Below are 115343 nucleotides of genomic sequence, written 5' to 3'. Positions count from 1 at the left end.
CATTAATGTTGGTAGGCCCTTAATCCGTAAAGCATCTGCCAATTCTTGATTTTTATCAACATCAATTTTAATCACTTTTGCTTTATCGCCAAGTGCAGCCGCTACATCTCTAATAACTGGATGCATTGATACAGAAGAATCGTTCCACTCAGTGTAAAAATCTATTAACACAGGAACTTGAGCATTTATAAGTTCACCAAATTTTGACATAAAACCAAAAAATTTAATTTCTAAACCCTTATAATTAAGATATTACAATACAAATGTAGCACTTTTAACGAATTATGCTACTTTTTCTCCTTTTTTTAGTTGAATGACCGTTATTTCGGGCATAATACCTACTCTACCGGGATAGGCATGAAATCCGAATCCTCTGTTTACATATACGTACCTTCCTAAGTTCTCGTATAATCCTGCCCATTGTTTGTAAACATATTGAGCCAAACTCCATTTAAAATAGCCCGGAATTTCAATCCCAAGTTGCATCCCATGTGTATGCCCTGATAATGTTAAATGAAAATGTTTGTCATCATGCTGAACAACATGATCCCAATGACTAGGATCGTGACTCATGAGAATTTTGAAATCTTGTTTAGTAAGGTGTTGCGATGCCTTGTTCAAATCACCGGCTTGTTTGAAATTATGTCCCCAATTCTCAACTCCTACCAACGCAATTTTATCTTTGCCCTTTTGTATGAAAGTATGCTCATTAAGTAGCAAAGTAAACCCAATTTGTCCGTATAGATTTTTTATGGCTTGAAAATTATCATCTTTGGCAGCTTGAGACGGCCAAGTCACATATTCACCATAATCATGATTACCCAAAACCGAGTATTTCCCATATTCATGCTTTTTTATTCTATTAAAAGTATCTATCCATGGATGCATTTCTTTGGCATGAGTATTAACAATATCTCCAGTAAATACTATCATATCTGAATTTTGCTCGTTGACCAAATCAATTGCGTAATTAATTTTTTCAAAATTATCGAAACTACCACTGTGCACATCTGATATTTGAGTAATTGTAAAACCATCAAAAGCATCTGGCAAATCGGGGAAAAATATTCGTTGTTTGATAACCTTATAATTGTATTTCCCTATCGTCATTCCGTATATAAGAGACAAAAATGGAATTGCAGCGATTCCTAAACCTATTTGACTTACAAATTTTCTTCTTGAACGAAGAAAATTTGTATTATCCGATTCAATAAAATAATTTATTGAGCCCACACAAACTCTATAAATATCTTCTCCAAAAAGTACTAAAGTGATCACAATCTTAGGTAAATAAACCAAAAGCATTAAACCCATCGTGAACATGGTTTGTTTCGTTTGACCTACAGAGCGATCAAATTGGGTAAAAGAATAAATTATAAATAAGAATATTAATAAACTTATAAATTGATAAGATAAAAGAATCCATCTCACCCTGACTAAAGTTTTTATCGCCTGAAATGCATAAAACTCTATCAGTAGAAAAATAAACGCAATAAAAATAAAACGAAAAATCATGAGGTAAATTTAGAGCAAATTAACAAATTAATAAAGTGCAAAAATCTTTATTAATTAAAATTTAACTCTATAACAAACTTTAAAATTGGTTTCCTTATTTTTACATCATAAATATTTTCCTCATACCCATATACAATTCATTATGTCAATTCAAAAACGTCTTTTCCTGCTTGATGCTTATGCCTTAATTTTTCGCGGTTATTATGCTTTTATCAAAAATCCTCGTATCAACTCAAAAGGAATGGACACATCTGCCATTATGGGATTCATGAATTCATTAATGGATGTTATTAAACGCGAAAAACCAGATCATTTAGCAGTTGCTTTTGATAAAGGCGGAAGTGATTATCGTTTTGAAATGTATAAAGAATATAAGGCCCACCGAGACGAAACTCCAGAAGCCATCAAAATAGCCGTCCCATACATTCAAGAATTACTAAAAGCCATGCATATTCCCATCATAGAAAAAGCAGGTTTTGAGGCCGATGATTTAATTGGAACTTTAGCAAAACAAGCTGAAAAAGAAGGCTATCAGGTATTCATGGTAACTCCAGATAAAGATTTTGCTCAATTGGTTTCTGAAAATATTTTTATGTACAAACCCGCTCGAATGGGCAATGACATTGAAATATGGGGTGTTCCCGAAGTTTTAGCCAAATTTGAGATAGAAAGACCAGAACAAGTAGTAGATTTTCTAGGAATGATGGGTGATTCAGCCGATAATATTCCCGGATTCCCCGGTGTTGGCGAAGTTACGGCTAAAAAGCTGCTCAAGGAATTTGGCTCTATAGAAAATCTTCTGGACAACACTGATAAACTCAAAGGTGCTTTAAAAGATAAAATTGAAAACAACAAAGAACTGGGTATTCTTTCTAAAAAGTTAGCTAGAATTTTGCTTGATTGCCCTGTAACATTCGATGCCACTGATTATGAACTATCAAAACCTGATGTTGAAAAAACCGATGCATTATTTAATGAACTAGAATTTCGTCAAATGAAGGCACAATTCGATAAGTTTTTCGGAACTGGAAAAGAATATGACGAAATTGACTCCAACGGAAACACTTCAGAAATTGAAAGCGATACATCAAAACCCATAAAAAAAGTAACTCCTAAAAATGAAAATCAATTTGATTTATTTGGCTTCTCAGATGAAGAAAATGATGAACCAAAGTCAAATTCATACTATGCCACTTTAGAAACAACCAATCACAACTATCAAATTATTCAAGGTGATTTAGGTATAAAATTGTTTTTGCAAAATTTGAATAATCAAACTTCTGTGTGTTTTGATACTGAAACAACAGGAATTGATGCATTAAATGCCGAATTGGTTGGAATGTCGTTCGCCTGGGAAAAAGGAAAAGCATTCTATGTCCCTTTTCCTGAAGACAAAGAAAGTGCGCAAGCCTTGGCTGACAAATTCAAACCTTTTTTCGAAAATGAAGCTATTGAAAAGATTGGTCAAAACGTAAAATATGATTTGAAAGTAGTATCGAAATACGGAATTCAAATTAAAGGAAAATTATTCGACACCATGATTGCCCATTATCTAATTAATCCTGATATGCGTCATAATATGGATGTTTTAAGTGAAACCTATTTAAAATATTCTCCAAAATCCATAGAAGATTTAATTGGTAAAAAAGGCAAAAATCAAAAATCAATGCGAGATGTTGCATTGGAAGAAATCAAAGAATATGCTGCCGAAGATGCCGATGTTACCTTGCAACTGGCAGCCATTTTTAATCCAATTTTAGACAAAGTAGAAACGAAAAAACTATTTGAAGAAATCGAAATTCCGTTAATTCCAGTTCTAGCTGCCATGGAATTAGAAGGCATTAATCTTGATAAAGATTTCTTAAAGAAAATGTCTGTCGAAATGGCAAAAGAAAGTTCAGAATTAGAACAAAAAATTTATGAAACCGCAGGCGAAAAATTCAATTTAGCTTCACCAAAACAATTGGGTGACGTTTTGTTTGACAAACTGCAACTTGGAGGTACCAAACAAAAGAAAACCAAAACGGGTCAATATGCTACTGGCGAAGAAGTACTTTCTTATTTGGCAAATGAACATCAAATAGTAAAAGATATTTTAGAATGGCGTCAAATGGTGAAATTGCAAAGCACTTACATTGATGCATTACCCAACCAAGTTGATGCAACCACAGGCAGAGTACATACAGATTACATGCAAACTGTGGCAGCTACTGGTCGATTGAGCTCTAATAATCCTAATCTTCAAAACATTCCTATTCGAACCGAACGTGGTCGATTAATTAGAAAAGCATTCATAGCTCGTGATGAAAATTACACCTTGCTTTCAGCCGATTATTCACAAATAGAACTCCGAATTATTGCCGCATTATCTGGTGAAGATAATATGATTAAAGCCTTTCAAAACCACGAAGATATCCATAAAAGTACCGCTGCAAAAGTATTTAATGTGGCTTTAGAAGAAGTAACTAAAGAACAACGTAGCAATGCCAAAACAGTAAACTTTGGAATCATATATGGTGTTTCTGCTTTTGGATTAAGCAATCAAACCGATTTATCAAGAAGTGAAAGTGCTGCTTTAATAGATGCCTATTATAAAACCTATCCAAGGTTGAAATCTTTTATTCAGGAACAAATTGACTTTGCCAGAAGCCATGGCTATGTGCAAACGGTTTTAGGAAGAAGAAGGTATTTGAAAGACATTAACTCTGCCAATGCCGTAGTTAGAAGTGCTGCCGAGAGGAATGCCGTCAACGCACCAATTCAAGGAAGTGCAGCTGATATTATCAAAATTGCCATGATAAATATTCACAGAAAACTAACTTCCGAAAACTGGAAAAGCAAAATGCTATTGCAAGTTCATGACGAATTGGTTTTCGACGTCCACAACAGCGAATTAGAGAAAATCCAACCCATGATTAAATATGAAATGGAAAATGCATTTACACTAGCAGTACCATTGGAAGTGGAAATTGGTAGTGGAAAAAATTGGCTTGAAGCGCATTAAAAAACTTACAGCTTTCTAGTAGATTCTCGCTGTCTTAATTCTGTTTTAATAACCGTTGTTTTGTGCTTGTACTCTTCATCCTTGCTCTCCAGTTCTGCAATAAGTAATTTTGCAGCTGCTTCACCTATTTCCGGACCATGTTGACTTACTGTAGATAAACTTGGAGACAATCTTCTAGACCAAACACCATCGGCAAAACCTATAACCGACAATTCTTCTGGGATTTTGTAACCATTTTTTAAACCTAACTTAATTGCTGAAACAGAAGAGTGTTCATCAACTGCAAAAATTCCATCAATCTTATGTTTATCAAATAGCATTTGGGCTTTTTTATCAAAATCTTCCTCTGAATCTGTTAGGATTATGTTATCATTATTAACTTCAATACCATTCTTCTCAAGCGCTTTAAGATACCCTTGAGCTCTTAATTTACCCACGCTCAAATTATCTATAGATGAAAATAATGCAATTTTTTTGCACCCAGAATTGATTAAATGTTCAGTTGCGTTTACAGATGATTCAAAATCATCCACAATTACCTTGTCACAATTTACTTCTTCTGAAATCCTATCGAACATTACTATAGGTGTACCTTCATTGATAATATCATTAAAGTGGCTGAATTCGTTTAGTTTTTGAGCTTCTTCAGAAACCGACAAAATAAAACCATCAATGGTACCATTACTCAACATTTCTAAAGTGTTAATTTCTTTTTCTAGAGATTCGTTAGAAATACAGGTAATAACGTTATATCCTTTTTCTTCTGCCACTTTTTCGATTCCTGTGAAAACTTTCGCAAAGAATGAATTTAAAATATTAGGAATTATAACCCCTATCGTTTTTGTTTTTCTGTTTTTAAGATTTAGGCCTATTACATTAGGTTTGTAATTTTTTAATTTGGCATATTCCTTAACCTTTATCTTTGTTTGCTCACTAATTTCAGGACTGTCATTCAAAGCTTTAGAAACCGTTGAAACGGAAACATGAAGCTCTTTCGCAATTTGTTTTAATGTGGCTTTTGATTTCATCTTTTTAAATTTTATTTTTTAGCGGTAAAATATGTTATCGCTTTGAATCATCAGTGTTTGTTTGTTACAAACCTGTTTTTAATGGCGATTTCATAATACGCTATTTTGGAGTGTAAAAATAAGAAAACTTATTTGATTCCTTTCACTTGATAAGTAAAGCTTATGTTATTTTTACACATGCTATAAATAATTATCAGTAAAAAAACAGAATTTATAATTTAATAGTATTCAAGTTTTGTTTTTAATAATATCATCTGAAACTTTTCAAAATTTTAAATGAAAAAACCTTAAAAAAATCATTATAAAATTATGCCTTAAAATAATGACTGAAAGCTATTTGTATTTAAAATAAATATTTGTAGTTTTGCAACCCCTTTATTGGGGATGGAATGTTTAATTAAAAATATATTATGGACGCATTAAGCTACAAGACAAAGTCAGCAAGCAAAGCCACTGTTACTAAAGAGTGGTTAGTTGTTGATGCTGATGGTCATAACTTAGGTCGTCTTGCTTCTAAAGTCGCTATGATTTTAAGAGGTAAGTACAAGCCAAGTTACACACCACACGTGGACTGCGGTGATAACGTGATTGTTATCAACTCAGAAAAAATTAACCTTACAGGTACAAAAATGGATGACAAAATTTACATGCGTCATACAGGGTATCCAGGAGGACAAAGAACTTTAACTGCTAAAGTATTGCAAAGCAAAAACCCTGCATTATTGGTAGAGAAAGCAGTAAAAGGGATGTTACCTAAAAACAAATTAGGAGCAGAACTTTTCAGAAATTTAAATGTTGTTGTAGGTTCAGAGCACAAACAAGAAGCTCAAAAACCTAAAACAGTTAACCTAAACGATCTTAAGTAATGGGAGTAATTCACAAAATCGGAAGAAGAAAATGTGCTGTTGCGCGTGTTTATGTTTCAGAAGGAACAGGAAAAATCACCGTTAACAAAAAAGAATTTGCAACTTACTTTCCAACTGCAACTCTACAGTACAAAGTATTACAACCAATGTCTATGACAGAAAACGTAAACAACTTTGACGTAAAAGTAAATGTATACGGAGGTGGTTCAACTGGTCAAGCAGAGGCTGTTCGTATGGCTTTATCTCGTGCAATGTGCGAAGTAGGCGATGGTAACAGAGCTATCTTAAAACCAGAAGGATTATTAACTAGAGACCCAAGAATGGTAGAGCGTAAAAAATTCGGTCAGAAAAAAGCGCGTAAAAGATTCCAATTCTCTAAACGTTAATAGTATCCGTCTTGTCATTTGGGCAAGACATCAGATTAGTAATATTAAAAACAATGTTGTTGTTGTCCTGATTCATCAGGAAATTAGTTTAGCATCTAAATTTTTAAGACCATCGCAAGAGCTACTTAAAAATTGCTAATTCAACAGAACGTAAACTAAGAAAAAATGTCACAAAAAGTAGAAGTAAAAGAATTACTAGAAGCAGGTGTTCACTTTGGACACATGACTAGAAAATGGGATCCAAATATGGCTCCTTACATTTATATGGAACGTAATGGAATTCACATTATCAATCTATATAAAACTGCCGCTAAAATTGAAGAAGCTAATGAAGCTTTGAAAAAAATCGCTGCATCAGGTAGAAAAATCTTATTCGTAGCTACCAAAAAACAAGCAAAAGATATCGTTGCTGATAAAGCAAAAGCCGCTAACATGCCTTACATCACTGAAAGATGGCCAGGTGGAATGTTGACCAACTTTGTAACTATCCGTAAAGCCGTTAAGAAAATGGCTTCTATTGATAAAATGAAGAAAGACGGAACATTCATGACTCTTTCTAAAAAAGAGCGCTTGCAAGTAGATCGTCTTCGTGCTAAATTAGAAAAAAACCTAGGTTCAATCGCTGATATGTCTAGACTACCAGCTGCATTGTTCGTAGTAGATATAAAAGCTGAACATATCGCCATAAAAGAAGCACAAAAATTAAACATTCCAGTTTTCGCAATGGTTGACACGAATTCTGATCCACGTGAAGTAGATTATGTAATTCCAGCCAATGATGATGCTTCTAAATCAATTGATAAAATTTTAACTCTTGTTACTGCTGCAGTTATTGATGGACTTTCTAACAGAAATGCTGATACAACTCCAGAGGCTGAAGCAGATGCTGTAGAAGAAGTTGCTGCTGAGGAAGTTGCAGAAATTGTAGCTGAAGCTACAGAAGAGGCAGAAAAAACAGAAGAATAAATCTTATAAATTCCAAAAATTAAAATTCCAAACTCCAAAAATCGTTTCGGTTTGTTATTGGAATTTGGAATTTTAAAATTGGAATTTCTTTTTTTAATCAAATTAATCTTAAAATAAAAAAATGATGGCAACAATTACTGCTGCAGACGTAAATAAATTAAGAACAATCACTGGTGCTGGAATGATGGATTGCAAGAAAGCATTAGTGGAATCAGATGGAGATTTCGATTTAGCAATTGAAAACCTTCGTAAAAAAGGACAAAAAGTAGCTGCGAATCGTTCTGATAGAGAATCTACTGAAGGTGCTGCTATTGCTGCTATAAATGCAGATAAAACTTCTGGCGTAGTTATCACTTTAAACTGCGAAACGGACTTCGTTGGAAAAAATGAAGGTTTCGTAAAATTAGCAACAGACTTAGCTAATCAAGCTTTAAATTATGATTCTAAAGAAGCATTTTTAGCTTCTGATTTCAATGGAATTTCAGTTGCTGAAAAGTTAATTGAACAAACAGGTGTTATTGGAGAAAAAATAGAAATTAGATCTTTCGAAAAATTATCTGGTGCTTTTGTAGGTTCATATATTCATGCTGGAAACAAAATTGCAACTTTAGTTGCTCTTTCTGCTAATGTTGCTGGAGCTGATGAAGTAGCTAGAAACGTGGCTATGCAAGCTGCTGCAATGTCTCCGATTGCACTTGATGAAGCAGGTGTAGACGCTGATACTATTGCTAAAGAAATTGAAATTGCTAAAGACTTACTTCGTCAAGAAGGCAAACCAGAAGCTATGTTAGACAGTATTGCAAAAGGGAAACTAGCTCGTTTCTTTAAAGATAATACTTTAGTGAACCAAGATTATATTAAAGACAATAAATTAAGCGTTGCTGCTTATGTAAAATCTTTAGATAAAGATCTTGTTGTTACTGGTTTTAAAAGAGCTGCATTAGGATAATTTTCTTAATCATACAATACCAAATCCCATCTTACTATCATTTAAGATGGGATTTTTGTTTTACTTAACTTTTGTTGAAATCCAAAAAATAAAAAGTTAACCATTTATGTTTATTAATAATTCTAATTAAGGCACATATTAAAATTTTTAAACAATTAAGAGCTTTAAGAAAATTAAGTCTTAAGACCTGATTGCGAAATCTTTCGATAAAAACGGGTGAAGCGAGCTTAACTTTCTTAATGGTTCAAAAAAACAACCTGTTTTATATTCATAACTTGATATTAACTAATAAAATGCTACATTTGGGTGTAAATTATTGACTATGTTTCAATCAAAAAAAGACACCGTATATGTCGTTCTTGCTGGAATTTTCATAACAAATGCCATAGTTGCAGAACTAATAGGCGGAAAACTTATTCATGTAGGTTCAGCAGTAATGAGTATTGGTATTTTACCATGGCCTATTGTTTTTGTCACAACCGATTTAATCAACGAATATTTTGGCGAAAAAGGCGTTCGAAAATTATCATTGATAACCGCTAGTTTAATTGCTTATGCTTTTATAATTCTTTTCTTAGCCATGCAAATTCCTGCCGTTAAAGGTGCGAATTTAGTAACAGACGCACAGTTTAAAGGTGTTTTTGGGCAAAGCATGTGGATTATTGTGGGCAGTATTACAGCTTTTATGGTGTCGCAATTAATTGATGTTACCATTTTTCACTTTGTAAAAAATAAAACTGGAAATAAAATGATTTGGTTGCGAAGTACTGGCTCTACTGTAATCTCACAACTATTTGATAGTTTTATCGTTTTAGGAATTGCTTTTTGGATGACTGGAAAAATGACAACCGAGGTTTTTGTAATTTCTGCTTTTACAGGCTATTTTGTTAAATTGATAATTGCTATTTTACTAACTCCCCTAATTTATCTAGGACATTCATTAATTGAAAAATACATACATTCTAAATAAATGGAAGAAAAAATTAGATGTAAGTGGTGTTTATCAAGTGATTTGTATAAAAAATACCACGACGAAGAATGGGGAGTCCCAGTGTATGATGATCAAAAGCTATTTGAATTTTTGATTCTTGAAACCTTTCAGGCGGGTTTGAGTTGGATTACCATTTTAAATAAAAGAGAAAATTTCAGAAAAGCTTTTGATTTTTTTGACTATAAAAAAGTAGCTGATTATAAGGAAGATAAAATTCAGGAATTATTGATTGATGCAGGAATTATAAGAAACCAATTAAAAATTCGGGCTGCTGTTTCAAACGCTATCGCTTTTATGAAGGTTCAAGAAGAATTTGGAAGTTTTTCAAAGTATATTTGGGGCTTTGTTGACGGTAAGCCAATACTAAATAATCTTAGAAATCTTTCTCAGATTCAAGCTACAACTCCACTTTCTGATACTATTAGTAAAGATTTGAAAAAAAGAGGATTCAAATTTGTGGGTTCAACTGTAGTCTATGCACACATGCAAGCAACTGGAATGGTAAACGACCACGTGGAAGATTGTTGGAAAAGAACTATAGTCGTTGATTAAGTTTTCTTTTATCTGATTTCAAAATTAGCATAAAAGTTTCTCTTGAAATTTCGAATGCTCCCAACTTTTCAAGGTGATCGTTGTGCAACTGACAATCTAATAGCAAATAATCTTTTTCCTTTAAATACTCTATAAGTTTAACAAACGCAACTTTACTCGCATTAGAAACCTTTGAAAACATACTTTCACCACAAAAAACATGACCTAAATTTACACCATATAAACCTCCAACTAATTCTTGATTTTGCCACACCTCAAAAGAAATTGCTTTTCCTTGTTGGTGCAAGCTCGTATACGATTGAATAATATCATTGGTAATCCAAGTTCCTTCTTGACCTTTTCGCTCAATTTGCTGACAGTTGTGTATTACGGCTTCGAAATCTTGATTTATAGTAACTTCAAAAACGTTCCTGTTGATTATATTTCTCAGACTTTTAGAAACTTTATACGAATGAGGATAAACTACCATTCTATGAGGTGGAGACCACCACAATATAGGTTCATCATCTGAAAACCATGGAAAAATTCCATTTTTATATGCCAACAACAATCGCTCTGTAGATAAATCTCCACCAACTGCTAAAATCCCCTCATATGAAGCTTCGTCTACAGGAGGAAAATATAATTCTTTAGTTAAATAATACAATTTATACGATTTTATTTACTCCATTCAAATTTAAACTATTGCAGTGTGGATTAAAAACTTTATTTTAATGAATTTTGTATCTTTAATCTTCATCTTATAATCTATTGTATGAAGATAAAACTATCAATACTCTTATTTTTATTACTTCTTTTTCAAAGTCAGGCACAAATTATTGATACTACTTCGGCCGTTACAACTCAAAACAAATTATCTTACAAACAATTTATAGCTCCTTCTGTACTTATTGGTTGTGGTTTTTTGTTAAAAGAATCCATGTTAAATAAAAGAACACAGAATACCATTCAAAATTTATTTGGTGAGGATTTCAATACAAAAATTGATAATTTACTACCATCTATTCCAATAGTCCAAATTTATGGAGGAAGATTTTTTGGCTATACATCCAAATCCGACTGGCAACAGCAAACTGTAAACATTCTTATTTCAAATACAATAACATACGGAATAGTAACATCCATGAAACATTCATTTAAAGAAATTAGACCTGATGCCTCAGATCAATATAGCTTTCCTTCAGGCCATACTGCTCTTGCCTTTACAAATGCATCTTTATTGTATTATGAATACAAAGACACTAACATTTGGTATGCAAGTAGTGGCTTTCTGTTTGCTACAGCAACTGGTATTTTAAGAATTGCAAATAACAAACACTATACTTCTGATGTTCTCACTGGTTCAGGAATAGGTCTGGGTATTGGATTGATTGTTTCTTATTGGAGTCCTTTTAAATCCTTAACTTTTACAAAAAACAAAACCCACGCATTGCTTTATCCTCAAGTAGGAAAATACTACGGCATGGGCTTGGTAATTTTTAAATAAAGTTTTTAAAAACTTGTATTAAAACGGCAAATCGTCATGTTCCTCTTCAGTAAAACTAGAGGCTGTTTCAAATGCAGTTGAAGCAGGAACTGGAGGTAATTGAGATGGCGATGCTTCACTTTGAATTTTCTCAATTCTCCAACCTTGTATTGAATTGAAATATTTAGTTTCACCCTGAGGATTTGTCCATTCTCTACCTCTTAAATTTATAGATACTTTCACAGCATCTCCTGCGGTATAATTGTTTAACAAATCGCACTTGTCTTGAGTAAACTCAATCATGATGTGCTGTGGATATTGCTCCTCAGTAGTGACTACCAACTCTCTTTTCTTGAATGATGCACTTACTTGTTGCACGGGATTAATTACTTTTACTTTTCCTGAAACTTCCATACTTCTTTTTATTTTTAGCTAAAAGTACTTTACTGGATAAGTACTTCATTTTATTTTGATATTACTTCTCTTATTAATGTTTTTGTAAATCGCCATCAACACCTTGATGCCTTTCAAACTGAAATACAATTCTACAAATATACTAATTTCTTCTTCTAGCAACACTTCATATTTACTAATTTACCAAAATTATTAGCCCCTAAAATTAGTGATTCTTTTACTAGGTAAACATACTCTAATCTAATTATTCAATATTCAATGCTAAAAAGTAAAATACTGATTATCTGTTAGTTTTATTTATGTCTTCAAATTATTTATTTATCAACAATTTTTACAACTATAACGTTTTAGTTTATCATTTATTCGATGAACCGCAAAAATAATAGACGAACTTCAATAATTTTAAAAAATTATTATTAATTTCATAAAAAATTAAATTAAAACTTAACCTCAACCAAAACCAATTATGAAGTTAAAAAAAACACCTCAATTCCTCAAAAATTTACTCGCGATAGTAGTATTTTTTTGTTTGCTATTCTCACCTAAAACAAACGCACAATCGGCTGCTAATGTAAATGACATTATGCTACAAGCATTTGGCTGGGATGTTCACACTCAATCATCAATAATTGCAGAAGGTGGATTATATAATTATCTTAAAAACCGAGCCAGTGGTTATGCCGCTTCAGGTTTTAATGTTATTTGGTTACCTCCACCAAGTAAATCAACTGGTGGTGTTGGATACATTCCAACAGAATTATTCAATTTTTCTCAAACTGTTTATGGGTCTGAAACACAATTAAGAGCATTATTGACTGCTTTAAATACGAGCTCGCCAAGAATACACCCTATGGCGGATATTGTAGTAAATCACAGAGGAGGAACAACCAATTGGACCGATTTCACTAACCCAACGTGGGATTGCAAATCAATAACCAGCACAGACGAAGCTAATTTCGGAACAATAACTGGAGTTCGTCCATGTGGTACACCAGATACGGGAGAAGATTTTAATGGCGGTAGAGATTTAGACCACTCGAATATACAAGTTCAGAATGGAGTAAAAGAATATTTAACAAGATTGAAAGCATTAGGTTTTGACAGTTGGAGATGGGATGTTGCAAAAGGATTCTCAGCTGGGTATTTTGGAGATTATATTAATTCTTCATCACCATACGCCTCTGTGGGAGAATATTGGGATGGCAATTCGGCAACATTAAAATCATGGATCAACGGAACTGGTAATAGGTCAGCAGCATTTGATTTTGCTTTATACTACAATGCATTACAACCAGCAATTAATAGTGGTAACTATGCTGCACTAGCCGGAAATCCTGGTTTGGCAGGTCAATTTGGATATGCAGATAAAGCAGTAACATTCATTGACAATCATGACACCTTTGTAAAACCTGGAAGCTTTGTTACAAGTGATAATATCATGAAAGGATATGCTTACATCCTGACACATCCTGGCATACCATGTGTTTTCTTCCCTCATTACTATGGAGGTACTTACAAAAAAGATGGAGTTACAGTTGTTTATACAGCAAATAAAACCGCTATCGATCAACTAATGGCAATCCGAAAAAACAATGGTATTAATGCCTATAGCTCTGTAGCTGTTTCTAATACAACTGGTTTCTATTCTGCCACAATAGACAATAAAGTTGTTGTGAAAATTGGTCCTGGATTATGGAACCCTGGAACAGGATGGACTTTAAAAACATCTGGAACAGATTATGCTGTTTGGGAGAAAGCTGTTGTTGTTGACGTTCCAAGTTTAACAATAGCTCCAACAGGAGGAACTTTTGTTACTGGCACAACCGTTAATGTTACTTTAACCGCAAATAATGCTTCATCAACCATTTATTACACATTGGATGGAAGTACACCAACAACTACATCCGCTTCTGCCGTTGGAACAAAATCTTTAGCAATAACAAGCTCAACTACATTGAAAGCATTTGTGAGAAACACTTCAAATGTTAGTTCAGCTATTACTACTGAGGTATATACTTTTAGTACGCCACCCACTTTTACAGTTTATTTCAAAAAACCAGCTTCTTGGAGTTCATCTGTTAAAATTTACTATTGGTCTCCAACGGGAACTGTTCCTGCAGTAACTTACCCGGGTGTTGCTATGACTTTAGATTGTGGAGATTGGTATAAATATACATTCCCATCTACTGTTAGTGCTTCAAACTTATTATTTAATGATGGAACATTAAAAACTGTTGATTTAACCGCTACTGCTGGAATACGCTATTATGATAATGCCTGGTTAAGCAGCGAACCTGCAAACAGATGTCCTGTTATTGCTCCTGATTTGACCATCTCTCAAGCTGGAGGTAGTTTCACAACTGGAACTACTGTAAATGTAGTACTAACTGCTAATGTTAACACATCAACTATTTATTATACTTTAGATGGATCAACACCTACAACTAGCTCTGCTTCCGCAGTTGGGACAAAATCACTTTCGATTACAAGTACAACAACATTAAAAGCGTTTGTAAGAAATACTGCTGGAACAAACTCTGCAATAAAAACTGAGGTGTACTCATTCTCAACCCCAACAACTTTTACAGTTTATTTCAAAAAACCATCCAATTGGGGAACGGCAATCAAAATCTATTACTGGGGCGTTACAGGAACCGCTCCTGCTGTAACATGGCCTGGAGTAGCAATGACATTAGATTGTGGAAGTTGGTATAAGTACACATTCCCATCAACTGTTAGTGCATCGAATATAATTTTTAATGACGGAACACTACAAACAGCTGATTTAAGTTCAACTGCAGGTATTAAGTATTACGATAATGCATGGTTAACTGCAGAACCAGCTAACAGATGCCCATCGACAACTTCGATGACCGTATACTTTAAACCGCCAACAACTTGGACATCAGCACCTAAAATACATTATTGGAATGCAGTACCAACAGGTAGTGTTGCTAATACTACTTGGCCAGGAATGACTATGGTAGCAGATACTAATGGCTTTTATAAATATACTATAGTTGGTCCAACTTCAGTAAATATAGTTTTCAACAACGGAAGTAGTGGTACAGGAAATCAAACAGCAGATTTACTTAACAAAACTGACGGGTATTCCTACACATGGGGAGCAGCTGCACGTATGACCAATGATGACGGTTTGAGAACTAAATTAGTTGTCTATCCAAATCCAGTGAATGATATTCTTCAAATTAGTTCTGAATCTTCAGTTCATAATTACAAAATAATGAATATTCAAGGAGCTATTTTAAAAGAAGGCAAACCAGTTGAAAACTCAATTGACGTCAGCAATTTGAGTTCAGGACTTTATTTCTTGCAAATGAGATTTGAAAACGGCTCAGAACAAATTCAAAGAATCATAAAAAAATAAAACTAACGAAAACAATACTAAGGCTTAAGCATTTCTGTTTAAGCCTTTTTTATTTTATTCACAATCTAACTTCTAATATTTCGTTATATTTATGACCACAAAAATTTTATATGCAATTTTCTGACAGAAAAAACATTAGCCGTTGGGTTTTAATAACAGCATCTTTTGTTATTATTTCTTTAATACTTTGGAATACGTATACTTTTTTTCAAATTTTTAAGAATGAAGAACGAGTAAAAATGGAGCATTGGGCCGAAGCATTAAAAACTTTTAATAATGCTGGGATTGATGCAGACATTGAGTTACCACTTAAAATCATGCAAAATGCTACAATTCCGATTATACAAACTGAAAACGACAGCATCATCAATACCAAAAACATAGATGAAGAAATTTTAAAAAGCAAATCAAAATCGGCTGAATTACTCGCTAAACTCAAAAATCAAAATGACCCAGTAGTCATTGAATATGTACCGGGAAAATTTCAATATGTGTATTATGGAGATTCAGATTTATTGAACAAACTCAAATACTATCCTATTGCATTAGTATTAATCATTGTATTGTTTGGAGCTCTAGTTTATAATTTTTATAAAAGTACTAAGATGGCTACCCAAAACAAACTTTGGGCTGGAATGGCTAAAGAAACGGCACATCAAATAGGGACACCTTTATCTTCCTTAATTGGGTGGCTTGAAATTTTGAAAGCCGAAAATGTAGATGAAACTACCATCTCAGAAATTGAAAAAGATATTCTCCGACTTCAAATGATTACTGACCGTTTTTCAAAAATTGGCTCTGAACCTATTTTAGAATCACGAGATATTATAGAAGAAACTCAAAAATCCTATGATTATTTACAATCTCGATTCTCAAAACAAATTATATTTTCTTTTAAAGCTCCTAAAAAAACTATTCAAGTTTCACTAAACCCAACATTACACAGTTGGACAATTGAAAATCTTGTAAAAAACGCTATCGATGCCATGAAAGGTAAAGGGAAACTTGATGTTGAAATCAAGGAAGAAGGAAAATTCGTAACCATAAATGTTTCTGATACTGGTAATGGTATTCCAAAAAATCAATTCAAAAACATCTTCGAACCAGGATTTACTACCAAAAAAAGAGGTTGGGGATTGGGCCTCTCCTTAACAAAACGCATTGTTGAAGAATACCATAAAGGTAAAATAAAAGTCCTCCATTCAGAAATGAATAAAGGAACAACAATGCAGGTAAGTTTTAAGAAAAAAGAACTATCATAAATGCGATTGAATACTTTTTGCTAAAGCTTCAAATTCTTCTTTTTCTAATTTTACTTTGTTTTGAAACCGTATTTCATCCATTTCGTTAAGTGGAATCAGATGAACATGAGCGTGAGGAACTTCAAGTCCAATAACGGCCATGCCTATTCTTTTGCAAGGAACGGCTTTTTCTAGTGCAATAGCGACTTTCTTTGAGAATTGCATCAGTCCTATATACAGATTATCCTCAATATCAAAAATCTTATCAATCTCTCTTTTTGGAATACATAAAGTATGTCCTTTAGCGTTTGGATTCACATCCAAAAAAGCCAAGAAATTTTCATCTTCGGTAATTTTATAACATGGGATTTCACCATTTACAATTTTGGTAAAAATACTTGCCATAGGAATTAATCTCTAGAAATTTCTAATATTTCAAATTGCAACTTCCCATTTGGAACGGTTATCTCTGCAATATCTCCCACAGATTTTCCTAATAAACCTCTTCCTATAGGTGAAGTAACCGAGATTTTGCCCGATTTTAAATCCGCTTCACTTTCGGCAACAAGTGTATATTTTAGTTCCGCGCTATTGGCTTTATTCTTAATTTTTACATTAGATAATACCAAGACCTTGGAAACATCAAGATGTGTTTCGTCAATTAACCTCGCGTTAGAATGTATTTCTTCCAATTTGGCAATTCTCATTTCCAACATTCCTTGTGCTTCTTTTGCAGCATCATATTCCGCATTTTCAGACAAATCCCCTTTATCTCTTGCATCAGCTATATCTTGCGATGCCTTAGGACGCATTACATTTTTTAAATAATCTAATTCTTCTCTTAATTTTTTTAATCCTTCTGCTGTGTAATAAGATACTCCGCTCATAATTTCCTCGTTTATATAAATAGAAAAAATCCCATCGCGACGGGATTTAGTATTGCAAATATACTACTTTTTATCTTTTGGTCTATAATAATATGTTAATCCTACTAAAATCAAAGTTAAATAAATTAATTTTGTTTTAACAATTGTATCTTATTATTTGTATGAAAAACTTCTTTCTTCTCATTTTGGCAACTGCTTTGTTGCTAGGATGTGGTAACGATACTGTGAGGAATAACAATCCTTACATTCCTAGTTATGGTTTTTCATACGTTATTAATTTAAATCTAAATAGCGCATTAACAGCACCTATAAACCCTGTTTTTTTGACTGAACCCAGTGGCATTAGTATGATTGTAATGAAAATTTCGGATACGGATTATCGTGCTTGGAATGCGTATTGTCCCAATCATTCTATAAGTTCTTGTTCTAAATTAATTATTAAAGATGACAAAATAAATGCAAAATGCAGTTGTGAAAACTATGAATACAATTTACTCACTGGGATTGGTAATGCTCAATATACATTAATTCCTTATCGAGTTGAAGTTTTAGGAAATACCTCAATTCGAGTATACAATTAGAACAAAAAATCCTGATGTTTAACCATCAGGATTTTTATTTTCTCAATCAACTTCTAAAACTTTAAAGTTAATCCTGCTAGGAAATTAATTCCCGCTTGTGGATAATAATAAATGTAGCCTCCTCCATAGTCAGCCCCATTTGAAACGTACTTTCTATCAAGAAAATTATTTACAAGTCCAGTAAAAATAATTGATTCAAAAATGTTTTTTGGATGTAACTCATATGCAATATTAAAATCGTTAACGAAATAATCTGGAAGTTTTGATGCTTCAGAATCGACATTATTCATGTATTGCTCTCCAACATATTTCGAAAGCCATGATATTTGGATATTTTGAATAGGTTTAAATGTTAAAATATTTCCTCCAATAATAGATGGAGAGAAAGCTATATTAGTATTGCCTAAATTTTCCAAAGTAGCATCATTAACAAAATCAATATTTTTATTTTCACTCAAAGTAAAATTAGGACGTATATTCCATTTTTTAGACAACTGAAAAGACAAATCTACTTCTAGCCCAAGTCTATAACTTTCGCCAACATTGGTTCGGATTGGGTCACCTACATCATTTAATGCGCCTGTCAGAACAAGTTGGTCACGATATTTCATGTAATACCCATTAATGTTTAATCTTGTTTTTTCTGTTGAATACCGCCACCCTAATTCAAAATCATTCAGCTTTTCTGGTTTGACATTTCCACCTTCATAATCGGTTCTATTGGGTTCACGATTGGCTTTTGCGTAAGAAAAATACAATTTATTTTTATCGTTAATTTCATAATTTAATCCCGCTTTTGGATTAAAAAAATTAAAATTGTCATTTACTAGACCAGTATCATAACTGTCTGCTTTGTAATAAACATTTCTTAATTGTACATCTCCAAAGAAACTGATTTTTTTTGTTAGCTGATAATTTGCTTTTGCGAAAACATTCCCATCCGTTTTTGATGCGTAATCTTCATAATAACGATCTCCAAGTTCACTTTGAGATGCATATCTAGCCCAGATAACTTTCCCAAAATGATCTCCTTCGTATTTATTATAGCCACCACCAATGATAAAATCCAGCCTTTCTGTTTTATAATTTACCGAAAAAGTAGTTCCATAAAAATTATTATCAAGCCATTTTTGACGAATTAAGTCAGTCGCTGCTATACCTGAAACTGGAAGAAGCCCATAATCAGCAAAATCTGCATCTTCTTTATAATTTTCATAATATCCATTTCCCTTAGTGTAATGAAAAGCAAGGTTTGTATTCCATTTTTCAGACACTTTTTCATTCCAATGTAGTTGATAGTGGTCCTGCTGATAATTATCTGTCTCATTATCATAAAACCGAATTTGTCCTGAATCATCTACATAATATCCCGAGGGATTATAAGTTCTGTCCTTTTGTAAAGTTTCATAATCAATTCCATTCCAGGATTGATAGGTCTTTTCTTTCCCTCCGAAAACCAAGGCTTTAATTAAAGTCGTTTTGCCGACATAAGTTCCTTGTAGAAAATAAGATTTTAAATCCGAGGAAGCTCTGTCAATATAACCGTCAGAACTTAAATTTGATAATCTTCCTGCCAATTCGAAGTGGTCGTTCATTAATCCTGTGCTGAATTTTACAGTATGTTTTCGAGTATTGAAACTGCCATAAGAATTGGAAATTTCACCATTGCCTTTTAGGGCATAATTGTCGGTTAACATATTCAAACTTGCCCCAAAAGCTCCCGCTCCATTGGTTGAAGTTCCAACACCTCTTTGTAGCTGTAAACTCTCCACTGAAGAAGCAAAATCAGGCATATTCACCCAAAATGTTCCTTGACTTTCTGAATCGTTGTATGGAATTCCGTTAATGGTAACATTCACTCTTGTAGCGTCACTACCACGAACACGAATTCCAGAATAACCCACTCCATTTCCTGCATCAGAAGTAGTTACTACCGACGGCATAAAATTCATTAAAGTTGGTATATCCTGACCTAGATTTCGGCTAGCAATCTCTTTTTTGTTCAAATTACTAAAACTTACTGGTGTTTTTGAAGTTACTCTTAGAGCCGATACTAAGACTTCGTCTAATGCATTAACCTTTGTAGAATCCTTCTTAACCTCTTGAGAATAAGAAACAGAAGCGATAAGAAAAAATGAAACAGGCACAATGACCTTTTTGTAAAATAAAGTGCTCATCCGTAAATCGTTTTTTACGAATAAAAGGGGGAATTATTCTTTTGTTAAATTAATAAATGATTGTTTCCTATGACAAATAAATAGTGTGCACGCTAATAATTTATCATTTTTTCCCTTGGCAGCATTACCCGCCCAGGTTCTTTGGGTATAATCTCAGCTCGTTATTTAGAGCACCCCTTTGAGACGAGACAAAGTAAGTAAATAGTAATGACAATTGCAATGTAAAAACTCAAAATTCTGTTTTTTGTTATTCAATTTTCATTGCTATTGATTTTGATATAGCTATTTATACTTCAGGTTTCCTTCTTGTTTTCTTGATTTCGGAAGCATTCTTTTTATCCTTAATTCGTTTTCTAATTGCCGATTTAGGAATTTTAGTTGGCTTTCTAACTTTTGATGGCTTTAGATTTTCATCAATTATTCTCAAAAACCGTTTTGTTACTATTTCCTTGTTTTTTAGTTGGCTTCTATCTTCATCACAGTTTAAAATTAAAACCGAATCTAGGGTTAATCTTGAAGCCAATTTTGACTTTAAAATTATAATTTCTTCTTCAGACAAAGACTTAGAATTATTTATATCAAAACTTAAAACGACTTTTGAAGAAACCTTATTTACATTTTGTCCTCCAGCACCTGAACTACGAACAGCTTTAAACGTTAATTCTGAAATAATTTTTTCTTTTTCCAAAATTAATGGGGTTGATGGGCTTGTTTTAGTAAATCATTTACCGTTTTAACTGGATTGAATGTGGATATGGGTACCTCAACAAAAAGCGTTATCCATTTTGCCATAGCACCGTTCCAAAGACCCGGTAATTCATAAGCTTTTAAATCTCTACCGTTTTTGTTTTTTTCTACAATAAATCCTGTTTCATGATCAATAAATTGATTCAAATCGAATTTATTACCTTTAAAATCTTTTATACCACACACTAAATCAACAGGATTAAAATGAGTAGCGCTTTCGAGTATTCGTTTTTGACTGAGATTTTGCAAATCGATTTGTGATGTTTCTATAATTTGCAAGGATATAGTGCCTTTGGCGTCACGAACCCAAAAAGGACCTCCTCCTGCTTCGCCTTCATTCTTAACCATTCCACAAACTCTTATGGGTCTATTTAAAATTTCTTTAATGTAATTGATTTTATTTTCGAGAGTGTATTTCTGAAAATCTTCAATAATTGAGATACTCAACTTGGTTTTAATGAATGTAATAATTGATTCAATGTCTTCTTGTTGAACGGAGTCGTTTTCTATTTGATTTAAAATCTGAAAAATTTGCTCCTGTAATTCGATAAGAATTCCTGCAAGAGCTTTTTTGTATAACGCAATTTTTTCTATTTGATTCTGAATGACATTATCAATATTTTTAATAAAAATAATATCTGCATCTAGATGATTCAAATTGTCAATCAACGCGCCATGACCTGCTGGTCTGAATACTAATTTTCCCGAATCATTTCTGAAAGGAATGTTATCGAAATCAACAGCTATGGTATCTGTTGCTGGGTTTTGTATCGAAAATTTAATACTTATGGCTATTTTAGATAATTTTTCAATCTTAGGTTTTACTTCATCAATTATTTTTTCAAACTGCGACTGGTGTATCTCTGAAATCGTAAAATGCACATTTGAAATTCCGTTTGAATTGGCATAGTAAACTGCCTCATTCAAATGTTCCTCTATTGGAGTGGCAATATGGGTAGTATATCTATGAAATGGCAAGATGCCTTTTGGTTTGTTAGAATAATTAAAATATTCCGGTTCTAAGAGTAATTTAATGAAATAATAATTTTTTTTGTCGCTTTCCCAACTATTGAAATCAGAGTAAAGTTCTTTTAATTTCTTGTCTATAGATGCAAAAAAGGGAAACTTCTCCATACCTGCTAGAAAAACGGTCAGGCTGGTTGCATTTTTTCTGTTTATGTAAGCATTTATAGTCTCATTTTCTAAGTCAAATTCATTTAAAAACTCACTTAAAAATTTAAACATTCTGCTTGCGGCACCTGAAGCAGGAACAAATTTTTTGAGTGATAAGGTATTTCTTCGTTGCTCAAAATAATTTGAAAATTGTTGAAAATCTTCTTCAGATGACAACTTTACTATTCCATCATTTTTTGTAGCTGGTCGCACTAAAACCGCCTTTGAAATTCCTTGACGGAATAAATTCAAATGATTACTGATAGTCTCTAATGGAATTCCTTTTTCATGAATTTGAACAAAATCATGAGGAGAAAACCCCATTCCTTTTGCCTTTTCTAAATTTTCAATAATTATTTTGGCTTTCTCAAATCTAGTTTCAGCATTTCCGGAAAGCACAACAAATGGTTTTTTGTTGTGTACCAATGATTCTTTAAAAATATTGAATTGAGCTTCTCGTTTGTTAGGTTGATCTCGCAAACCATCGTCTTCCCACGGAACGTCTATATCTGTTAAAAAGAATAAATCATATTTATGCTTTCTTGCAGCTTTATCAAGAATTGGATCGCAAAAATTATAATTGATTTCAGAGAAAACTTTTGTTACCAATAAACAGGTATCGCAAAAAAGATACCTATTTGCCGTGAGCAACTTGTCGTTTTCTAATTTAGTCTGTCCTATAGCAATTGGCAATAGATCTTCAGGCTGGCAAATTTGCCCAACTTCATCTAGCTTTTTTTGCAAATACTCTCTAGCATATTCTGGTGCCCAAACTGTGTCAAAATAGTCCGCTAACTGTTTTGCCAAAGTTGTTTTCCCTGTGCTTTCTGGGCCAAAAATGGCTATTTTTACTATTGCTGAGTGCTGTTGTTTAAGATTTTCCTCCATTCTAAATAAGCTGAAATAGCTAAAATTGTAAAAATTAAATATTGTAATGACAACATTCCAAGACCTCTATATGCATACAAGGGAACAACAATAATGTCTCCAAGAATCCATAAAGTCCAATTTTCTATTTTTTTATTGGCCATATACCACATTGCTGTGAAGAATATTCCCGACGCAAAAATATCAACATAATTATCTTCTTTTATATCATAATGGAAGAAATTATATATTGCGAAAACTACAAAAATTGTAACAAAAAACATCATAATTCCCATTATTTTTTCAAAAATAGTAGTCCTTGTTATGGATACACTACTATCTGAAATTTTTTTTCTTGACCAATTGTACCAACCATAAATACTCATAATAGAAAAATAACCATTAAGTATCATATCGCCTAAATAGCTTGAAATGTAGAGTAAATAGGTCGTGATAATTGTAGCTATCAAACCCGTTGGATACACCCAAATATTTTCTTTTTTAGCGAACCAAACTGATAAAATACCCAAAATAAAAGCTAAAAGCTCTCCTATTATTTGAATAGTAGAAACATTCTTATAACTATTTAGAAAAAAATCTATCATGATTGTGAGTCAAAAAAATTCAAATTATTTTCAAAAGCTGTCCCAATCACCACCATATCAGCACCAGAATCAAAAGCCTTTTGAATTGTAGCTTGATTAGAAATTCCACCACCAACGATTAATGGTATTTGAATATTTTTAGACACTTTTTCAATAATTTCTGACGCAATAGGATTGAGCGCTCCGCTTCCTGCTTCTAAATATATCATTTTATTACCAAGTAGTTCTCCAGCCTGAGCAGTTTGAACAATGTAATCGCTGTTTTTAGCATCTAATGGTTTGGTTTGACTTACTTTGGCAACAGCGGTCTCATTTCCGCCATCGATAAGCATATAGCCCGTTGATATAATCTCTAGATTTGTTTTCTTAAGCAATGGCACAGCGTTTACTTGATGTTCTATCAAATAATCAGGATTTCTTCCTGAAATTAAAGATAAAAATAAAATTCCATCTGCTAAACCTGATATTTGAGAAGGATTACCCGGAAAAAGCAGTATCGGTAAACTACAATTTTGCTTAATTTTCAATATCAAATCGTCTATTCTATCATTCAAAACCAAACTTCCTCCAACAAAAATATGTGTCGCTGGGGATTGATTAATTTTATCCATTAAATCATTTATCTTGTCCCAAACTATTTTATCTGGATCAAGAAGAATTGCCAGTAGTTTTTTACTTTGTAGTTTATATTGAAGTATTTCTTGATAAATTGACATGGAAAAATTGAAAGATTAAAAAATTGAAAGATTTTAATCCTTAGCTAATCCTTCAAAGGCACAAACATAGATATAATCTTCAATGGTATCGAAAAGAATAGTAAAAACTTCTTCTTTATTATTAAACTTTAAAATTGCTGTGGTTTTTTTATCCTCTAACAAAAAATCTTCTTCAAAAATATGGTTGGGAAAACTGATGCCTTGCTCATTTTTTATCTTAAAAATACTTTCCTTAATTCCCCAAATTACAGTAGCTTTTTTAATCTTTTCTTCATCTGATAGATTTTCCAAATGTGAAACATCCATAAATCGAGGTGCAATTCTTAAAGTTTTATCTTTTATTAATTCTAAATCTAAACCTACTTTTTCTTGACTAATAACAATGGCCGAAAAATCATTAGAGTGAGAAATTGAAATTTCAATATCTTTAATAAAACATCCTTGTGGCTTTACATGAGGTTTTCCAAAGGCATCATAATACAAGTCAAAATCATCATATTCATTGTGTTGCAATAACATTCTAACAGCCAAAAAACCCTTTTGATGACTCTCGGATTTCATTGATTCTAAACGTGCAATAGAAGAATTTTTCAATCTAACTTGACTTCTAAGCTCACTTACGTCTTCTGTAATCTTCCACAGATAGAGTTTCGCCGTTTTTGACAATAATACAACTTTATATAATGGCATTTAGTATTTTGCTGTTTTTCAAAAGATTAAACGTTTAAACATTTCACAAATTTTAAAATAAATTATTAAATTCAAAACCTATGTTGTAATTTTGCACCCACATTTTAAAAACAAATATACATAATAGATGAGTACACAAACGTTACCTTATGTAGCTTTTAAAGTGAAAGATATTTCACTTGCAGCTTGGGGAAGAAAAGAAATTGAATTAGCAGAAGCTGAAATGCCTGGATTAATGGCTTTGAGAGCGGAATATAAAGAAACACAACCTTTAAAAGGCGCTCGTATCGCGGGATGTCTTCACATGACCATCCAAACTGCCGTTTTAATTGAAACTTTAATTGCTCTAGGTGCCGAAGTGACTTGGTCATCTTGCAACATTTTCTCTACTCAAGATCAAGCTGCTGCTGCAATTGCTGCTGCTGGAATTCAAGTGTATGCTTGGAAAGGTTTGAACGAAGAAGATTTTGACTGGTGTATTGAACAAACCTTGTTCTTTGGTGAAGACAGAAAACCATTGAATATGATTTTGGATGATGGTGGTGATTTGACTAACATGGTTTTTGACCGTTACCCAGAATTAATTCCAGGAATCAAAGGTTTATCTGAAGAAACTACTACAGGAGTTCACCGTTTGTACGAAAGAGTAAAAGCAGGAACATTGCCAATGCCAGCCATCAATGTAAATGATTCGGTTACTAAATCGAAATTTGATAATAAATACGGTTGTAAAGAATCAGCTGTTGATGCTATTCGTCGTGCAACTGATGTTATGTTGGCAGGAAAAAGAGTAGTTGTTTGTGGATATGGCGATGTTGGAAAAGGAACTGCAGCTTCATTCAGAGGTGCTGGTTCTATTGTAACAGTAACTGAAATCGATCCAATTTGTGCCTTACAAGCGGCTATGGACGGTTTTGAAGTGAAAAGACTTGACACGGTTGTTGCTAATGCTGATATCATCATTACAACTACTGGAAACAAAGACATCGTATTAGGTTCTCACTTCGAGAAAATGAAAGACAAAACTATCGTTTGTAACATTGGTCATTTCGATAACGAAATTGATATGGCTTGGTTGAACAAAAACTTTGGTCATACCAAAAATGAAGTAAAACCACAAGTTGACATTTATAATGTAAACGGAAAAGACATCATCATTTTAGCTGAAGGTCGTTTGGTTAACTTAGGTTGCGCCACAGGTCACCCAAGTTTTGTAATGAGTAATTCGTTTACTAACCAAACCTTAGCTCAAATTGAGTTGTGGAATAACAGTGCTGCATATAAAAATGATGTTTATATGTTACCTAAACATTTAGATGAAAAAGTGGCTGCTTTACACTTGGCAAAACTAGGTGTGGAATTAGAAACCTTACGTCCAGACCAAGCTGAATACATTGGTGTAGAAGTTCAAGGTCCATTTAAACCTGAGTATTACAGATATTAATCTTCCTATTTGTCCTTTGACAAAGGAAGAATTGCTTCGTGTTTTAGGAACCCTCACATCGCTGTGAGGGTTTTTTTATAACTTTGAAAAGCAAAAAAAGCAACCTACAAAATGCATAATTCAAAACATTGGGACATTCTTCTCTCTAATGCAGTTAATAAACAAATCTTTATTGACTCAATACTTTCAGGAAAAATGAAAGGGGAACTTAGTTATCTAAATAATTTAAAAGGAATTCTCTTTTCTGATAGTAGCATAACTGAATACATAGAAAGAGAATACAAATATGATTTAACAGAAAAAATAACCGAATCTGATAGAAAATTAAAAACTTTTTCATCTGGTGAGCGTAAAAAAATATTTTTAAACTATTGTTTAGCACAAAAACCTGATTATTTAATTATTGACAATCCGCTAGACCATTTGGACCAAGTATCGAGAGAAAAACTAAAAAAAGATATTGAAAAAATATCTAAATCCGCAACTATCATCCAGCTTGTAAATCGCTCAACTGACCTTCTCCCTTTTATTACAAACAAAGCACATGTTAAAGATAATTCCTTTAGATTCTACAGAATAAATTCAAAGAATACAAAAAAGAAAATTCTTGAATATTCATCGATTCCTTCAGCCCTTACCACTACTACTCCATCAGATGTAGAATTAATAAAAATGGATAAAGTATCTGTAAGTTATGAAGAAAAGATTATATTAAATTCTATTTCATGGAATATTAAAAAAGGAGAGTTTTGGCAGCTTGTCGGACCTAATGGCTCTGGAAAAAGTACTTTACTAGCAATGATTTCTGGAGATAATCCAAAAGGATACGGTCAAAATTTGTTTCTTTTTGGAAAGAAAAAAGGCAGTGGTGAAAGTATCTGGGAAATTAAAAAGAAAATTGGGGTTTATTCCACAGCGATGACGGATTTGTTTCAAAAACGAGAGACTGTAGAAAACATGATTCTTTCAGGCTATTTTGACTCTATTGGTTTATATACTGAACCAACTTCTCTGCAAAAAAAAATCGTAGAAAAGTGGCTTGAATTTATTAACATGAGCGAATTAAAAAACAACTATTTCAATCAAATTTCCATTGGTCAGCAAAGAATTGTTTTAATAATTAGAGCTATAATAAAACACCCAATAATAGCAATTCTTGACGAACCTTTTGAAGGATTAGATGATGAAAATGCAAACTTGGTTGGTCAACTTATTACTATATTAGCCAAAGAGACTAACATAACTATTATATGTGTATCCCATCGTGTTGAAAAAGTTTTAAATCCTAATTTAGTATATGAACTAATTCCAACAGACAAAGGATCAATTGGTAGAATACGAAAAATCAACTAACTATTTGTCATCAAAATTGTTACTCAACAAAAAAACCCATTCGTTTGTACGAATGGGTTTTGTAATACTATAAAATCGCAGTAATTATGCTTCGAATGGAAGTATAGAAACGTATGATTTATTATCTCTTTTCTTTTGGAACTGAACCACTCCATCCACTTTTGCATGTAAAGTATGATCTTTACTGATGTAAACGTTTTCTCCTGGATTATGTTTAGAACCTCTTTGTCTTACAATGATATTACCAGCTATAGCAGCTTGTCCACCAAAAATCTTAACACCTAAACGTTTTGATTCTGATTCTCTACCATTCTTAGAACTACCGACACCTTTCTTGTGAGCCATGATGTATTCGTTTTATATTGTTATTATTCTTGTGTATCTTCTTTTTTAGCTTTTGGAGCTTTTTTTACTTTTGGAGCTTCCGCTTCTTCTTCTGCAACTGCTTCAACTACCGCTTTTTTTGGAGCTGCTTTTTTTGCACCTGTTGCTGAAATACCTTCAATTACAATTTGAGTAAGATATTGGCGGTGACCATTTCTCTTTTTGAATCCTTTTCTTCTTTTCTTTTTGAAAACGATTACTTTATCTCCTTTTAAGTGTTGTAACACTTTGGCTTCTACTGAAGCACCTTCTATAGCTGGGGCGCCTAAAGTTACATTTCCATTATCATCTAATAAAAGAACTTTATCAAAAGAAACTTTTGAACCTTCTTCATTAGCTAAACGGTGAACATAAACCTTTAAGTCTTTGCTTACTTTGAACTGTTGCCCTGCTATCTCTACGATTGCATACATAACAAATTGTTTTTATTAATTTTAAGGTTGCAAATATACGATTTAAAATCATACTCACAACAGTTAAATAAAAATTGTTTTAATTCAACAATTATCCCAAATAAATTGACCTTCAGCCTATTTAGAATTGTAAAAAACAAATAAACGTATACTACTCCATTAAATTTTAAATTCTAATGACGGTTAGTTGTAAAAAAAAGTACATTTGGTGTAACAAAATATGTGATTAAAATACTAATCGACTTAGAACAAAAATTATTAACCTTATGAAAAATTCATTAATGGCTTTAAGTGCTGCACTTATGCTTGGAGGAAGTGTTTCTGCTCAAAAAGTTACTTTTGAGGAATATACTTTAGACAATGGTTTACATGTTATTTTGCACAATGACTCCTCTGCTCCAACAATAATCACCTCAGTTATGTACCATGTAGGTGCTAAAGACGAGCAACCCGACAGAACTGGATTTGCTCACTTTTTTGAACATTTATTATTTGAAGGCACCGAAAACATCAAACGAGGAGAATGGATGAACATTGTTTCTTCTAACGGAGGATACAACAATGCAAACACTACCGAAGACAGAACCTACTATTTTGAGGTATTCCCATCTAATAATTTAGAATTGGGTTTATGGATGGAAGCAGAGCGAATGCTACATCCTGTAATCAATCAAATTGGTGTTGATACTCAAAATGAAGTGGTTAAAGAAGAAAAAAGACTGAGCTATGATAACAAACCTTACGGAGAATTAATTCCTGTTGTAAAAAAGAACATTTTTAAAAACCACCCTTATCGTTGGACTACTATTGGGTCTATGGAGCATTTAGATGCTGCAAAGCTGGAAGAATTTCAGGCATTCAATAAAAAGTTCTACATTCCAAACAATGCAGTTCTTGTTGTAGCTGGAGATTTCAATACCGATCAAGCCAAAGTTTGGATACAAAAATATTTTGGTGCAATTAAAAAAGGCCCAGCCATCCAAAGACCTTCCTTTACCGAAGAACCAATAACGCAAACTATTAACGCTGTTTATGAAGATCCAAACATCCAAATTCCATTGATAGTTACAGCCTATAGAACCCCTTCGATGAAAACCAGAGACGCTAGAGTTTTGGATATGATTTCGACGATTTTAAGTGATGGCAAGAGTTCAAGATTGTACAAAAAAATTGTTGACGACAAAAAAATGGCACTTCAAATTGGCGCTTTTAGTTACAATCAAGAAGATTATGGAACCTATATAGTTTATGGATTGCCACAAACTCCTCATACTACAGATGATATTTTGAAAGAAATAGATGAAGAAATTTTGAAATTACAAACAGAACTCATTTCAGAAAAAGAATTACAAAAATTGGAAAACAAGTTTGAAAATCAATTTGTAAATAGCAATTCAACCGTTGAAGGTGTCGCAGACAATCTTGCTACCTATTACTTATTGTATGGAGACGTTAATCTGATAAATACAGAAATTGAAATCTATCGCTCCATCACTCGCGAAGAAATAAGAGAAGTGGCCAAGAAATATTTAAGCCCTAATCAACGATTGTTATTAAATTATATCCCATCAAAAGACAAGACTCAAAATTAAAATACTATTCTTATGAAAAGATCTATATATATTTTAGCCAGCTTGTTTTTAACCATCAGTATGCAAGCACAAATTATCCCACAACCTAAGCCAGGACCTGCTCCTACAATCAAAATTGGAAAGCCAAAAACTTTTGAACTAAAAAACGGTCTAAAAGTAATGGTGGTTGAAAACCATAAACTTCCAAAAGTCTCTTTCAATTTAAGTATTGATAACGCACCTTACAGCGAAGGAGAAAAAAAGGGCGTTTCAGATTTGACAAGCGCATTAATAGGAAGTGGTACAAAAAAAATTCCAAAAGATGCTTTCAACGAAGAAATAGACTTTCTAGGGGCCGATATCAATTTTGAAAGTAATGGCGCCTATGCAAGCGGACTTTCTAAATATTCCAATAGAATTTTAGAATTAATGGCTGATGGAGTTTTGAATCCGATTTTTACACAAGAAGAATTCGACAAAAACAAAGCTAAATTTATTGAAGGGATAAAAGCAGATGAAAAAAGTGTTTCTTCAGTGGCAAGAAGAGTTCAAAGTGTGTTAAACTTCGGAAAAGCACACCCTAACGGAGAATACCTTACCGAAGCTACAATTAACAATGTGACCTTAGCAGATGTAAAAGCGAATTACGACACCTATTTCGTTCCAGAAAATGCTTACCTAGTAATCGTTGGCGATGTAAAATTTGAAACTATCAAAAAACAAGTTGAAAACTTATTCAATCCTTGGTTAAAAGCAACGGCACCAAACATATCCGTATCGAACCCAAAAGACGTTCAATATACACAAATAAATTTTGTAGATATGCCTAATGCTGTCCAGTCAGAGATTGCAGTTATGAACATTAGCGATTTGAAAATGACTGATAAAGATTACTTTGCAACAATCATTGCAAATCATCTTTTGGGTGGAGACTTTAACAGCTATTTGAATATGAACCTAAGGGAAAAACACGGATGGACTTACGGAGCTGAATCTAGCATTAGAGGAAGTAAATATGTTTCAACCTTTGGAGCTTATTCACAAGTTAGAAACGCTGTTACTGATAGTGCAGTGGTAGAATTTATGAACGAAATAAAACGAATTCGAACAGAAAAAGTTTCTGCTGATGCACTAAACAGTGCCAAAGCAAGTTATGTTGGAAATTTCGTTATGCAAATCGAAAAACCTCAAACTGTTGCTACATATGCTTTGAGAACCAAGACACAAGGGTTGCCAGAAGATTTTTATGAAAACTACATTAAAAGTATTAATGCAGTAACTGCCGAAGATGTTCTAAGAGTTGCCAATACTTATTTTAAAGCAGACAAGGCTCGAATAATCATAGTAGGAAAAGGCTCAGAGGTTTTACCAGGTTTAGAAAAACTACAAATCCCCATTTTCTATTTTGACAAGTATGGTAATCCTACTGAGAAACCAGCTACGAACAAAGCTGTCCCTAGTGGAGTTACTGCCAAAACTGTTTTAGAAAATTACATTAATGCTGTAGGTGGAGCTAAAGCATTAAAAGATATAAAGTCTATCATGACCATCTCTACCGGAAGTATTCAAGGCGCAACTCTTGAATTAACATCAAAAACCACATCTGGCAATAAATTACTTCGAGAAATAAAAGCCATGGGAATGTCTATGATGAAACAAGTAGTGAATGAAAAAGGTGCTTACATCGTGCAACAAGGTCAAAGAAAAGATTTGACTGGAGATGAGTTAGCTGAAATGAAATCTAGTGCTAATCTATTTGACGAATTAGTTTTGGTTACTAAATCAGGCGTTACTCTAAGCGGAATAGAACCCATCAACGGAATTGATGCCTATGTAATCAAAGATGGCAAATCAACGTATTACTACGATGTAAAAACAGGTTTAAAAGTAGCTGAATCCAAAACAATTGAACAAGGAGATCAAAAAGTGGAGCAAACAACTAGTTATGCTGACTACAAAGAGATTAAAGGAATTAAAATCCCCTACAAAACTGTTCTTAACATTGGTATGGAAATTGAACTTACCACAACAGATGTAAAAATTAATGAAGGCGTTTCTGATGCCGATTTTAAATAATTATACATACAAGTTATCAAAAAAAAGGCTATCAATGATAGCCTTTTTTAATTGATATAAAAGAACTAATTCTATCGATTCATTAATTGCATTTCAGATATAAACGTTTCTAAATCAACATGTTTGTCGACCAACGTAAGTGCTTTATCTACTATATAATTTACATTTCCTGGAGTAAAACCAAGTGCTAAACCAAATTTTCTCAACAAGCGGTCTTGCTTGTCTCCTAGACGATGGTCGCTATTTACCATCCTAGCTAAATCATACAAACGCTCTAAACGTTCCATGTACAAGTAGGGTGGATTAATAGGATATTTCAGCGGGTTTTCTAAAATTTCTTGATACTCCGTAGGTGATATTTCTAGATGTAACGCAAGCTTGTCTAAAAAGGCTTTTTCTTCAGACGAACTAGCTCCATCAGCTAAAGCAACCCTTACAATTGCTGAAAAATGACCTTTATTCCTACTTTTAAATTCACTATCAAATAAATCTGCAATAGACATAATTTTTCGGTTTTTGTTATACACAAAGATACTCCAATTTCAATTTTTACGGAAACTATTTGTTACTAAATTTCTGTTTTTAATCAAATTTTCTAATAATTTAATTCCCATTCCTTATTTTCAAATTTAATTGTAAATTTACATTCCCAATTGCTTAAAACACCGAATATAATGTCAGATTTTTGGATTTACTTTCAAACCGCTTGGAGATTCATTTTAGATATAAAAGGCTACCATCATACCCTATTTTTAATTGCTCTAATTGCTCCTTACACTTTCAAAGATTGGAAATCTATTCTGATTTTATTGGCAGCTTTTGCATTAGGCGAAATAATAGCAATGGTACTTTCAGTGTCGGGTATTTTGGTAATTAAGACGAATTTATACGGATTTTTAATTCCTGCAACAATAGTAAGTACTGCTTCCTTCAATATTATTACCATTGGAAAATCTCAAAAAGCAAACACTCTAAATTGGATTGCCGTTGTTGTTTTCTTCTTTGGTATCGTTCACGGATTGGTTATGTCTAATCCTTTCAAATCAGTTGTTACAGGAAAACTTTCGGATAAAATTTTACCTCTTTTTGAATTTATTACTGGAATACAAGCAGCGCAATTGTTAATTGTCTTCCTAATTCTTGTTTTTTCTTATATCGTTCAAAATTTCTTCAAATTTTCAAAACGTGATTTTATACTAACATTTTCTTCTTTTGTAATTGGAATCGCATTACCAATTATTGCAAAAAACATACTGTTGCACTAATTTTTTGACTACTGAAAACTATAAAACCCTATTTTTACTTCATGGAATTAAAAAAATTAAATAAATACGACAAAGCTTACCTTCGAATTGCAAAAGAATGGAGTCACTTGTCCTACTGCAAACGCAAACAAGTAGGCGCAATAATAGTACGCGACCGAATGATTATTTCTGATGGGTATAACGGAACACCTTCTGGATTTGAAAACTGTTGTGAAGACGAGGAAGGATTAACCAATTGGTACGTACTTCATGCTGAAGCAAATGCTATATTAAAAGTTGCTCGTTCTACGCAAAGCTGTGAAGGAGCAACACTTTACATCACACTTTCGCCCTGTAAGGAATGCAGCAAACTAATTCATCAATCTGGAATTAAACGAGTAGTGTATCAAACTGGTTATAGAGATACTGAAGGTGTTGATTTCTTAATCAAGGCTGGAGTAATTGTTGAACAAATAGAGGTTTTAATTTAGACACTGCAAATGAAATTTATTGTTTCTCTTTTGGTTTTAGTGTTTTCAGCTAATTCACTCTTCTCTCAAGAACAAGGAATACTATTAGAAAAGAAAAATTCTGAAAGAATCGATTTTTTAAAAGAACACAAAAGAGTCAAAGTAGTAACTACAAATGGAAAAGAGTTGTACGGCAGATTTTCAATCCTAAACGATTCAACAATTGCTATAAACAGCACTACAATATCTCTAAAATCTATTGCTAAAATAAAAAGAAAATCAATGACTTCTCTCATAACATCTCCAGTTGTTCCTATAATCGGAGTTATTTTTATTCTCGGCGGAACTGCTGTTGCTGCCACTGGATGTTCTGGAGCTATTGCAGGTGTTGGCATGATATCCTCAGGTTTTACAATGACTTTAGCATCATTAATCTCTAATAAACACGAAAAAGAAAAATGGAAGTACACGATTGGCATAAAACCCAATAATTGATTATTTACCTAATTTTTTTGACATTCAAAAAATGAAAAAAAGCAACAGTTATTACCCAATTCTTCTATTCTTTACTCTTGCCTTAGGGATTCTTTTGGGCGGTATACTCAATTTTCCTAAAAACGAACCTTTTATTTCAAAAAACAATTCGAAAAATAAATTGTACAAAATAATTGATTTTATCGACAACGAATACGTAGATAAAATTGATACTGATTCAATAGTCAATCTAACGGTGAATGATATTCTTGCAAAGCTTGACCCTCATTCGGTTTACATTCCACCCAGTGAACAAACTGAAGTTGCCGAAAGCATGAAAGGAGATTTTGTTGGAATTGGAGTCAATTTTTACATGTATAAAGATACTGTTGCTGTAGTTAAACCCATCCCAAATGGACCTTCAGAAAAAGCAGGTATCAAGGCTGGTGACCGAATTTTATATGCCAATGATTATAAACTATTTGGAAGAAAATTACCAACCGACAGCCTGTTTGCAAAACTAAAAGGCGAAGAAGGCTCAGAAATTGAATTGACAATTTTTAGAAAAAGTGACAATAAAAAATATAAAATAAAAGTACGTCGCGATGTAGTTCCCATAAAAAGTATAGACATTGCCATAATGCTCAACGCTACAACTGGTTATATTAAAATTAATCGCTTTGCCGAAACTACCTACGATGAATTTAAATCAGGACTACAAAAACTGCAACAACTTGGAGCGAGAGAATTGATTGTTGACGTTCGAGAAAATGGCGGTGGATATATGGAGATGGCAGCTGAAATTGCCGATGAATTTCTTAAAGACAAACAACTAATTGTTTTTTTAAAAAACAGAAAAGGAAGAGTTGACAAAACATTTGCCACTAAAAAAGGAAGTTTTGAAACTGGAAAAGTGGCTGTATTAATAGATGAAAATTCTGCTTCGGCAAGCGAAATATTGGCTGGTGCCATTCAAGATAATGACAGAGGGATTATTGTGGGAAGACGTTCTTTCGGGAAAGGTTTGGTGCAACGCGAGATGAATTTTGATGATGGATCGGCAGTTCGATTAACCATTGCACGATACTACACACCAACTGGTCGTTCCATTCAAAAACCGTATCTAAAAGGCAATGATGAGTATTTCAACGAATTTAGTACTCGTTTTGAAAATGGAGAATTGTATGAAAAAGACAGTATAAAAATAGCCGATACTTTAAAATTTAAAACCCCAAAAGGCAAAATTGTATATGGTGGAGGTGGGATTGTTCCTGATGTTTTTGTGCCTCTAGAAGGAAAACATGGCGAAGAGAGCCTTATTTATGTTTTGGAGCAATCCGGAATTGTTGGACATTTTGTTTTCGAACAGTTAGACAAAAACAGAAACGCTTTCAAAGGATTGACTTTTGCACAATTTTTAAATAAAATGAATACTACTGATGTATATTTCAATTATTTTCAGAGCTATTTAAATAAGAACGGGGCGACACTGAACATTACCAAAAATAAAGTGTTAGCCAAACGTTATTTAACTGCTGAATTTGCCCGACAACTTTTTGACGAACAAAAATATTATGAAATTGTTTTGAAAGAAGACGCAATGATTAAAGCCGTTTTGAACAAAAAATAATTTTGCAACAACTATTTATCGAACGCTATCGTGGCTGTGAGTTTGTTCGCCATTATTCCACAAAGTTAAAATGTCAGTGGCAACAGCTGCACCGCTTCCGGCAGCAATGGCAAGTTGACTTCTCCATCCTGCTAAAGTTCCTGCAACATAAATTCCATCTGCAACTTTGTGATCTATATTTTTCAACTGAATTCGTTGTTTCTCTGGAAGTGATTTGAGATGTGGTTCTACATAGTGCATTAATCCTTCAATTGCAAAAGTATTAGCAGAACCTATTCCAACAACAATCATCTTAGCTGTGTAGGAATTTTTACTGGTCGTAACCTTAAAACTGGGATAATTCCCTTCAACTTTAAGCGCTTTCTCATTTGAAATTTGAAAAACATGCGGATACGTTTCAGCCAGATGAGCTACGCTTTCTAACAGCAATTCTGAACCTAATTTGCCTGCTGGAATTCCGTAAGCATTATTAAACAAAGCTTCCTGAAGTGAAGATGTCTTTTGGTGTGCAATAATTCCTATTTTTTTGTCACTAGCAAAAGGTTTATTCTTTGCAGAACCTAATACCAGGGCACACGACATTCCCGAAACACCACCTCCAATTATCAGAACATCAAACATCAATTATTGATTTTTGGTTCGCTCTTGAATCATTTTCGACATTCTAAAAATAAGCAGAATAAAAATAGCACACAAAGAGGCAGCTATACCTATTAATGCAATGATACTATTACCCTCGAATAAATGATCAAAATCTAAAAGTGTGATATTGAAAACGATTAAGGCAAGAGCCAAAACTACTAATATTGAAGTAAAAATTTTCATTTGTAGGATTTAATTCGGAACGAAATTAATAAAAAATAATTTACAGGAACAAACCTTTAACATTAGCCGCAAATAATTTAACAGCAATAGCTAAAAGCACCACTCCAAAGGCTTTCCTAACAACGCCTAAGCCCGTTTTACCGAGCATTTTTTCTATTTTGGAAGACGATTTTAAGACAGCATATACCAAAATAACATTCAGAATAATTGCAATAACAATATTTTCAGCATGATACTGAGAACGCAAAGAAAGTAAAGTGGTCATAGTTCCAGCACCAGCTATTAAAGGAAAAGCTATTGGCACAATAGAAGCTGAACTTGCCTCTTCATCGCGATAAATTCGGATTCCTAAAATCATCTCCAAGGCTAAAAAGAACAATACAAATGAGCCCGCTACTGCAAACGAATGCACATCAATGCCAATGATATTCAGAAACTCTTCACCAATAAAAAGAAATACAATCATTATAATTCCAGCCACTAGCGATGCTTTCTCTGACTCAATATGCCCATGTTTTCTTCTTAAATCCACTATAATAGGCACCGTTCCCACAATATCGATTACAGCAAAGAGCACCATTCCCACAGTAAGTATTTCTCTAAAATCCAATCCCATATCTTCCTTTTTTAAAGTGCAAAAGTATTGATTTTGGGTAGGTTAAAAGCTAAATTGGAGTTAATTTTTTTCTTCAAAAAGAGTCTTCCTTTGTGCTTAAACCTTATCTTTGTTGAAATACTTACCATGAAAACAACGCTAAACCTTTTGTTATTATTTTTTTCTTGCTATTCCTTTGCTCAAATTACTTTGGAGCATACTTACACTGATGGTAATGTAAATAGAGTAAAACTAGAATATTCTGGAGAGAAATATTATGTATTAAATACTGCTACTAATGAATTGATTCTTTATAATGCTGACCATTCCTTGTGGAAAACTATAGTTTTACCTGCATCTCCACCAAATCCTTTGGCGGGTAGCGCTAGAATATATCATGTTTCTGAAGCTAAAATCAATCCCGATGTCCAAATTGAAATTCTATTCAGTTATTACAACAACGTTTCAAATAAATTTGAAAGCAGAATTTCCCAAGAAGACGGAACCATTTTGTTGACCATTCCTGATGCTTTTGAAGCTCGTATTAATGAAATACAAGGACTTTCAGATAAAATAATTACTGTGAATACTACAACTAATCCCATCAGTAAAGTATATTCATTGCCTGACTTTACTTTAGAAAATACATATATAGATGGGACTATAAAAAGAGTAAAACTGGAAAATTCTGGAGAGAAATACTATCTATTAGACAAAGTAAATCAGAATACCAAAATTTTCAATTCCGACCATAGTTTATGGAAAACAATTGCCTTACCAAAACCATCAGATGCAAAATATAGCGAAATTGGAATTATTTCCGAAACCCAAATCAATTCGGACGCACTTTTAGAAATTGGATACAGCTATTATACCTTGGAGGGCTCAATTGCCAATTATGTTGGCAAACTGATAAATGAAAACAATCTTGAACTCCTATCAATACCTAAAGCTAGAATACTAACTGTTGATGTTATTGAAGGATTGGAAAACAAACTCATGGCAACACTTTATAATGCCACAGTTAATACATCATTTTCAACAAATGTATATCAAATACCTTCTTTGACTTTAGAAAACGCATACGAAAGTCAAGTTACAAGAGTTAAACTCGAAAATTCAGGTGAAAAATATTATACTTCTAATGAACTATTAAGCAACCAAGCTAAAATTTACAATAGTAATCATACTTTATGGAAAACCATAGTCCTCCCACTTCCGACTAATGAATTATATAAAATAACTACTGTCAATAGTCTTTCAGAAAACAAAATAGATTCTGATGCCTTAGTTGAGTTATCTTATTCTTACGTTTTAGCGGGATTGCTTGAGCCTATTTATCAAAGCAGAGTAATAAACGAAAATGGGGAAATTTTAATAACGGTAGATGGTATAGATGGCCTTTTTCTTAATGAAATAACTAATTTAAATACCAAATTAATAGGTAATACTTATAATCCTTACGATGGTGGTTATACATCTGTGGTCTGTTCGATAGGAAACTTAAAAACAAATACTTTTAATCGTGACTTACAAGTAATAATTTCTCCAAACCCTACTCAATCTATCATAAATATAAGCTCAACCAATTCTCCAATTCATGAAGTTCGTATTTACAATATGAATGGTGCTTTAGTAAAACGAGAAATCGCAAAAAACATAACTAAAATTGATGTCGAAGAACTTCCAATAGGGATTTATGTAGTAAATTTGACCGATTTTAAAAATCAAAAAACATCGCATAAAATTACTATTTTACGTTAACTCCCATGTTTCAACTAGGAAAAACCATTGTCTCAGAAGACATTTTAGAAAAAGATTTCGTATGTAATCTCTCTGCTTGCAAAGGAGCCTGTTGCGTTGATGGCGATGCTGGAGCACCTTTATCGCTAGAAGAAACTAAAATTTTAGAAGAAATCTATCCTAAAGTAAAACCATTTCTTCGCAAAGAAGGAATTGCTGCCATTGAAGCTCAAGGCACCTGGACCAAAGGCACCGATGGCGATCTTGAAACTCCATTGATTGATAATAAAGATTGTGCCTATGTCATTTTTGACGGTAAAACTGCACTTTGCGGTATAGAACAAGCCTACAATCAAGGTGAAGTGAGTTGGAAAAAACCTGTTTCCTGTCATTTATATCCTATTCGAGTAAAAGATTTCACAGAATTTGCTGCAGTTAATTATGACAAATGGGATATTTGCGACGACGCATGCTCGCTAGGCGCATCACTAGAAGTTCCAGTCTATAAATTTGTAAAAGAAGCACTTATCAGACGTTTTGGTGAAGACTGGTATTCAGAACTCGAAAAAGTAGCTGAGGAATTAAAAAAACAATAAGACAACCCCTAATTGTATAAAAATTTAGAACACAGATTACACTGATTTTTAACTGAGGACAACGGATATTTCTAAAAAATCAGCTCTATCAGTTTCATCCGTGTGCCAAATTATAAAACGTTTGTTCACCGAGCAGACAATCACAAAAAGCAATCATTTTTTTATGCGTTATTGATACCAAATTATGAATATAAAACAGGTTGATTTTTTTTTAAACCATTTAGAAAGTTAAGTTTGCTTCGCCTGTTCGTCTCGAAATCTTTCGGAACTCAGGTTATTAAGACTTAATTTTCTTAAATCTCTTAATTGTTTAAAAAATTTAATGGTTGCTTTTATTAGACTTATTAATATACATAAATGGTACATTTTAAAAATTTTCATTAATAATCTGTAAAAATCTGCTCCATCAGTTTCATCCGTGTACCAAATTATAAAACGTTTGTTCGCCAAGCGGACAATCACAAAAAACAACATTAAAAAGAACCTCATTTTCACACCATTCCGTTTTCAAAATTCCTATATTTCACGGTAGTTTTTGACTTTTTGTTATTTTTAAATTGTTGATTTTCAGTATTCTAAAATTTTTAACGAAAATATTACGAATCCTCTCATTTGTTAAAAACTAAAGTCGATTGTGAATAAGTTTGGCTTTCATTTTTGGTTTCAAATGACAATCTTTGTACTCAATAAAAGTCATAATTTTTAGTTAAAATATAAAAAACAGAACCCTTAGCAATGCCACAAATTGAACCTATTTTACAAGAAAACAAAAACCGTTTTGTGATTTTTCCAATCAAACACCATGATATTTGGGAATGGTACAAAAAGATGGAAGCTAGTTTTTGGACAGCAGAAGAAATCGACTTGTCTCAAGATTTAAACGATTGGAACAACAAGCTAAACAGTGATGAAAAATATTTCATCAAACACATTTTAGCTTTTTTCGCCGCTTCTGACGGGATTGTAAACGAAAATCTTGCGGAAAATTTTGTGAATGAAGTGCAATATGCTGAAGCCAAATTTTTCTATGGTTTTCAAATCATGATGGAAAACATTCACAGCGAAACCTACTCGTTATTAATTGACACTTATGTAAAAGACGAAGCCGAAAAAAACCAACTTTTTACAGCCATTGAAGTTTTTCCTGCTATCAAGAAAAAAGCGGATTGGGCGCTGAGATGGATTGAAAGTGATTCTTTTGCAGAACGATTAATTGCATTTGCCGCTGTTGAAGGAATCTTCTTTTCAGGAAGTTTTTGCTCCATTTTTTGGTTGAAAAAGAGAGGTTTGATGCCTGGTTTAACATTTTCAAATGAATTAATATCTCGAGATGAAGGGGTTCATTGCGATTTTGCAGTTCATTTACACAACCATCATTTAGTAAAAAAAGTTCCTAAAAGCAGAATTAGAGAAATCATCGTTGACGCCTTGAACATTGAAAGAGAATTCATCACCGAATCGCTTCCAGTAAGTTTAATAGGTATGAATGCAAACTTGATGACACAATATCTAGAGTTTGTAACCGATAGATTACTAGTAGAACTAGGTTGTGACAGAGAATACAACACCTCAAATCCTTTCGATTTTATGGACATGATTTCGTTGCAAGGAAAAACCAACTTTTTTGAAAAGAAAGTTGCCGAATATCAAAAAGCAGGTGTAATGAATACCGATTCTGATTCACAAAAAATAAGTTTCGACGCCGATTTTTAGAATTATATATGCGTTCAAGAAATTGTATTTAAACAATAACAACTAAAAACAAATACCCAAAAATAGAGAAGGGATTTTCTATTTTTTAACCACTTAAAAAACAGAGCTTATGTATGTAGTAAAAAGAGATGGCCATAAAGAGCCAGTAATGTTCGACAAAATCACAGATAGAATTAAAAAACTATGTTATGGTTTAAATGATTTGGTAGATGCTGTAAAAGTGGCAATGAGGGTAATTGAAGGATTGTATGATGGAGTAACCACCTCAGAATTAGATAACTTAGCTGCCGAAACTGCTGCGTCCATGACTATTGCGCATCCAGATTATGCCCAACTAGCGGCAAGAATTGCTATTTCTAACTTACATAAAAACACCAACAAATCATTCTCGGAAACGATGAATGAAATGTTCAATTATGTTAATCCAAGAACAAACCTAAAGGCTCCATTATTATCTGAAGAGGTTCATAAAGTAATTATGGATAATGCAGAATTTTTGGATTCTCACATTATATATAATAGAGATTTTAATTACGATTACTTTGGTTTTAAAACATTAGAGCGTTCGTATTTATTAAAAATAAACGGCAAAATTGTAGAGAGACCTCAACACATGCTGATGCGTGTAGCAGTAGGAATTCACTTGGATGATTTAGATGCAGTTTTAGAAACTTACGATTTGATGTCGAAGAAATTCTTCACTCATGCCACCCCAACTTTGTTTAATGCAGGTACACCAAAACCTCAAATGTCGTCTTGTTTCCTTTTGTCTATGAAAGATGATAGTATTGACGGAATCTATGACACCTTAAAACAAACCGCAAAAATTTCCCAGTCTGCTGGTGGAATTGGATTATCTATCCACAATGTGCGCGCAACAGGTTCGTACATTAGAGGTACAAACGGTACATCAAACGGTATTGTTCCTATGCTTCGTGTTTTCAACGATACTGCTCGCTATGTAGACCAAGGTGGAGGAAAACGAAAAGGAAGTTTCGCCATTTATTTGGAAACTTGGCATGCTGATATTTTTGAATTTCTTGATTTGAAAAAGAATACTGGAAAAGAAGAAATGCGTGCGCGTGATTTGTTTTTTGCCATGTGGACTTCCGATTTATTTATGAAACGAGTGCAAGAAGACAGTCATTGGACTTTAATGTGTCCAAACGAATGTCCCGGATTGTATGATGTGTACGGTGATGAATTTGAAGCCTTATATACTTCTTATGAAGAAAAAGGAAAAGGCAGAAAAACAATCAAAGCAAGAGAATTGTGGGAGAAAATTCTAGAATCTCAAATAGAAACTGGAACTCCCTACATGCTTTATAAAGATGCCGCAAACAGAAAATCAAACCAAAAAAATCTTGGAACGATTCGCTCGTCAAATTTATGTACTGAAATCTTAGAATACACATCAGAAGACGAAATTGCGGTTTGTAACTTAGCATCTATTTCTTTACCAATGTTTGTAGAAAACGGGAAATTCAATCACGAATTACTGTTCAAAGTAACCAAACGTGTTACTCGCAACTTAAATAAAGTTATCGACAGAAATTACTATCCTGTTAAAGAAGCTGAAAATTCAAATATGCGCCATCGTCCTGTTGGATTAGGTGTTCAAGGTTTAGCAGATGCTTTTATCCTATTGAGGATGCCATTCACTAGCGATGAGGCAAAAAAATTAAATCAAGAAATATTTGAAACACTTTATTTTGCTGCGGTTACCGCATCCATGGAAATGGCAAAAGAGGAAGGTCCTTACTCTACTTTCAAAGGTTCTCCTATTTCAGAAGGTTTGTTTCAACACAACCTTTGGAACATCAAAGACGAAGAATTGTCAGGAAGATGGGATTGGGTTTCTTTGAGAAAAGAAGTTATAGAACATGGGGTACGAAATTCACTTTTAGTCGCTCCAATGCCTACAGCCTCAACTTCACAAATTCTTGGAAACAATGAAGCTTTTGAACCGTATACTTCAAATATTTATACCCGTCGAGTACTTTCTGGAGAATTCATTGTGGTAAATAAACATTTGCTTGAAGATTTGGTTAAACGAGGTCTATGGAATGAAGAATTGAAACAAGAAATCATGAGACACAATGGTTCTGTTCAAAATATTGAGCGTATTCCTCAAGATTTAAAAGATTTGTACAAAACAGTTTGGGAAATGTCCATGAAAGACATCATAGATATGTCGCGTCAAAGAGGGTATTTTATTGATCAATCGCAATCATTGAATTTGTTTATGCAAGATGCTAATTATGCGAAATTAACTTCAATGCATTTCTACGCTTGGCAATCAGGATTAAAAACAGGAATGTACTATTTGAGAACAAAAGCTGCAGTTGACGCTATTAAATTTACACTAAATAACGACAAAAAAGCAGAACCAACAGCACAAGCTCCAGAACCAGTAGCCGTTGAAGTTTTTGCTCCAAATGAAACAGGAGAAATGACTGCCGAAGATTTTCAAGCTATGATTGAAAGAGCCAGAAATGCAGGGCCAGATGATTGTGAAATGTGTGGCTCTTAAATAACCTCAAATTGAATTTCAAAAATAGAAACAGTTATCATAATCTGATAGCTGTTTTTTTTACCATCAAATCAAATCGATTTATACAAACTTCCAAAAAATCAGTGAAAACTATTAAAAAAATCGTAAATTTGAGTTATTACTAATGAAATCATGACTTTCAATTCAACCATTAATCAAAAATGGAAAGTAAAAAATTTACAGTAACTAGTGATTTATTGGCTTCAAATGGAAAGCGTTTTCTAAATTTGGTTATCGACCTTTTGACTCAGCATATTATCGGTCTATCAATAGGCATGCTAATTGTGTTGATTTCTGAAATCACTGAGTGGTATACCATAGCCAATTGGATTGATAAAACAGACAGTACTGAACAACTTTTTATCGGATTGCTTATTTTTATTTCCTATTACCTACTTACCGAAATCTATTTCTCAAGAACTATTGGAAAATATTTTACAAAAACCATGGTAGTAATGAAAGACGGCTCTAAGCCAGACAAAAAAAAGATACTCATACGAACACTTTGTAGATTAATCCCTTTTGAATTCTTCTCTTATATGGGAGACAATCAACAAGGTTGGCATGATGTTTTTTCTAATACCTATGTCGTGAACAAACGTCGCTTTTATGAAAAAAAGAAACTCTACGATTCTTTTTTATAAACACTACTCACAAACGATTCACTTAATTTTATCCATTTAAATCAATATTCAAACAGAGAATGAACTGGGAGCAACTACTATCATTAAGACGTCAAGGAGACAAAGGCAAACGATTACGTAAAGAACAAGACGATACCCGCTTAGGATTTGAAGTCGATTATGATCGTATTATTTTCTCCTCAGCTTTTAGAAGTTTACAAGATAAAACTCAGGTAATTCCACTCTCAAAAACAGATTTTGTACACACAAGACTAACTCATAGCTTAGAGGTTTCAGTTGTAGGCAGATCATTAGGAAGGTTAGTAGGGAAAAAAATTATAGAAAAATATCCGCATCTCAAAGAAGTTCACGGTTTCCACATGAATGATTTTGGAGCTATTGTCGCTGCTGCTTCTTTAGCTCACGATATAGGAAATCCTCCTTTTGGACATTCTGGAGAAAAAGCCATCGGGGAATATTTCTCGATAGGTAACGGACAAAAATTTAAAGATCAGTTAACCCTTAAACAATGGCAAGACTTAATTGATTTTGAAGGCAATGCCAATGGGTTTTCCGTTTTAACTTCAGATAGACCTGGAATTGAAGGAGGGCTGCGTATTTCCTATGCAACATTAGGTGCATTTATGAAATATCCTAAAGAAAGTCTTCCTAAAAAGCCAACCAAAAACATATCAGACAAGAAATACGGTTTTTTTCAATCGGATAAAAATTTCTTTCAGGAAGTGGCCTCCGACCTTGGTCTAATTCCCAACAAAACTGGAGAAGATACTGGTTTTGAGAGACATCCATTAGCCTATCTTGTAGAAGCTGCCGATGATATTTGTTATACCATAATCGATTTTGAAGATGGTATTAATCTTGGATTGGTTTCAGAGGATTATGCCTTAGAATATTTGATTAAATTGGTAAAAGACAGTATCGATGTTGATAAATACAAAACGTTAACCACTAAAGAAGATAGAATTAGTTATCTGCGTGCTCTAGCAATTGGAAGTTTAATCAACGATGCCGTAAAAGTATTTTTAGAGCATGAAGAAACGATTTTAGAGGGCAAATTCCCATTTGCTTTGACTGACAAGAGTAAATACAAAGCTCAAATGGATGATATTATCAAATTGAGTGTAAAAAATATCTACCAAAGTCGTGAGGTAATTGAAAAAGAATTGGTGGGCTATCAAATTATTCAAACGTTATTAGACAAATTCATCACCGCTTTTAATAATAATTTTGAAGGAAAAGCTTCAAATTATGACAAGCTCATTCTAAAAATGTTACCAGAAAAATTTATTGAAGAAAAAGAAGATTTATACAACAGACTCTTACATATCTGTCATTATGTATCTCTTTTAACAGATGGAAACGCTTTAGAATTGTTTAAAACCATCAACGGAAACAAAAAAACCTAATTAGAAATTGTATTCTAAACCTATTCCGAGCATTTGTTTTAATTGAACTTTTGGACCTGTGGTAATTTGTTCTCCTTTAGTCTCTTTTTTGGCTTTGATATCGTCATCATAAATTAAATTAAAACCAATATTCGCTTTTACATATTGGTTAACAACCAAATCAAAAAAAGCTTGCCAGTCAATATCTATATTACCAAAATGATTCAAATAATCAGAATACAAAATCAATCGATTTTCTAAAGTGACGTTCTTTGCAATCTCTTTTTTTAGATAATTTGTAACTAGAACTCCTAACTCTGTTTTCGTTTTTTCGCCCCTTGAAAGAAGATTTCCAGAACCATCATAAACGGCTTTTTCAACACCAAACGCACCCTGATTTGCTAATCTTTGGTCTAAAACCAATGTGTTTTTGAGCGTTAATGGCGAAAAATAAAAGATAAATTTCTTTTCTTTATTGTTATACTCTGCTCCCATCCCAAAAAAAGTATAGGCTGGAGCAAAAGGTTTCGAAATAGCTAAATCAGTGTTGGGATAATTGTATCCGTTTGTAAATTGAGTATTAAAATTGAATTTTATAGTATGATACCAGTTTGATAATGTATCATTTCTATAACCAAAGGTGGAATTAAACCGAAAAACATCATCTGTTTTTCGAATTGCTATACCATCTTGTTTATTAACACCATATCTCAAGATTAACTCATTAAACCAAAGCACATTTTGACGCTTATACGTTCGATTAAAATCACCTTTGAGCAAACCTGACACTGAACTTTGTCCACCAGCATTCCAATTGACAAAAGCAATTTCGCTTAAATCAAAGCCAACTTTGTTGGTATTTTTCCAATTAGAAAGACTGTCCAAAACAATCGTTTTATGAACTACATTTTCTTGAGAAAATGAATTTGTAGAAATAAGAAATAGTACTAGTAAACTAAAAAAGTTGTTTGATTTTGTCAAGAATATTATTTTTTTGTGAGAACAAATGAACATTTCAGTAACTTAAAAAAAGAGTTTCAAGACTTTTAACGTCGATTTTACAATAGTATTGCAATTCATTTATCGTTCCATGTTCAATAAACTCATCAGGAACCCCAAGATTTTGTATTGGTACATGATACTTATTTTGTGAGGCAAATTCGATTATTGCAGAACCAAAACCTCCTTTTATAACTCCATCTTCAATTGTAACAACATTTTCAAAAGATTTAAAAATGGTGTGCAAAAGTGTTTCGTCTAGTGGTTTCACAAAAGCAAAATCATAATGTGCTATTCGTTCGGGATGATTTAAATTGGCTAAAGCTTGTGCAACATTATTTCCTGTAGTTCCATTAGAAAGAATGGCTACATGCGTTCCTTTTTTTATACAATAAGCTTTACCAATTTCTATCTTTTGATAAGGTTGTTCCCAATCTACAATAACGCCACGACCACGAGGGTAACGAATAGCAATAGGATGATGTAAACCTAATTGTGCTGTGTAAAGAATATTACGCAAGGCAATTTCATTCATTGGAGCATAAACGATCATATTGGGTATGCAACGCAAATAAGCCAAGTCGAAAACACCGTGATGTGTCGCGCCATCTTCGCCAACTAGACCTGCTCTGTCCAAGCAAAAAATCACAGGTAAATCCTGCAAAGCCACATCGTGAATCAGTTGATCATAAGCCCGTTGTAAAAAAGTCGAATAGATATTGCAAAAAACAATCATCCCTTGTGTTGCCATTCCAGCAGATAATGTTACTGCATGTTGTTCGGCTATACCCACATCAATCGCTCGCTTGGGAAATTCATCCATCATAAATTTCAGGGAACTACCTGTTGGCATCGCAGGAGTAATTCCAATAATTTTTTCGTTTTTTCTAGCTAAATCCAATAACGTTAATCCAAAAACATCTTGGTATTTTGGAGGAAGATTTTCTTCTACTTTAGCATGTATTTCACCCGTATTTGCATCAAATTTTCCAGGCGCATGATATTGAACTTGATTTTCCTCAGCTTGTTGTAACCCTTTCCCTTTTGTTGTAATTACATGCAGAAACTTTGGGCCTTTTACTTTTTGCAATCGTTTCAATTCCTTAATAATCGCAAAAATATCATGTCCGTCGATAGGTCCTGAATAATCAAAATTTAAGGACTTCATCATGTTATTTTGCTTCGGATTTTTTCCTTCTTTTACGGCTGTGAGATAGTTTTTTAAAGCGCCAACACTTGGGTCAATCCCAATGGCGTTGTCATTGAGAATTACAAGTAGATTAGCATCAGTAACACCCGCGTGATTCAATCCTTCAAATGCCATTCCTGAAGCAATAGAAGCATCGCCAATTACGGCTATGTGATGTTTTTCGTTATCGCCTTTTAAACTAGAAGCTATGGCCATTCCAAGAGCCGCCGAAATAGAAGTAGAAGAATGACCTACGCCAAAAGCATCATAAACACTTTCACTTCGTTTTGGAAAACCCGAAATACCGTTGAGCTGTCTGTTGGTATGAAATTTTTCTCTTCTTCCAGTCACTATTTTATGACCGTACGCTTGATGACCCACATCCCAAACCAACAAATCTTCTGGCGTTTTGAATACATAATGCAAAGCAATGGTAAGCTCAACTACACCTAAACTCGCCCCTAAATGTCCTTCCTTAGTAGATACAATATCAATAATGAAATCGCGCAATTCCTGAGCCAATTGAGGCAATTGACTTTCGTCAAGCCGACGCAAATCGGTTGGATTATGGATGTGCTGAAGTAAGTTGCTTTTCATTAGAATTCAAAAAGCGAATTTACGGTTTTGTTTTCTATTTTTGTATTTCAACTTAATAATTCCCCCTTTGGGGGTTAGGGGGCTATGGAAAACATTTTCACCGACGAATATTTTATGAAAAAAGCGTTGCAGGAAGCCGAACTGGCTTTTGAAAAAGGTGAAATTCCTGTTGGCGCTATTGTGGTAATCGATAATAAAATAATCGCTAGAAGTCATAATTTAACCGAATTATTGAACGACGTTACTGCTCATGCCGAAATGCAATCCATAACAGCCGCTGCAAATTTTCTTGGCGGAAAATACCTAATTGGTTGCACACTCTACGTCACCCTTGAACCTTGCCAAATGTGTGCTGGAGCGCTATACTGGAGCCAGATTTCTAAAATTGTTTTTGGAGCTAGCGACGAACATCGCGGTTTTGAAAAAATGGGTACACAACTCCATCCAAAAACAGCTGTAGTGCGTGGAGTTTTAGCAAATGAAGCTTCAGAATTGATGAAGCGATTTTTTGCAGAGAGGAGAAAGTAAGTCTTGCAACACTAAAACTATTGAATTTTATTAATTTTAGTTTTTTAAAAATGGTTTTGAATAATAATCAAATCCTAACCAATAATTGCCTAAATGCTCTGATTTACATTCATCCGTATAAACATCAATACTATATCCATTCCATAAATTCCTAGACCAAACCAATTCATTAATACAAATAAAATAGTTATACCATTTTCTCTCTCCTAAAATTTCAGGATTAAGTTTATTGGTTTCGATAGCTCTAAGGATTTTGGTTTCGAGGTTATTCATGGTCTTAGTTTACATAATTCAAAAACAAATGATAAATTTTTTTATTATCATTATGACTAGAAAAATGACTGTCAATTGATAAAAAAGCTGATGTTTTTTCTATAACTTCTTTTTCCCTTTTATCTTTTATAAGCAATTTATTGATTCCTTCTTTACAATCTTCAACTGTTCCTTCGAGAATGTATCCAACAAGGAATCCATCACAGTCAAAATATTTTCCGCCTTTCAAAAAATTATCAATACCTGTGGTAATATATCTTCTTTTCAAATCAGAATCATTCACTTTAAGATTTTTAGCTTCTACAAAATATTTGTATTCCTCTCCTTCCCAAAATGTAGAATATCTCATATCTATTCTACAAAATTTAGCAGCAAAGCCTTTAAAAAAAGTTGAATTATCATCAAAAAGATAATTCTCTAAATTTGAAGATATTTTCCATTTTTTTCTTTTAGAATTTTTATCAATATAGCTGTGGAGAATTGCGGTAATATCATTCTCATCATAATTTAAAAGAATAGAATTATTAGATATTGATGTGTGATAAGCTTCTATAAATAAAGTTGCACATCTTACTTTAAACTTGTTTTGAAAATTTAGAAATATTGAAGTAGTTAAAATTCCTGCCATTATTCTTTCATGTTAAGAATTTCAACTATCAAAGATTTACTATCTTCCATAGCAGCAGTTTCGCTCCAAAATCTTCTTTGGTTTGGTTTTATAATATAAACATCATTACCATCAAAATAATTCACTTTTTTTCTAAAATATAGATGCTGTGCTTCTTCACTCCAAAGTTTTTTATCTAATGTTTTAAGTTCATTATAAATATCTTCTTTTGAAATTTCTGTTTCTTTTTGTTGATTTCCAAAAGACAATTTTACCATGTATAATGGACAATTTGAATTGACAATATAATGTGTTGCCGAAACTTTTAATTCCACATCGTCAAGCCAGTTGTTAAGCTCTTTTGTTACTCTTTTGGAATAAGCATCAACATTATTAACAGGTAAAACAGCTTTAGATTTTTCTTGTTTTTCAAATAAATCTAAACTATAATCCAACGTATCTTGAATGATGATTTGCTCGTCTTCTTTTAATTTTAGAATATCATTATAAATGATTTGATCAATTTGTTTTTCTAAATGAGAAATGTCTTGATTTACTTCGTTTGATTTTTTTATTGAGATAATTTCATCGATTTTTGAAGAAAGCTTCTCAATGTTTTCTAATTCAATTTTCTCAATTATTGCGGGCAACTCTAACATCTCATTTGACTGAACTCTTTCACGTTCAATTCCCCATGAAGCTGAACTTAAAGAAAGATAATAATTTGAAAAAATAGAATTTATATACGCAGATAAGGCTTTTAAAATCTTAATGTCTTTATTTACGACACTATAACTCATATGATAGCAATCAAAATCTATTATACTTGAACAGAATTCTTTTTCTTTTTGCCCTTCCTTAATTATTAAAAAAGGACTTTTATAAAGAAGCTCGTTAGTTGGTCGATATATTTTCGAATTATCAACTATTGCTTTTCTAGAAGTATAATATTTATTAATCAAACCTGTATTAATAACTTTATTTGGCTTAAAAAACTTATTACTTTCAATTTGTTTTTTATCTGGTGAATGAAGTCCGCTACCTTTTAGCCATTCACCTTTATTTGTTTCAAAATAATTTTCAAGTGTATTATGTCTTTTTTCAAGATTCTCAATCAACTCAAAATCAAAGTAACTTCCCCACATTGCTATTTTCCAAATTTTAGTGTCTGACTTTTGACATTCAGTTCTTGGTATATGTTTTTCATCAGATGAATCAATAACAATTCCTTCTAAAACATCATTCTTGATATAGGTCTTTGGTGCGTAATAAATTATTGTCTCTTTTTGATCTTTTGGAATTTCTTTTTGATAAAAAATAATACTAATTGGTCCAACTGCTGAACCAAAAAGTTGTCCGCCAGAAAACTTTGGAGCTTTTCTTAATATTGAAAAATTATATACTTTCTCTATATGATTATCATTAAATAACCATTTTCTGAAATTTTGATAAGTTCCACCAGTATTGGTTAAAACTTTAGTATTGAAAATTAAAGCTATTTTTCCTTTTGGTGCTAAAAGAGTTGCTTTGTGTAAAAATGGTAAAACCATTTCTTGAGCAAAATTTTCTTTTTTACAATATGCTGTTATGGTTGGCAATAAATCTTTTGTCCCAAAAGGTGGATTTCCAACAATTAAATCAAAATCTTGTAATTTTTTAATTTTAGACAAATCAGAAACAGTATCTCTTACAAAAAGATTTTCTCCTTGTTGTTTTAAACTTTTATCTTCTGGGTCATTGATTAAATAAGGAAATTTAATTGCACCATTCCACCAACCTGTTTTTGGATCAAGATTATCTAATAAAGCTAAATACAAACTAAAAGCAGCCACTTTTATAGATTTTGGGTCAAGTTCAATTCCGAAAATATTTGATTTTAAAATATCAACTAAAACCGTAAAATCATTTAGCTTAGAATTATATTTATTTTCATAACGCTTTACAAGTCTTTTAAAACTTTGAACTAGAAAAATCCCTGAACCACAACTTGGATCTAATGTTTTTACATTATAGTTTATTTTATCTTTATCTATTGGAAGTTTTTCATTAAGAATTAATTCAACTAATGAAGGTGGTGTATAAAAAGTCCCAGTATTTTTTTTCTCTTTCCTATCTAATTCTGATAAAAAATTCTCATAGACTTCACTTAACAATTCAATTCTTATAATACTAAAATCGAACAATCTCCAATCTGTAAATAATTTTATTTGATCACTTTTAATATATCCATTTGTAAAACATTGCCCTACTAACTCTAGATGTTCTTGTGTTACAATATCCTTTTCGTTTTCTTCTATATTAAATAAACTTCCATTAAAATCTTTGGCTAATTTTTCAAATAAAGCATAGACATAGTTAACCTCGCCTTCTTTTAGTAATCCAAGATATGATTCAGCAATTGTTGAATTCTTTCTATATTCCTCTTTTTTGGTAGCTCCTTTATCTTCTAGATATAAAAGAAAAAGAGAACGCATAACCAACTTATGAATTAAGTTTTTATCGTTCAGTCCTTGTTCTTCTAATTCTCTCGATACATTGATTAAACTTTGAATTAAATATTTATCAACTCTTTTTTGAAGATTTATTTTTTCTCTAATCTCTTTTGCTTCAACAGAAGACCAAATAAATCCAGTATCAATTGCGATTCTTGAAAAAACAATATTTAATTTTTTAAGTTTTTCTTCATCAGTTTCTTTACAAGAGTAAAGTTCTAATTCTTTTAATTTAGATGTAATTTCATTCTCTTGAATTGTTTTATCAAAACCAAAAGGTTTTTCAGAACAATTATAAATTCTGATTTCCGTTTTGGTGTAAACATATAAGAATAAAACTTTTTGAAAATTCCAACATGCTTTTTGTATTGCAGCAATTTGGATTAAAGCGTCAATATCAAAGGAATCAATTTCTTTTAAAAAAAGAACTGGTTGACCATCGTTCCCATATACTTTAACAACTCCATATTTTTCATTGTCAAATAAATCAATATCATATAATTTGCAATCTTTTGCAAAATCTATCAAATCTAATTGATTAATAATGGAATTATTCATGTGAGAAAGTGTAATTTAAATCTGAAAATCTTCTAATTGAGAACTACTGATTTCCACAAAAATAGAATTAAAAAAAACTTTTGCGTATTAATACGCAAATTATTTTTCATTTAAAATGCTAACATTTTTAAATTCTAAATTTATAATTAAAAATAATTCCTATTTGGACTAAACTTCACCTCAAATATTTTGTGAGGCACTTCCTTTTTCACTAAAATTGTTTCAATACCACACCCATTTAAAATAGTAACAGGAAAGGAGAAAAAATCCTTTCCCAAAAAATTAAATAGTATGGTAAATGAAATACTTACAAAAATCCGTAGCAAACGTCTTGAAAAGAATTACTCTCAAACCTACCTCGCCTCAAGATTAAAAATTTCACAAAGTTATTACGCCAAAATCGAAAACGGGATTACAAAACTCACCGTCGACGAACTTATTGAAATCTCAGAAATCCTTAACATCGACTTATCAGAGCTTTTCAGTCAAAAAACAACTTCTATACAAAACAGTTCAATTAATTAATAACCATAAATTTTAAAACCATGGCAACAACAGCGCTACGCCTTTACAAAGCAAAAGATGTCGATATGCTCATCGCATTATCAACCATTATCGAATCAGCAATTGCTAACAAAGCATTTCTCCAAACCAAACGTTCCACTTGGGCAGACCCCTTTTTTGAAGACCTCCAAACCGAAATCAATCAAACAATTCAAAACCACCTTGGGCTTGATAATGCTAAAAATTTACGTCAGGCAACACAAGTTGTAATAGGCATACAAGCCAATGCAATCCGTGATTTAGCCGAAGTAAAAGTGCAACTTATAGAGGACTTCAAAGACAATCCAACACTACAAACCGAAATTCAAAACCAGTTAGGGTTTACTACCTATCACAAAGGAGCACAAAAAGGCGACCAAGATGCACTTATCAATCTACTTTTTCAATTCAAAACAAATCTCACAACACCGTTAAGAACACAAATTGAAGCCAAAGGAACACCAGCCACAATCTTAAATGCAATAACTAACTATGCCGATATATTAAAAGATGCAAACATCACACAAGAGGGTACAAAGGGAGTTCGAAAAGAAACAACTGCCGAAGCCATCAACCAGTTCAACTCTATATACGACAAAGTGATTAGCGTATCCAAAATTTCAGCTAAATTCTACAAAGGCAACACTACCTTACAAGAACAATTCAGTTTCACTAACGTAGTCAAAAAAATCAACGCTCACAAGAACAACACGCCATCGCCAACTCCTTAATTTTTATTTTCTACTTCAGACCCCTCTTCTTTGGAGAGGATTGGGTTGAGATAAAATCGGAAAATTCAATAGATATAATCCAAAATACAACCTCAACACTCCTAAGCTTCACAGAGCTATTTCTAAACATAAAAGCAACCAAGAGAAATTAAAAAGTAACCTCAGAAAAAACCTTAATAACAATTAGAAATAACATGGTGATATAAGGAAATTTCACCGAGATATTCTGAAGATAAAAAATAACATAGGGAAGAAGTACAGAAATCGACGGAAGGTTAAAAGTAATCGGCGGAAGCCCAGTAAAACAAGTACAAACAAAAAAACCGTCCCGATACATCGGGACGGTTTTTAATTTATTCTATAACAACATTTTTCTTTTTGTCGTAGAAATGATATTCTAAATACGTGTAAGCGTCACGCGGTATGATTTTCACCCATTTTTTATGTTCAAAAAACCATTTTGAACGTAATGATGGAAAACCTTTACTGAGGTATGCAGCCACAAATGGATGTACATTGAGTACTACATCCTTGTGGGTTTTTAAAATTCTTTCGAGATCGGAAGCAATTTTATCAATGATTACAATGGGAGCTTCAATTTCGCCATTTTCATTGTTAGGATCTTCTTCTCTAGTTTTTATATTTACTTCTGGTCTTACTCTTTGTCTTGTAATCTGGACTAACCCAAATTTACTTGGCGGTAAGATCTTATGCTTGGCTTTATCATCACTCATCTCATCTCTGAGAAAATCAAACAGAACTTTTCTGTTTTCTGGATTTTGCATGTCAATAAAATCAATAACTATGATGCCTCCCATATCTCGCAGTCGCAATTGTCTGGCGATTTCGGCTGCGGCAATCATATTGACTTCCATGGCAGTATCTTCTTGGTTGGATGCTTTATTAGAACGGTTACCGCTGTTTACGTCTATAACGTGCAACGCTTCGGTATGCTCAATAATAAGGTAAGCCCCTTTACTCATGGAAACTGTTTTCCCAAATGAAGTTTTGATTTGTCTCTCTATATTGTATTTCTCAAAAATTGGAGTGTCTTTAGATTGATAAAACCTAACTATTTTTTGTTTTTCAGGAGCTATTTCTGATAAATAGTCCTTGGTTTCGTTGTACAACTCTTCGTCATCTATATGAATACCGCTAAAGGTATCATTAAAAACGTCTCTTAATATAGAAGAGGCTCTATTGAGTTCTCCTAATACTTTTGACGGATGATGAGCAGTTGGTAATTTTTTACACATTGCAGTCCATCTGTCTAACAGGTTCTGCAAATCTTTTTCTATTTCGGCTGTATTTTTGCCTTTGGCTACTGTACGAACAATAACACCAAATCCTTTTGGTTTGATAGCTTGTACAAGTTTCTTTAGTCGTTCTTTTTCACCTTTTTCTTCTATTTTTTGAGAAACAGAAACGCGGTCTGAGAACGGAACTAGAACTATAAAACGTCCGGCAAGGGAAAGCTCTGAGCTAATTCTTGGTCCTTTGGTTGATATTGGTTCTTTGACAACTTGTACTAAAATAGATTGATTGGCACTAAGCACACTAGCAACGGTGCCATCTTTATCAATCTCTTTTTCAAACTGAAAGTTTTTTAGGGAGAAATCTTTTAATTTACCTGCGCTTACAAGTTTTATGAATTTCAGTTGGGAAGCAAGATTAGGACCCAAATCGTGATAATGTAAAAAGGCATCTTTCTCGAAGCCTACATTTACAAAAGCAGCATTGAGTCCAGCTACAGGTTTCCGTATTTTAGCAATAAAAATATCGCCTACTTGGAATTTGCTGGTTTCTCGTTCTTTGTGTAATTCAATTAGTTTTCCATCTTTTAATAAGGCAAAATCTACTGCTTCGGAACTAGATCGGATGATTAATTCTTTATTCACGCTGTACATTTTTATCCGAACTTTTAGTTTCAGGTTTAAAGTTTAAAGTTTCAGGTTTTTGTAGCTACAAAAACTTCTAACTTCTAACTTCCAACTTCTAACTTCGGTTAGGATGGATTAAACAATATTTTAACAGGTAGTGTACCCGGGGAAAACTAGCTGGTAGTTTGCAGTTGTGAGTGGTCAGCAAAACTGAACACTAAATACTGAACACTGATTACTAATTTTCAATTTCAATGAACTTTAAAAAAAGAAAAAGTAGTTTTAGACTACTTTTTCTTTTTGTGACGGTTAGCTCTCGCTCTTTTTTTACGTTTGTGAGTAGCTACCTTATGTCTTTTTCTCTTTTTACCACTTGGCATAGTTGGTGATTTTGTGATTAATAAATATTTTTATTTTGCTTCGTTATTCGTTTTTACACCTTCAACAAAAACTTTTGCTGGTTTGAATGCAGGAATATTGTGTGCAGGAATTTTAATTGTGGTATTTTTAGAAATATTTCTACCTGTTTTTTCTGCTCTAGTCTTGATGATAAAACTACCAAAACCTCTCAAGTAAACGTTGTCTCCAGTTTCAAGAGAAGATTTTACCTCTTCCATAAAAGATTCTACTGTTGCTTGAACGTCACCTTTTTCAAGACCTAATTTTTCTGAAATTTTCGCTACGATATCTGCTTTCGTCATTTTCTTTCGTATTTATATTGAATGATATTTTTTTTGAGGTTGCAAATATATGAATTAAAAAAACAATTAATCAATCTAATTCATTAAAATTTAATTACATAAACACATACTTTTGTTAACCAATAAATATAAAGATGGATTTTGCTAACTCACTAACCGAGTGGTACATACAAAACAAACGTGATTTACCATGGAGAAACACGGTAAATCCCTACCTAATTTGGTTGTCAGAAATCATGTTACAACAAACTCGAGTTGCTCAAGGAATGCCTTATTTTTATTCGTTTACCAAGGCGTTTCCAACCGTTTTTGATTTGGCTAATGCTTCAGAAGAGCAAGTATTAAAATTATGGCAAGGTCTAGGATATTATTCAAGAGCTAGGAATTTACACAAAACAGCTCAGAAAATTGCTCATGAATACAACGGAATCTTTCCTGACAACTATGTTGATTTGCTTCAACTGAAAGGAATAGGTGAATATACTGCGGCGGCAATTGCTTCCTTTTCATACAACGAACCAGTTGCTGTTGTTGATGGAAATGTTTTTAGAGTGTTGTCGCGCTATTTTGATATTGAATCCGATATTTCAATGGCTTCTACTAAGAAAGAATTTACACAACTGTCATTTGAATTGATGCTTAAAAACAACCCTGCACTTTACAATCAAGCTATAATGGAGTTTGGAGCCCTACAATGCGTTCCTAAAAGTCCCAATTGTGAAATATGTGTTCTAAATTCAAGTTGTTTGGCCTTGAAAAAAAATAAGGTCAATCAGCTTCCTGTAAAATCAAAAAAACTAAAAGTAAAAAACCGATTCTTCAACTATTTAATTTTTTCCGATAAACAGCAAAACACAATAATACAAAAACGTTCAGATAAGGGTATTTGGCATAACTTATATGAATTTCCACTCATTGAATCCGATTCAGAACTCAATTTTGAAACTATTTTATCTGAAATTCAAAGCATAAATATCGTAACAAACCGCATTATTTCGGCATCAGAATTGACTCTAACAAGTCAACTTCACAAACTATCTCATCAACATTTATACATAAAATTTTGGAAGATTAACTTGGAAGGAGAAGTCATCAACGGCATAGATTATCAAACCCTTTTACAATTTCCATTTCCTATCATAATTTATAATTTTATAGAAAAAAACAGAAATATTTTCAAAATTTAGTACATTTGAATCATAAAGAAACAAAAATAATATGAGCGGTACATTAAACAAGGTAATGTTGATAGGCTATTTAGGTGATGAGGTAAAAATGCATTATTTTGATGGAGGAAATTGCATTGGCAGATTTCCATTGGCCACGAATGAAACTTATATTAATAAGACGACTAATGAAAAAATCACCTCTACAGAATGGCATAATTTAGTCGTTAGAAATAAGGCGGCTGAGATTTGTGAAAAATTTTTATCAAAAGGGGATAAAATATTTGTTGAAGGCAGAATAAAATCCCGTCAATGGCAAGCTGATGATGGTACTACAAAATACACCACTGAAATTCAAGTGACCGAATTTACATTTCTTACCACGAAAAAAGATACTGAAAATCAAAGACCTACAATCGAGCCAAAAAGTTCTAACTTTGAAGCTCCAACTAATCCATTACCAGAAAACGATTTACCGTTTTAATGTTTAACTAATCATTTTAAATTTGGACCCAGAGCCCAATTTTTTACTTTTATCCACTATTGATACAGAATCCATATTAGGATATATAGCACTATTTATTTTGCTATTTTGCTCCGCATTGGTTTCAGCAGCAGAGGTTGCCTATTTTTCTTTAACCACCAAAGATCTTGACGATTGCGCGCGCGAACATCCATCACAAGCTCATATCATCTCGAATCTACTTCAAAAACCAAAAAAACTACTTGCGACCTTGCTCGTGGCAAACAACTTTATCAATATTGGTGTCGTAATTTTGTTTTCATTTATTGGTAGAAATTTATTTACATCAATAGCTTCTCCACTATTAAAATTCATATTTGAGGTCATTGTAGTTACTTTCCTAATCTTATTGTTTGGAGAGGTTTTACCCAAAATATATGCTAGTAGAAACAACATAAAATTTGCACGTTTTTTTGCATATCCCCTTTCAATACTAGACAAACTGCTTTCGCCAATAAGTTTGCCTATGCGCTCCATAACTATTTATCTCCATGAAAAATTAGGCAATAAACAAAAATCAAATTTTTCTGTAGATCAATTGTCACAAGCCTTAGAATTAACCTCATCAGATGATACTTCTAACGAAGAACAAAAAATATTAGAGGGTATTGTATCCTTTGGAAATACCGACACCAAACAAGTTATGAGTCCCAGAATAGATATTTTTGCCATAGAAATTAATGAATCTTTTGAGGAAATTCTGCCAAAAATTACCGAAAAAGGATTTTCAAGAATTCCTGTTTATAAGGATAATATTGACCAGATTGAAGGTGTTTTATTTGTTAAAGATTTAATTCCACACATTCACAAAAAAACTTTCGATTGGAAAACACTTTTGAGAGCACCTTTTTTCGTGCCTGAAAACAAAAAATTGGATAATTTACTCAAAGATTTTCAAAGTATGAAAAGCCATTTGGCCATAGTTGTCGATGAATACGGAGGAACTTCAGGATTAGTTTCTCTAGAAGATATTATTGAAGAAATTGTAGGAGACATAAGTGACGAGTTTGATTCTGAAAATGTAAACTATTCTCAAATAGATGATAAAAACTTTATCTTTGAAGGCAAAATTAACTTAAAAGATTTCTATCGAATTATTGATGTTGACGAAGAACTTTTTGAAACTCAAAAAGGTGAAGCCGAGACTTTGGCAGGTTTCATACTAGAAATTTTAGGAAATTTTCCTAAGAAAGGTCAAAAAATGAACTTTGAAAATTGTCGTTTCACAATAGAATCCGTTGATAAAAAACGCATCAAACAAATAAAAGTAACCCTTGAATAATCATAACATGCAAAGAATACTATCTCATTCCTTATTAATCATAGTATTGTTTTCTGCTTTGAGTTGTAAAGATGACGTTTTACCAAAACCTGAAGGACAACTGCGTTTGGATTACCCTGAAGCAGAGTATGCTCATTTCGAAAATAATTGCCCATTTACTTTCGATATGAATAAAGATGCCATAATTAAAGGTAAATCGGATTGTAACTTTACCATTGATTATCCAAAAATGAAAGCTACCATTTATCTAAGCTATAAACCGGTAAATAACAACATCAACCTTCTTTTGCGCGATGCTCAAAAACTCACCTATGAACACGTTATAAAAGCCGACGATATCCTGGAGCAACCTTTTTTGAATAAGAAAGACAGAGTTTACGGAATGTTTTATAGAGTTGATGGCAATGCTGCTACCAATGCTCAGTTTTATGCCACTGACAGCATCAAGCATTTTGTAGATTGTTCTGTTTATTTTTATGCTAAACCTAATTTTGATTCTATTTTACCTGCTGCCAGCTATGTTCGTGATGACATGCAAAGAATCATGGAAAGCTTGCACTGGAAATAAAAAAAGAGCTAATTAAAGCTCTTTTAAAAATTATCTGAATTTACATTGTTGATGCTTTCTTTTCGTCTTTTTCGCAATGTTTTTTCTTAGAACAACATCCTTTTTTCCCTTCTTTAGATTTTTTACCGTCAGCAGAGCAGGATTTCTTCTTGTCCTCATTCTTTTCTTTTTCCTGATCTTGCACCATTAACATCGCTTTGTTGCCTGAAGAAGTAACATTTGAAACCTTGTATGTTTTTCCATCTGCAGTTGCTTCAACTACCTTAACAATAGACTCAGGTGTTTGTTTTGATGCATCAAAGGAAACTTTTGCTACTTTCTTGTCAAAATCTACGGTCGCCTCTTGAACTCCGTCTAACTCTGCCAACTCTTTTTCAATTGTTTTGGCACAACCAATTGCACAAGTCATCCCTTCGATATTGAAACTGGTAGTTTCTAATTTTTCAGCTGCAATAGGATTTTTACTTTTTGATTCCTTCTCGATAGTTGCATCAGCCTTAGGTTCGCTGGCTGTTTGTTTACAACTTACAAAGAAAAATGCTGATAAAGAAATTGCTAGTAATGATTGGGTAAAATTCATATTTATTTATTTTTTAATAATGTTATAATAATGCCTTTGGAAGAATTTTTAGCAAAATTAAACAAAAAAAATAGTGCTAATTCATAAAATTATTACAAATTTGACATCTACTTTATGTTAATGAAATCTAATCAACTAAAATGGTTCTTTTTAATCCTACTTGCATTTATTTGGGGTAGTTCTTTCATATTGATAAAAAAAGGTTTGGTAGGATTGAGTGCTTATCAACTTGGTTCTCTAAGAATTGTATTTGCTGCTTTGTTCTTACTAATAATTGGATTTAAAACTTTACCTAAAATACCTTTAGGACAATGGAAATTTATTGTAATTACTTCCCTATTTGGTACTTTCATTCCCGCTTTTCTATTTTCGATAGCACAAAGAGAAATTGATAGTTCCGTGAGCGCGATTCTCAATTCCTTGACGCCACTAAATGCTTTACTATTGGGGATTTTAGTTTTTAAATTGGATTACAAACGGAATCAAATAGTTGGAGTTTGTATTGGATTAATGGGAAGCCTATTACTTGTATTCAATGGTGCGATACATCATCCTAATCAAAATTATTACTATGCCATTTTGATTTTCATTGCTTCGGTTTGTTATGCGATAAATGTAAATTTAATCAAGAAATATTTGTCAGACTTGAGTCCGCTAACTATAACGACAGGTAATTTCACGGTAATGTTACTTCCTGCTATATTGATATTATATACTTCGGGATTTTTTTCAGATATTCATATTGAAAAAGTACAACATTCCGTTGTGTTCATTTTGATTCTGGGTGTCATGGGCACAGGAATTGCGAATATTATTTTTTATAAACTAATACAAATCTCAACACCCATTTTTGCAACCTCAGTAACTTATCTAATTCCAATAATTGCCTTTTCTTGGGGAATGTTAGACAACGAAATGCTCACGGTCGTTCAACTTTTTGGAGCCACAATAATTTTATTTGGTGTTTACTTATCTAACATTAAATCATAAACTCATCAAACAAGATTCCCAGCATTGCTTTTTTGGTACACTATTTGAAAATAAATTTATACCTTTGTAGTATTATTAGTTTTTATGAAGAAAAATTACCTACATAGTATCGTTATCTTAGCGCTATGCTTTTTTACCTTAACCATTTCGGCTCAAGAAGGAAAGCAGCAACCTAAATCTCAAGATACTATTGAAGGGTTGAGTCTATATCCTAACCCCGTTAGTAACGGAAAAATATACATTACCTCAAAATCTTCGGCTAATAAGGATATTTCTATATTTGATGTCCTAGGTAAAAAAGTGCTGCAAGCAACACTCAATTCAAAAGAATTAAACATATCTAGCATTTCTCCAGGGGTTTATATTATCAAAATCAAGGAAGGTGAAGCTACTGCTACTCGAAAATTGATTATCAAATAAGCAACAAAAAACGTTTTCTTCTATTTTTTATACTTATTTTACGTTAATTTTTTATTTCAAAGAAAAATACTTCCTATATTTGTTGACTAATCTTTTTTTAAAAATTTAATTATGAAAAAACTTTACACTTTATCTTTTATTTTATTAGCTGCAGCAGGTTTTGCACAGAGTGTTGTTATAACAAGAGTAGTAGATGGTACTTTAGCTTCTGATGGATGTGCTGGAACAATTGGTACATCAAGTCCAAAAATTGTTGAGCTTTATGTTTCTGGAACTATTAATTTCACTAATTACAGAATTCAAACCGAATCAAATGGTGCTGCTGATGCAAGCGCAATTTCATGGAATTCAGGTTTAGATTTAACTCCACTAGGTTCTGTATCAGATACATTTGTTTACTTAATTGGCGGTGGAGCAACTACTTTTTCAGAAATGTATCCATCAATTACTTTACCAACTGGTTTAACCGCTGGAAATATTCCTAATGGAAATGGTAATGACGCATACAGAATAGCAATTTATGATGCTCCAACTGCAGGAAACTTAGTTTCAGTTGTAGACCAATTTGGAAATCCTTTAGATTTACCAGTAAATGATTATTCAGCTGCTTGGTGTTACCAAGATAGTTATGCAAGTCGTAAAAACGGAGTTGGTCCAAATGGAGGAACATTTGCCACTGACTCATTCACTTATGGGGGAAATGCAGCTTTTGTTGCACCAAACAATACTTGTGATTTTATAAAAACCGCAATTGGAATTGGAACTTTTTTATCTAATAATCAATTTAGTATTGCTGGGTTAAGAGTATACCCAAATCCAGTATCTAATGGTAATTTATTCATTACTTCAGATAGTAACTTATCTAAACAAGTTAGTGTATTCGATGTATTAGGAAAACAAGTAATAAAAACTACTGTTACAAATTTACCTGTTAACGTATCTTCTCTTAACTGTGGAGTATATGTTGTAAAAATTACTGAAGATGGTAAAACAGCAACAAGAAAATTAGTTATTAAATAATTTCTTCTAAATAAATAGGAAAAGCTCCAATGTAAATTGGGGCTTTTTTTATGCTAATTTAATTCAATTTCTAATGTTTATATTTGCAAATCAATTATAAATCTTTGATTACAACCTCAGACATATTTACAATCACTAATCAAAAGCAATTTGAAAAAATAGCATTAAAAGTGTTTCGCTTTCAATATGACTCTAATACAGTATATCGAGAATTCTGTGATTTATTACATGTTAAAAAACAAGAAGTTCAATCGCTACAACAAATTCCTTTTTTACCCATTCAATTTTTTAAAAGCCACAGAGTTGTTTCAAATGACAATCCAATTCAAGAGACATTCACAAGCAGTGGCACAACAGGAATGATTACTAGCAAGCATCACGTTACCGATGTTTCTTTATATGAAGAAAGTTATCGCAAAGGATTTTCTCAATTTTACGGGAACATAGAAGACTACACCATATTGGCATTGCTTCCATCCTATCTGGAACGGGAAGGTTCTTCATTAATTTATATGGTTAACGATTTAATCCAATTATCAAACAATCCTAATAGTGGATTCTACCTAAATCAATATGAAGAACTCATTAAAAAGTTAATTGATTTAGATAACTCAGGGCAAAATGTAATTTTAATAGGAGTTACTTATGCTCTTTTAAATTTAATTGAAGTTCAACAATTTCAATTAAAAAATACCATCATCATGGAAACTGGTGGTATGAAAGGAAAACGCAAAGAAATGATTCGAGAGGAATTACACACGATTCTTTGCAATGGTTTTGGTGTTTCAACCATACATTCGGAATATGGCATGACCGAATTATTATCACAAGCTTATTCCTTGGGAAATGGTGTTTTTGAGTGTCCACCATGGATGCAAATCTTGATTCGAGAAACCGAAGACGCTATGAGTTACATGGAAGATGGAAGAACTGGCGGTATCAATGTCATCGATTTGGCTAATATTAATTCCTGTTCTTTTATTGCTACGCAAGATTTAGGCAAAAAAAATCCCAATAACTCTTTTGAAGTTTTGGGACGTTTTGACAACAGTGATATTCGTGGTTGTAACTTGATGGTTATATAACCCGAATTACAAAATAGTTTTTCTTTCCGCTTTGTAACAATACAAACTGATTGTTAATTAAATCTTTAGTTGAAAGACTAAATTCTTCCGTCACTTTTTCTTTATTTATTGAAATAGAATTGGCTGACAAAGCGCGTCGAGCTTCCCCATTAGATTTAAAAAATCCTGTTTTTTCATTTAAAACAGATACAATATCAATTCTATTTTCAATATCGTTTCTTGAAATTTCAGCTTGTGGCACACCGTCAAAAACTTCTAAAAAAGTGGCTTCATCTAATTGTTTCAAATCATCTGAAGTAGCATTCCCAAACAAAATAGTAGAAGCTTGAATTGCCTTGTCTAAATCTGCTGCCGAATGGACAAAAGTAGTTACTTCTTCAGCTAATTTCTTTTGTAAAACTCTTAAATGAGGCGCTTCGTGATGAGTTGCAATCAATTTATCTATGGTTTCCTTATCTAAGAAAGTAAAGATTTTAATGTATTTCTCGGCATCTACATCGGTGGTGTTGAGCCAAAATTGATAAAACTTGTAAACCGATGTTTTGTCTGCCGTTAACCAAACATTTCCTCCTTCAGATTTTCCAAATTTAGAACCATCCGCTTTAGTAATCAATGGGCAAGTCATTGAATATGCCTTTGCTCCTTCAGGATTCATTCTTCGCACTAATTCAGTTCCTGTTGTAATATTCCCCCATTGATCAGAACCTCCCATTTGAAGTAAACAATTATAATGTTTATGCAAATGGTAAAAATCATATCCTTGAATTAACTGATACGTAAATTCCGTAAAAGACATTCCCTCGCCTTCGCCAGTGAGTCTTTTCTTTACAGAATCTTTAGCCATCATGTAGTTGACAGTAATGCGTTTTCCTACTTCTCGAGCAAAATCAATAAAGCTAAATGATTTCATCCAATCATAGTTGTTAACCAAAATTGGAGCATTCTTTTCTTTCGAATTAAAATCTAAAAAGTGAGATAACACTTTTTTTATTCCCGCCACATTATGATTCAAAGTAGCTTCATCGAGCAAATTTCTCTCATCAGATTTTCCCGAAGGATCACCAATCATACCTGTAGCTCCACCAACAAGTGCAATGGGTTTATGACCAAATTGTTGTAGATGAACTAAAAGAATTATCGGAACCAAACTACCAATATGTAAAGAGTCTGACGTTGGGTCAAAACCTATGTAGGTAACTGTCATTTCTTTAAGCAATTGCTCTTCCGTTCCTGGCATGATATCGTGAACCAATCCTCGCCATTGTAATTCTGCTATAATATTCTTCATTCTAAATAATCAATTTCGGCAAAGATAGTAATTTCAAAAGTCAATTTCAAATTCAAAAAAACTTCAAAAAGCAATGTAAATAGTAATGTTAAGCTCAAAAAATTCATAAATTCGCATTATGATTTTAATCACAGGAGCTACAGGATTAGTCGGTTCGCATCTAGCATTGCATTTGTTAGAAAATGGCGGAAGCGTTCGTGCTATTTATAGAACACTATCTTCTATTGAGAAAACAAAATCTCTTTTCACACTTTACAAAAAAGAAAATCTATTTGAGAAAATTGAATGGATTCAGGCAGACATAAACGATATTCCTTCTCTTGAAATTGCTTTTAAAAACATTGAATATGTATACCATTGTGCAGCCTTAATTTCATTTGACCCAAAAGACGAAAAACAACTGCGTAAGATAAATATTGAAGGTACCGCAAATATCGTCAATTTCTGCCTTGAGTACAGTGTGAAAAAATTATGCCATGTAAGTTCAATAGCTGCTCTGGGCGATTTAATGGAACATGAAAAGATAATTACCGAAGATACTATTTGGAATCCTGAAAAATACCACAGTGATTATGCGATTTCAAAATACGGTGCAGAAATGGAAATTTGGAGAGGTCAACAAGAAGGTTTACAAGTTGTAATTGTAAATCCGGGGGTAATACTTGGCCCTGGTTTTTGGAGAAATGGAAGCGGCGTTATTTTTTCTAAAATAAAAAATGGATTGTTGTTTTATACCAAGGGAACATCTGGATTTGTAGCGGTAAATGATGTTGTGAAAATCATGTTTGAATTGATGAAAAAAGACATAACAGGCGAACGATACATCGTAATTGCCAAAAACATTTCATTTAAAATCCTACTTCACACTATTGCAAAAGGACTCAAGGTAAAACCTCCTACTCTTTATGCTCAACCGTGGTTTACAGAAATTGTATGGAGATTAGACTGGCTGTATGCAAGTCTTTTTTTTCAAAAAAGAAAAATGAGTAAAGCTATGGCTCGTTCGTTACACTCTTCAGAGGTAATCTCTAACGAAAAAATTACAACTCTTTTAGATTTTAAATTTCAAAATATTGAAGAATATTGCTTGGAAATAGCTTCTTACAATAATACTTAATTATTCTATTACAGGAGTATTTTGAGTTGTTTTTTGTGGAACAATCAACTTTTTGGATTCTTTCCCAAGTAAAGAATCAATATGAACTTTGTTTGCTTCAATTCTTTTTCCTACTTCTTCATACATCTTTTTATACCTGTCGATATCTGAAGCATAAAACTGAGTACTTTTTGCAAACTGAAGACTGTCTATATTGTATTTTTTGTATACAAAATCGTTGGATTTAACACTTTGAAAGTTAGAGGTATTGAAGTTTTTTATTCCTTCTAAAAGAGCCAGATCATAAATAATATTTACCATCTTATCTTCTTCAATTAGATTTTCAGGCTCAACAATTGTTGTGTCTTTGCAACTTACCGCTGCAAACAAAACACAAAAAAACAATACCACTATTCTCATCATACTACTAAATCTAAAAAAATTAACGATCAAAAAGTAATCGTTGACCATAAGGGATTTCTTTTACTTTAAAATTATTGTACACCAATTGGCCATTTACAAAAGTATGCGTAATTCTGGACTTAAATGTAAAGCCTTCAAATGGAGACCAACCACATTTAGCTAAAATGTTTTCTTTCTTTACGCTCCAAGGCAAACCTGTGTTTACGATTACTAAATCGGCATAATAACCTTCTTTAATAAATCCGCGTTTTTCTATTTTGAATATTTTTGCTGGATTGTGAGCCATCTTTTCGACAATTTTTTCAATCGAAATTTTCCCTTGATGATACGCTTCAAACATAGCCACAAGAGCGTGTTGTACTAATGGACCTCCTGAAGGCGCTTTCAAATAATTTTGTTTTTTTTCTTCAAGAGTATGTGGAGCATGATCGGTAGCGATAACGTCAATTCGTCCATCAATCAAGGCTTCCCAAAGCGCTTTTCTATCCTTTTCAGTCTTAACTGCTGGATTCCATTTTATTAAATTGCCTTTGGTTTTATAATCATCATTAGTAAACCATAAATGATGAATGCAAACTTCTGCTGTAATTTTCTTTTTCTCTAATGGAATTTTGTTGGTAAACAAACTCATCTCCTTTGCCGTTGATAGATGAAAAACGTGCAATCGTGCCCCTGTTTTTTTTGCCAAAGCAATTATTTTTGAAGAGGATAAATAACAGGCCTCTTCACTTCTGATGAGATGATGTAGGGTTACTGGAATAGAATCACTGTATTCCGATTGATATTGTTCTAAATTATCTTTAATTGTTTGTTCATCTTCACAGTGTACTGCAATTAACATTGAAGTACTTGAAAACAATTTCTCTAAAACTTCAACATTATCTACCAACATATTTCCTGTCGACGAGCCTAGAAAGATTTTTATTCCTGCAACATTCTTTGGATTCGTTTTTAGAACTTCTTCGAGATTATCATTGGTCATTCCCATCATAAAAGAATAATTCGCAAAAGATTTATTTGCTGCAATCTGGTATTTTTCTTCTAATATTTCTTGGGTTACTGCATTAGGAATAGTGTTAGGTTGCTCAATATAGGATGTAATTCCACCTGCTACGGCTGCCCTAGACTCTGAGGCTATATCTCCTTTATGAGTGAGTCCTGGCTCCCTAAAATGCACTTGATCATCTATAGCTCCTGGCAATAAATAATTCCCTTCGGCATCTATTATTTTTGTAGTCGCTGATTTCGGACTTATCGTCTCAGCAATTTCGACTATGAACTGGTCTTCTATTAAAACATCTCCCTCAAAGATGGTTCCTTCATTAACTATTTTGGCATTCTTTATTAAAATCTGATTCATTGATCTCTGTCTTTTTGCTATAAATAGTCTTCTTGTTTTTTATAAACGTTTGAAAAATTTTCTAATTCTTAATGATATGACACCAAAAACAGCTTCCTTTATTATGGAATTACTCATTTTTGACTGCCCCTTTGTTCTATCAGTGAAAATAATTGGAACTTCAACAATTTGAAAGTTTTTTACAAAGGTTCTGTATTTCATTTCTATTTGAAATGCATAACCCACAAATCGAATATTATCAAAGTTTATGCTCTCAAGCACAACTCTATTGTAACAAATGAAACCAGCTGTAGCATCATGTATCGTCATTCCTGTAATCATTCGTACATATACGGATGCAAAATAGGACATCAATACTCGGTTCAAAGGCCAATTTACCACATTAACTCCTGTAACATACCGAGAACCAATTGCCATATCGGCAGAACCAAAATGACAAGCATCATACAATCTTTCTAAATCGTTAGGATTATGAGAAAAATCGGCGTCCATTTCAAAAATATATTGGTAATTTCTTTCCAATGCCCATTTAAAACCATGAACATAGGCGGTTCCTAAACCTGATTTCTTTTCTCTTTTTTCTAAAAAAAGTCGATCTTTAAATTCTTGTTGAAGTAGGAGTACTTTATCGGAAGTATGGTCTGGAGAATTGTCATCAACAATCAAAACATCGAACGCTTTATGTAACGAAAAAACTGCTCTTACAATGCTTTCGACATTTTCAATTTCGTTATAAGTAGGAATTATGACAATGCTATCACTCATAATCTGTTAAAATTTGAGACAAAAATAAACTTTTTATGGCACTTGAATCATAATAATTTGATAATAAAAATGAAAAATAGTCAAAATCCATTTATACAATACATTGATTAAGAATCCCAGATTAAAGTCAAAAAAAACAATGACATAACGATTAATACGATACTAATTTAGTAATTTTGTGCCCAATATGATTGAGAACTTCTTACATCCAAGAATCATTGACAACAGAGACTGGGCCACCGTTTTATTTGTTGTATGCATGGCTTTAATTGCACTTACCAAATCTGTTTTTGAAGCTCGATTCAGCGACTTTATGAAACTGATAGTTTCCGACAAATACATCAAAATTTATAGAGATAGTTCTCATTTAATGAGTGGATTTACAATTGGTTTGTTCATTGTACAGTTAATTTCACTCGCTTTTTTTATTCAACTAATTCTTAATCATTTTGAGTATGTTTCAAAAACAGATTGGATTGTTTTTATTCAGATAACAACTATTTTAATCGTTTTTATTTTATCCAAATACCTAATCGAAAAAATTGTTGCCACATCTTTTAACATTGAAGAATTCATTGAACAATTTAATTTACAAAAAGTAAGTTACAGGACATACATTGGTCTAATAATTCTTCCTGTTGATATCATTCTTTACTATAATAATAATTCATCGAGATTTATCATTTTGTCGTTTATTGTTATTATTTTGGCAATAAACACAGCAACTTATCTGCTTTCTTTAAAGAATTATCAAAATTTAATATTTAGCAAGTTGTTTTATTTTATTTTATATCTTTGCGCACTTGAAATAGCACCCTACTATTTTATGTATTATTGGTTTACAAAAAGTTAGCATAGTTAGAAAATGTCAAATATGAAAGTGAAAACAATTTTGGTGTCACAACCTGAGCCTAAAGTAGAAAATTCCCCATACTTTGAGCTACAACAAAAGCATAAAGTTAAAATTGATTTCAGACCTTTTATTCACGTAGAAGGTGTAAATGCGAAAGACGTTAGACTCCAAAAAATAGACCTTAATAATTATACCGCAATTATTTTGACAAGTAAAAACTCAGTAGACCATTTTTTTAGAGTGGCCGAAGAGATGCGTTATAAAGTACCCGAAGGATTAAAATATTTTTGCCAATCAGAAGCTGTCGCTTTCTACCTTCAGAAATACGTTGTGTACAGAAAACGTAAAATTTATGTAGGCCAAAAGGATTTTGCTGATATGTCTCCGCTTATAAAGAAATATAAAGACGAAAAATTTCTTTTGCCAGCATCAGACCAACTAAATGCTGATGCACCACAAACTCTGAATAATCTAAAAGTGGATTGGACACAAGCGGTTTTTTACAAAACTGTGATGAGTGACTTGTCTGATTTGGCTGATGTATATTATGATATTTTGGCATTCTTTAGTCCATCAGGGATTAAATCATTATTCATGAACTTTCCTGATTTTGAACAAAACAATACTAGAATTGCCGTTTTTGGGAGTACTACTCAGAAAGAAGCTTTAGAGCACGGCTTGAGAATTGATATTCTTGCACCAACTCCCGAAACTCCTTCTATGACTATGGCTCTTGAAAAATATATTGCAGAAGCCAACAAAGGAAAATAAAAAATAAATATTTAATATAAAAAAGTCACGCTTGTAGCGTGACTTTTTATTTTGCAGAGAGGATGGGATTCGAACCCACGATACAGTTACCCATATACAAACTTTCCAGGCTTGCTCCTTCAACCACTCGGACACCTCTCTATTTTGTTTGAGGCTGCAAAGAACAATAAAAAATTTCAGTTAAGAAAATTAAACTTTGTTTTTTATGTTAATTCTCCTCGTAATGACGTTTCAAAAGTAGTTCTAAAAACAGTTGAAGCAACTTTCTTTCCCAAAAGGAACATTAACTTGGTGACTGCGGCTTCTGTAGTACTATCTTTACCTGAAATTACACCTATTTTTTTTAGTTCAGTACTCGTTTCATATAATCCCATATTAACACTTCCTGCTGAACATTGGGTAACATTGATAACATAGAGTCCTTTTTTGATAGCTTCATTCAGTGTAGAAATAAACCATTCCTCAGTAGGTGCATTTCCTGAACCATAGGTTTCTAGTACTATCCCTTTTAGACTTGGCACACTTAAAATCGCAGACAAAACAGTCTCGTTTAAACCTGGGAACATTTTTAAAATCAATACATTATCATCCAGTTCTTTATGAACGATAAGTTTTTTTGAACTCGATTTTGGTAAAACTAAATCAAAATTAATTTTTAGATTAACCCCAGAAACAACAAGCGGAGGATAATTTGGAGATGCAAAAGCATTAAAATGCTCTGCGTTTATCTTCGTAGTTCGATTTCCTCTGTATAATTTATATTCAAAATACAAACATACTTCTCGAATAACCGCCTTATTTTTTTGTCGCAAAGAAGCGATTTGTATGGCTGTAATTAGATTTTCTTTGGCATCAGTACGCAAATCTCCAATAGGTAATTGCGATCCTGTAAAAATGACTGGTTTATCGAGGTTTTCCAGCATGAAACTCAACGCTGAAGCAGAATAAGACATCGTATCCGAACCGTGAAGCACAACAAATCCGTCAAACTTAGAGTAATTATCTTCAATAATTGAGGCGATCTCTATCCATTTCTTAGGATTCATATTTGATGAATCTATGGGAACATCAAAAGAAATGGTTTGGATTGTACAATCTAAAAGCTTTAACTCTGGAATCTTATTTGATATTTTGCTAAAATTAAATGCCTTCAGTGCACCTGTTTCAAAATCTTTCATCATACCAATGGTTCCACCAGTATAAATCAAGAGTATATTGGGTTTAGATTGCATTTTGATATTTCATCTTGTTAACAACAGGATTTGCATACATATTTAGAAATCCTTCTAAAGCAACTGGGTTATTTTGGTCGATTCGTATTTCTAACCTCCTTTCGAATAGTAGTTTCTCATTGTCAGAATAAAATGAACTATACTCGTCAGTCTTATTGAGAATATCATAAGCTATATAATTTGTAGGCCAAAGTTTATAGCTTTTCAAAATAGAATCATCTATAACCTGTGCTAAAGCTTGTATCTGCTTGTTTGAATTATCATGTTCTGCCGCAATAGAATCTAATTCCGTTTTCAAAACATCGCCAATGTGTATGTGTATTCGTTTCTTTTGACCGATAATTCCACTCAACAGCGTCATAAAATCTTCATTCTTCTCTTTGATGTAAATTTCATTATTAGCTTCAGCCATTAATTGTGGCATTTTCAATGCATCAGTAGGATCATACTCATAGGAAATTGAAACTGGTACTATTTTAAGATTTTTAAAATAACTCATTAAATCTTCATCTTCTGAAGCCATAGCTAGCATCTTAAGAACTCCAGGATGGGTAGCATCATTGCCGTCTTTAGTGCGACCTTCACGTTGCGCTATCCAAACCGAGCGATTTTCTCTCAACAACAGTTGCTGGATGTATTCTGATAGCAATTTAGAACTTTGCAAGAGCTCTCGAGGTGGCAATCCTCTTTGAACCAAAAAGTTTCTATTGAGTTTTGACAATGTCAATAGAAATGATTTTTTTACCAAATTATCTCCAATTGCAGAAGCCGTCATTACAAGGCCATGTTCAAATAGGGCGGCATTTAACAAAGATGTGTCTAAAATAATATCTCTGTGATTGGATATAAAAAGATAAGATGTATTTTTTTCTAATTTTTCAAAACCCGAAGTAGTCAATCCGTCCGAACTTTTCTCTAAAACTTTTTGAACAGACTGATAAATAAAATTGCATTGAAAATCACGAATGGAGTGCGTTTTAATCAATTGATCTTTCCAAACGGCATCTTCAACTTCTGGAAAGGTAAAATTCATCAATGCTTTCATCATTGGATGATTCACTGATGAGCGAATAGCTTCATTTATTTCGGCGTCGTAAAACGGTCGGATTTTATCAAACTTTTGCATTTTTTGGTGGTTGATTAAAAGATACACAAATGAACGAAATTTTATTTAAAATACCGTTTGCTTTTGTTAAATACTAAATATGATTTTAGAATTTTCAGTTGTAATTTTTGCAATCTCTTCGGGTGGTATTCCATAGATTTCTGCAAGCTTAGTAACAACATTTAGTATATAACTACTTTCGTTTCTCTTCCCTCTGTAGGGAATAGGTGCCAAATAAGGAGCATCGGTTTCAAGAACAATATGCTTTAAATCAATTTGATTCAGAAACTGATCAATTTTTCCATTTTTGAACGTTACCACTCCTCCTATTCCCAGTTTCATATTATAAGAAATGGCTTTCAGGGCTTGTTCATGAGTTCCGGTAAAACAATGAAATATCCCAAATAAATCCTCTGATTTCTCTTCCTCTAAAATTTCGAAAATTTCATCAAAAGCTTCTCTACAATGAATAACTATTGGCAACTTATATTGTTTGGCTAACTGAATTTGCTTTCTAAAAGCTATTTGCTGTTCTTTGAAATGTGTTTTATCCCAGTACAAATCAATTCCGATTTCGCCTATGGCATAAAACTTTCTTTTCGATAATTCCTCTTCAACATGTTGTAGCTCTTCTAGATAATTTTCTTTTACATAGGTTGGATGCAAACCCATCATGAGAAAAACATTTTCAGGATAATTTTTCTCTAATTCATACATCGAAAGGGTGTGATTTGAATCAATAGCAGGAATAAAAAAACGAGTTACGCCATTTGAAATTGCTCGTTGAACCATCTGTGGCCTATCTTGGTCAAATTCTTCACTGTAAAGATGAGTGTGCGTGTCTGTAATTATCATTGAATCGTTTTAAAGTACAAAGTTAGTTTTTTGACCGATTGATTTTTTACCGTATTAGATTTTTACCTTATTTTTGAAGAACATATTCCACCTTATGAAGTCACTTCCTGAAATTCTTAAAAAAGAAAACTACAAAAAAATAAAATTTAAAGTTTCTAAAACACAACATCTACTCATTAAAGCTTCTATTAACGGTATAAAAGGCAACTTTATTCTCGACACAGGCGCTAGCAATAGTTGTGTAGGCTTTGAAGGCATTGAGCTCTTTCATTTGGATGCAGGAAAATCTAAAACTAAAGCAGCTGGAGCTGGTGCTACCAACATGTCTACTCAAATTGCTAAAAATAACATCTTACAATTAGGAAGATGGAAAAACAATGATTTTCATTTAGTGATTTTTGATTTATCCCATGTAAATCAAGCCTTAACTCAACACAAAGCCAAACCTGTTCAAGGGATTATTGGTGCTGATGTGTTACTTGATGGTAAAGCAATTATTGATTATTTTAATCATAATTTATACTTATTAAAATCAAACTTTTAGTTAACAACAAGAGTCAATATCACAACAGAAACATAAAATTTAATTACTTTTTACTTTAAAATCTCTTTAAGAGCTATTACAAACTAGTATTGAAATTAATAAAAAACAAAAAGAAAATCTCTAAATTAGAGATTTTCTTTTTGTTTTATTTAGCATTATAGAATATTGTTTAAGTTATGTCTTAAAACTATTTAATGATTACTTAATATTAGATTATTGTAAGTAGCATTTTAATTTCTATTCAACAATTAGTCTTTTAATTGCAACTTTATTATTTTCCATATACACTTTTACTAAATAAACTCCTTTTGACAAATCTTCAATATGTATCAAATTATAATTTTCTTTAGTTTCCAATATTTTGTTCCCTATGATCGAATAAAATTCTATTTTGGATATAGGTAAACGGTTTGAATCGATATTCAAAATACCTTTTGCTGGATTTGGATACAATTTAACAGACTTACTTAATTCAAAATTATTAACTCCTAATTCACAATCTTGACCTACTTTGTAATCGGTGTATTTTGTAACCGCCAAACCACCAGCAAAGGCAAATTTTACAGCGTATGTAATTGTTTCATCTAAAGTTTGTCCAGTAATTGTTTTTGTAAAAATCAACCCTGATTCGTTAGTCATTGGTGTTTCTCCAAAAGGAGTTTTTTTAAACAAATAGGCTATTACACCAACTCTATCAGTGTCTAATAACTCACAGGTAATTTTCACATCAGTTCCAATCGTTTCAAACTTTAATTTATACCCTATTGAAAACGAACCTTGTTCAGCTTCTTTAGATATTGTTGTACAAGAAATTTCTTCAGAAGAAATACTTTTAGAGTATCCCAATGAGAAGATCATTAGAAGAACGATGAATGTAATTTTTTTCATAATTTATAGTTTTTTATTTGTTAACAACACAAATGTACAAATTTAAGGTCTTTAATTAATCTCTTTTTGGTGTCAAAAAAACTATACAACCATATTGTAAGACATATTCTTTCTTATTCTACAAAGTATCTCAATCTTTTTTTTAAAAAAAACATCTATAAAAAAATGAGATGAAATAAAAAAAAAAGAAAACGTTGTAGTAATGTATAGGTGAATTTAGCCAATACTTGTTAAAGGTTTACATAGAATTTGCCTATTTTTATCAACTATAAAAACATTTGTTAAAAAAAAGCATTAAAAATTAATTTAATGCTTTCAAAAATCTATACTAAAATAGAATCTTTACTATTTTTTGTAATTCACAGTTTACAATTCAAAAGCTCTTTTTGGATTATTATCACATAATAACTCAATTGGATTTTCTAAAGCCTCTTTTACCGCTACAAGGAAACCAACCGATTCACGACCATCAATAATTCTATGATCATACGAAAGTGCTACATACATCATAGGGTGAATTTCAACTTTACCATTTACAGCAATTGGTCGCTCAATAATATTGTGCATTCCTAAAATTCCAGATTGTGGTGGGTTAATAATTGGTGTACTCAACATACTCCCAAAAACACCTCCATTAGTGATGGTAAATGTACCGCCTGTCATATCATCTACCGTTATTTGACCATCACGAGCTCTTAATGCCAGACGTTTAATTTCTGCTTCAATGCCTCTAAAAGTTAGATTTTCTGCATTACGAACCACTGGAACCATTAATCCTTTTGGTCCAGAAACCGCTATCGAAATATCACAAAAATCATAAACTGTTTTGTAATCTCCATCCATCATAGAGTTTACATCTGGATACAATTGTAGTGCTCTAGTCACTGCTTTAGTAAAAAAAGACATATATCCTAAACTAATACCTCCATGCTTTGCTTTAAATGCATCTTTATATTCATTTCGGAGAGTATTAATAGGAGTCATGTTTACTTCATTAAAAGTAGTCAACATCGCAGTGTCATTTTTAGCAGCTACTAATCGTTCAGCTACTTTTCTACGCAACATAGAAAGCTTTATTCTTTCTGCTCCACGCGAGCCTCCTGTAGGAGTTCCCATCGATGGAATGGCATTTACTGCATCATCTTTTGTAATTCTGCCTCCTTTTCCAGTTCCTACAATATCTGAAGGCTGTATATTTTTTTCATCCAATATTTTTCGAGCTGCTGGTGAGGGAACTTGATTAGCATATGTTTTCTCAACTACGGGAGAAGCTTTCTGAGCTTCAACTTTTGGTGCTTCTGCAACAGGTTTTACTTCTTCTTTTGCAGTAACAGTTGCAGAACTATTCGTTTTTGTAGCAGCTGTATCAATTAAACAAACTACGGCACCTACAGCTACTGCATCACCCTCTTCAGCTTTTAGCGTGATTATTCCACTTGCTTCTGCTGGTAATTCTAATGTAGCTTTATCAGAATCTACCTCAGCAATTGCCTGATCTTTCTCTACATAGTCTCCATCTTTTACTAACCATGTTGCAATTTCAACCTCTTTAATTGATTCCCCTGGCGATGGGACTTTCATTTCTAAAATCATATCCTTTTAGTTTATTATTTGTAGTCTGTAGTTTAATTTATAGTTTTCGTTTCTTTTCAACTTATCGTGATAATTATCTGAATAAATTTTTATCAAAAACCATTCTAATAGCATCAGCATGACGACGTTTTGCTCTGGTGTAACTTCCTGCTGCTGGAGCGGCATAGGCTTTTAACGACGCTAGTCTCCATTTTATAAAATCAAAATTCATTAGCATATAGCTATAAGCACCCATGTTTTTCGGTTCTTCTTGTGCCCATACATAATCGTCCGCATTTGGATATTTCGCAATAATCGCTTTCAATTGTTCTACTGGCAAAGGAAAAAGTTGTTCTATTCTAACTACTGCAACGTCTTTTCTTCCATTATTCTCTCTCTCGGCAATAATATCATAATAGAATTTCCCTGTACAAAAAACCAAGCTTTTTACTTCTTCTTTATTAACTGTTTCGTCATCAAATGTTTCTTGAAAACTACCTGTCACAAATTCTTCTATAGGAGAAACAACCCTTGGATCGCGCAATAAACTCTTAGGTGTAAATACCACAAGTGGTTTTCGGAAAGTGGTTTTCATTTGTCTTCTCAACAAATGATAAAAATTAGCAGGCGTTGTACAATCGGCCACATACATATTATGTCTGGCACAAAGTTGTAAATAACGTTCCATTCTAGCAGAAGAGTGTTCTGCTCCTTGACCCTCGTATCCGTGTGGCAACAAAAGAACTATTCCATTTTGATTATTCCACTTGTCTTCACCACATGAAATATATTGGTCAATCATAATTTGGGCACCGTTACTGAAGTCTCCAAACTGTGCTTCCCAAATAGTAAGTGTTTTTGGGCTAGCTAGAGCATATCCATAATCAAAACCTAATACTCCGTATTCTGATAAAAGGGAATTAAAAACATGAAAATTTCCTTTTTTACCTTCTAAGTTATTGAGTAAAGTAACTTCCTCTTCAGAATCCTCTACTTTAACAACAGCGTGACGATGAGAAAAAGTACCTCTTTCTACATCTTGACCCGAAATACGAACATCATATCCTTCTAACAACAAAGAACCATAAGCTAAATGCTCGGCCATTGACCAATCTAACTTATTTGTTTCGAAAAACATTGTCTTTCTATCGTTGATTAGTTTTTCAATTTTGCTGATGAATTTTTTATCAGAAGGCAGATTGCAAATTGCATTGGCTATGGTAACTAGTTTATCTTTTGGGAAACCCGTTTCTGTTCTTTGAAGCATTTGAACATCGGTAACCTGCTCAAATCCTTTCCATTCATTTTTCATAAATGGAGTTATAATTGTCAAGTCTTTTTTTCTTGATGCTTGAAGATTATCATCCAAGTCCTGTTTGTACTTGGCTTCCAAATCTTTTACAAAATTTTCATTAATCACCCCTTCTGACAATAATTTCTCGGCATAAATCTCTCTTGGATTTTTGTGCTTGGCTATAATTTTGTATAAAACGGGTTGCGTAAAACGTGGTTCGTCACCTTCATTATGTCCGTACTTTCGGTATCCTAATAAATCGATGAACACATCACTACCAAACTGCATTCTATAATCTAAGGCAAAAGAAACAGCATGTACAACTGCCTCAGCATCGTCAGCATTAACATGTAAAACTGGTGACAAAGTCACTTTTGCGACGTCTGTACAATACTTAGACGAACGTGCATCTAAATAATTAGTTGTAAACCCAACTTGATTATTTATAACAATGTGAATGGTTCCTCCTGTTTTGTATCCATCAAGCTGAGCCATTTGTATGATTTCATAAAGTATACCTTGTCCAGCAATAGCAGCATCTCCATGAACGGCTATGGGTAATACTTTTGAAAAATCATTTGGAAAATATCTATCTTGTTTTGCTCTTGTTATTCCTTCAATTACCGCACCTACTGTTTCAAGATGCGAGGGGTTTGGAGCCAAATTAATATTGATTTTTTTACCTGTGCTAGTTACTTTATCAGCAGTGAGACCTAAATGATATTTTACGTCACCATCAAAATATTCCTGATCATAATCTTTACCGTCAAATTCACTGAATATATCTTGAGTAGATTTTCCAAAAATATTTGCTAAAACATTCAAACGCCCACGATGAGCCATTCCCATAACAAATTGCTCTACTCCTTTTTCTGCAGCTTTTTCTATTAAAGCATCAAGAGCGGGAATTATAGACTCTCCTCCTTCAAGGGAAAACCGTTTTTGTCCGACATATTTTGTGTGCAAAAAGTTTTCAAAGGATACTGCTTGATTCAATTTATTCAGAATAGCCAACTTTTCATTAGTCGTAAAATTAGGCTGATTGTCATTTATCCCAATTTTATTTTGAATCCATTCAACAACTTCAGGATTTCTGATGTACATGTATTCTACCCCAATGTGTTGACAATAAATAGTATCTAAATGCTTTATAATTTCTTGAAGCGAACACGGTTTGATTTTAATAACCCTTGCTGCATCAAAAACTGTATTCAAATCTGCTTTTGATAATCCAAAATTCTCAATATCAAGAGTTGGTGATGAAGATCTTCTTTCTCGAACTGGATTCGTTTTTGTGAATAAATGTCCTCGAGAACGGTATCCATCAATTAACTTTAAAACATTAAACTCTTTTTGAAGTTTCTCAGACACATGAACACTTTCGACATCACTCGCTGCAAGATTAGCTAAATAGGTTACTGGGTTTTCTTCATTATAGGTGGTCATTCCAAAATCAAAACCTTGAAAAAAGCTTCTCCAACTTGGTTCTACACTATCCGGATTCTCAGTATATTGTTCGTACAATTGAGCAAAAAATTCTGTATGAGCTGCGTTTAAAAATGAAAACCTATCCATAATGGTGTTTGAAGTTCTTTTTTTGTTATAAATTTTTACAAAAATACAACAATCAAATTATATGTAAATGTATTCAAATGTATTTTTTACGTACTTTTACGTAAATTTTTGTTAAAAATACTCAAAATGAAAAAAGATTCTTTCAAACAAATTTTAAAATCTGTTTTAATCATTATTACTTTTGGACTATGTAATTCCATATTTGGACAACAAAAAATTACCGATTCGAATCAAGGTTTTTGGGACAACGTTCAATTTGGTGGCGGCATAGGTTTTAGTGCGGGTTCAGGATATACAGATTTGACTCTTGCGCCGAGTGCTATTTATAATTTTAACGAATATTTTTCTGCTGGAGTTTCTCTGCTTGGAACTTATGTTTCTTCAAAAAACTATTATAATTCATTGCATTATGGAGGAAGCCTAGTTACTCTTTTCAATCCAATTGAAGAAATTCAACTCTCTATTGAGTTAGAACAAATTAGAGTAAACAACGAGTATAAATCTATTGGAGGCAATTTTAAAGATAACTTTTGGAATACTGGCTTGTTCTTAGGAGCGGGTTATAGAACTGGATCGGTAACAATTGGAGCTCGGTACAATCTCTTGTATACTAGAGACAAAAATGTATACAATGAAGCCTTCATGCCTTTTGTTCGAGTATTTTTTTAAAAATCAAAAGGCATTTGGTTCTAGACATACTTGTTTCTAAACCAGACTTTCTGCCATTCTCTTTTTAAAATTAAAAAAGCGACCTGTCCAGATAATTCAACAATATCAGAACCGTCTAATTTTTTTACTTCATCTTCAGCTACATCAATGATGTACAATAAATTGAGGTATTCTGCGAATTTATATTGAATTAGTCTATACATTTTTTCTTGTAACTGAATTTTCAATTCATTAGGAGAAATGCTCATAGGAAAATCAACACCTTCGTTAGCTAAATTAAAATCTTTATTTAATTGTTCTATCAATTTTAAATATAGATTCTCGTTTTGAGCTTCAATGAGTAATAAGTCGGTATTTTTTGGCGAAATGAACATATTTTTTATTTAGAGAAAGAAAATTTTACTTCTAATTTACAGATTAAAAACCCTGTCATTTATACTTTTCTTCCCATTAAATTTTCACCAAAAGATTGAAGCTTTTCTTTCTTGTCATCACTAACATCTAACTTATGTAGAATTTCAAAAGCCTTAAGAGTATACTCTTTAATTGCTTTTTTCGTAGCTTCTGATGCTCCTGTAGAATCAAAAATTTCTTTGACCGAATCAATTTTACTGGTATTGTCATCAGGCTGTATTGAAAATAGATGTATCAATTGTTTCCGACTCTCCTCAGAGGCAAATTCAATTGCTTTGAGATATAAATACGTTTTTTTATTTTCGATAATATCGCCCCCAACCTGTTTCCCAAAAGTTTTAGGATCGCCAAACGCATCTAAATAATCATCCTGCAACTGAAATGCCAATCCTAAATTTAACCCAAAATCATATATCAAATTAGCATTTTCCTCCGAGGTTTGAGCAACAATAGCACCCATTTTCATAGCCGCTCCTACTAAAACTGCCGTTTTATATTCAATCATTTTTAGATATTCAGAAATCGTTACATCGTCTCGGGTTTCAAAATCAACATCGTATTGTTGTCCCTCACAAACTTCTAAAGCGGTTTTACTGAATAGTTTGGCCAACTCTCTAAAAATCGAAGGTTCATATTCTTCAAAATATTGATATGCCAAAATTAACATTGCATCTCCTGATAAAATTCCTGTATTGATATCCCATTTTTCGTGTACTGTTTCGTTCCCCCTTCTCAAGGGAGCATCATCCATTATATCATCATGAATCAATGAAAAATTATGAAAAACCTCAACGGCTGTTGCAGCAGCCAATGCATTTTTACAATCGGTATCAAAAACCTCGGAAGCCATTAAAGTTAAAACCGGACGTAATCTTTTACCACCAAGCGACAAGATATACCGAATTGGTTCATAGAGATTACTTGGCTCGTTCTTTAAAACTAAGGATTGAAAATGATTTGATACAATATCTTGATAATGCGAAATCGGGTGCATGAAATTTTTTTGGGCTAATTTAAGGTATTCTATTCGCTTTTCAAAAGTAAGGTTTTTTCCTAATGTTAAATTTACGTTAATAATATGGAAACTATTTTAGTGTTAAAAGTTTCGTTTTATTTTTGCGGCATAATTTTAACATATCATGAAAGATAAAATCATCAAAAAAGCTACTGACATGTTCTTGAAACTTGGTTTTAAGAGCGTTACCATGGATGATATTGCCTGCGAGATGTGTATTTCCAAAAAGACGATTTACAAGTATTTCAGCAATAAAGAAAAACTTATTGAAGAGGGAACTGAAGTCGTCCATCAAAAAATTCATTCTTTAATGGATGATATAATCTCTAAAAATTACAATGCCATTGCCGAAAATTTTGAAATGCGAAAAATGTTCAAAGAAATGTTTCAATCCTTTGACCATTCTCCAGCCTATCAGCTAAAAAAACATTACCCTGAAATTTATCAGAAAATGATGTGTACGGAAATAGAAGATTGTAGTCAAATGTTTCGCCAAAATATCGAAAAAGGGATTACTCAAGGGTTATACCGAAAGGAAACAGATATCGAATCTGCAGTAAAATTTTATTACACACTTATTTTTTCTATTAATGAAAACACCATGATGGAAAAAGATGCATACGAACTTGAAGCGAAAGCACTCGAATATCACACACGCGCAATCGCAACCGAAAAAGGAATTACAGAACTCGAAAATCAATTACTTAAATCAAATATATAATCATCAATGAAAAACAAATTAATAATTCTTCTAGTTGTATTTGCTTTCCAGTTACAAGCACAGGAAGCAAAAACGCTTCTGCTGAAAGACGCTATAAACTATGCTTTACAAAATAAAGTAGAAGCAAAAAAAGCAGCTTTGGATGTAGAAAATGCCGAATATAAAATTCAGGAAGTTCGTTCACAAGCTTTACCTCAAATTTCTGCTAATGGAAGTTTAACCTATAATCCAATTTTGCAATTGAATGCATTGCCTGGAGACTATTTTGGAGCACCAGGAACAACGCTTTTGGCACCACTTGGTCAAAAATGGAATTCGGTAGCAGGAGTATCATTAACACAGAATATTTTTAACGAACAAGTTTTTACAGGATTAAAAGCAGCAAAAACGACACGTGAGTTTTACAAAATTAACAAAGAACTTACTGATGAACAAGTGATTGAACGTGTAGCAACGGCTTATTATCAAGTGTATTTACAACGTCAAAAACTTACGGTTATTGAAAACAACTTAAAAAATACTACCAAAGTTAAAGACGTTATCAAAAATCTATTTGACAATGGTTTAGCTAGAAAAATAGATTTAGACCGAATTACAGTAACCTTAAATAACATTACTACTTCTCGTCAACAATTGCTTAACGCTGTTGAAATTCAAGAAAATGCCTTGAAATTTTATATGGGAATGCCAGTAAATGATAAAATCATCATTCCGGAATCAGAAGTAAAAATACTTCCTGTAGTGTTAGAAGAAACTGCCGAAACATCAAACCGTTCTGAATACCGATTGATGGAAACCCAAAAAACACTTTTGGAGTTTAATAGACGTGCCATGAAATCATTGTATTATCCAACACTTTCTGCTACTGCAGGATACAATTATATTGGTCAAGGTCCTGAAATGCCTTTGGGAGCAAAACCTTCAGAAGGTGTTTATTGGTCTGACTTTTCTTCTATCGGATTGAACTTGAATATTCCAATTTTTACTGGTTTTGGAACACGTGCCAAAGTGCGTCAAGCTGACATCGATGTTCGCAAAGCCGAAGTTGATTTAGCCGATACCAAACTGGCTTTAGATTTAGCTTATAAAAATGCAAAAACACAAGTTGAGAACAGTTTGATTACAATCGAAAATCAAAAGGAAAATGCAAAATTGGCACAAGAAGTTTATGACAATACGCAAAACAATTATATAAATGGATTGGCTTCATTAACCGATTTATTAGATTCTGAAAATTCATTGGTAGAAGCACAAAACAATTATAATACTGCACTTTTAGATTATAAACTGGCAGAAATTCAATTAATAAAATCACGAGGAGAATTAAAATCATTAACTAACTAATACTAAATATATCTTATACAAATGAAAAAGTTATTATACATAGGAATAATCGTTGCTGTTGTTGCATTATTCGGCTTTATATTAAGCAAGAACAAAGCACAAAATGAAGCCGAAACTGCTGTTGTGGCACAAAAAAACAGCTCGGTTGCTGTAAAAACCGAAACTATAAAAACGGAGAACCTTTCTACAGATTTCATTGCTAACGGAACTTTTGCTCCTTTTCAGGAATTAAATTTTGCTGCAGAAAAATCAGGAAAAGTAACTCAAATTCTTGTAAAAGAAGGTGATAGGGTTTCTGTAGGTCAAACTCTTGCTGTTATTCGCGGAGATGTTGCTAATGTTGAAGCTCAAGCGGCAAAAGCTTCTTATCAAACAGCTTTAAACGATTTCAACCGTTTTGAAAGTGCCTATAAAACAGGCGGTGTTACCAAACAACAATTGGATCAGGCAAAAATAGCTTTGATTAATGCTGAGTCAAGATTAAAGCAAGCAAACATCAGTGTTGGTGATACTAGAGTTAAAGCACCAATAAGTGGAATTATCAATAAGAAATATATTGAAGTTGGTTCTATGCTTACATCAATGCCAGCAACTGAAATGTTTGAAATCGTAAACACTTCAAAATTAAAACTTAATGTTACTGTAAATGAAAACCAAGTGAGCACGCTTAAAACAGGAAACAAAGTGAAAGTTACTTCAAGTGTTTATCCTGATAAGCAATTTGATGGTAAAATTACATTCGTAGCTGCTAAAGCTGATGCTTCTTTAAACTTTGTGGTAGAAGTAGAAATAGCTAATAATCCTAGTGGCGATTTAAAAGCAGGAATGTATGGAACAGCTCATTTTGAAAGTAATGATAAACAAAAAGCTGCTATTCGTATTGTTCCAAGAGTTGCTTTCGTAGGAAGTGTTAGCAATAACGAAGTATTTGTTATAAAAGACAACACTGCAAAACTAACCAAGATTGTTTCAGGAAGAATTTTTGGAGATAAAGTAGAAGTTTTAGACGGTTTAAATGACGGTGATGTAGTTGTTACAAGCGGACAAATCAATTTAACTGACGGAGCAAAAGTAGAAATAGTAAAATAGTCTTCAGTTGATAGTTTATTAGTATTGAAAATTAATGCAATACAAAACTTGAAACATTAAACTTGAAACTTTAAACTAAAGTAAAAAATGAAATTAGCAGAAATATCTATAAAACGCCCAACCATCATTGCGGTATTATTCATAATACTCACGCTTGGAGGTTTGTTTAGTTACTCTCAGTTAGGCTACGAATTAGTACCAAAATTTGAGGTAAACGTTGTTACCATTTCAACAGTATATCCGGGAGCATCTCCAAGTGAAGTTGAAAATACGGTAACCAAAAAAATTGAAGATGCCATCGCATCACTTGAAAATGTAAAAAAGGTAGAATCAAAATCGTATGAAAGTCTATCATTAGTAATGGTTACTCTTACTGCCGATGCTGATGCCGATTATTCATTAAACGATGCACAAAGAAAAATCAATGCTGTGTTAAAAGATTTACCAGACGATGTAGATCCGCCTTCATTGGTTAAATTCTCTATTAGCGATTTGCCAATCATTACCATTGGTGCAACAGCTAATATGGATGAAGTGGCTTTTTATGATTTGTTGGACAAAAAAATCCAACCCGTATTATCTCGTGTTAAAGGTGTTGCTCAGGTAAATTTAGTTGGTGGTGAAGAACGTGAAATTCAAGTAAGTCTTGATGCAACAAAATTACAAGGTTACGGACTTTCTATTCCGCAAGTTCAGCAAATGATTTTATCTTCAAATCTTGATTTCCCCACAGGAAACATCAAAACGAGAGAAAACAGTACGCTTATCCGTTTGTCAGGAAAATATAAAAATGTAGATGAATTACGTAATTTAGTATTATCAACCAAAAGTGGAATACAAATTCGTTTAGGTGATATTGCCGATGTTCAAGATTCACAAAAAGAAGTAGAAAAAATTGCACGTGTTAATCAAAATAGTGCTATTTTATTGCAAGTTATCAAGCAATCTGATGCTAATGCTGTTGCGGTAAGTGAAGCCATTCAAAAAACAGTGGCGCAACTTGAAACAGATTATAAAACCGATAATGTAAAGCTTAACATTGCCGATGATACTACACAATTTACATTGGTAGCTTCAAATGCTGTAATGAAAGATTTATTTATTGCTATTTTCCTTGTCGCATTTGTAATGTTGTTTTTCCTTCACAGTTTCAGAAATGCATTAATCGTAATGGTTTCCATCCCGGCATCATTGATTGCCACTTTCATCGGAATCTTTTTATTAGGATATACTTTGAATTTGATGAGTTTACTTGGACTATCGCTCGTGGTTGGTATTCTTGTGGATGATGCGATTGTGGTATTGGAAAACATTCACCGACACATGGAAATGGGTAAAAACAAAGTTCGTGCAGCCTATGATGGTGCTTCAGAAATTGGATTTACAGTAACGGCTATTACTTTAGTAATTGTGGTGGTATTTTTACCAATTGCAATGAGTACAGGTTTGGTATCTAACATTATTACACAATTCTGTATGACGGTTGTTATCGCTACATTGTTATCATTATTAGCATCATTTACAATTGTGCCGTGGTTGTTTTCGCGTTATGGAAAATTAGAGCATATTACCAATAAGACATTCTTTGGAAGAATTATCCTTTCTTTTGAAAGTGGTTTGGATAAATTTATACATTGGGTAACCGGAATTTTAGAATGGTCATTAAAATACAAAAAAACGACTTTAGCCATTGTATTGGTAATGTTTTTTGGTTCATTCGGATTAGTTACAGGTGGTTATATTGGAGGCGAATTCTTTGCTAAAATTGATAAAGGTGAATTTATGGTTCAAATTGAGTTGCCAAAAGATGCTTCTGTTGAACAATCTAATTTCATCACACAAAAAGCTGAAAATTATTTAAAAAGCAAAAAAGAAGTACAAGGTTTGATTACTACAGTTGGACAAACGAGTGATGGATTTGGAGGTTCACAAACCACTGTTTATAAATCAGAAATCAAAGTAACGCTGAACGATAAATCTGAAAGAGAAGATAATACTTTCGTCTATGCCGCAAAAATAAAACGTGAACTTGAAAAAACTTTAGTCAATGCTAAAATCAAAACAGTTCCTGTAGGTTTATTTGGAGCAGACCAAGCGCCATTAATGCTTACTGTTACTGGATCATCTCAAAAAGATGCTATGGCATTTGCAGAAAAAGCTGCTGCTGAATTGAAAAAAATCCCAGGAGCTTCAGAAGTGAAATTAACTTCAGAAGACGGAAACCCTGAAATTAATGTACAGGTTGATCGCGATAAAATGTCAGCATTAGGTTTGGATTTAAGCACTGTTGGTATGACAATGCAAACGGCTTTCAATGGAAATACCGATGGTAAATTCCGTGCCGGAGAATATGAATATGATATTAACATCCGTTATGACGAATTCAACCGTTCAAATATTAATGACGTAAGCGAATTAATTTTTGTGAACAATGCTGGTCAACAAATTAAATTATCTCAGTTTGCTAAAGTTACTCAGTCATCAGGACCAAGTTTATTGGAACGTCGTGACAAATCACCGGCTGTAAGTATTGAAGCACAAACTGTTGGTCGTCCTGCCGGTACTGTTGCTGGCGAATGGGAAGCTATTTTCTCAAAAATGGAACGTCCTGCTGGAGTAAACTATGTTTGGGGTGGAGATATGGAAAACCAAACAGAAGGTTTTGGTACATTAGGTTATGCCTTATTAGCCGCTATCATTTTGGTTTACCTAGTAATGGTTGCTTTGTACAACAGTTTTGTAACACCATTTGTGGTATTATTCTCCATTCCGCTTTCATTTATTGGTGCACTGATGGCATTAGCATTAACAAACAATTCTTTGAATGTGTTTACCATTTTGGGTATTATTATGTTGATTGGATTGGTATGTAAGAACGCTATTCTACTTGTCGATTTTGCTAATCATAGAAAAGAAGCAGGAGAAAGTACTCATGACGCTTTGGTACAGGCAAATCACGCTCGTTTACGTCCAATTTTGATGACAACCATTGCGATGGTATTTGGTATGATTCCAATTGCTTTGGCAAAAGGTGCTGCTGCCGAAATGAATAACGGTTTGGCTTGGGTAATTATTGGAGGATTGATTTCGTCATTATTCTTAACCTTAGTTATTGTTCCAGTAGTGTATGCTATTTTTGATAGTATTAAAAATAGAATTCGAAAAGGAAAAGAAGAAACAAACTATGCTGAATTAATCTCAGCCGATTATACTCCAACTGAACTAAGTGAAGATGGATTTACAGCAAAACATAATATGTAATATTTATTAGGTTTTATTGGTTAAACAAAAAAGGAGCTCAGATTTGAGTTCCTTTTTTTGTAGCTAGTCTAGTCTTATTTGTTTACAATAGCTTCTTCTTTCCATGATTTGATAGAAGAAATTCTGCTTTTAGAATAATCTACTTCGCTTAATGTTTTGTTGTTCCAAAAAACCCATTTACCTGTTTTCTCTCCGTTAGCAAATTCTCCAATAGATTTTTTAACACCATTTTCGTCATAAGAAACCCATTTCCCTTCCAATTTTCCATTTTTAAAAAAGCCTTCTTGCTGAATTTGACCATTCTCAAAAAAATAGGTTACTTTAACCTTATTCCCAACCGTTTCTAGTTTTGGTTCTTTATTCTGTGCTAAAGTCAATCCTGAAATTAACAAAGCGCTTAAAATCAATATCTTTTTCATAGTCGTAGGATTTATTTGTTCATATTATCTTAACAAATGTATAAAAATATTTACATTAAAAAAACTTTGACTTAACAATTTGGTAACATTGAGAAAAACTTAACATTGGACACAACGATTTGTAACCGATGAGAATAGCTAAAAATTTACAATTCACAATTTATAATTCATAATTAGTCCTAAATTTGCACTCTAATATTATTTCAATGTATAGAAGTCATAACTGTGGGGAATTGAACGCCTCACATATTAATCAAGAAGTTACACTTGCTGGTTGGGTACAAAAATCAAGAGATAAGGGATTCATGAATTGGGTTGATTTACGCGACCGTTATGGAATTACACAATTATTATTTGACGAAAGTCGTTCAGAAAAATCAGTTTTCGAATTGGCTAAAACTCTTGGAAGAGAATTTGTAGTTCAAATAAAAGGAACTGTAATTGAGCGTGAAGCCAAAAATAAAAATATTGCAACAGGTGAAATTGAAATTCTTGTAAAAGAAATGACCATTTTAAATGCTGCTTTAACTCCTCCTTTCACTATTGAAGATGAAACAGATGGTGGTGAAGACATCAGAATGAAATACCGCTATTTGGATATACGTAGAAATCCTGTTAAGAATAGTTTATTATTCCGCCATAAAGTAGCTCAAGCGGTTAGAAATTATCTTTCTGATTTGGATTTCTGTGAAGTTGAAACTCCTTATTTAATTAAATCTACTCCAGAAGGCGCAAGAGATTTCGTTGTTCCAAGTAGAATGAATGAAGGTCAGTTTTATGCTTTACCACAATCGCCACAAACATTCAAACAACTTTTGATGGTTGGAGGAATGGATAAATATTTTCAAATTGTGAAATGTTTCCGTGATGAAGATTTACGTGCCGACAGACAACCTGAGTTTACACAAATCGATTGCGAAATGGCATTTGTAGAACAAGAAGATATTTTAAATGTCTTTGAAGGATTAACGCGTCATTTATTAAAAGAAATAAAAGGTATTGAAGTAGAGAAATTCCCAAGAATTACATACGATTACGCCATGAAAACTTATGGTAATGACAAACCAGACATTCGTTTTGATATGAAATTTGGTGAGTTGAATGAAGTTTCTCAACACAAAGATTTTCCTGTTTTCAATTCCGCTGAATTAGTAGTTGGAATCGCAGCTCCAAATTGTGCAACATATACTCGTAAAGAAATCGATGCTTTAATTGACTGGGTAAAACGTCCACAAGTTGGTGCTTCTGGAATGGTTTATGTAAAATGTGAAGCCGACGGAACTTACAAATCATCGGTAGATAAATTCTACGATCAAGAAGATTTAGCAAAATGGGCTGAAATTACAGAGGCAAAAGCAGGCGATATGATTTTTGTACTTTCTGGTCCAGCTGATAAAACTCGTGCTCAACTTTCTGCTTTAAGAATGGAATTAGCAACAAGATTAGGATTGAGAAATCCTGCAGAATTTGCTCCGTTGTGGGTTGTAGATTTCCCTTTATTAGAATTGGATGAAGAATCTGGAAGATGGCACGCAATGCACCATCCATTTACGTCACCAAAACCAGAAGATATGGAATTATTAGCAACTAATCCTGGTAAAGTTCGTGCCAATGCTTATGATATGGTTTTGAACGGAAACGAAATTGGTGGTGGATCTATAAGAATTCACGATAAGGCTACGCAACAATTGATGTTCAAATATTTAGGATTTACTGAAGAAGAAGCTCGTAATCAATTTGGATTTTTAATGGATGCCTTCCAATTTGGAGCTCCGCCACACGGAGGTTTAGCTTTTGGATTAGATAGATTGGTAGCCATTCTTGGTGGTCAAGAAACCATTCGTGACTTTATTGCATTCCCAAAAAACAATTCAGGAAGAGATGTTATGATTGATGCACCTTCTATCATAGATGATAAGCAATTAGAAGAATTGCATATTAAAGTAGATTTATAATAATCAGAAAACGCTGAAAATCAATATTTTTTGCAAAATAGTAACATAGTTTTAACTTTTGTATTATTTTAAAGATTACATTTGTCGCATTATAAATTATTTATTACAATTACAATGCGTACAGGTACAGTTAAATTTTTCAATGAATCTAAAGGTTACGGATTCATTACAGACGAAGAAACAGGAAAAGACATTTTTGTTCATGCTTCAGGAATAAACGCTGAAGAACTTCGTGAAGGTGACAGAGTTAGTTATGAAGAAGAAGAAGGTAGAAAAGGAAAAGTTGCTGCAAAAGTAGCCGTTCTTGAAGACTAAAATATATACATTATTTTTGTTAACCAGAATTAAAAGCGTTTCGAAATCAATCGAAACGCTTTTTTTTTGCAACTTGAAATCAGCCTACTTTAATCCTAAAATTAAAAGAGATTAAACACTTCTTAAAGTAATAGTAATTCGTTATTTATAATGAATAAAAATTGTAAATTTACATCAACTCTATTGAGACTAATTTTTATTTTTTCATTGCAAATTAATTATTGAAAGTTATCTTTGTGGCAATTTATTTTATTCTTGAAAAATTATGCAATCAAATCAATTAGATTATTTACCTATTTTAATGCAATTCCTACTAGCAGTGGGTTTTGTAGTAGGCACAATAATAATTTCAGGCAAATTAGGCCCTAGAAGAATATCAGATATTAAAGATAAAAATTTCGAATGCGGAATCGAATCCATAGGAAATGCTCGTATTCCTTTTTCGGTAAAATATTTTCTTGTTGCGATACTATTCGTTCTTTTCGATGTCGAAGTTATATTCCTTTATCCTTGGGCTATTAATTTCAAAGAGCTAGGAATGGAAGGAATGATAAAAATGATTATATTCATGCTTTTACTTTTGATAGGGTTCTTTTACATTATCAAAAAGAAAGCTTTAGAATGGGAATAAACTAATTACGAATTATAAATGAGTGATTCTAAAACAAAAATGGTTGCTCCACCAGAAGGAGTGGTTGGAGAAGGTTTCTTTGCTACAAAACTAAATGATGTTGTAGGACTGGCTCGTGCTAACTCTTTATGGCCTTTGCCTTTTGCAACTTCATGCTGTGGAATTGAATTTATGGCCACTATGGCTTCTCACTACGATTTAGCACGATTTGGATCTGAAAGAGTGAGTTTTTCTCCACGTCAGGCTGATATGTTAATGGTAATGGGTACGATTTCTAAAAAAATGGGGCCAATTTTACGCCAAGTATACGAACAAATGTCAGAACCAAGATGGGTAATTGCTGTTGGAGCCTGTGCCTCATCTGGCGGGATTTTCGACACCTATTCTGTTCTACAAGGAATCGATAAGGTTATTCCTGTTGATGTTTATGTTCCAGGTTGTCCTCCTAGACCAGAACAAATTGTAGATGGCGTAATGAAATTACAAGAATTAGTAAAATCAGAATCTGTTCGCAGAAGAAGTTCTCCTGAGTACCAAGAATTATTAGCCTCTTATAATATTAAATAACATAATGGCTATAGAAAACACAGACATTCAAGACAAACTAGTTGAAACATTTGGAGAAAGTGTATTTAACTTTCATCAAGAAAGAGATGTTTTTACTTTTGAAATTGATGCTAATAAAAATACCGCAGTGATTTTGTTTCTAAAGAACAGTCCAGAATTGCGTTTTCATTTCTTAACCGATTTATGTGGTATTCATTATCCTGACAATGATGAAGATCATCAATTTGCTATTGTGTATCATTTGCATAATTGGTATGAAAACAAACGCATCAGGATCAAAACATTTCTTAATGCAACTCCAGAAATAAAAACAATTTCAAATATATTCCCAAGTTCCAATTGGATGGAAAGAGAAGCTTACGATTTTTATGGTATTAATTTCGTTGGACATCCACAATTGAAGCGTATTCTGAATATGGATGAAATGATTTCTTTCCCAATGCGAAAAGAATTCCCAATGGAGGATTCTGGAAGAACAGATAAAGACGATCGCTTCTTTGGAAGAACAACAACAAATTTATAATTTTTCACATTCTATAAATGTCAGAACTATTATTACCACCAGAGCATCGATATGCTAAAATAATGAAGGAAAAACTAAATGAAGACGGAAGCGAACTTTCGATTCTGAATTTAGGACCTACTCACCCTGCAACACATGGTATTTTTCAGAATATTTTGTTGATGGATGGAGAGCGAATTCTTGAAGCGGAACCAACCATAGGTTACATACATCGTGCATTTGAAAAAATCGCAGAAAACCGTCCTTTTTATCAAATCACGCCTCTTACTGACCGAATGAACTATTGCTCCTCACCTATTAACAACATGGGTTGGTGGATGACATTAGAAAAACTATTAGGTGTAGAAGTTCCTAAAAGAGCACAATATTTACGTGTTATTGTAATGGAGCTAGCCAGAATTACTGACCATTTGATTTGTAATTCTATTCTTGGGGTTGATACTGGAGCCTACACTGGTTTCTTATATGTTTTTCAATTTAGAGAAAAAGTATACGAAATCTATGAAGAAATTTGTGGCGCTCGTTTGACAACAAATATGGGAAGAATTGGAGGTTTTGAAAGAGACTGGTCACCTAAAGCTTTTGAATTATTAAATACCTTTTTAGAGGAATTCCCTGTAGCTTGGAAAGAATTTGAAAATCTTTTTGAAAGAAATAGAATTTTTATTGATAGAACCGTAAATGTTGGTGCAATTTCTGCTGAAAAAGCTATGGCTTACGGATTTACAGGTCCAAATTTACGTGCTGCTGGCGTTGATTATGATGTTCGTGTGGCACACCCTTATTCTTCATATGAAGATTTTGACTTTATTGTTCCTGTAGGAAAATCAGGTGATACATACGATCGTTTCTGCGTTCGTAATGCAGAAGTTTGGGAGTCTATTAGCATCATCAAACAAGCATTGGCAAAAATGCCAGAAGGTCCATACCATGCAGATGTTCCGGATTACTATTTACCTCCAAAAGAAGATGTTTATCACAACATGGAATCTTTAATCTACCATTTCAAAATTGTTATGGGAGAAGTTCCTGTTCCAGTTGCTGAAATTTATCACGCTGTTGAAGGTGGAAATGGAGAATTAGGTTTCTATTTGGTTACCGATGGAAGTAGAACTCCTTATCGATTGCACTTTCGCAGACCTTGTTTTATTTATTATCAAGCTTATCCAGAAATGATAAAAGGAGCATTATTATCTGACGCGATAGTAATTTTGTCAAGTTTAAATGTTATTGCTGGAGAATTAGACGCATAAATTTATGGAACATACACATTACAAACAAGAAATAAACATAACCGAAACATTGATGAATCGCATCAATGAGTTGATTAGTCATTATCCCGAAGGAAAACAAAAATCAGCTTTATTACCTGTTTTACACGAAGTACAAGATGCACATGACAATTGGTTGAGTATCGAATTGCAGGACAAAGTCGCTGAAATTTTAAAAATTAAACCTGTTGAAGTGTATGAAGTGGTTTCATTTTACACCATGTTCAACAGACGACCAATCGGGAAATACATGTTCGAATTCTGTCAAACTTCACCGTGCTGTTTGAATGGAGTTGAAGGTCTGATGGATTATACTTGTGAAAAGTTAGGTGTGAAAGTAGGCGAACCAACTCAAGATGGACTATTTGAAATAAGAGGAGTAGAATGTTTAGGTGCCTGTGGCTATGCTCCAATGATGCAATTGGGTGATTTTTACAAAGAACATTTGACTAAAGAAAAAATTGACCAATTAATCGCTGATTGTAAAGAAAATAAAATCACGTTACACGATAAATAATATGTCACAAAAAATATTATTAGATAAAATTAACGTTCCAGGCATCAAAACCTACGAAGTGTACCGCAAAGAAGGTGGCTATGCATCGGTTGAGAAAGCCTTGAAAAAACTAACCCCAGACGAAGTTGTTGAAGAAGTTAAAACTTCAGGTCTTCGTGGTCGTGGAGGTGCGGGATTTCCTGCTGGAATGAAATGGAGTTTCATCGACAAAAAATCGGGAAAGCCAAGACATTTGGTTTGTAATGCCGACGAATCAGAGCCTGGGACATTCAAAGATAGGTTTTTGATGGAATACATTCCTCATTTATTAATTGAGGGAATGATTACTTCAAGTTATGCCCTAGGAGCAAATCTTTCCTACATCTACATTCGTGGAGAATACATGTGGGTGTACAAAATTTTAGAAAAAGCGATTGCTGAAGCTAAAGCTGCTGGATGGTTAGGAAAAAATATTTTAGGCTCAGGATATGATTTAGAATTGTATGTTCAAATTGGTGGTGGCGCCTATATCTGTGGGGAAGAAACCGCGTTAATTGAATCTCTAGAAGGTAAACGTGGAAATCCTAGAATTAAACCACCTTTCCCAGCAGTTTCAGGACTTTGGGCTAATCCAACAGTGGTAAATAATGTAGAAACAATTGCTGCCGTGCCTTGGATTATCAATAATTCTGGAGCCGATTATGCAAAAATAGGTATTGGTCGCTCTACAGGAACCAAATTAATTTCAGCTTCTGGGAATATAAAAAACCAAGGTGTTTTTGAAATTGAATTAGGTCTCTCTGTATATGAATTTATGAATTCTGATGAATATTGTGGCGGAATGCAAACCGAAAGACCTCTAAAAGCTTTGGTTCCAGGAGGAAGTTCAGTTCCCATTTTACCTGCTCATCTAATCTACAAAACAGCTGCTGGAGAAGACCGATTAATGACCTATGAAAGTCTTTCAGATGGTGGTTTTGCATCAGGCTCTATGTTAGGTTCCGGCGGATTTATCGTTTACGATGACCGAGCTTGTATTGTTCGTAATACTTGGAATTTCTCTCGTTTCTACCACCATGAAAGTTGTGGACAATGTTCTCCATGTCGTGAAGGAACAGGATGGATGGAAAAAGTATTACACCGAATAGAAAATGGTCATGGTCGCGAGGAAGATATTGATTTGCTATTGAGCATTCAAAGTAAAATAGAAGGAAATACTATTTGTCCTTTGGGTGATGCCGCAGCTTGGCCTGTAGCAGCAGCGATTCGTCATTTTAGAGATGAATTTGAATACCATATTCGCTTTCCAGAAAAAATAAAAAACAGAGATCATTTTGTTGCTGAACCTTTTGAAAGTGTTAAGCATTTGATTTCTAAAGTAACTGTATAAAGACAAGAAATTACTACAATGAAAGTAACCATAGACGGACATTCAATAGATGTAGCACCAGGAACAACTATCTTGCAAGCAGCACGTATGATAGGCGGGGAAGTTGTACCACCAGCCATGTGCTATTATTCTAAACTAAAAGGAAGCGGCGGAAAATGCCGTTGCTGTTTAGTAGAAGTTTCCAAAGGAAGTGAAGCTGACCCAAGACCCATGCCAAAATTAATGGCATCCTGCGTAACGGGATGTATGGACGGAATGGAAGTGAACAGCAAATCATCGCCTAGAGTACAAGAAGCAAGAAAATCAGTAACTGAATTTTTATTGATTAACCACCCCTTAGATTGCCCTATTTGTGATCAAGCGGGAGAATGTGATTTGCAAAACTTAAGCTTTGAACACGGGAAATCTGAAACTCGTTTCATTGAGGAAAAAAGAACTTTTGAACCTGAAGATATTGGTCCAAACATTCAATTACACATGAATCGTTGCATTTTATGCTACCGTTGTGTGATGGTTGCTGACCAGTTAACTGACAATCGTGTTCATGGGGTTATGGACAGAGGCGATCACTCAAATATTTCTACCTGCATTTCAAAAGCTATTGACAATGAATTTTCTGGAAATATGATTGATGTTTGTCCTGTTGGAGCTTTAACAGATAAAACTTTCCGATTTAAATCGAGAGTTTGGTTTAACAAACCGTATAATGCTCATAGAGATTGTGATAAATGTTGTGGCAAAACTACCGTTTGGATGTTTGGTGACGAAATTCAAAGAGTGACTGGAAGAAAAGACGAATACCACGAAGTAGAAGAATTTATCTGCAACAGTTGTCGATTTGACCATAAAGACATTAATGATTGGGTAATAGAAGGACCAAGAAAATTTGAGAAAGATTCGGTTATCAATCAAAATAATTATACTAGAAAATTAGACAAAGTTGAGATTGCTACTGAAAAAAATATTTTGATGGGTCGCGATATTGACCGTAAAAAAATCAGTATGACTGCTATACCTTTGACCGAAGAAGACATTATTAACCAAGAAAGTTTAGGGAATAATGAATAGTACACTCATCATAGATAAAAGCGTAATAATACTAGTTGTTTTTGCAGTTACCATGCTTATGGCCATGTACTCTACTTGGGCAGAACGCAAAGTTGCTGCTTGGCTTCAAGATAGAATCGGTCCTAATAGAGCGGGACCATTAGGATTATTTCAACCGCTAGCCGATGGTTTGAAACTGTTTTCAAAAGAAGAGTTTTTTCCAAATACTCCTAATAAATTTTTATTTGTCGTTGGGCCAGCCATAGCAATGAGTACGGCTTTGATGACTAGCGCAGTAATTCCGTGGGGCGATCGATTCCATCTTTTCGGAAGAGATATTCTTTTACAAGCAACTGATATTGATGTAGCTCTCTTATACATTTTTGGAGTAATTTCAGTAGGTGTTTACGGAATTATGATTGGTGGCTGGGCTTCGAATAATAAATTTTCATTAATGGGTGCTGTGCGTGCGGCTTCTCAAATGGTTTCCTATGAGGTTGCTATGGGACTTTCTATTATTGCTCTACTAATGATGACAGGAACCTTGAGTTTGAGAGAGATTTCAGCTCAACAATCTGGATTGAACTGGAATGTTTTTTATCAACCGCTTTCATTTTTAATCTTTTTGATTTGTGCATTTGCAGAAACGAACAGAACACCTTTTGATTTAGCAGAATGTGAAAGCGAACTTATTGGAGGCTATCACACGGAATATTCTTCTATGAAAATGGGATTCTATCTGTTTGCTGAATATGCTAATATGTTTATTTCATCCACTATTTTAGCGGTTTTATTCTTTGGCGGTTATAATTATCCCGGAATGAGCTGGGCAGTTGAAAATTGGGGTGTCAATATTGCTAATGTTTTAGGTATTGTAGTTTTATTTTTAAAGATTTGTGGATTTATCTTTTTCTACATGTGGGTGCGTTGGACAATTCCGAGATTCAGATACGATCAATTAATGCATTTAGGTTGGAGAATATTAATCCCACTATCAATAATTAATATTGTGATTACTGGTATTGTGATTTTAAGAGCAGAAATTATAACTTATTTAGGATTTTAATTATACTGGAAAGCCTAGCCCTGATAGCAGTGAAAATCCTTTTGTTTTTTCTTTATAAAACAAAAGATTGAAACGGATAGCAGGATACAGCTTCAAATAAAAATAAAAAAATGTCAATAGAAACTATATCATTATCAGGTAGAAAAAAGTTGGTCTCCAATAAAGAGATGACTTTTTTAGAGCGATTGTACCTCGTAGCGATTGTAAAAGGATTATGGATAACACTGAAACATTTGTTTACACGAAAAGTGACTATTCAATATCCTGAACAAGTGCGAACGATGAGTCCTGTTTATCGTGGTCAACACATGCTAAAACGTGATGAGCAAGGTCGTGAGAATTGTACTGCTTGTGGATTGTGTGCTTTATCCTGCCCTGCAGAGGCTATAACTATGACTGCTGCTGAGCGAAAACCAGATGAGAAACACTTGTATAGAGAAGAAAAATATGCTTCTATATATGAAATCAATATGTTGCGTTGTATTTTTTGTGGTTTGTGTGAAGAAGCTTGTCCAAAAGATGCAATTTATTTAACAAAGTCGAAGGTTTTAGTACCTTCTAGTTATGAAAGAGAAGATTTCATTTTTGGTAAAGATAGATTAGTGATGCCTTTGGAAATGGCAATGAAAAATACTAACCAGCTTGCAGCGGGCGAGCTTAAAAACGCTAACTAATGTCGATTGTACTTATATTATTTTGCATCTTATCTGCGATAACTTTATCCACTGCATTTTTAACGGTTTTTAGTAAAAATCCTATTCATAGTGCTATTTATTTGGTGATTTGTTTCTTTTCGATTGCTGGACATTACTTGTTATTGAATGCGCAATTTTTGGCAATTGTTCACGTAATTGTGTACTCTGGAGCGATTATGATTTTGTTTTTATTCACCATCATGTTAATGAATTTGAACAAAGAAGATGAAGTTCATAAACCAAGATTCACACGATTAGGAGCTATTGTTTCTTTTTGTTTGGCTTGTATTGTACTGCTATTAATTTTTATCAACTCTAAACCAATTGTTGGCGAATACGATACCACTGGGGAGGATTTTCAATCTATAAAAGTATTGGGTAAAGTGCTGCTAAATGAATACATGGTTCCTTTTGAATTTGCTTCTATCCTACTATTAGCGGCCATGATTGGAACCGTTTTATTGTCTAAAAAAGAAAAACTAGAGAAATAATATGAATAATATTTTAAATCAAATTGGTATTGAAAACTACATCTTCCTTTGTGTCATACTCTTTTGTATTGGCATTTTTGGAGTTTTGTACAGACGAAATGCCATTATCGTATTTATGTCTATTGAAATCATGTTGAACGCTGTCAATTTATTATTTGTTGCCTTTTCAACCTATCATCAGGATGCTCAAGGACAAGTGTTTGTATTTTTCTCTATGGCTGTTGCCGCGGCTGAAGTAGCTGTAGGTTTAGCAATATTAGTGTCAATATTTAGAAATTCAGGTACGATTGATGTAGCTAATTTAAAAAACTTAAAAGGATAAATTTCAATGGATACCAATCTAGCATTAGTCTTACTAGTAACACCTTTATTAGGATTTTTATTAAATGTTTTCTTTGGAAAAAATTTAGGAAAATCACTTTCAGGAGCAATTGGAACGCTTACAGTAGCCATTTCTTTTGTAGTTTCAATTTATTTTTTTCAACAAATAAGCCAAACCAAACAAGCCTTAACCATACATTTATTTGATTGGATGACCATCAATAATTTTAATGTTGGCTTTGGGTTGCTTCTAGATCAATTATCTATTTTGTGGTTGCTTTTCGTAACAGGAATAGGGTCGTTAATTCATTTATATTCCATTAGCTACATGCACGACGATGAGAATATGCATAAATTTTTTGCCTACTTGAACCTCTTCGTTTTCTTCATGATTACTTTAGTAATTGGAAGTAATTTATTGGTAATGTTTATTGGCTGGGAAGGTGTAGGTCTTTGTTCTTATTTATTAATTGGTTTTTGGCACAAAAATCAAGACTATAATGATGCTGCGAAAAAAGCTTTCATTATGAATAGAATTGGAGATTTAGGATTGTTAATCGGAATTTTTATTCTAGGATTAATGTTCTCAACAATCGATTTTACAACCTTAAAAACTACGATTGCTGCAACCCCTAACCTTAATCTATATTGGATAGGAATTGCCGCTTTTGCACTATTTATTGGTGCTTGTGGAAAATCAGCTCAAATACCTTTGTATACTTGGTTACCTGATGCAATGGCTGGTCCAACGCCTGTGTCTGCATTGATTCATGCTGCAACTATGGTTACTGCGGGAATCTTTATGGTTTCGAGATTGAATTTCTTATTCGATTTAGTACCAAACATTCAAAACATCATTGCTGTTGTTGGAGCTATAACTGCTTTAGTTGCAGCAACAATTGGTTTGGTTCAGAATGATATTAAAAAGGTTCTGGCTTACTCTACGGTTTCACAATTGGGATTGATGTTTTTAGCTTTAGGCTGTGGAGCTTATGAAGTTGCTATTTTCCATGTGATTACTCATGCGTTCTTTAAGGCGTGTCTATTCTTAGGTTCTGGTTCTGTGATACACGCTTTGCACGGCGAACAAGACATGCGGAAAATGGGTGGCTTGAAAAAAGCAATGCCAATTACTTACCTAACGATGTTAGTCTCTTCGTTGGCAATATCTGGAATTCCATTGTTTTCAGGGTTTTTCTCAAAAGACGAAATATTATTAGTCGCTTTTGAACATAATATTCCACTATGGATAGTTGCCTCTATTGCTTCAATTATGACGGCTTTCTATATGTTTAGATTGATGTTTTTAACCTTCTCTAATGACTTTAGAGGAACTGAAGAACAAAAACACCATTTACACGAAAGTCCTGCATTGATTACGTTCCCTTTGATTGTTTTAGCAATTTTAGCAACAATTGGAGGTTTGATTAGCTTGCCAGGTCATAGTTGGTTGAACGAATATCTAATTCCGATTGTACCAAAATTGGCTTCTGCAGAGCATCATTTAGGAATGACTGAATATACGCTAATGACTATTGCTGTAATTGGAGGATTAACAGGAATTGTTATCGCTTTGGTAAAATATAAAAAACAAAATACTGTTCCTGAAGAAGATGCTAAAATTACTGGAATGGCTAAAGTAGTATATAACAAATACTACGTTGACGAATTCTATAACGCTTTAATTGTAAACCCAATTAATGGATTATCAAGATTTTTTAGAGATTACATAGAAACTTCTATTTCATCATTGGTTTTTGGATTTGGGAAAATAACTAATGAATTAAGTTTCCAAGGTCGAAAAATACATAATGGCAGTATCGGGCTGTATCTTTTTGCTTTTGTTATAGGTCTCTGTGCGATTATTTCTTATTTATTCTTAGCTCAATAACTCTATTATCATGAATATATCTATTCTATTAATTATACTTTTAGTTGGAGCATTAGCAACATATTTGGCTGGTGACAAACTGGCTTCTAAGGTAGCTTTGTTTTTTAGTTTATCCGCCTTGGGCTTCTCGATAGTATTGTTAAACCATTTCAATGCTGGTGAAAATATAAGTGTCATCAACCAATGGATTTCACAGCATAACATCTCATTCGCTTTGCTAGCAGATGGTCTTTCTCTAGCGATGGTTTTATTAACTGTGGTTTTAACTTCCCTTATTGTATTTTCTTCATTTGGAAACGAATATAAAAATGCCAAGTCTTTTTATGCGCTCGTCTTGTTTATGTCGTTTGCCATGATAGGAACATTTTTAGCTTCAGATGGTCTTTTGTATTATGTATTTTGGGAGTTGTCTCTAATTCCTATATACTTTATTGCTTTACTTTGGGGTAATGGCGATGCCGAAGATCGTAAAACAGCAGTGGTAAAATTCTTTATTTATACCTTGGCTGGTTCTTTATTTATGCTTGTAGGCTTTGTGTATTTGTACCAAAAAGCAGGAAGTTTATTGCTTGAAGATCTATACAAATTAAATTTATCACAAACAGAACAGTTATGGATTTTCTTGGCTTTTTTCTTAGCATACGCTATTAAAATCCCTTTAATTCCGTTTCATACTTGGCAGGCTAAAGTGTATCAAAAAGCACCAACCGTTGGAACCATGTTATTGTCTGGGATTATGTTGAAAATGGGATTGTACAGCGTTATTCGTTGGCAATTGCCTATTGCGCCTTTGGCGGCTAAGCAGTATATGTTTATTTTTATTGCTCTAGGAATCGCTGGTGTTATTTATGGTTCAATAGTAGCACTGCGCCAAAAAGATTTGAAAAAATTACTAGCCTATTCTTCACTCGCTCACGTTGGATTGATTGCTGCTGGAACCTACACCCTGACTCTCGATGGATTACGTGGCGCTGTTTTACAAATGATTGCTCACGGTTTTGTAGTAGTAGGATTATTCTTTGCTGCTGAAATCATCTTTAGAAGATATGAAACAAGAGTAATTGCTGAAATGGGAGGCATTCGTTCCCAATCGCCCAAATTCACTTCTATGTTCATGATTCTGGTTTTAGCTTCGGTAGCACTTCCGTCAACCTTTAACTTTGTTGGAGAATTTACCGTTTTGTATAGTTTATCACAAATTAATCTTTGGTTTGCCCTTTTAGGTGGAACTACCATAATTTTAGGAGCTTACTATATGCTGAAAATGTTTCAACGAGTGATGCTGGGTGAAACCAATACAAGAATTTTTGCAGATGTAACTATTAGCGAAGGAATAACAATGATACTTATTATTGCTGTTTTATTCTTCTTTGGAATGTATCCAAAACCAATCACAGATTTGATAACACCAAGTCTTGAAAATATACTAACTATAATAAACCGTAACTAGTCAAATAAAAAAATGAATACATTAATAGCTATAATAGGATTAGGTGTTTTATGCCTTTTATTTGAAATTCTTAATTTAAGAAAAATCATTATTCCAGTAACGGTAATTGGTTTACTTGCAGTTCTTGGATTGACGGTGTCTGAATTTAATACTCCAGCTAGTTACTACAACAATATGATTGTTGTAAACAAATTCTCTGTGGCGTTTTCAAGTTTATTTATTGTACTCACTGTTTTCTTAGTAACATTGAGCCACAATTTTTATGAAAATCACCAATCTAAATTATCCGATTTTATCGCAATAAAAATCTTTCTTTTATCTGGAGCAATTGCAATGGTTTCTTTCGGAAATTTAGCTATGTTCTTTTTAGGTATTGAAATATTATCTATTTCCTTGTATGTCTTAGCTGCGAGCAACCGCTTGAATTTAAAAAGTAATGAAGCTGGAATGAAATATTTCCTTATGGGTTCATTTGCCTCTGGAATCATATTATTCGGGATTTGCTTGATTTATGGTGCAATGGGAAGTTTTGATGTTGTTGAAATCAGTGAATTATCACAATCTGCTGAATTGCCTATCTGGTTTCCAATAGGGATTGCAATGGTGACTATAGGAATGTTTTTCAAAATTGCTGCTGTTCCTTTTCATTTTTGGGCACCTGACGTTTACGAAGGTTCTCCAGCATTAACAACCGCAACCATGAGTACTTTAGCCAAGGTTGTCGCTATGGCTACACTCTACAAATTGCTATCTGTAATGAATGCCGATATTTCATACGCCTTCCAAATTATAATCGTAGTAATTTCAATTGCTTCTATGACGGTTGGTAATATTATGGCCTTACGTCAAGCAAATGTAAAACGTATGTTGGCCTTTTCAGGTATCTCTCACGCTGGTTTTATGCTAATGACTTTATTGAGTATAACAACGGCAGCAGGAAATTTATTGTATTACGCCACAGCCTATTCATTAGCAGGAATCGCTGCTTTTAGCGTAATATTGTATGTATGCAAAAACAGAGATAACGAAGATATTGTTAACTTCCACGGATTAGGAAAAACGAATCCATTGTTAGCTGCAGTACTAACAGGCGCATTACTTTCAATGGCGGGAATTCCTATTTTCTCTGGATTCTTTGCTAAGCTAATACTGTTTAATCAAACACTCCAAGCAGGCTATCTAGTAGTTGTAATTGCGGCGGTTATTAACTCGATTATCAGTGTAGGGTACTATTTTAAACTTATTTTGGCCATGTACACCAAAGAAGCTAACGAAACCCGAACAGGAACGCCAATACTTATCTATACTGTTGCAGTAGTAGCAATTATTTTAAATATTGCTTTGGGAATATTTCCTTCATTAGTATTAGACTTGTTGAAATAATCTAAAAAAAACACTTGAAACCATCCCATTACAAGGATGGTTTTTTGTTTTAATGAGGATTCGTTCGCTCCGTAAACATTCAACTTTTTAAACTAAATTTGTTTTGAAACAATAAACAAAACAATCAATTCCTAAATGATGCGTACTAATCTAGAAAATATTCGTTGGGGTATTTTGGGTTGCGGAAACGTCACCGAAATAAAGAGTGGTCCTGCCTATCAAAAAACAGATGGATTTGAAATCGTTGCTGTGATGAGAAGAGATGCAGGGAAAGCTGCCGATTATGCAAAAAGACATAACATCAATAGATTTTACACAGATGCAGATGCACTAATCAACGACCCAGAAATTGATGCTATCTATATTGCTACACCGCCAGACAGTCATAAAGAGTATGGATTAAGAGTAGCTCTAGCAGGTAAAATATGTTGTATTGAGAAACCATTAGCACCAAATTATACTGATTGTCTTGCTATTTGTGAAACCTTTGAGAGTAAAAACATTCCTTTATTCGTTGCCTATTACAGACGTTCGTTACCGCGCTTTAATCAAGTTAAAAAATGGATTGACAACTACGCTATTGGAAATGTAAGACATATTAGATGGCATTTAAGCAAATCGGCATCACCATTAGATTTGAGTGCAGCCTACAATTGGCGTACCGATGCATCAATCGCAACTGGAGGCTATTTTGATGACTTAGCCAGTCACGGATTGGACCTGTTTACGTTCCTTTTAGGAAATATAAAAGACGTTTCAGGTATTAGTATCAACCAACAAAATCTATACGCTGCTAAGGATGCCATAACTGCTTGTTGGCTTCATGAATCGGGAGTTACAGGCTCCGGAAGTTGGAATTTTGGATGTAGTATGCGAGAAGATATTGTAGAAATTTTTGGAAGTTCTGGTAAAATAAATTTCTCTGTATTCAATGATGAACCTTTGCTATTGCAAAACGAAAAAGGAAAAACCGAACTCTTTATCGAAAATCCTGAAAACATACAATTGTATCATGTAGAAAACATGCGAAATCATCTTTTAGGTAGAACAATACATCCTTCTAACGGCAAAACTGCGGCACACACCAATTGGGTTATGGATAAAATTATTGGGAATAGTTTGGAGTAAAACTCATTCTCCATGTAATAATTTAAGCAACTTGATTTGTTCTTTAAGCGATTGAATAGTTTCTTCGTATTGCTGAACTAATTTTTCTGGAAAGTTTATATGATTAATCCCTATGTAGCCATCTTGCTTGCAGTTATTAAACACCTGTTTTTCGTCAAATCCTAAAATCTCCATAGGCTCAATTCCTAAAATCGTACTAATTTCATTTAACCTATTAATAGTCAGTTGTGTTTCACCAGTTTCTATTTTAGAATAGGCTCTAGTGGATAAACCTAATTTTTGGGCTACATATTCTTGAGTAAAATTCTTTAGCTCTCTAAGTTGTTTAATTTTAATTTCAGGTTGTTCTATCATGATTCAAGACTTAATAGTTCAAAAATAGAACTTTTTAATCAAATTAAGAAATTTTTAAAGCTTATTTTTATAAAATTTAACATTTACTTTGTATTTATTCCTCAAAATCTTATGGAAAAAACAGGTAATTACATAGCGCGATTAACTCACAATAATAACAATTGGACAAAACCATCCTGTATAGATGGAAAATGTATAAGCACAGGTAATAAACCTTTATATGAACAAGTGGCTGGATTTGGTTGGGAAGAATGGTTGTTTAATGCTGAAAATCGTATCGAAGAGAATGGCGAAATTTATCAATATGGATTCTTGCAATGCTTCAACAAAACTCCTTTAAACGAAGAAATAATTTATGATAGGATATTTCTATACACAAGGAAATGTTTTACAGAAAAACCAAAAAAAGGAACATACCATTTAGTAGCAAAAATTGAAAAGCTCATACAATTGAGCCAGAAAGAACTAGATGAAATTAATATAAAATTTGAGCAAAATGGAAACTTTGATAGAATGCGAAATGATGATTGTGTAAATAAAAAACATTTTGATATTGGTCCAATCCCTAATGGCTATAAAATTAATGTCAAATTTAAAGTAGTTGATACAAAAATTGATGTTGCTCAAACGAAAATAAAACCAATATCTTATCGATTTAATATTATGGAATTAAAGCCAAATAATGATTCACATAACCAATTAATTCAAGAACTCAACAAAATAGATACTTTCCTCCAATTAAACTAACTACAACTATGAAAAAAATCTTTACCCTTTTAGCAATTATTACAACAACTAGTTTCTTTGCACAAATTCCATCATATATACCAACAGATGGATTAGATGCATATTGGGGATTTGGAAATACAACTGATGATTACTCTTTAAACAATAACAACGGAACCATAGTAGGTTCAAGTGGCTTTGTTAACGATAGATTTGGTAATTTAAATAGCGCTTTTGGGTTAACCGCAAGTCAAGATATTATTTGTACAAGTAATAGTTTTAACAATATTCAGATTTTTTCAGTTTCGTTATGGTTTAAGACACAAAATCAGGGATTCTTATTTGGCGCTGATAACGGGAAATGTACTCATGCCAATCTTTGGGACAGATATATTTATATAAAGTCAAACGGGAATGCTGAATTTTATGTTTTTAATGGGACTCAACAATATTGCACTACATCAGGAAATTATAAAGATAATTTATGGCATCATGCAGTTGCTGTTTTGTCACCTAATGGTATGAAGTTGTATATTGATGGTATTTTGTCTGCTCAAAATAATGCAGTTACATCAGCTCAAAATTATGTTGGATATTGGAGAGTTGGCGGATTACAATCTGGGGGAAATACTACCTTAATAGGTAATATTGACGACATTGGAATTTGGAATAGAGTTTTAACACAAGAAGAAATCACAAATTTATATTATGCAGAAAATAGCTGTCAATCATTAGTTATTAATACAGGCGTTTTAAGTTATAATCCTCCAACGTATAAAAACACCGTAACGATTTATCCAAATCCAGCTAATGACCATATTACTATAGATTGTGGCAATCTTGCCAATATTAGCGGTTGGAATATTAAAATTAGTAATACTTTAGGACAAGAAGTGTTTAGTGGCAAAATGGACACGCAACAATATACTGTGCCGTTAAATACTTGGGGAGGAAAAGGTGTTTATTTCGTTAAAATTTACGATGCTTCCGATAATCTAATGAACACAAAGAAAATTATTTTACAATAACTTTTATTAAGTTATTATATCAAAACCACAGAAAACTGTGGTTTTTTTATTTATCAACAACCCACAAAATTAACTTTTGTTCCCTTTTCTTCTAAGCGTCTATTCTGTAAATTTACAAGATGTATGCTTTAGTCGATTGTAACAATTTTTATGCTTCCTGCGAACGTGTTTTTCAGCCGAAATACAACGGAAAACCTGTTGTTATTTTGTCCAATAATGACGGTTGCGTCATCTCTAGAAGTGAAGAAGCCAAGGCTGCGGGTGTTCCAATGGGTGCTCCTGAATTTAAAATCCGAGAATTAATTAAAGAGAAAAATATAAAAATGTTCTCTTCCAATTATCCGTTGTATGGTGATTTGAGTAATCGCGTAATGCAAATTCTTGAAGGTTTTACTCCAAATGTAGAAATCTACAGCATCGATGAAGCTTTCCTCAACTTCGACGGCATACCAATTGCTGATTTTCACAACTATGGGTTACAAATAAAAAGTCGAGTTCAAAAATGGATAGGTATCCCTACTTGTATTGGTTTTGCACCTACAAAAGCACTTTCGAAAGTAGCCAACAGAATTGCTAAAAAATTTCAACAGCGAACTCAAGGAGTCTACATAATTGATAGTGAGGAGAAGCGCATCAAAGCACTAAAATGGACGAAAATTGAAGACGTTTGGGGAATTGGTCGTAGATTAACAAAAAAAATGATGACGCATAATATTCTTACGGCTTACGATTTTACAAAAGCAGAACATGAAGCTTGGATAAAAAAAGAAATGGGAGTCATCGGTCTACGATTAAAATATGAATTAGAAGGAAAATCAGTTCTAGCATTAGAACCCATTCAGGAACAGAAAAAAAGTATTGCAACCACAAGAAGTTTTCCTAAACAAATATCTGATTTTGATGATTTAAGAGAACGCGTAGCAACATTTTCTGCGGTTTGCGCCGAAAAATTACGGAAGCAAAAATCCTGTTGTCATACTATTATTGTCATGCTGGTTATTGACAAACACAAATATCAATCTCAAAAATACTATTTCAATAAAGCGATAACATTACCCTTTGCCACTAATTCTACCTTAACTATTTCCAATGCTGCAATAGCGCTTCTAAAAGAATTGTGCTCTGGCTATGAAGGTGTGAAATTCAAAAAGGCAGGAGTTATTGTTACCGAATTGATTGATGAAAACAAGAAACAATTGCAATTGTTTGAAGAAGAAAATCCAAAACATAAGGCAATTATGAAGGCAATGGATTATCTCAACACCAAAATTGGAGACCGAAAAGTAAAACTAGCCACACAAAATTTAAGCCTGACTTGGAACATGAATCAAAATCATTTGTCCCCAAGATATACGACTCGATTCAACGAAATACTCGAAATACAATGTCTATAAATAAAGAATCTTCCTTAACTTTTTTCCGTCCTGATTTTGAAAGTGACATCAGAATTCCTTATATAAAAGAAGGTGTTTCTGCTGGATTTCCATCACCTGCCACCGATTTCATGGAAACAAATATCGATTTGAACAAAGAGTTGTGCAAAAATCCTTTATCAACATTTTATATAAAGGTCAAAGGCCATTCTATGATTAATGCAGGAATAAACGATAAAGATATTCTGATTGTTGATCGAAGTCTTGAACCTCAAAACAATAAAATTGCCGTTTGTTTCATCGATGGAGAATTCACCGTAAAGCGAATCAAAATCGATAAAGATTGTGTGTATTTAATGCCCGAAAACGAAAAGTACCAACCTATAAAAGTCACCGCCGAAAATGAGTTGGTAATTTGGGGAATTGTTACCTATGTCATTAAAAGCATCTAGTTGCTTCTACCAAAAAACAGTATATAAAGCAGCCAAAACCGATATAATTACTAAGGCACCAACCGTAAAACTTGGTGACATTTTAAACATCGTTTTGTCTACTTCTAGACCATTGGTTTGAACACCTTTTTTAGTTTCATACATACTAATAAAATACATTCCGATAACACATATTAAGAATACAAATCCCATACGGTCAATAAACGGAATTTCATAAACGCCATCAGCATTAGGAACAGCAAATCCCATCGGATTCAAAAATGATAAATCCATAAAAGCGGGCATGAATTTGAAAATAATTGAAAGAATGAATCCGCCAATCGTTGCAAACAAAGCCGCATTAGAAGTCGTTTTTTTCCAAAAGAACCCCAAAATAAACATAGCAAAAACACCAGGACTTACAAATCCTGTATACTCTTGGATGTATTGAAATCCTCCTTTTTTATCAATCCCTAAAAATGGAGCAACCACAACCGCAATAATCATAGCGATTATAATCGTTATTTTTCCAACGTTAACTAGTTTCTTTTCAGTTGCCTGTGTATTTAATTTTTCTTTATAAACATCAAGTGTGAAAATTGTAGCGATGCTGTTTGCTTTTCCAGCTAGTGAAGCAACAACAGCAGCAGTTAAAGCCGCAAACGACAACCCCTTTAAACCAACTGGTAATAAGTTTAATAAAATTGGATACGCTCTATCAGGATTTACACTTCCATCTTGCAACATTTCCGTTTGAAAATGTCCGTTTTGATAGAGAACAAAAGCGGCTATTCCTGGTAAAACCACAATTATTGGCATTAATAATTTTAAGAATGCTGCAAATAAAATCCCTCCACGAGCTGTTTTCAAATCGGCACCTAAAGCTCTTTGTGTGATGTATTGGTTACAACCCCAGTAATTCAAATTAATAATCAACATTCCGCCAATTAGTACCGAAAGACCTGGTAAATCCATGTAATTCGGATTTGATTTATCAAAAATCATGTGGAAATGATCGTTAGCTTTTTCTATCATTAAATTAAATCCATTCAAAACTCCTTCTGATCCAAACTCGGTTGCTACCAGATTCAATGCCAAATAAGTTGTAATCAATCCGCCTAAAATCAGAAAAAAAACCTGAATCACATCTGTATACCCTATTACTTTCATCCCTCCAAGGGTAATCATAACCGCAAAAAATGCTAAAAAAATCATACACAAAGTAATATTCAAACCTGAAATACTACTTATTGCCAATGCTCCTAAATATAAAATGGATGTAAGATTTACCAAAACATACAATAACAACCAAAAAACTGCCATAATCATAGCCACATTACTATTGTAACGCTTGTTGAGATATTGTGGCATGGTAAAAATTTTGTTCTTCAAATAAACAGGCATAAAAAATACCGCAACAAGAACAAGTGTTAATGCAGCCATCCATTCATAGGTTGCGATGGCTAGTCCCATTTTAAAACCGCTTCCACTCATTCCGATGAATTGCTCTGCACTAATATTACTCGCAATTAAAGATGCTCCAATTGCCCACCAAGTAAGTGAACCTTCTGCTAAAAAATAATCATTACTGCTTGTCTGTGCTTTCTTTTTTCGATTGTAAATCCACAATCCGTAACCTACAATAATTATGAAATAAAGAAAGAAAACTATATAATCGTTGGTGGCTAATGTTTGCATATTAGTTGGTTTTAGTTTTATAATGCTGGTTAGGTAATTCTCTTAAAATTTTAGCACTCTGTTCAGGTGAAATATCGCGTTGTGCCTCTCCAAGCATTTCATAACCCACCATGAATTTTTTTACAGTTGCACTTCTCAATAATGGTGGATAAAAATGCATATGAAAATGCCATTCAGGGTGTAAAACACCGTCTGTTGGGGCTTGGTGAATTCCCGCTGAATAGGGAAATGAGGTTTCAAAAAGATTATCATATCGAACTGTGATGATTTTAATGATTTCGGCAAAAGCCTTTATTTCTTCATTATTCATTGCAATAATATTTCCGAAATGCCTCTTACTGATAATCATAGTTTCATAAGGCCAAGTGGCCCAAAACGGAACTACAACAGCAAAGTGATTATTCTCAACTACGATACGTTCTTTTACTATTAATTCTTCGTTCAAATAATCTTTTAACAGACTAGTTTTATTTTTTTCATAATAGTTTCGAAGGCTTTTTTGTGTTTTTTCAACCTGAGTTGGCAACGACGATTGTGCCCAAATTTGTCCGTGAGGATGCGGATTACTGCAACCCATGACACTTCCTTTATTTTCAAAAATCTGAACGTAGTTAATGAAATCTTGACTTCCCAATTCGATATATTGTGTTGCCCAAGTTCTCACTACTTTCTCAATGTCATTGACTTCCATTTCGGGTAATGTCAGGTTGTGTTTTGGCGAAAAACAAATCACCTTATTGATACCTCTTTCAGGTTTTTGTTGAAATAATGGTTTCGATTTATTTTCAAATATAACTTCGTCTTTTAATAAAGCTGAAAAATCATTTTCAAACACATAACAATCAGTATAAGTATCGTTTTTTATGCCATTAGAACGAACATTCCCCGAGCATAAATAACAATTAGCATCGTGTTCTGGTCGATTGTCTTCTGCAATTTTTTCATTTTGCCCTTGCCAAGGACGTTTGGCACGATGTGGTGAAACCAATATCCATTCGTCTAACAACGGATTGTATCGCCTGTGAGGATGTTCGTTAGAATTGAATTTTTTCATGATCTTTTTCTGACACGAATTTCACGAATTTTCACAAATTAATTAGTTTGTAAATTTCACGAATTCAATATTAATAATTTTTTAAACCATTAAGGTATTAAGCTTAATTACCTTAATTTCTTAATTGTTTGAATTTTATTTTCTTTTATTTTTATATTGTGTTGTCCCTTTTGAAATTTTTACTTTGTAGGCTTTTAATTCAATACCAAATTGACTCCGATATTGATTAGAAGTTTTTTCAATTAATTCGTTTTCTGAGCCTTTTTCTACCAAATTAATGGAACACCCTCCAAAACCTCCACCCATCATTCTGGAACCCAAAACTTTTTCATTATTGGAAACCAATTGCACTAAAAAATCAATTTCATCACAACTCACTTCATACTCCTTAGACAAACCCTGATGTGTTTCGGTCATTAATTTTCCTAATTTCTTGAAATCAGAATTCTCTAAAGCATCAACTGCATCTTGAACGCGTTGAATTTCTTTTACTACAAAATGACATCTTTTAAAAATGGTTTCTCCAAGTTGCTCTTTCAATTCCAAAAGCATTTTTTCGGTACAATTTCTAAACGTTTTTACTTCTGGAAAATGTTGCTTTATAATTGATAATCCTTGTTCCACCTCATTTCTTCTGTCATTATACCCTGAAGTTAAATGCGTATGTTTTACATTACTATCCAATAAAAGCAGAGAATATTTCTTGAAATTGGCTTTGTGGTATTCATATTCTAATGTATTGCAATCGAGTTTAATAACTTTATTTTTCTTACCAAAAACCGATGCAAATTGATCCATAATACCACAATTGACACCTACAAAAGTATGTTCCGATTTTTGTCCGATGAGTGCAATTTCTTCTTTGGTTAAATTGAAATTATACATTTTATTCATAGCATATGCAAAACCACATTCGACTGCTGCGGAAGACGAAAGTCCAGAACCAATTGGGACTGTACTACTGAAAACAGCATTAAACCCTTTGTTGAGTGCTTTCTTTTCTTTGAATTGTTGCAAAACACCCAAAATATAATTTATCCACATCGTAGCGTTTGGAACCAATGTATCATTCAAATCAAATTCAAAAATTTCATTTAAATCTTTGGCTACAATTTTACACTGTGAATTTTCATTGGATGAAATGGCTATACAAACATATTTATTGATGGCAGCTGGCAACACAAAACCGTCATTATAATCAACATGTTCTCCGATAATATTAATTCTTCCTGGTGAAAGAAAAACATGATCTGGTTCTTTTTGGAACATTGTTTTGAAATGTTCCGAAGTGTTTTTTATTAGTTTTTTCTTCATTTTATGCTAGTACAAGGTTTTTAAACCTTTTGATTTTTTAAGTTTATTGCTATTCAAAATACCTACACCATTTTATAAACCTTGCGAGAAATTCAACGTTGAAGATTGCAGTCCATTAGATTTTACCTCTAATTTCAAATCTCCAACCGTTGTTCCGGCTTGAATAATCACTTGACATTTTCCGTTGAATGTGCTTCTTTGCCATGCACCATCGGCACATTTATCAGGTTCATGAGAACTCGGATCACCATTACCTACGCCAATAATTTTAGCATCGCCAATTAGTTTGAAATAAACCATATTGTTAGCATTTGGAACTTCCCTTCCTTTATCATCAACAATGGAAATATTCACGACAACACCATCTTTACCGTCTGCCAAAACAGAAGATTTATCTGCAACCGCTATAACTGTTGTAGCGTAATTTGTGGTTTCAACTTTTGAAGTTAATTTCCTTCCGTTTTTATGCGCCACTGCTTCTAAAGTTCCTGGTTCGTAGATAACTTCCCATTGCAAATGGCTGTTTCTTGGCATTGTTTTTTTACCTAAACTTTTTCCGTTGAGGAATAATTCCACGTCATCTGCATTAGTATTTACCCAAACATCTATTGGTTTTCCTACTTTTTCTGGCCAATTCCAATGGGGTGAAATGTGCAAAATATCTTCGTTTGTCCACCAACTTTTATAGTAGTAGTAAATGTTTTTGGGGAAACCGCAAACATCTAAAATCCCGAAATGCGAACTGATATTTGGCCATTTATAAGGTGTTGGTTCACCACGATAATCAAATCCTGTCCATACAAAACCGCCAAGCCAATTGTCATTCTCGGCTGCCAATTTCCACCACGTTTCAGCTTTGCTTGCCCACCATGGATGCGTGATGTCTTGGTCGGGAACGTAAGCTCTGATTTCATCTTTTTCATAAATTCCACGAGTGGTTACTGTGCTTCCCATTTCGGTTCCGAGTAATGGTTGATTGGGATGATCCCGATGATAATCGGCAACGGCATATTCACGATAATTAAATCCACGAATTGGAATTACTTGATTCACACCTTTAAAATCATTTGCCATATCGGCTGCATAGGTTGCAGTTCGAGTTGGATCTAATTCCTCTTGAATGGCTAAAAGTGTTTGG

The 115343-nt window shown here is 33.1% G+C and carries 111 protein-coding genes and 1 tRNA gene (2 of these 112 only partly in view); 66 read left to right on the top strand and 46 right to left on the bottom strand.

Annotated features, from left to right (window positions below; translation table 11 throughout):
- Together AC23L6_RS01525 and AC23L6_RS01520 are read right to left on the bottom strand one after the other, a co-directional pair.
- Positions 1-210, bottom strand: the 5' portion of a protein-coding gene (locus AC23L6_RS01525) for a thioredoxin family protein (RefSeq protein ID WP_487560535.1). It extends 87 nt beyond the left edge of the window; 210 of the gene's 297 nt are visible here — the first part of the coding sequence; the start codon lies at positions 208-210; the stop codon falls past the left edge of the window.
- Positions 211-282: 72 nt separating this feature from the next.
- Positions 283-1515 carry a metallophosphoesterase gene (locus AC23L6_RS01520; RefSeq protein WP_487560534.1) on the bottom strand — a complete coding sequence of 411 codons (1233 nt, stop codon included), beginning with the start codon at positions 1513-1515 and terminating at the stop codon, positions 283-285.
- Positions 1516-1657: 142 nt separating this feature from the next.
- Between AC23L6_RS01520 and polA the strand changes: the two genes are divergently transcribed.
- Complete coding sequence (gene polA, locus AC23L6_RS01515; RefSeq protein WP_487560533.1) at positions 1658-4519, top strand: DNA polymerase I; 2862 nt, start codon at positions 1658-1660, stop codon at positions 4517-4519.
- Between the two features lie 5 nt (positions 4520-4524).
- Here the strand turns inward: polA and AC23L6_RS01510 are convergent, their stop codons facing one another.
- Complete coding sequence (locus AC23L6_RS01510) at positions 4525-5547, bottom strand: LacI family DNA-binding transcriptional regulator (protein ID WP_487560532.1); 1023 nt, start codon at positions 5545-5547, stop codon at positions 4525-4527.
- 410 nt (positions 5548-5957) lie between these two features.
- Between AC23L6_RS01510 and rplM the strand changes: the two genes are divergently transcribed.
- From rplM to AC23L6_RS01480, 6 genes are all read left to right on the top strand, one after another.
- Positions 5958-6413, top strand: coding sequence for a 50S ribosomal protein L13 (gene rplM / locus AC23L6_RS01505; RefSeq protein WP_487560531.1), 456 nt, complete (start codon positions 5958-5960; stop codon positions 6411-6413).
- Positions 6413-6799 (top strand): 30S ribosomal protein S9, encoded by a 387-nt coding sequence (rpsI, locus tag AC23L6_RS01500; RefSeq protein WP_487560530.1) that lies wholly within the window; start codon positions 6413-6415, stop codon positions 6797-6799. Before rplM ends, rpsI begins: the two co-directional genes overlap by 1 nt.
- 165 nt (positions 6800-6964) lie before the next feature.
- Positions 6965-7765 carry a 30S ribosomal protein S2 gene (rpsB, locus tag AC23L6_RS01495; protein WP_487560528.1) on the top strand — a complete coding sequence of 267 codons (801 nt, stop codon included), beginning with the start codon at positions 6965-6967 and terminating at the stop codon, positions 7763-7765.
- A 124-nt stretch (positions 7766-7889) separates the two neighbouring features.
- Positions 7890-8714 (top strand): translation elongation factor Ts, encoded by an 825-nt coding sequence (tsf, locus tag AC23L6_RS01490; protein WP_487560879.1) that lies wholly within the window; start codon positions 7890-7892, stop codon positions 8712-8714.
- A 322-nt stretch (positions 8715-9036) separates the two neighbouring features.
- Positions 9037-9684 (top strand): queuosine precursor transporter, encoded by a 648-nt coding sequence (locus AC23L6_RS01485; RefSeq protein WP_487560527.1) that lies wholly within the window; start codon positions 9037-9039, stop codon positions 9682-9684.
- Entirely contained in the window at positions 9685-10257 is a 573-nt protein-coding gene (locus AC23L6_RS01480; protein WP_487560526.1) for a DNA-3-methyladenine glycosylase I, read from the top strand. It abuts the gene before it with no gap.
- Here the strand turns inward: AC23L6_RS01480 and aat are convergent.
- Positions 10241-10903, bottom strand: a complete 663-nt coding sequence (gene aat / locus AC23L6_RS01475) for a leucyl/phenylalanyl-tRNA--protein transferase (RefSeq protein ID WP_487560525.1) — start codon at positions 10901-10903, stop codon at positions 10241-10243. The two genes, AC23L6_RS01480 and aat, sit on opposite strands and share 17 nt — an antisense overlap.
- 108 nt (positions 10904-11011) lie before the next feature.
- Between aat and AC23L6_RS01470 the strand changes: the two genes are divergently transcribed.
- Positions 11012-11743, top strand: coding sequence for a phosphatase PAP2 family protein (locus AC23L6_RS01470; RefSeq protein WP_487560524.1), 732 nt, complete (start codon positions 11012-11014; stop codon positions 11741-11743).
- A gap of 18 nt (positions 11744-11761) precedes the next feature.
- On the opposite strand, the gene AC23L6_RS01465 is transcribed toward AC23L6_RS01470, so the two are convergent.
- Positions 11762-12136, bottom strand: coding sequence for a DUF3127 domain-containing protein (locus AC23L6_RS01465; RefSeq protein WP_487560523.1), 375 nt, complete (start codon positions 12134-12136; stop codon positions 11762-11764).
- Positions 12137-12602: 466 nt separating this feature from the next.
- On the opposite strand from AC23L6_RS01465, the gene AC23L6_RS01460 reads away from it, so the two are divergent.
- Both AC23L6_RS01460 and AC23L6_RS01455 read left to right on the top strand, forming a co-directional pair.
- Positions 12603-15524 carry a starch-binding protein gene (locus tag AC23L6_RS01460; RefSeq protein ID WP_487560522.1) on the top strand — a complete coding sequence of 974 codons (2922 nt, stop codon included), beginning with the start codon at positions 12603-12605 and terminating at the stop codon, positions 15522-15524.
- Positions 15525-15634: 110 nt separating this feature from the next.
- Positions 15635-16786 carry a sensor histidine kinase gene (locus tag AC23L6_RS01455; protein ID WP_487560521.1) on the top strand — a complete coding sequence of 384 codons (1152 nt, stop codon included), beginning with the start codon at positions 15635-15637 and terminating at the stop codon, positions 16784-16786.
- Here AC23L6_RS01455 and AC23L6_RS01450 read toward each other — a convergent pair.
- A complete protein-coding gene (locus tag AC23L6_RS01450; RefSeq protein WP_487560520.1) occupies positions 16781-17170 on the bottom strand; it encodes an HIT family protein in 390 nt (129 codons plus the stop codon). The genes AC23L6_RS01455 and AC23L6_RS01450 overlap by 6 nt on opposite strands.
- A gap of 5 nt (positions 17171-17175) precedes the next feature.
- Entirely contained in the window at positions 17176-17652 is a 477-nt protein-coding gene (greA, locus tag AC23L6_RS01445; protein ID WP_487560519.1) for a transcription elongation factor GreA, read from the bottom strand.
- 161 nt (positions 17653-17813) lie between these two features.
- Between greA and AC23L6_RS01440 the strand changes: the two genes are divergently transcribed.
- Complete coding sequence (locus AC23L6_RS01440) at positions 17814-18233, top strand: Rieske (2Fe-2S) protein (protein WP_487560518.1); 420 nt, start codon at positions 17814-17816, stop codon at positions 18231-18233.
- 53 nt (positions 18234-18286) lie between these two features.
- Here AC23L6_RS01440 and AC23L6_RS01435 read toward each other — a convergent pair whose 3' ends face one another.
- From AC23L6_RS01435 to AC23L6_RS01410, 6 genes are all read right to left on the bottom strand, one after another.
- Positions 18287-20410 (bottom strand): TonB-dependent receptor, encoded by a 2124-nt coding sequence (locus AC23L6_RS01435; protein WP_487560517.1) that lies wholly within the window; start codon positions 20408-20410, stop codon positions 18287-18289.
- Between the two features lie 286 nt (positions 20411-20696).
- A complete protein-coding gene (gene arfB / locus AC23L6_RS01430) occupies positions 20697-21098 on the bottom strand; it encodes an alternative ribosome rescue aminoacyl-tRNA hydrolase ArfB (protein ID WP_487560516.1) in 402 nt (133 codons plus the stop codon).
- Positions 21099-21100: 2 nt separating this feature from the next.
- Positions 21101-23218, bottom strand: a complete 2118-nt coding sequence (locus AC23L6_RS01425; RefSeq protein WP_487560515.1) for a DUF4301 family protein — start codon at positions 23216-23218, stop codon at positions 21101-21103.
- Positions 23182-23802, bottom strand: coding sequence for a nicotinamide riboside transporter PnuC (gene pnuC / locus AC23L6_RS01420; RefSeq protein ID WP_487560514.1), 621 nt, complete (start codon positions 23800-23802; stop codon positions 23182-23184). Before pnuC ends, AC23L6_RS01425 begins: the two co-directional genes overlap by 37 nt.
- On the bottom strand, positions 23799-24518 hold the full coding sequence (locus AC23L6_RS01415) for a phosphoglycerol geranylgeranyltransferase (RefSeq protein WP_487560513.1): 720 nt from the start codon (positions 24516-24518) through the stop codon (positions 23799-23801). Before AC23L6_RS01415 ends, pnuC begins: the two co-directional genes overlap by 4 nt.
- A 33-nt stretch (positions 24519-24551) precedes the next feature.
- Complete coding sequence (locus AC23L6_RS01410) at positions 24552-25208, bottom strand: 4'-phosphopantetheinyl transferase family protein (protein WP_487560512.1); 657 nt, start codon at positions 25206-25208, stop codon at positions 24552-24554.
- A gap of 127 nt (positions 25209-25335) precedes the next feature.
- On the opposite strand from AC23L6_RS01410, the gene ahcY reads away from it, so the two are divergent.
- Positions 25336-26652, top strand: a complete 1317-nt coding sequence (ahcY, locus tag AC23L6_RS01405; RefSeq protein ID WP_487560511.1) for an adenosylhomocysteinase — start codon at positions 25336-25338, stop codon at positions 26650-26652.
- 111 nt (positions 26653-26763) lie between these two features.
- Complete coding sequence (locus AC23L6_RS01400; protein ID WP_487560510.1) at positions 26764-28005, top strand: ABC transporter ATP-binding protein; 1242 nt, start codon at positions 26764-26766, stop codon at positions 28003-28005.
- An 84-nt stretch (positions 28006-28089) separates the two neighbouring features.
- On the opposite strand, the gene rpmA is transcribed toward AC23L6_RS01400, so the two are convergent.
- Together rpmA and rplU are read right to left on the bottom strand one after the other, a co-directional pair.
- Positions 28090-28350, bottom strand: a complete 261-nt coding sequence (gene rpmA / locus AC23L6_RS01395) for a 50S ribosomal protein L27 (RefSeq protein WP_487560509.1) — start codon at positions 28348-28350, stop codon at positions 28090-28092.
- A gap of 23 nt (positions 28351-28373) precedes the next feature.
- Positions 28374-28802, bottom strand: coding sequence for a 50S ribosomal protein L21 (rplU, locus tag AC23L6_RS01390; RefSeq protein ID WP_487560508.1), 429 nt, complete (start codon positions 28800-28802; stop codon positions 28374-28376).
- A 266-nt stretch (positions 28803-29068) separates the two neighbouring features.
- On the opposite strand from rplU, the gene AC23L6_RS01385 reads away from it, so the two are divergent.
- Positions 29069-30394 (top strand): M16 family metallopeptidase, encoded by a 1326-nt coding sequence (locus AC23L6_RS01385; RefSeq protein ID WP_487560507.1) that lies wholly within the window; start codon positions 29069-29071, stop codon positions 30392-30394.
- 12 nt (positions 30395-30406) lie between these two features.
- On the top strand, positions 30407-32449 hold the full coding sequence (locus AC23L6_RS01380) for an insulinase family protein (protein ID WP_487560506.1): 2043 nt from the start codon (positions 30407-30409) through the stop codon (positions 32447-32449).
- A gap of 71 nt (positions 32450-32520) precedes the next feature.
- On the opposite strand, the gene AC23L6_RS01375 is transcribed toward AC23L6_RS01380, so the two are convergent.
- On the bottom strand, positions 32521-32952 hold the full coding sequence (locus tag AC23L6_RS01375) for a tellurite resistance TerB family protein (protein ID WP_487560505.1): 432 nt from the start codon (positions 32950-32952) through the stop codon (positions 32521-32523).
- 171 nt (positions 32953-33123) lie between these two features.
- On the opposite strand from AC23L6_RS01375, the gene AC23L6_RS01370 reads away from it, so the two are divergent.
- From AC23L6_RS01370 to AC23L6_RS01355, 4 genes are read left to right on the top strand one after another with little or no spacing between them, the layout of a single operon-like run.
- Positions 33124-33714 carry a HupE/UreJ family protein gene (locus tag AC23L6_RS01370; RefSeq protein WP_487560504.1) on the top strand — a complete coding sequence of 197 codons (591 nt, stop codon included), beginning with the start codon at positions 33124-33126 and terminating at the stop codon, positions 33712-33714.
- Positions 33715-33755: 41 nt separating this feature from the next.
- On the top strand, positions 33756-34184 hold the full coding sequence (locus tag AC23L6_RS01365; RefSeq protein ID WP_487560503.1) for a deoxycytidylate deaminase: 429 nt from the start codon (positions 33756-33758) through the stop codon (positions 34182-34184).
- Positions 34185-34193: 9 nt separating this feature from the next.
- Entirely contained in the window at positions 34194-34658 is a 465-nt protein-coding gene (locus AC23L6_RS01360; RefSeq protein WP_487560502.1) for a hypothetical protein, read from the top strand.
- Positions 34659-34689: 31 nt separating this feature from the next.
- Entirely contained in the window at positions 34690-36267 is a 1578-nt protein-coding gene (locus tag AC23L6_RS01355; RefSeq protein WP_487560501.1) for a S41 family peptidase, read from the top strand.
- Between the two features lie 15 nt (positions 36268-36282).
- On the opposite strand, the gene AC23L6_RS01350 is transcribed toward AC23L6_RS01355, so the two are convergent.
- Genes AC23L6_RS01350 through AC23L6_RS01340 form a run of 3 tightly spaced genes read right to left on the bottom strand, consistent with a single transcriptional unit; the run spans position 36283 to position 37708 of the window.
- Entirely contained in the window at positions 36283-36888 is a 606-nt protein-coding gene (locus AC23L6_RS01350) for an FAD-dependent oxidoreductase (protein ID WP_487560499.1), read from the bottom strand.
- A gap of 3 nt (positions 36889-36891) precedes the next feature.
- Positions 36892-37092, bottom strand: coding sequence for a hypothetical protein (locus tag AC23L6_RS01345; RefSeq protein ID WP_487560498.1), 201 nt, complete (start codon positions 37090-37092; stop codon positions 36892-36894).
- A 40-nt stretch (positions 37093-37132) separates the two neighbouring features.
- Entirely contained in the window at positions 37133-37708 is a 576-nt protein-coding gene (locus AC23L6_RS01340; protein ID WP_487560497.1) for a MarC family protein, read from the bottom strand.
- A gap of 126 nt (positions 37709-37834) precedes the next feature.
- Between AC23L6_RS01340 and AC23L6_RS01335 the strand changes: the two genes are divergently transcribed.
- The 6 genes from AC23L6_RS01335 (at position 37835) to AC23L6_RS01310 (ending at position 46343) form a co-directional block, all read left to right on the top strand.
- On the top strand, positions 37835-39451 hold the full coding sequence (locus AC23L6_RS01335) for a T9SS type A sorting domain-containing protein (RefSeq protein ID WP_487560496.1): 1617 nt from the start codon (positions 37835-37837) through the stop codon (positions 39449-39451).
- Between the two features lie 5 nt (positions 39452-39456).
- Positions 39457-40026: a DUF3109 family protein gene (locus tag AC23L6_RS01330; protein WP_487560495.1), complete on the top strand. Its 570-nt coding sequence runs from the start codon at positions 39457-39459 to the stop codon at positions 40024-40026.
- 735 nt (positions 40027-40761) lie between these two features.
- Positions 40762-41739 (top strand): ribonucleotide-diphosphate reductase subunit beta, encoded by a 978-nt coding sequence (locus tag AC23L6_RS01325; RefSeq protein WP_487560494.1) that lies wholly within the window; start codon positions 40762-40764, stop codon positions 41737-41739.
- A gap of 109 nt (positions 41740-41848) precedes the next feature.
- On the top strand, positions 41849-44272 hold the full coding sequence (locus AC23L6_RS01320; protein ID WP_487560493.1) for a ribonucleoside-diphosphate reductase subunit alpha: 2424 nt from the start codon (positions 41849-41851) through the stop codon (positions 44270-44272).
- Positions 44273-44454: 182 nt separating this feature from the next.
- Positions 44455-44937 (top strand): RDD family protein, encoded by a 483-nt coding sequence (locus AC23L6_RS01315; RefSeq protein ID WP_487560492.1) that lies wholly within the window; start codon positions 44455-44457, stop codon positions 44935-44937.
- A 59-nt stretch (positions 44938-44996) separates the two neighbouring features.
- Positions 44997-46343: a deoxyguanosinetriphosphate triphosphohydrolase gene (locus AC23L6_RS01310; RefSeq protein WP_487560491.1), complete on the top strand. Its 1347-nt coding sequence runs from the start codon at positions 44997-44999 to the stop codon at positions 46341-46343.
- Here the strand turns inward: AC23L6_RS01310 and AC23L6_RS01305 are convergent, their stop codons facing one another.
- Both AC23L6_RS01305 and AC23L6_RS01300 read right to left on the bottom strand, forming a co-directional pair.
- The gene (locus tag AC23L6_RS01305) at positions 46344-47336 is read right to left on the bottom strand and encodes a DUF3078 domain-containing protein (protein WP_487560490.1); all 993 of its coding nucleotides are present in this window, start codon (positions 47334-47336) and stop codon (positions 46344-46346) included.
- A 1-nt stretch (position 47337) separates the two neighbouring features.
- Positions 47338-49107, bottom strand: coding sequence for a 1-deoxy-D-xylulose-5-phosphate synthase (locus AC23L6_RS01300; RefSeq protein ID WP_487560489.1), 1770 nt, complete (start codon positions 49105-49107; stop codon positions 47338-47340).
- A gap of 84 nt (positions 49108-49191) precedes the next feature.
- Here AC23L6_RS01300 and AC23L6_RS01295 point away from each other — a divergent pair, with 84 nt between their 5' ends.
- The gene (locus AC23L6_RS01295; protein WP_487560488.1) at positions 49192-49635 is read left to right on the top strand and encodes a nucleoside deaminase; all 444 of its coding nucleotides are present in this window, start codon (positions 49192-49194) and stop codon (positions 49633-49635) included.
- Between the two features lie 36 nt (positions 49636-49671).
- On the opposite strand, the gene AC23L6_RS01290 is transcribed toward AC23L6_RS01295, so the two are convergent.
- The 3 genes from AC23L6_RS01290 to AC23L6_RS01280 are packed head-to-tail and all read right to left on the bottom strand — an operon-like array spanning position 49672 to position 53565.
- The gene (locus AC23L6_RS01290; RefSeq protein WP_487560487.1) at positions 49672-49908 is read right to left on the bottom strand and encodes a hypothetical protein; all 237 of its coding nucleotides are present in this window, start codon (positions 49906-49908) and stop codon (positions 49672-49674) included.
- Positions 49909-49912: 4 nt separating this feature from the next.
- Positions 49913-50536: a hypothetical protein gene (locus AC23L6_RS01285; RefSeq protein WP_487560486.1), complete on the bottom strand. Its 624-nt coding sequence runs from the start codon at positions 50534-50536 to the stop codon at positions 49913-49915.
- Complete coding sequence (locus AC23L6_RS01280) at positions 50536-53565, bottom strand: HsdM family class I SAM-dependent methyltransferase (RefSeq protein ID WP_487560485.1); 3030 nt, start codon at positions 53563-53565, stop codon at positions 50536-50538. The genes AC23L6_RS01285 and AC23L6_RS01280 overlap by 1 nt, the downstream gene beginning before the upstream one ends.
- A gap of 291 nt (positions 53566-53856) precedes the next feature.
- Here AC23L6_RS01280 and AC23L6_RS01275 point away from each other — a divergent pair, with 291 nt between their 5' ends.
- The gene (locus AC23L6_RS01275) at positions 53857-54090 is read left to right on the top strand and encodes a helix-turn-helix domain-containing protein (RefSeq protein ID WP_487560484.1); all 234 of its coding nucleotides are present in this window, start codon (positions 53857-53859) and stop codon (positions 54088-54090) included.
- 20 nt (positions 54091-54110) lie between these two features.
- Complete coding sequence (locus AC23L6_RS01270; protein WP_487560483.1) at positions 54111-54839, top strand: hypothetical protein; 729 nt, start codon at positions 54111-54113, stop codon at positions 54837-54839.
- Between the two features lie 353 nt (positions 54840-55192).
- Here AC23L6_RS01270 and AC23L6_RS01265 read toward each other — a convergent pair whose 3' ends face one another.
- Positions 55193-56737 carry an Rne/Rng family ribonuclease gene (locus AC23L6_RS01265; RefSeq protein WP_487560482.1) on the bottom strand — a complete coding sequence of 515 codons (1545 nt, stop codon included), beginning with the start codon at positions 56735-56737 and terminating at the stop codon, positions 55193-55195.
- A gap of 392 nt (positions 56738-57129) precedes the next feature.
- Positions 57130-57420 carry an HU family DNA-binding protein gene (locus AC23L6_RS01260; protein ID WP_487560481.1) on the bottom strand — a complete coding sequence of 97 codons (291 nt, stop codon included), beginning with the start codon at positions 57418-57420 and terminating at the stop codon, positions 57130-57132.
- Positions 57421-57554: 134 nt separating this feature from the next.
- Between AC23L6_RS01260 and mutY the strand changes: the two genes are divergently transcribed.
- From mutY to gldD, 4 genes are read left to right on the top strand one after another with little or no spacing between them, the layout of a single operon-like run.
- Positions 57555-58607 (top strand): A/G-specific adenine glycosylase, encoded by a 1053-nt coding sequence (mutY, locus tag AC23L6_RS01255; RefSeq protein ID WP_487560480.1) that lies wholly within the window; start codon positions 57555-57557, stop codon positions 58605-58607.
- 31 nt (positions 58608-58638) lie between these two features.
- Positions 58639-59070, top strand: a complete 432-nt coding sequence (locus tag AC23L6_RS01250) for a single-stranded DNA-binding protein (RefSeq protein WP_487560478.1) — start codon at positions 58639-58641, stop codon at positions 59068-59070.
- 22 nt (positions 59071-59092) lie between these two features.
- Positions 59093-60391 (top strand): gliding motility-associated protein GldE, encoded by a 1299-nt coding sequence (locus AC23L6_RS01245; protein ID WP_487560476.1) that lies wholly within the window; start codon positions 59093-59095, stop codon positions 60389-60391.
- Between the two features lie 7 nt (positions 60392-60398).
- Positions 60399-60959, top strand: a complete 561-nt coding sequence (gldD, locus tag AC23L6_RS01240; RefSeq protein WP_487560475.1) for a gliding motility lipoprotein GldD — start codon at positions 60399-60401, stop codon at positions 60957-60959.
- Between the two features lie 40 nt (positions 60960-60999).
- Here gldD and AC23L6_RS01235 read toward each other — a convergent pair whose 3' ends face one another.
- The gene (locus AC23L6_RS01235) at positions 61000-61539 is read right to left on the bottom strand and encodes a heavy-metal-associated domain-containing protein (RefSeq protein ID WP_487560474.1); all 540 of its coding nucleotides are present in this window, start codon (positions 61537-61539) and stop codon (positions 61000-61002) included.
- 120 nt (positions 61540-61659) lie between these two features.
- Here AC23L6_RS01235 and AC23L6_RS01230 point away from each other — a divergent pair, with 120 nt between their 5' ends.
- The 4 genes from AC23L6_RS01230 to AC23L6_RS01215 all read left to right on the top strand — a co-directional run bounded on the left by AC23L6_RS01230 (position 61660) and on the right by AC23L6_RS01215 (position 65054).
- Entirely contained in the window at positions 61660-62529 is an 870-nt protein-coding gene (locus AC23L6_RS01230) for a DMT family transporter (protein WP_487560473.1), read from the top strand.
- An 84-nt stretch (positions 62530-62613) separates the two neighbouring features.
- Complete coding sequence (locus tag AC23L6_RS01225; RefSeq protein ID WP_487560472.1) at positions 62614-62949, top strand: T9SS type A sorting domain-containing protein; 336 nt, start codon at positions 62614-62616, stop codon at positions 62947-62949.
- Between the two features lie 111 nt (positions 62950-63060).
- Positions 63061-63969, top strand: a complete 909-nt coding sequence (locus AC23L6_RS01220) for a T9SS type A sorting domain-containing protein (RefSeq protein WP_487560471.1) — start codon at positions 63061-63063, stop codon at positions 63967-63969.
- Between the two features lie 104 nt (positions 63970-64073).
- The gene (locus tag AC23L6_RS01215) at positions 64074-65054 is read left to right on the top strand and encodes a LuxE/PaaK family acyltransferase (RefSeq protein WP_487560470.1); all 981 of its coding nucleotides are present in this window, start codon (positions 64074-64076) and stop codon (positions 65052-65054) included.
- Here AC23L6_RS01215 and tyrS read toward each other — a convergent pair.
- On the bottom strand, positions 65047-66342 hold the full coding sequence (gene tyrS, locus AC23L6_RS01210; protein WP_487560469.1) for a tyrosine--tRNA ligase: 1296 nt from the start codon (positions 66340-66342) through the stop codon (positions 65047-65049). The two genes, AC23L6_RS01215 and tyrS, sit on opposite strands and share 8 nt — an antisense overlap.
- A gap of 118 nt (positions 66343-66460) precedes the next feature.
- On the opposite strand from tyrS, the gene AC23L6_RS01205 reads away from it, so the two are divergent.
- The gene (locus tag AC23L6_RS01205; RefSeq protein WP_487560468.1) at positions 66461-67459 is read left to right on the top strand and encodes an NAD-dependent epimerase/dehydratase family protein; all 999 of its coding nucleotides are present in this window, start codon (positions 66461-66463) and stop codon (positions 67457-67459) included.
- Here the strand turns inward: AC23L6_RS01205 and AC23L6_RS01200 are convergent, their stop codons facing one another.
- Genes AC23L6_RS01200 through AC23L6_RS01190 form a run of 3 tightly spaced genes read right to left on the bottom strand, consistent with a single transcriptional unit; the run spans position 67460 to position 69986 of the window.
- Complete coding sequence (locus AC23L6_RS01200) at positions 67460-67861, bottom strand: DUF4296 domain-containing protein (RefSeq protein ID WP_487560467.1); 402 nt, start codon at positions 67859-67861, stop codon at positions 67460-67462.
- A gap of 19 nt (positions 67862-67880) precedes the next feature.
- Positions 67881-69221 carry a dihydroorotase gene (locus tag AC23L6_RS01195; RefSeq protein WP_487560466.1) on the bottom strand — a complete coding sequence of 447 codons (1341 nt, stop codon included), beginning with the start codon at positions 69219-69221 and terminating at the stop codon, positions 67881-67883.
- A 39-nt stretch (positions 69222-69260) separates the two neighbouring features.
- Positions 69261-69986 carry a polyprenol monophosphomannose synthase gene (locus tag AC23L6_RS01190; RefSeq protein ID WP_487560465.1) on the bottom strand — a complete coding sequence of 242 codons (726 nt, stop codon included), beginning with the start codon at positions 69984-69986 and terminating at the stop codon, positions 69261-69263.
- A gap of 187 nt (positions 69987-70173) precedes the next feature.
- Here AC23L6_RS01190 and AC23L6_RS01185 point away from each other — a divergent pair, with 187 nt between their 5' ends.
- Together AC23L6_RS01185 and AC23L6_RS01180 are read left to right on the top strand one after the other, a co-directional pair.
- Complete coding sequence (locus tag AC23L6_RS01185) at positions 70174-70839, top strand: DUF4271 domain-containing protein (RefSeq protein ID WP_487560464.1); 666 nt, start codon at positions 70174-70176, stop codon at positions 70837-70839.
- Positions 70840-70860: 21 nt separating this feature from the next.
- On the top strand, positions 70861-71610 hold the full coding sequence (locus AC23L6_RS01180; RefSeq protein WP_487560463.1) for a uroporphyrinogen-III synthase: 750 nt from the start codon (positions 70861-70863) through the stop codon (positions 71608-71610).
- A gap of 54 nt (positions 71611-71664) precedes the next feature.
- On the opposite strand, the gene AC23L6_RS01175 is transcribed toward AC23L6_RS01180, so the two are convergent.
- The 4 genes from AC23L6_RS01175 to AC23L6_RS01160 all read right to left on the bottom strand — a co-directional run bounded on the left by AC23L6_RS01175 (position 71665) and on the right by AC23L6_RS01160 (position 74802).
- Positions 71665-71751, bottom strand: a tRNA-Ser gene (locus AC23L6_RS01175).
- A 62-nt stretch (positions 71752-71813) separates the two neighbouring features.
- The gene (locus AC23L6_RS01170; protein WP_487560462.1) at positions 71814-72842 is read right to left on the bottom strand and encodes an asparaginase; all 1029 of its coding nucleotides are present in this window, start codon (positions 72840-72842) and stop codon (positions 71814-71816) included.
- Positions 72832-73968, bottom strand: a complete 1137-nt coding sequence (locus tag AC23L6_RS01165; RefSeq protein ID WP_487560461.1) for a 1-acyl-sn-glycerol-3-phosphate acyltransferase — start codon at positions 73966-73968, stop codon at positions 72832-72834. Before AC23L6_RS01165 ends, AC23L6_RS01170 begins: the two co-directional genes overlap by 11 nt.
- Positions 73969-74034: 66 nt before the next feature.
- Complete coding sequence (locus tag AC23L6_RS01160) at positions 74035-74802, bottom strand: TatD family hydrolase (RefSeq protein WP_487560460.1); 768 nt, start codon at positions 74800-74802, stop codon at positions 74035-74037.
- A 94-nt stretch (positions 74803-74896) separates the two neighbouring features.
- On the opposite strand from AC23L6_RS01160, the gene AC23L6_RS01155 reads away from it, so the two are divergent.
- Positions 74897-75346: a retropepsin-like aspartic protease gene (locus tag AC23L6_RS01155; protein WP_487560459.1), complete on the top strand. Its 450-nt coding sequence runs from the start codon at positions 74897-74899 to the stop codon at positions 75344-75346.
- Between the two features lie 237 nt (positions 75347-75583).
- Here the strand turns inward: AC23L6_RS01155 and AC23L6_RS01150 are convergent, their stop codons facing one another.
- The 3 genes from AC23L6_RS01150 to AC23L6_RS01140 all read right to left on the bottom strand — a co-directional run bounded on the left by AC23L6_RS01150 (position 75584) and on the right by AC23L6_RS01140 (position 80675).
- The gene (locus tag AC23L6_RS01150) at positions 75584-76234 is read right to left on the bottom strand and encodes a T9SS type A sorting domain-containing protein (RefSeq protein WP_487560458.1); all 651 of its coding nucleotides are present in this window, start codon (positions 76232-76234) and stop codon (positions 75584-75586) included.
- A 366-nt stretch (positions 76235-76600) separates the two neighbouring features.
- On the bottom strand, positions 76601-77827 hold the full coding sequence (odhB, locus tag AC23L6_RS01145) for a 2-oxoglutarate dehydrogenase complex dihydrolipoyllysine-residue succinyltransferase (protein WP_487560457.1): 1227 nt from the start codon (positions 77825-77827) through the stop codon (positions 76601-76603).
- Positions 77828-77900: 73 nt separating this feature from the next.
- A complete protein-coding gene (locus tag AC23L6_RS01140; protein WP_487560456.1) occupies positions 77901-80675 on the bottom strand; it encodes a 2-oxoglutarate dehydrogenase E1 component in 2775 nt (924 codons plus the stop codon).
- 126 nt (positions 80676-80801) lie between these two features.
- Between AC23L6_RS01140 and AC23L6_RS01135 the strand changes: the two genes are divergently transcribed.
- On the top strand, positions 80802-81344 hold the full coding sequence (locus AC23L6_RS01135; protein WP_487560455.1) for a hypothetical protein: 543 nt from the start codon (positions 80802-80804) through the stop codon (positions 81342-81344).
- Between the two features lie 20 nt (positions 81345-81364).
- Here the strand turns inward: AC23L6_RS01135 and AC23L6_RS01130 are convergent, their stop codons facing one another.
- Positions 81365-81718 carry a hypothetical protein gene (locus AC23L6_RS01130; RefSeq protein WP_487560454.1) on the bottom strand — a complete coding sequence of 118 codons (354 nt, stop codon included), beginning with the start codon at positions 81716-81718 and terminating at the stop codon, positions 81365-81367.
- Between the two features lie 59 nt (positions 81719-81777).
- On the bottom strand, positions 81778-82752 hold the full coding sequence (locus AC23L6_RS01125; protein ID WP_487560453.1) for a polyprenyl synthetase family protein: 975 nt from the start codon (positions 82750-82752) through the stop codon (positions 81778-81780).
- A 145-nt stretch (positions 82753-82897) separates the two neighbouring features.
- Between AC23L6_RS01125 and AC23L6_RS01120 the strand changes: the two genes are divergently transcribed.
- From AC23L6_RS01120 to AC23L6_RS01105, 4 genes are all read left to right on the top strand, one after another.
- Positions 82898-83494 (top strand): TetR/AcrR family transcriptional regulator, encoded by a 597-nt coding sequence (locus AC23L6_RS01120; RefSeq protein WP_487560452.1) that lies wholly within the window; start codon positions 82898-82900, stop codon positions 83492-83494.
- A gap of 6 nt (positions 83495-83500) precedes the next feature.
- A complete protein-coding gene (locus AC23L6_RS01115) occupies positions 83501-84838 on the top strand; it encodes a TolC family protein (protein WP_487560451.1) in 1338 nt (445 codons plus the stop codon).
- A 21-nt stretch (positions 84839-84859) separates the two neighbouring features.
- Positions 84860-85927, top strand: a complete 1068-nt coding sequence (locus AC23L6_RS01110; RefSeq protein ID WP_487560450.1) for an efflux RND transporter periplasmic adaptor subunit — start codon at positions 84860-84862, stop codon at positions 85925-85927.
- An 87-nt stretch (positions 85928-86014) separates the two neighbouring features.
- A complete protein-coding gene (locus AC23L6_RS01105) occupies positions 86015-89188 on the top strand; it encodes an efflux RND transporter permease subunit (protein ID WP_487560449.1) in 3174 nt (1057 codons plus the stop codon).
- Between the two features lie 74 nt (positions 89189-89262).
- On the opposite strand, the gene AC23L6_RS01100 is transcribed toward AC23L6_RS01105, so the two are convergent.
- Complete coding sequence (locus AC23L6_RS01100; RefSeq protein ID WP_487560448.1) at positions 89263-89607, bottom strand: toxin-antitoxin system YwqK family antitoxin; 345 nt, start codon at positions 89605-89607, stop codon at positions 89263-89265.
- 206 nt (positions 89608-89813) lie between these two features.
- Between AC23L6_RS01100 and aspS the strand changes: the two genes are divergently transcribed.
- From aspS to AC23L6_RS01015, 17 genes are all read left to right on the top strand, one after another.
- Complete coding sequence (gene aspS, locus AC23L6_RS01095) at positions 89814-91562, top strand: aspartate--tRNA ligase (protein WP_487560447.1); 1749 nt, start codon at positions 89814-89816, stop codon at positions 91560-91562.
- Positions 91563-91676: 114 nt separating this feature from the next.
- Positions 91677-91877 (top strand): cold-shock protein, encoded by a 201-nt coding sequence (locus AC23L6_RS01090; protein ID WP_151106850.1) that lies wholly within the window; start codon positions 91677-91679, stop codon positions 91875-91877.
- 265 nt (positions 91878-92142) lie between these two features.
- Positions 92143-92508 carry an NADH-quinone oxidoreductase subunit A gene (locus AC23L6_RS01085; protein ID WP_487560446.1) on the top strand — a complete coding sequence of 122 codons (366 nt, stop codon included), beginning with the start codon at positions 92143-92145 and terminating at the stop codon, positions 92506-92508.
- An 18-nt stretch (positions 92509-92526) separates the two neighbouring features.
- Positions 92527-93075 (top strand): NADH-quinone oxidoreductase subunit B, encoded by a 549-nt coding sequence (locus tag AC23L6_RS01080; protein ID WP_487560445.1) that lies wholly within the window; start codon positions 92527-92529, stop codon positions 93073-93075.
- A gap of 4 nt (positions 93076-93079) precedes the next feature.
- Positions 93080-93598 (top strand): NADH-quinone oxidoreductase subunit C, encoded by a 519-nt coding sequence (locus tag AC23L6_RS01075; protein WP_487560444.1) that lies wholly within the window; start codon positions 93080-93082, stop codon positions 93596-93598.
- A gap of 17 nt (positions 93599-93615) precedes the next feature.
- Positions 93616-94851: an NADH-quinone oxidoreductase subunit D gene (locus AC23L6_RS01070; RefSeq protein WP_487560443.1), complete on the top strand. Its 1236-nt coding sequence runs from the start codon at positions 93616-93618 to the stop codon at positions 94849-94851.
- 4 nt (positions 94852-94855) lie between these two features.
- Positions 94856-95386, top strand: a complete 531-nt coding sequence (locus AC23L6_RS01065; protein ID WP_487560442.1) for a complex I 24 kDa subunit family protein — start codon at positions 94856-94858, stop codon at positions 95384-95386.
- Position 95387: 1 nt separating this feature from the next.
- Positions 95388-96755, top strand: coding sequence for an NADH-quinone oxidoreductase subunit NuoF (gene nuoF, locus AC23L6_RS01060; RefSeq protein WP_487560441.1), 1368 nt, complete (start codon positions 95388-95390; stop codon positions 96753-96755).
- Positions 96756-96773: 18 nt separating this feature from the next.
- Positions 96774-97823: an NADH-quinone oxidoreductase subunit G gene (locus AC23L6_RS01055; protein ID WP_487560440.1), complete on the top strand. Its 1050-nt coding sequence runs from the start codon at positions 96774-96776 to the stop codon at positions 97821-97823.
- Positions 97816-98868 (top strand): NADH-quinone oxidoreductase subunit NuoH, encoded by a 1053-nt coding sequence (gene nuoH / locus AC23L6_RS01050; protein ID WP_487560439.1) that lies wholly within the window; start codon positions 97816-97818, stop codon positions 98866-98868. The genes AC23L6_RS01055 and nuoH overlap by 8 nt, the downstream gene beginning before the upstream one ends.
- A gap of 110 nt (positions 98869-98978) precedes the next feature.
- Complete coding sequence (locus tag AC23L6_RS01045) at positions 98979-99542, top strand: NuoI/complex I 23 kDa subunit family protein (protein ID WP_487560438.1); 564 nt, start codon at positions 98979-98981, stop codon at positions 99540-99542.
- Complete coding sequence (locus AC23L6_RS01040; protein ID WP_487560437.1) at positions 99542-100054, top strand: NADH-quinone oxidoreductase subunit J family protein; 513 nt, start codon at positions 99542-99544, stop codon at positions 100052-100054. Before AC23L6_RS01045 ends, AC23L6_RS01040 begins: the two co-directional genes overlap by 1 nt.
- 1 nt (position 100055) lies before the next feature.
- On the top strand, positions 100056-100376 hold the full coding sequence (gene nuoK / locus AC23L6_RS01035) for an NADH-quinone oxidoreductase subunit NuoK (protein WP_487560436.1): 321 nt from the start codon (positions 100056-100058) through the stop codon (positions 100374-100376).
- Positions 100377-100382: 6 nt separating this feature from the next.
- Positions 100383-102266, top strand: a complete 1884-nt coding sequence (gene nuoL / locus AC23L6_RS01030) for an NADH-quinone oxidoreductase subunit L (RefSeq protein ID WP_487560435.1) — start codon at positions 100383-100385, stop codon at positions 102264-102266.
- 10 nt (positions 102267-102276) lie between these two features.
- Complete coding sequence (locus tag AC23L6_RS01025; protein WP_487560434.1) at positions 102277-103716, top strand: complex I subunit 4 family protein; 1440 nt, start codon at positions 102277-102279, stop codon at positions 103714-103716.
- Between the two features lie 12 nt (positions 103717-103728).
- Entirely contained in the window at positions 103729-105099 is a 1371-nt protein-coding gene (locus AC23L6_RS01020) for an NADH-quinone oxidoreductase subunit N (protein WP_487560433.1), read from the top strand.
- 135 nt (positions 105100-105234) lie between these two features.
- Positions 105235-106227 (top strand): Gfo/Idh/MocA family protein, encoded by a 993-nt coding sequence (locus tag AC23L6_RS01015; RefSeq protein ID WP_487560432.1) that lies wholly within the window; start codon positions 105235-105237, stop codon positions 106225-106227.
- A gap of 3 nt (positions 106228-106230) precedes the next feature.
- Here AC23L6_RS01015 and AC23L6_RS01010 read toward each other — a convergent pair whose 3' ends face one another.
- A complete protein-coding gene (locus tag AC23L6_RS01010; RefSeq protein WP_487560431.1) occupies positions 106231-106581 on the bottom strand; it encodes a helix-turn-helix domain-containing protein in 351 nt (116 codons plus the stop codon).
- A gap of 111 nt (positions 106582-106692) precedes the next feature.
- On the opposite strand from AC23L6_RS01010, the gene AC23L6_RS01005 reads away from it, so the two are divergent.
- The 4 genes from AC23L6_RS01005 to AC23L6_RS00990 all read left to right on the top strand — a co-directional run bounded on the left by AC23L6_RS01005 (position 106693) and on the right by AC23L6_RS00990 (position 110160).
- Positions 106693-107328, top strand: a complete 636-nt coding sequence (locus AC23L6_RS01005; protein ID WP_487560430.1) for a hypothetical protein — start codon at positions 106693-106695, stop codon at positions 107326-107328.
- An 8-nt stretch (positions 107329-107336) separates the two neighbouring features.
- The gene (locus tag AC23L6_RS01000; protein WP_487560429.1) at positions 107337-108335 is read left to right on the top strand and encodes a LamG-like jellyroll fold domain-containing protein; all 999 of its coding nucleotides are present in this window, start codon (positions 107337-107339) and stop codon (positions 108333-108335) included.
- Between the two features lie 119 nt (positions 108336-108454).
- Complete coding sequence (locus AC23L6_RS00995; protein WP_487560428.1) at positions 108455-109729, top strand: Y-family DNA polymerase; 1275 nt, start codon at positions 108455-108457, stop codon at positions 109727-109729.
- Positions 109720-110160, top strand: coding sequence for a LexA family protein (locus AC23L6_RS00990; protein WP_487560427.1), 441 nt, complete (start codon positions 109720-109722; stop codon positions 110158-110160). The genes AC23L6_RS00995 and AC23L6_RS00990 overlap by 10 nt, the downstream gene beginning before the upstream one ends.
- Before the next feature lie 6 nt (positions 110161-110166).
- Here the strand turns inward: AC23L6_RS00990 and AC23L6_RS00985 are convergent, their stop codons facing one another.
- The 4 genes from AC23L6_RS00985 to galA form a co-directional block, all read right to left on the bottom strand.
- Entirely contained in the window at positions 110167-111837 is a 1671-nt protein-coding gene (locus AC23L6_RS00985; protein WP_487560426.1) for a sodium/sugar symporter, read from the bottom strand.
- A 1-nt stretch (position 111838) separates the two neighbouring features.
- A complete protein-coding gene (locus AC23L6_RS00980) occupies positions 111839-112891 on the bottom strand; it encodes a UDP-glucose--hexose-1-phosphate uridylyltransferase (RefSeq protein WP_487560425.1) in 1053 nt (350 codons plus the stop codon).
- Positions 112892-113026: 135 nt separating this feature from the next.
- The gene (galK, locus tag AC23L6_RS00975; RefSeq protein ID WP_487560424.1) at positions 113027-114205 is read right to left on the bottom strand and encodes a galactokinase; all 1179 of its coding nucleotides are present in this window, start codon (positions 114203-114205) and stop codon (positions 113027-113029) included.
- 72 nt (positions 114206-114277) lie between these two features.
- A protein-coding gene (gene galA / locus AC23L6_RS00970; protein WP_487560423.1) for a beta-galactosidase GalA crosses the window boundary here: on the bottom strand, positions 114278-115343 show its final stretch. The gene runs 1361 nt beyond the window's last position; only the last 1066 of its 2427 coding nucleotides appear in the window; its start codon lies beyond the right edge, outside the window — the gene reads right to left on this strand; the stop codon is at positions 114278-114280.

Source organism: Flavobacterium sp. R1_16, from assembly GCF_057652095.1.
Note: the sequence above shows the minus strand (reverse complement) of the source record. Positions and strands in the feature narration are given on the sequence as shown.

What these genes read in the sequence shown, in the direction of transcription:
- AC23L6_RS01520 (WP_487560534.1), bottom strand. Translation starts at nt 1,515, where the DNA reads ATGATTTTTCGTTTTATTTTTATTGCGTTTATTTTTCTACTGATAGAG.
- polA (WP_487560533.1), top strand. Translation starts at nt 1,658, where the DNA reads ATGTCAATTCAAAAACGTCTTTTCCTGCTTGATGCTTATGCCTTAATT.
- AC23L6_RS01510 (WP_487560532.1), bottom strand. Translation starts at nt 5,547, where the DNA reads ATGAAATCAAAAGCCACATTAAAACAAATTGCGAAAGAGCTTCATGTT.
- rplM (WP_487560531.1), top strand. Translation starts at nt 5,958, where the DNA reads ATGGACGCATTAAGCTACAAGACAAAGTCAGCAAGCAAAGCCACTGTT.
- rpsI (WP_487560530.1), top strand. Translation starts at nt 6,413, where the DNA reads ATGGGAGTAATTCACAAAATCGGAAGAAGAAAATGTGCTGTTGCGCGT.
- rpsB (WP_487560528.1), top strand. Translation starts at nt 6,965, where the DNA reads ATGTCACAAAAAGTAGAAGTAAAAGAATTACTAGAAGCAGGTGTTCAC.
- tsf (WP_487560879.1), top strand. Translation starts at nt 7,890, where the DNA reads ATGGCAACAATTACTGCTGCAGACGTAAATAAATTAAGAACAATCACT.
- AC23L6_RS01485 (WP_487560527.1), top strand. Translation starts at nt 9,037, where the DNA reads ATGTTTCAATCAAAAAAAGACACCGTATATGTCGTTCTTGCTGGAATT.
- AC23L6_RS01480 (WP_487560526.1), top strand. Translation starts at nt 9,685, where the DNA reads ATGGAAGAAAAAATTAGATGTAAGTGGTGTTTATCAAGTGATTTGTAT.
- AC23L6_RS01470 (WP_487560524.1), top strand. Translation starts at nt 11,012, where the DNA reads ATGAAGATAAAACTATCAATACTCTTATTTTTATTACTTCTTTTTCAA.
- AC23L6_RS01465 (WP_487560523.1), bottom strand. Translation starts at nt 12,136, where the DNA reads ATGGAAGTTTCAGGAAAAGTAAAAGTAATTAATCCCGTGCAACAAGTA.
- AC23L6_RS01460 (WP_487560522.1), top strand. Translation starts at nt 12,603, where the DNA reads ATGAAGTTAAAAAAAACACCTCAATTCCTCAAAAATTTACTCGCGATA.
- AC23L6_RS01455 (WP_487560521.1), top strand. Translation starts at nt 15,635, where the DNA reads ATGCAATTTTCTGACAGAAAAAACATTAGCCGTTGGGTTTTAATAACA.
- AC23L6_RS01450 (WP_487560520.1), bottom strand. Translation starts at nt 17,170, where the DNA reads ATGGCAAGTATTTTTACCAAAATTGTAAATGGTGAAATCCCATGTTAT.
- greA (WP_487560519.1), bottom strand. Translation starts at nt 17,652, where the DNA reads ATGAGCGGAGTATCTTATTACACAGCAGAAGGATTAAAAAAATTAAGA.
- AC23L6_RS01440 (WP_487560518.1), top strand. Translation starts at nt 17,814, where the DNA reads ATGAAAAACTTCTTTCTTCTCATTTTGGCAACTGCTTTGTTGCTAGGA.
- AC23L6_RS01435 (WP_487560517.1), bottom strand. Translation starts at nt 20,410, where the DNA reads ATGAGCACTTTATTTTACAAAAAGGTCATTGTGCCTGTTTCATTTTTT.
- AC23L6_RS01425 (WP_487560515.1), bottom strand. Translation starts at nt 23,218, where the DNA reads ATGGAGGAAAATCTTAAACAACAGCACTCAGCAATAGTAAAAATAGCC.
- pnuC (WP_487560514.1), bottom strand. Translation starts at nt 23,802, where the DNA reads ATGATAGATTTTTTTCTAAATAGTTATAAGAATGTTTCTACTATTCAA.
- AC23L6_RS01415 (WP_487560513.1), bottom strand. Translation starts at nt 24,518, where the DNA reads ATGTCAATTTATCAAGAAATACTTCAATATAAACTACAAAGTAAAAAA.
- AC23L6_RS01410 (WP_487560512.1), bottom strand. Translation starts at nt 25,208, where the DNA reads ATGCCATTATATAAAGTTGTATTATTGTCAAAAACGGCGAAACTCTAT.
- ahcY (WP_487560511.1), top strand. Translation starts at nt 25,336, where the DNA reads ATGAGTACACAAACGTTACCTTATGTAGCTTTTAAAGTGAAAGATATT.
- AC23L6_RS01400 (WP_487560510.1), top strand. Translation starts at nt 26,764, where the DNA reads ATGCATAATTCAAAACATTGGGACATTCTTCTCTCTAATGCAGTTAAT.
- rpmA (WP_487560509.1), bottom strand. Translation starts at nt 28,350, where the DNA reads ATGGCTCACAAGAAAGGTGTCGGTAGTTCTAAGAATGGTAGAGAATCA.
- rplU (WP_487560508.1), bottom strand. Translation starts at nt 28,802, where the DNA reads ATGTATGCAATCGTAGAGATAGCAGGGCAACAGTTCAAAGTAAGCAAA.
- AC23L6_RS01385 (WP_487560507.1), top strand. Translation starts at nt 29,069, where the DNA reads ATGAAAAATTCATTAATGGCTTTAAGTGCTGCACTTATGCTTGGAGGA.
- AC23L6_RS01380 (WP_487560506.1), top strand. Translation starts at nt 30,407, where the DNA reads ATGAAAAGATCTATATATATTTTAGCCAGCTTGTTTTTAACCATCAGT.
- AC23L6_RS01375 (WP_487560505.1), bottom strand. Translation starts at nt 32,952, where the DNA reads ATGTCTATTGCAGATTTATTTGATAGTGAATTTAAAAGTAGGAATAAA.
- AC23L6_RS01370 (WP_487560504.1), top strand. Translation starts at nt 33,124, where the DNA reads ATGTCAGATTTTTGGATTTACTTTCAAACCGCTTGGAGATTCATTTTA.
- AC23L6_RS01365 (WP_487560503.1), top strand. Translation starts at nt 33,756, where the DNA reads ATGGAATTAAAAAAATTAAATAAATACGACAAAGCTTACCTTCGAATT.
- AC23L6_RS01360 (WP_487560502.1), top strand. Translation starts at nt 34,194, where the DNA reads ATGAAATTTATTGTTTCTCTTTTGGTTTTAGTGTTTTCAGCTAATTCA.
- AC23L6_RS01355 (WP_487560501.1), top strand. Translation starts at nt 34,690, where the DNA reads ATGAAAAAAAGCAACAGTTATTACCCAATTCTTCTATTCTTTACTCTT.
- AC23L6_RS01350 (WP_487560499.1), bottom strand. Translation starts at nt 36,888, where the DNA reads ATGTTTGATGTTCTGATAATTGGAGGTGGTGTTTCGGGAATGTCGTGT.
- AC23L6_RS01345 (WP_487560498.1), bottom strand. Translation starts at nt 37,092, where the DNA reads ATGAAAATTTTTACTTCAATATTAGTAGTTTTGGCTCTTGCCTTAATC.
- AC23L6_RS01340 (WP_487560497.1), bottom strand. Translation starts at nt 37,708, where the DNA reads ATGGGATTGGATTTTAGAGAAATACTTACTGTGGGAATGGTGCTCTTT.
- AC23L6_RS01335 (WP_487560496.1), top strand. Translation starts at nt 37,835, where the DNA reads ATGAAAACAACGCTAAACCTTTTGTTATTATTTTTTTCTTGCTATTCC.
- AC23L6_RS01330 (WP_487560495.1), top strand. Translation starts at nt 39,457, where the DNA reads ATGTTTCAACTAGGAAAAACCATTGTCTCAGAAGACATTTTAGAAAAA.
- AC23L6_RS01325 (WP_487560494.1), top strand. Translation starts at nt 40,762, where the DNA reads ATGCCACAAATTGAACCTATTTTACAAGAAAACAAAAACCGTTTTGTG.
- AC23L6_RS01320 (WP_487560493.1), top strand. Translation starts at nt 41,849, where the DNA reads ATGTATGTAGTAAAAAGAGATGGCCATAAAGAGCCAGTAATGTTCGAC.
- AC23L6_RS01315 (WP_487560492.1), top strand. Translation starts at nt 44,455, where the DNA reads ATGGAAAGTAAAAAATTTACAGTAACTAGTGATTTATTGGCTTCAAAT.
- AC23L6_RS01310 (WP_487560491.1), top strand. Translation starts at nt 44,997, where the DNA reads ATGAACTGGGAGCAACTACTATCATTAAGACGTCAAGGAGACAAAGGC.
- AC23L6_RS01305 (WP_487560490.1), bottom strand. Translation starts at nt 47,336, where the DNA reads ATGTTCATTTGTTCTCACAAAAAAATAATATTCTTGACAAAATCAAAC.
- AC23L6_RS01300 (WP_487560489.1), bottom strand. Translation starts at nt 49,107, where the DNA reads ATGAAAAGCAACTTACTTCAGCACATCCATAATCCAACCGATTTGCGT.
- AC23L6_RS01295 (WP_487560488.1), top strand. Translation starts at nt 49,192, where the DNA reads ATGGAAAACATTTTCACCGACGAATATTTTATGAAAAAAGCGTTGCAG.
- AC23L6_RS01290 (WP_487560487.1), bottom strand. Translation starts at nt 49,908, where the DNA reads ATGAATAACCTCGAAACCAAAATCCTTAGAGCTATCGAAACCAATAAA.
- AC23L6_RS01285 (WP_487560486.1), bottom strand. Translation starts at nt 50,536, where the DNA reads ATGGCAGGAATTTTAACTACTTCAATATTTCTAAATTTTCAAAACAAG.
- AC23L6_RS01280 (WP_487560485.1), bottom strand. Translation starts at nt 53,565, where the DNA reads ATGAATAATTCCATTATTAATCAATTAGATTTGATAGATTTTGCAAAA.
- AC23L6_RS01275 (WP_487560484.1), top strand. Translation starts at nt 53,857, where the DNA reads ATGGTAAATGAAATACTTACAAAAATCCGTAGCAAACGTCTTGAAAAG.
- AC23L6_RS01270 (WP_487560483.1), top strand. Translation starts at nt 54,111, where the DNA reads ATGGCAACAACAGCGCTACGCCTTTACAAAGCAAAAGATGTCGATATG.
- AC23L6_RS01260 (WP_487560481.1), bottom strand. Translation starts at nt 57,420, where the DNA reads ATGACGAAAGCAGATATCGTAGCGAAAATTTCAGAAAAATTAGGTCTT.
- mutY (WP_487560480.1), top strand. Translation starts at nt 57,555, where the DNA reads ATGGATTTTGCTAACTCACTAACCGAGTGGTACATACAAAACAAACGT.
- AC23L6_RS01250 (WP_487560478.1), top strand. Translation starts at nt 58,639, where the DNA reads ATGAGCGGTACATTAAACAAGGTAATGTTGATAGGCTATTTAGGTGAT.
- gldD (WP_487560475.1), top strand. Translation starts at nt 60,399, where the DNA reads ATGCAAAGAATACTATCTCATTCCTTATTAATCATAGTATTGTTTTCT.
- AC23L6_RS01235 (WP_487560474.1), bottom strand. Translation starts at nt 61,539, where the DNA reads ATGAATTTTACCCAATCATTACTAGCAATTTCTTTATCAGCATTTTTC.
- AC23L6_RS01230 (WP_487560473.1), top strand. Translation starts at nt 61,660, where the DNA reads ATGAAATCTAATCAACTAAAATGGTTCTTTTTAATCCTACTTGCATTT.
- AC23L6_RS01225 (WP_487560472.1), top strand. Translation starts at nt 62,614, where the DNA reads ATGAAGAAAAATTACCTACATAGTATCGTTATCTTAGCGCTATGCTTT.
- AC23L6_RS01220 (WP_487560471.1), top strand. Translation starts at nt 63,061, where the DNA reads ATGAAAAAACTTTACACTTTATCTTTTATTTTATTAGCTGCAGCAGGT.
- tyrS (WP_487560469.1), bottom strand. Translation starts at nt 66,342, where the DNA reads ATGAAGAATATTATAGCAGAATTACAATGGCGAGGATTGGTTCACGAT.
- AC23L6_RS01205 (WP_487560468.1), top strand. Translation starts at nt 66,461, where the DNA reads ATGATTTTAATCACAGGAGCTACAGGATTAGTCGGTTCGCATCTAGCA.
- AC23L6_RS01200 (WP_487560467.1), bottom strand. Translation starts at nt 67,861, where the DNA reads ATGATGAGAATAGTGGTATTGTTTTTTTGTGTTTTGTTTGCAGCGGTA.
- AC23L6_RS01195 (WP_487560466.1), bottom strand. Translation starts at nt 69,221, where the DNA reads ATGAATCAGATTTTAATAAAGAATGCCAAAATAGTTAATGAAGGAACC.
- AC23L6_RS01190 (WP_487560465.1), bottom strand. Translation starts at nt 69,986, where the DNA reads ATGAGTGATAGCATTGTCATAATTCCTACTTATAACGAAATTGAAAAT.
- AC23L6_RS01185 (WP_487560464.1), top strand. Translation starts at nt 70,174, where the DNA reads ATGATTGAGAACTTCTTACATCCAAGAATCATTGACAACAGAGACTGG.
- AC23L6_RS01180 (WP_487560463.1), top strand. Translation starts at nt 70,861, where the DNA reads ATGAAAGTGAAAACAATTTTGGTGTCACAACCTGAGCCTAAAGTAGAA.
- AC23L6_RS01170 (WP_487560462.1), bottom strand. Translation starts at nt 72,842, where the DNA reads ATGCAATCTAAACCCAATATACTCTTGATTTATACTGGTGGAACCATT.
- AC23L6_RS01165 (WP_487560461.1), bottom strand. Translation starts at nt 73,968, where the DNA reads ATGCAAAAGTTTGATAAAATCCGACCGTTTTACGACGCCGAAATAAAT.
- AC23L6_RS01160 (WP_487560460.1), bottom strand. Translation starts at nt 74,802, where the DNA reads ATGATAATTACAGACACGCACACTCATCTTTACAGTGAAGAATTTGAC.
- AC23L6_RS01155 (WP_487560459.1), top strand. Translation starts at nt 74,897, where the DNA reads ATGAAGTCACTTCCTGAAATTCTTAAAAAAGAAAACTACAAAAAAATA.
- AC23L6_RS01150 (WP_487560458.1), bottom strand. Translation starts at nt 76,234, where the DNA reads ATGAAAAAAATTACATTCATCGTTCTTCTAATGATCTTCTCATTGGGA.
- odhB (WP_487560457.1), bottom strand. Translation starts at nt 77,827, where the DNA reads ATGATTTTAGAAATGAAAGTCCCATCGCCAGGGGAATCAATTAAAGAG.
- AC23L6_RS01140 (WP_487560456.1), bottom strand. Translation starts at nt 80,675, where the DNA reads ATGGATAGGTTTTCATTTTTAAACGCAGCTCATACAGAATTTTTTGCT.
- AC23L6_RS01135 (WP_487560455.1), top strand. Translation starts at nt 80,802, where the DNA reads ATGAAAAAAGATTCTTTCAAACAAATTTTAAAATCTGTTTTAATCATT.
- AC23L6_RS01130 (WP_487560454.1), bottom strand. Translation starts at nt 81,718, where the DNA reads ATGTTCATTTCGCCAAAAAATACCGACTTATTACTCATTGAAGCTCAA.
- AC23L6_RS01125 (WP_487560453.1), bottom strand. Translation starts at nt 82,752, where the DNA reads ATGCACCCGATTTCGCATTATCAAGATATTGTATCAAATCATTTTCAA.
- AC23L6_RS01120 (WP_487560452.1), top strand. Translation starts at nt 82,898, where the DNA reads ATGAAAGATAAAATCATCAAAAAAGCTACTGACATGTTCTTGAAACTT.
- AC23L6_RS01115 (WP_487560451.1), top strand. Translation starts at nt 83,501, where the DNA reads ATGAAAAACAAATTAATAATTCTTCTAGTTGTATTTGCTTTCCAGTTA.
- AC23L6_RS01110 (WP_487560450.1), top strand. Translation starts at nt 84,860, where the DNA reads ATGAAAAAGTTATTATACATAGGAATAATCGTTGCTGTTGTTGCATTA.
- AC23L6_RS01105 (WP_487560449.1), top strand. Translation starts at nt 86,015, where the DNA reads ATGAAATTAGCAGAAATATCTATAAAACGCCCAACCATCATTGCGGTA.
- AC23L6_RS01100 (WP_487560448.1), bottom strand. Translation starts at nt 89,607, where the DNA reads ATGAAAAAGATATTGATTTTAAGCGCTTTGTTAATTTCAGGATTGACT.
- aspS (WP_487560447.1), top strand. Translation starts at nt 89,814, where the DNA reads ATGTATAGAAGTCATAACTGTGGGGAATTGAACGCCTCACATATTAAT.
- AC23L6_RS01090 (WP_151106850.1), top strand. Translation starts at nt 91,677, where the DNA reads ATGCGTACAGGTACAGTTAAATTTTTCAATGAATCTAAAGGTTACGGA.
- AC23L6_RS01085 (WP_487560446.1), top strand. Translation starts at nt 92,143, where the DNA reads ATGCAATCAAATCAATTAGATTATTTACCTATTTTAATGCAATTCCTA.
- AC23L6_RS01080 (WP_487560445.1), top strand. Translation starts at nt 92,527, where the DNA reads ATGAGTGATTCTAAAACAAAAATGGTTGCTCCACCAGAAGGAGTGGTT.
- AC23L6_RS01075 (WP_487560444.1), top strand. Translation starts at nt 93,080, where the DNA reads ATGGCTATAGAAAACACAGACATTCAAGACAAACTAGTTGAAACATTT.
- AC23L6_RS01070 (WP_487560443.1), top strand. Translation starts at nt 93,616, where the DNA reads ATGTCAGAACTATTATTACCACCAGAGCATCGATATGCTAAAATAATG.
- AC23L6_RS01065 (WP_487560442.1), top strand. Translation starts at nt 94,856, where the DNA reads ATGGAACATACACATTACAAACAAGAAATAAACATAACCGAAACATTG.
- nuoF (WP_487560441.1), top strand. Translation starts at nt 95,388, where the DNA reads ATGTCACAAAAAATATTATTAGATAAAATTAACGTTCCAGGCATCAAA.
- AC23L6_RS01055 (WP_487560440.1), top strand. Translation starts at nt 96,774, where the DNA reads ATGAAAGTAACCATAGACGGACATTCAATAGATGTAGCACCAGGAACA.
- nuoH (WP_487560439.1), top strand. Translation starts at nt 97,816, where the DNA reads ATGAATAGTACACTCATCATAGATAAAAGCGTAATAATACTAGTTGTT.
- AC23L6_RS01045 (WP_487560438.1), top strand. Translation starts at nt 98,979, where the DNA reads ATGTCAATAGAAACTATATCATTATCAGGTAGAAAAAAGTTGGTCTCC.
- AC23L6_RS01040 (WP_487560437.1), top strand. Translation starts at nt 99,542, where the DNA reads ATGTCGATTGTACTTATATTATTTTGCATCTTATCTGCGATAACTTTA.
- nuoK (WP_487560436.1), top strand. Translation starts at nt 100,056, where the DNA reads ATGAATAATATTTTAAATCAAATTGGTATTGAAAACTACATCTTCCTT.
- nuoL (WP_487560435.1), top strand. Translation starts at nt 100,383, where the DNA reads ATGGATACCAATCTAGCATTAGTCTTACTAGTAACACCTTTATTAGGA.
- AC23L6_RS01025 (WP_487560434.1), top strand. Translation starts at nt 102,277, where the DNA reads ATGAATATATCTATTCTATTAATTATACTTTTAGTTGGAGCATTAGCA.
- AC23L6_RS01020 (WP_487560433.1), top strand. Translation starts at nt 103,729, where the DNA reads ATGAATACATTAATAGCTATAATAGGATTAGGTGTTTTATGCCTTTTA.
- AC23L6_RS01015 (WP_487560432.1), top strand. Translation starts at nt 105,235, where the DNA reads ATGATGCGTACTAATCTAGAAAATATTCGTTGGGGTATTTTGGGTTGC.
- AC23L6_RS01010 (WP_487560431.1), bottom strand. Translation starts at nt 106,581, where the DNA reads ATGATAGAACAACCTGAAATTAAAATTAAACAACTTAGAGAGCTAAAG.
- AC23L6_RS01005 (WP_487560430.1), top strand. Translation starts at nt 106,693, where the DNA reads ATGGAAAAAACAGGTAATTACATAGCGCGATTAACTCACAATAATAAC.
- AC23L6_RS01000 (WP_487560429.1), top strand. Translation starts at nt 107,337, where the DNA reads ATGAAAAAAATCTTTACCCTTTTAGCAATTATTACAACAACTAGTTTC.
- AC23L6_RS00995 (WP_487560428.1), top strand. Translation starts at nt 108,455, where the DNA reads ATGTATGCTTTAGTCGATTGTAACAATTTTTATGCTTCCTGCGAACGT.
- AC23L6_RS00990 (WP_487560427.1), top strand. Translation starts at nt 109,720, where the DNA reads ATGTCTATAAATAAAGAATCTTCCTTAACTTTTTTCCGTCCTGATTTT.
- AC23L6_RS00985 (WP_487560426.1), bottom strand. Translation starts at nt 111,837, where the DNA reads ATGCAAACATTAGCCACCAACGATTATATAGTTTTCTTTCTTTATTTC.
- AC23L6_RS00980 (WP_487560425.1), bottom strand. Translation starts at nt 112,891, where the DNA reads ATGAAAAAATTCAATTCTAACGAACATCCTCACAGGCGATACAATCCG.
- galK (WP_487560424.1), bottom strand. Translation starts at nt 114,205, where the DNA reads ATGAAGAAAAAACTAATAAAAAACACTTCGGAACATTTCAAAACAATG.